Origin of the sequence: Methanobrevibacter ruminantium M1 (assembly GCF_000024185.1) — an archaeon.
In the GTDB taxonomy this organism is placed as follows: domain Archaea; phylum Methanobacteriota; class Methanobacteria; order Methanobacteriales; family Methanobacteriaceae; genus Methanobrevibacter; species Methanobrevibacter ruminantium.
The window spans coordinates 1,805,586-1,920,928 of sequence record NC_013790.1; the positions used below are offsets into that span (position 1 = coordinate 1,805,586).

Below are 115,343 nucleotides of genomic sequence, written 5' to 3' on the forward strand. Positions count from 1 at the left end.
TAATCATTTAAAAAGTTTTTGTATAAAATTAGAGTTTCCTAAAATAAAATAAGGATTTTTATAGAATTTATTAATTTTATGAAAAAAAGTCTTGAGTACAGAAAATTTTTTAAATAATTTTAAAATATACGAACAAATATATTTTCCATAAAAAAAAGTGGAGTAAAAACTCCACTAGCAGGATTCAATTTTAAAAATTTAAAATTGAAAATCTTAGTACTTATATAAATATAGTAAAAACTATTATTTAAACTTTCTTAAATTTTCAGATAGGCAAAATAAAAAATCAAATAATTTAAATTACATTTTATTAAATTTTATTTATAACAAAATCAAATAAAGAGTAACTTGAATAAATGCTAATAAAATAAAGAAAATACTTAATTCTAAAAGAAAATCCATCATAGATATCACCTCCCAACAATAGTCAGGAAAGTACCAAGATCCTGCTTAAGAAAATTCAGATATCTAGATAAATTACTTGATTAATAAATTGCCTAAAAATAGTTTAAAAATACTTATTTATAAAACTAACGATTTAGACATGTAGTTTTAACAAAATCAAATCAATTTAGCCTTTTGAAATCAATTTTACGAAATGACATCAATTTAACAAGTTCAAATCAATATTGACATGAACTAAAATTTGTAAAATAATGATTTAATAAATCAAAAAAATTAGAAAAAATAATTAAAAAAAATTTGCTTAAAATTAAAAAAGAAATTAATAGAAAAATAAAAAAAGAACTAAAAAAAATTTATAAAAATAATTAAGATTTTTATTGCTAAAATAAAAATTACTTATCTTTTTTAAATGAAGAGAATAAATCATCGATAAATTTCCCAAACTTAGTAAGCAAATCAGCAATTTGGTCCATTAAAGATTTATTAGACTCAATTAAAGATTTATTGAACTCTTGAATCTGATCTGAAGTTGAAGACAAATTAGCACCACAATTATCACAGAATACCGCATCATCATCCAAATTCACACCACAATTAGGACATGTTCTAATGATTTTTAATTCCTCTATCTTATTTCCACAGCTTGGACAAATAAACTCATTAATTCCAATGAGTGACCCGCAGCTAGGGCATTTTTTAGAAGCTTCTTCAGTTTCTTGAACAGATTGGGTAGAATCTAGTTTATTGCCACAATTAGGACATATTTCAGTGTCATCATCAAATTTTAAACCACAATTATCACATTTAATCATAATAAACCCCAAAAATAAAAGAAAAATAAAAAAGAAATAAATTTATCTAGATAAACATATAATTAATCAAAACATCCATATATGAAATTAACTAGATAAAACCTCTTTTTTAAGCTCATCATACTCTTCTTCAGTTATGGCGCCAGAATCCAATAGTTCCTTATATTCCTTTAAAAGATCTGCTTTGCTTGGTTTTGAATCAGTCTCGATGACAACAGTTTGAGGACTGTTTCTAGATATTTCAAACAATGCCACCAAATTCTCTCCAAATTCAAAGCTAGGAAGTCTGATTTCAAATGAAGTGTTATCTACAAGCTTGATTAATAACCTATCAAACATATCAGCACTATCGTTGTTTACAATAAGATCTTTAAATCTTGTGGCTTTAAGAGATTGGATATCATTTTGAATGGCTCTTTTAATGGCATGAGCGGAATTTAGACTTGTTCTTTTAGTAATGTCCTCATATCTTGAAATGTCACCAAGTCTTTTTGTAATTCTCATAGAAACAATCTTGTCAAAGTAGAAATTGTTTATTCCCGCATTGACTTTTTTCCAGTCTCTATTATCGATTTCCATAAAGACAAACTTATCATCTTCTATTAAGAAGAAACCATCAATTGTAGTTTTATTTCCGCCATAAGAGCCAACAGAACCCCAAACTTTATGTTTAGTAGTTTTCTCTTCCAACATATTAACCCTTACCACACTGGTTAGGAAATAATCCTTATCCTTAATTCCAAACTCATCTGCAAGCTGATCATATCTTTCAATGATTTGCTGACGTCTAAGTTCCCATTCCTTTTGTTTGCGCGCTACAGATTCTGGAACTAATGCATTATCAAATTTCTGACCACATCCAACACAAAATACGGTTCCTTTTGAATTTTCAGTACCGCATTTAGGGCATATGTTAGAATCTACATTTCCACCATCTACCTTCTCACCACAGGAAAAGCAAAAACTTGCATCTCCCACTTCTGCACCACAATTACTGCATTTAACCATTTTATCACCCCTTTTAAGACGATATTAAAAAACCCTTTCATTTGTTATTATTATTGAGAGAAAGTTTTCTTAAGTCTGTTTTCTATCTTGCTATCTTCAACTTTGCTTCCAAGATTGTTTAAATTACCTGAAATCTCACCGATTGCACTGTTTAAGGAATTGATCTTGTTATCCATGATATCAAGCTCCAACTTCATGAATCCCTTTTCAATGTCGGCATAAATCTTAGATTCTTCAGTGATTGTTTCAACTGTTTCTCCTTCAATCAATAAATCCATCAATTGTAAGAACACATGCTCGTGGTGCTGCTTTTCATATTCCTTAATCTCTGCACCTTCGTAGATTTTATCCAATAACATTTTTATTACATTAATGAAGTCTTCTTTATCAGAATCAATATTATCTGGAGCCAAATCAGTTTTTAGTAGGAATATAGAATCGTTTTCGTTGTTCTTTTTTAATACTAGTGAATAACCTTTGTTTTCAATATAAACAAGAACGATAGATTTACCTTCATAAATATCTAATTCAACTTTTGAAAATTCCTTTGGAATTGACAAGAAATCTAAATTACGAACTAACATTTTTTCACCATTTTTAAATTTTAAAAATTATACTAAACGGAGTTAAAAACCCCCTAAACTAGGTAAAAGAAGTTAAAAACCCCCTAAACAATATCTAAAAGAAGTTAAAAACTATTTTACTCTTCGATTTAAATTGTCCTAGAAATAAAAAATTTCATTTCTTAGTTCTATTTAATAATAAATTGATGAAGATAATATATAAATATTGCTAATATCATGCTAATAGTGTGCACATAGTATGAACATAGTAATAAATATGCTAAAACTATACTTTAAATTATGAAAGACCCTAATATGGACAGGATTCTTGAAGATAATAGGAAATTAATGGAAGAAAATAGGAAATTGAAAGAGGATTTAAAAGAATTGAAGAATGAATTCTATCAATTTAAAAAAAATTCAAGACCCGGAAAGCCATTCAACTTAGAAAATAATGATGATTATAAACCTTCTGGAAACTATTATTTCCATAATAATTTTAAAGAAGAATTTGATGATGCAAACATCAAATACAATTCCAAGGATAATCCAGAAGGAAGCTTCCACAATGACTCTGCAAATATAGTGGATATGAGCCTAATCTCATTTTTAGCAAGGTCCAATAAAAGGGTTGAAATACTAAAATCATTGAATCAAGGGGACAAAATACCATCCACCATAAGCAAAGAGATTGACGACAGCAGCCACCACGTCTCCAAATACCTCTCAAGCCTAAAAGAAAAAGAATTAGTCGTTTGCATGAATGAAGAGGATAAAAGATTCAGATTCTATAGAATAACTGCAAAGGGCAAATACTATTTGGAAATTATTCAGAACAACCAATACTGAATTAAACAATAGCCTATAAAAAATATAAATAATTTTATTTATTTATCAAAAGCAAAAAGATATTTTAAAAACTATAAGAATTAAAATAAGAGATAAAAATATTTAAATAAAAATAGAATTATAAAATAATAGTTAAATTAAAAAAATAAAAAAAAATAAAAGTTTATATTGATTTATAAAAAATCAATAGTTTAACTTTAAAATCTAGATATAACTAGTGTCTTGTTTTCTGAAGTGTGCTTGTGGGTGATCACATAACGGACAGACTTCAGGAGCGTCTTTTCCATAGTGGATATAACCGCAGTTATTACATTTCCAAGCAATCTCTTCATCTTTCTTAAAGACCTTATCTGCTTTTATCTTATCAGTTAAAGCATTGTATCTGTCTTCGTGAGCCTTTTCTGTTGCTCCAGCTGCATCGAATAATGCTGCAATGTCATCAAAGCCTTCTTCTCTAGCGGTCTCAGCAAATTCCTTATACATTGAAGTCCATTCTTCATGTTCTCCAGCTGCTGCATCTGCAAGGTTAGTTAAGGTGTCAGGTACTTTTCCACCGTTTAAGAGCTTGAACCAGATTTTTGCATGTTCCTTCTCATTGTCAGAGGACTCTTGGAAAATGTCCTTGATTTCAACATAGCCATCCTTTTTAGCTTGGGAGGCATAGAATTCATATTTTACACGTGCTTGAGATTCGCCAGCAAGAGCGGCCTTTAAGTTTTCTTCAGTTTTGGTTCCTTTTAAATCTGCCATGATAATCTCTCCTATATTTTTTTTAATAACAAATCCTAATTCAATTCATTGTTTAAAAACATGATATAAAAAAGGACAAATCCTAATCCAAATCACCGTTAAAAACAAATGATCCAAATAAAATATAAAAAGGACAAAATCCTAATTCAATTCACCATTTAAAAACAAATGATCCAAATAAAATATAAAAAGGACAAAATAAATTATTTTGAATCTTTTTATTTAGGATAAGTTATTAAATATAATTTAGTTTCATAGTATAAAAACTTTTTGAAAATCTTTTGGAATATTAAAAATTAAAAATTAAAATAATTTAAAAAATTAATTAAAATTAATTATGAAATTAATTAATAAAGTTAATCTGTGCCTCATTAATCAAAGGATAAATTATCAATCCATCCCCATCAAGATCTTCCCTATTTAAATCTACAGCAGTTATCTGATGATTGTCATAGGTTTTATAATATAAAATACCCTTGTTTGTATTATAGCAAGATGAATAAATGGTATATTCATATAAATCAGGGTCATTGATAAATGTCAATCCTTTTTGCTGCTCAACAGAACCTAGAATGTGGAAAAATTGAGAGACACTTTCGCTTTCGCTTGTGCCGGAAAATGAATTTTCCTTTGTGAATGCCACCTTAACAAATCTGGATGCTGATGACAAGTCACCTGGAAGTCCGATTGCTCCCATTCCCCTGCTATAGTCATCCAAATTGAGATTCTTAGAGAAAGTGTTTTCAGGTGTCTTTACTGACAAGTTCCTATAATCGTTTAAATTAAACAGCTGCATATCAAATTTAGGATTGTTGGTTAAAACTCCTACAGGATTGTCATATACCTTCAAGCCGTCTTCCAAAGGCTCTACAATTATAGATGAATCCTTATCGGAAATCATCCAATGAAGAGGAGACAATGGAAGGTTTTCGGAATAATTGATATTCACTAAATTAAGATTCTGAAGCAATTCTTTTACATCTTCAACACTATCTGCTTGAGATAAGAGGTAAGGGATGAATTCAAATGGAGTAACATTAACCATATCCTCTTCCATTTCCCTATATATAGCATTTCCTGCAAAGTTAAGACCTGCAATAGCAACCCCTTTCTCATTGCAAGCATCATAGTATAAAGGATACTCGTCAATACCTGCAGCAATTCCAATAATTGCATAATGGGATTTCATATCATCTATTTTTCTATATTTAAATTCATAATTTCTTGGAGTTATGCAAACTCTTTCCTTGTATGAGATTTCATAATCAAAGTTTCTGCCAAAATAATGGTTTTCTGTTAAATATTCACTTGCTGTACACATAAATAAGCCTCCTAAGATAAATTAAGTTAATTAAGTTCTAAAATTTAAAAACTTTCCCCAGCATAGTTTTAAAAGTAAAAAAAATAGTCCGTCTTTCAAAAAATAAATAAAAATTTTGGTCAAGGTTTTTCACCCGAAGGCCAAAAAAGCTTGCTAGAACTTTTTACCCAACTCATAAGCTTCTCTCAAGATCTCTGGCTTATCCTTTACATCACCTGGGAACTTTAAATCTCCAGCATCTATTGCTCCAATAAATTCCATTTCTGTATTGTTTTGGAAAGGCTGGGCAATGGTCAATTGAAGATAAGCATCATAATCCCCAGGATAAGCATGAGTCAATACAATAGCTGCCTTTGCATCTTTTGAGAAGCTTTTATTTGGATTGTTGAAAATGCTATAGAACCTATCCACTATTGTCTTTGCTTGAGCAGACATCTGACCGAAATAGATAGGACTTGCCAATATAACGCTTGCTCCATCTGCCAATTGGTCTATGATTTCAGTGCCGTCATCTGTATAGCGACAGTCCTTGCCTTTACGGCATAGCTCACAACCACTGCATGGAGCAATATCCAAATCTTGAATAATGTATTTAATCACTTCATGGCCGTTTTCTTCTGCTCCTTTTGCTATTTCGTCAACGATTGCTTCACAGTTACTGTGTTTTCTAGGACTTCCTATTAATGCTAAGATTTTCATGAAAAACACCTATATTTATGTTTTGTGATAATAAAAAAATATTTAATTCTATTTATGTTTTAAAAATTATTTAAATATTAATATAAATAATTAAGTTATTTTAACTAAAGCAATTGTATAAAAATAAATTTATTAGAATTAAAAAACATTCATGGAAATGACATTTTTTAAAAATTAAAATGAAAAAAGAGATAGAAAATGAAATTCAATGTAAATTAAAGAAATATATAATGTTTAAAGAAAATTTGAATAGAAAAAAAGAAAAATAATCAGTTAAGAGCATTTATACCTATAAAAACTTAAATCAAACTTTTAAAAAAGCCTCAATTACTCCCAACTGAGATAAAAATTTTTTATCAAGGTTTTTTGGCCGTAAGGCCAAAAAAGCTTGTCTATTCTTCAAAGAAAGGTTGTGGCAATGCACATGCATCATTGCCTTTAGCTAAGTATCCATATAATATTGCTGCAAGGACTGCACCTACTATAGGACCAATCAAGTAAATCGGGAAGAATCCCCAGAAATTGGTTCCGCCAAGCAAGGTGTCCATCAAGTAAGGACCAAAGGTACGTGCAGGGTTGATTGAAGCACCGGTGAATGCACCTAAAACGATGATTACAGCTGCTACAGTCATACCGATTGAAATACCTGCAAATCCAGGTTCTGCCTTTTCATCAACAGCAACGCCCATTACAACAAGCATAAGGAAGAAAGTACCTATACATTCGGCAATCAAAGCAGGAAGATATCCCACTCCCATACCTGGAGCGGTAGCACCTAATCCTCCAATTGTTACAGCTTGAGCTCCTAAACATACATATAGCAATAAGCTTCCTAAACATGCTCCAATTACTTGGGCTACAATGTAGTAGATACTGTCAATTGCAGAGATGTTTTTGCTTGCAAGGAGTCCTATTGTTACTGCAGGGTTCAAGTGTGCACCTGAGATCTTTCCAAACAAGTAGATACATGCCATTACAGTTAAACCGAATGCTAATGCAATAGCTATCCAATCTCCAAGACCGCCGAGCAATCCGATGCCAGCTTTTCCTGGAGTTACGCTATCAGAAATAAGTAAAGTTACAACAGCAGCTCCGGTACCGAAGAACACTAGGAAAAAGGTACCTATAAGCTCTGCTATGAATTTTTTTCCTATATTACAAGAAGCCATATTTTCCCTCCATAATTATTTTTTTAAATAAATCACTTCAAATAATCGTAAAGATCATAATTGTTTTTAGGCCTAAAACAATTAAAACATCTTAATTTAGATGAAAATTAACTAAATTAAATGTTTAAATAAATAAAAAAAATAATTAAGCTAAAAAGCTTAATTATAATTAATTTAATTTTAAATTGATTCTAAATCAATTAAATCTATACAGATTCTTTCCATTGACAGTATTCGTGTTTTGCATCAATTATGCAAGAAGCACAGTTTTTACATCCTCTTACAGGAGAACCAGGAACTTCCTTATTGAGTGCAATGATGTTAGTCATCATGGTTGCAGTTACAGGTTCAGGAGTAAGGAGACATGGATAGTCTGCAAGTCTCATGAGTGAGGAGAATCTTACTGTAATTCCACAAGCAGGATAAGTGTATCTTTGTGGGTTCATGAGAACTTCATTATGGGTGATTGCTCCTAAGTCAACAGCAAATCCATTGACTTTAGGTACAAGGTCGATTTTTGCACTGCTTCTTGCTTTTCTTGCAGCGCTTATGTAAGTGGAACCTCTGTGAATCATGTCCATAAAGTCACAGTTGTGCAATTCTGCAGCTGCTCCTCTGGTAGGATATTGTTGTACAAAGTTGTGGAATCTTTTGGTTAATAAGTCTACAACCATAGTGGAATTAAATCCATCTAATTCAAGAATGTACTCAGTAGCACATGCAGTTGAACCGGTAGCTAAGTTCAAGACTTGTGATGGATGCATAAATTTGCCAATGTTGTCTTTCAAGGAAGCTTCCATTACTTTAGCAGTTGCTTGAATAATAGCTAAAGTCACGTCATCCTTACACATGTTGTAGCTTGCTTGACCGATGTGGTGACCAATGTCCCCTACACAGTATGCAGGTACGGTTACGATATTACCATAATGCACGCCATCATCCATAGCAGCTTTGACAACAGGTCTCATTTCTTTTTTGTATCCTTCCATAAATGCTCTTACATCAAATGAAGAGTGTCCTGCATCGTCCATTAATTTACCTTGAGCCTCTACAGGTTCCTTATAGATCATTTGCATTGATTCAACTTCTTTTGCAGCTGCTTCTGCTGCAGTTGCACCGTTTTCAATTGCATGAGCAAATGAATCACCAATACCATAGGATGTGTTCATACCCCAAGATTTGGCAGAGAGGATTGCTTGTTTGTGCATTACAGGAATGTGAATGGTCTTCAAGATTTGGTTTACTACATTGGAAGTGCTTCCTGGCATCAAAGCAAAGTCCACTACACAGGTAGGACCATAGAATCCACCGTAACGGCGGACGGATTCTCTTGTAATCAATGTTTCACTGTCAGCAATAGCTTGAATAAATGTAGCCATACTGTCTGCAAATTCACCGTCTTCCTCACATAGGATTTCAAGTATAGGAGGAGTTTGGTAATGTTCAATAAATGGATCGTCTTCAGGTCTGATGGTTTCAGCAACGGAAGTCAATACCTTGTAATGGCTTTCCACAGATTTCTTGTGCAAGTCAATTACAGATTTTGCTTGTCCGTCTATACAGGTCATTCCAGCTACAGCATCTGCATAAGGTTTTGCATCAACAATCTTAAAGTCGTTGTATCTATTTGCACTAATTACATCAATATCTGCTTGCAATGCAGCTACTGATTCATTAATCATTTTTTCATATAATTCTTTCATATTTACACCACATTATATAAAAAATTCGACAACCAAAGTTTATTTTATTTAAAAGGTTAAATTAAATTAGCTTATTTTAAAAGGTTAAATAAATTAGTTTATTTTAAGAAATAAATTAAATTAATAAAGATCAAGCTCAAATAAGCCAATTAAATTAATTTACTTAAGAGGTTAAATTAAAGTAATTTATTCAAAAGGTTAAATTAAAATAAACAATCCAAGATTAAGATTATATTAAAAAAAGATTAAGAATATTTAATACTTAATAAAGATAATAATTCATCTTTATTTTTTTAAAATATTGAATAAAAATCTGAATAATATAATCTTCTCTTATATAATAATTATTTTAGATGATATATAAATTTATTGAAATGATTCTCAATTGTATTTGAAAAGATAATTTTGAAAAGATATAAAAAGAATAGGGAGAGTTTAAAATTAAAATAAAAGTAATAAAAGAAGGAAATTAGAATAAAAATTGATAAATGAAGATTAAACTAAAAAGAAGAATTAAATAGTACATTAGATAATAAATAAAAGAAGAGATTAAACAAAAAAAGAAATAAAAATTTTGGTCAAGGTTTTTTGGCCGTAGGCCAAAAAAGCTTGCTTGATTATTTAGTACCATAAATCCTATCTCCAGCGTCACCAAGACCTGGAACGATATATGCATTAGGATTTAAGTGCTCATCAACTGTTGCACAGTATATCTGAACATCAGGATGATTTGCTTCAAGAGCCCTGATTCCTTCAGGGGCTGCAACTATGCATAGGAACTTGATTTGCTTTACCCCATCGGCCTTTAGCTTGTCAATGGTTGCAGATACGCTTCCTCCTGTTGCAAGCATAGGGTCAATAATCATAGCTATCCTATCTCCGATTCCATCAGGCATCTTATAGTAATATTCAACAGGTTCAAAGGTCTCTTCATTCCTATAAAGACCTATATGACCTACTTTAGCATTTGGAATCACATTGATGATTCCTTCAACCATACCCATACCTGCCCTTAGGATAGGGACAACTGCATAATTGTCTTCATTCAGCTTGCCTGTCTTCATCTTAGCAAGAGGAGTTTCAATTTCTGCCTCTTCAAGCTTTGCGTCTTTGGTTGCTTCATAGCATAAAAGAGTGGATATTTCTGTAACAAGCTCTCTGAATTCTTTTGTACCTGTGTTTACATCTCTTAAAATAGCCAATTTATGAGTTATTAATGGATGATTTAAAACTATTTCATTCATATTATATCTCCATATTTAAGTTGAAACTTTATTGATTATATTTATGTATTAAATAAGTTAAATAACTTATTATTTTAATCTGCAATATTAGAAATCAATGATTGAATGAACTGTATATTAAGAAATTCATAAACAAAATATCTAAGAAAGTAAAATGAAATTAGAATAAAAAGTAGGAAAAAGAATCAGAAAAAGAATACCTAAAAGAATTAAAACTCTAAAAAAAAGAATCAGAAAAAAGAAAAAGAATACCTAAAAGAATTAAAACTCTAAAAAAAAAGAATCAGAAAAAAGAAAAAAATACCTAAAAGAATTAAAACTCTAAAAAAAAGAATCAGAAAAAAAAGAAAAAAATACCTAAAAGAATTAAAACTCTAAAAAAAAAGAATCAGAAAAAAAAGAAAAAAATACCTAAAAGAATTAAAACTCTAAAAAAAAAAGAATCAGAAAAAAAAGAAAAAAATACCTAAAAGAATTAAAACTCTAAAAAAAAAGAATCAGAAAAAAAAGAAAAAAATACCTAAAAGAATTAAAACTAGAAAAAAAGAAAAAAAGGATTAAAAATTAATAAAAAGAAAAGAATAAGAATTATTTAACTTCAGGAACAAATTTGTTATCTTCTTTTCTTTCTGGAATTATCAAGTTAAGGATTACACCAGCAATAGCAGCAAGAGCCATACCAGAAATTGACACAGATAAGTCACCTTGAGCAACGGACAAGGTAGCTCCACCTAAACCTAAAACCAACATGGTAGCTGCTACAACAATGTTTTTGTTATTGTTGAAATCAACTTCCTCTTGAATCAAGAGCTTTACACCATTTACTGCAATGAATCCGTAAAGAAGAATAGCCACACCTCCGATAACAGGGTTAGGCATAGCGGCAAGAAGTGCAGTCAAGTGTCCGGAGAATGCAAAGATAACTGCAAACACTGCAGTAAGACCGATAACATAGATTGATGCAACTCTTGTAAGACCTACAACAGAAGTGTTTTCACCGTAAGTGGTGTTAGCTGGCCCACCGAGGAGCGCTGCAAAGAAGGTAGCAAGACCGTCACCAAGAAGGGTCTTGTTCAATCCAGGGTCCTGAATCAAGTCACGTCCAATGATTTCCCCTAATACCTTGTGGTCCCCAACATGCTCTACCATTGTTACAAGAGCAATCGGAACTATTGTAAGAAGAGCTGTAGGATTGAAGCTGTAGTTTATAAACGGCATATAGAACTCTGGAACTTCAAAGAGGCTTGCTGAAAAGAATCCTGAAAAGTCAACCATACCTAATAACGCTGCAACGACATATGCTACAATAATACCAATGAGGAAAGGAATAACCTTCAATACTCCTTTTCCACGGATTGCTATTACAGCAGTGGTCAGGAATGCTGCAAGAGCCACAATAATGTTATTGATTGGAACTACAGCCTGATCAAGTCCTATTTCCTGAATAGCGGTAGGGGCCAAACAAAGCCCAATAACCATAATCATAGGACCTACAATTACAGGAGGCAATAGCTTATTGATCCATTCCTTACCGGTGGCCCTGATGATAATTGCAATTGCAACATAGACCAAACCTACAACCATCAATGCTGAGAAGATACTTGATTTTCCGCCGATGGCATATCCGGCAACCATAGGTGCAATGAATGCAAATGAGCTTCCCAGATACACCGGACTTCTATTCCGTGTACAGATTACATAAATGAGTGTACCTATCCCAGAAGTGATTAAAGCAACTGGAACAGATAGCACAGGTTCGCCAACAGTTGAATTCACTACAATCGGTACTAAAATTGTTGCACCGAAAATAGCGCATAAAACGTTGAAGAGATAATAGAATCCACTCTACAAGAGGTGGCTTATCCCATAAATCATAAATCATATCGCTTTCTTCACTCATTATATCACACAAAAAACCTGTGAAAATAAATTAAAAATTTTATTAATATTAGAAAATGAAAAAAAATAAAAATTAATAAAACGATAAAAGTTAATTTATTATCATATTTATTTTTAGCAATACACTTATTAAAACTTTATTGAAATTAAAAAATGATATAATATTTTTTAAAAATCAATTGGATTTTTTAAAAGAAATAGTAAAAAATTAATAAAAAAATGGATGATTTAATAAAATTTAAATTATATTATTGAAAAAAATGAATAAATATTCAAATGCATAATGAAAAAAATGAAATAATGAAAAAAAGAACCTAATGATTAAAACAAAAACAATGAAAAAAATTGAAGAAATGAAAAAAATAATAGGTGAAAAATAAATTTAATCCTCATTAATGAAATCCTCTAGTTCTTGGCCTGTAAAGTGAAATACATTCCAATCCTTCTGTTTTGCACCAATGGATTTATAAAAGTCCTTGCTTGGCTGATTCCAGTCAAGGCATGTCCATTCGAATCTGCCATATCCTCTCTCCTTTACTATTTTAGCAAGCTCACGAAGAAGAGCCTTGCCATAACCATTTCCACGATATTCAGGGTCTATGAAAAGATCCTCAAGGTGCATGTTGACATTAGCGATATATGTTGAAAAGCTAAGGAAGAAAAATGCAAATCCTATTTCCTTTCCATCTTCAAGGGCAAATATGACTTCCGCTTGTTGCTTATCAAAAATCCAGTATTTTAATGCTTCCTCTGTAGCGATAACCTCATCCAATCTATGTTCATAATCTGCTAATTTCTTAATGAATTCTAAAATTAAAGGCACATCCTCTTCGCTAGCGTTCCTAAATGTTAATTTAGCCATTGTTAATCTCCAATTATAAGAATAATGATTATTATAATATATTTTATTTTAAAAAATATTTAAACATTATTTAAGAAATAACTCAACCTAAATTAAAAGAATAACTAAACCTTAATAAAAAAAAAAGCCTTACAATGATTGACTTAAAAATAGAATTTCTATCTATTCAAAAGCAATAAAATAAATCAAACTTAACCCATAATAGTTACTTTTATATTAAATAAATAAAATAGTAATATTGTGTATATCAAAAGCTTTTTTAATGATTTGAACTTGACCAAGAAGGATGGCATATATCTGCTGGCATTGACTGTTTTTTCAATTCTCTATACAGTCCACCTAATCGATGTAAACTATACCCTTAACTTTAAATCAGACCCATTTGTCTATTTAATTAACGGTTTAGTCTATGCTGGAATGCAGGGCCATATAGAGAACTATTCCTATGGAATGTTCCTAACACCTGTCGTATCATTCCTGACATCACTTCTCTTTAGAATGGGAATAGTGGACAAGATAGCAATAATGATCGTTAGCGGAGTCATAAGCATCCTTGGTGAAATTGGATTGTACCTACTATTTAAAACCAAGTTCAATGAGGTCTACTCCTTTTTCGGCTGCATCCTATTTGCAAGCTTCCACATAGTCCTCACAATCTGGGGCGGGGGAGGCATAGACATTCCAGTATGCGCCTTCAGCATCATTACATTCCTATTCATGGTATTGGCAGTTGACAAAAACCCTAAATACTACATTCCAACTTCAATATTCCTGATTATATCAATATTCACAAAATATGATGCATTATTCATAATACCTATATTGTTCTTATACTACCTAACTAAACATGACTTCTTCAATCTTGTGGATTTGGCATTAAGCGATAGGGATGAGCTTAAGATAGTTATTAAGAACTATATAAAAAGCGAAGAGTTTAAATACATTGTAATATCTCTGATTATAGCTGTTGTCTTATTTATACTGTTTTGTGAAGTGATATGGTCATATGGAGCTAATCTGACATTCCTGACACAATCTCAAGAGTCTCTAAACGGATTCAACAGTGCAAAAGCAGCGAGAAGTCATTTTTACTATAACGATAAGAAGTTCTATATAAGAAATCTCTACACTTTCTTCTATCCTCAAATCAGCCAAGAGTTTTCATTGATCATTCCTGCAATCATAGCAATCGGAACAGTGTTCAACTTTGCAAACATAATCAGAAGAAGAAAGGAATACCCTATGGTGAGAGATTACAAGACACCTCACTTTAAATACCTGTTGGTAGGGCTTATAATAATCCTAATTCCAATAGCTATCATCGGATTTAAGTATATCTCACATATGGTGACTAATGTTGCACTTCTAACCATCTGCGTATGCCTTCTATCGCTGGCAGATAAGTTCGATATAGATAAGAGGACCTTCAATCTGGACATATTTTTCCTAGCTTGGATTTTTGTCTTTGCAGTCTTCTTCAGCTTTATCACAATAAAAGGACAAAGATATCTGATTATAGCATTGCCTGCTGTAGTCTATTTTGTCTTAAGGACAATAGAAGAGATATTTAATAAGTTCAAGGATTCAAATATCCTTAAGATAACTTTAATAATCATTGCAGCGATAATTATTGTCTATTCCCTTTCATTCACATTCACTGACGGAAACTTTGACACTGAAAGAAACAATACCGCAATCCAAGAGGTATACGACTATTTGGTTGAATATGACCCTGACTATCTTAATAAGAATTTAAGTTCAGACTATTCATATGGATCCCGTTTTGGAACCTGGACCCTTAAAAAGGACGTTCGTTATGTCAAGCTAGGGGTGATAGACCAGTCAGAGAGTGATTATCTGATTGTAAAGCATGACAATGTAAGTCTTGCAAATTATACTGAGATTTATAGGGCTGGAAAGATCAAATTATATCAAAATAATATGTATGATAATTCCTCAATATGAGAGAATTGAATAAAAAGGGTTGAAATTATAAAAAAAGAATCAAAATCTCAAGATTATGAAAAAATAAATCATAAAACAAGATAAAAACAATAAAGAATTGAGATATTGAAAATATAAAAAAAGAAATTAAAAACCATAAAAAGAATTGGATATTGAAATTATAAAAAAAAGAAATAAAAAACCATAAAAAGAATTGGATATTAAAATTATAAAAAAAAGAAATTAAAAACATAAAAAGAATTGAAATCTTAAGATTATAAAAAAAAAGAAATATCTAATCTTAAGATTTTAAAAAACTATTTTTTTCTAGTATTTAAACCTAAAACTGTCAATAAAGACAAGATAAGTAAAAATATCGGATTTCCTACACGAGGTAATTGTTTTGAATGTATAACTTTTTCAAAATGATTGTCATCATCATCTTCCACATCAATTTCTTCTTCCTCGTAACATTCATCCGGATCGATAATATCTGTATCGCTTGTTAAATTAGCCTTATTAACCTTTTCACCTGTAGTAACTGCCTTTGTAACGATTTTTAAATACTCTTTCTCACCGACTTTCAAGTCCCCGATTTTCCAAATGCCAGTTTCAGGATTAAATTCTCCCTTTGTGACAGTATGGCTGACATACTCTAAGCCTTCAGGCAATTCGTCATAGACTTGAGTGTTTTCAGCATCATAAGGACCATAATTTTTAGCTTCGAGAGTCCAAGTAACCAACTCGCCAATCTTGACATTTTCCTTATCAGCATCGTTATCCAATTCTAAATTAGTAGCTACACCTTCATTTGGATTAGAAGAGACATCAGATTCATTATTTTCATCACCTGATGAAAGAGTTTCAGTTTCATTGCCGGAATCGCCATCTGATTCCCCATCACTTAAAACTTTTTCATCAATATTAGACTTTTCTAAATCATCTGATTCTACAGAATCAACTTGAATGTCTTCAATTTCAATAGAATTTAGATTATCTGCTTCAATGGAATCGTCAATTGAATTCAAATCGTTTGCACTAACAATAGACAAACAGGATAAAGAGATTAATAAGATTAAAAGAATAACTGCTCTTTTAATAAAATCTCCTCCGAATTTTTAAATCTAATAATTATGAAAGTAAATTAAAAATCACATTTCAATCATTTGAAAGTAATATTTAATCAAAATTTATCAAAACTCTAGATTTATTAAACAAATTGATAAAGAATTAATCTTTAATGAATATTATATAAAAACATATATTTAAACTTATTCTAAACTAAACAAAGCACGATTTAAAGATTTTTATGAAAATCATACAATTTAACTTATAATATTTCAAATTAAAAATTATGAAAATCATAGAATATATCGAATTTGAATTTATGAAATTAAACCTTAAAATCAAATATAAAAATTATTCCTAGAACTTATAATGAATATTATGCAATTTATACAAACAAACAGAACTGCTTGAAGGGAATGCATAAATCATATTATCAAGCTCTTCAAGAGTAATCTTTTGATTGATTATAAAAGTAAACATATTTGCCACGTTTTCAGCATCTGCAGCATATATTTCAGCACCAACTATATTTAAATCCTTATCTACAATGACCTTTGCCTCTGATCTTGTGTCATTTTTAAGCTCAAGGGAATATGACTTTCCATATCTTATCCTATGGACATCATATTCATCGCTTTGTTCTGCAATATAGGCTGGAACACCTACTGTTGCTATTCTAGGGATTGTGTATGCAACTGCCGGAACAACAGGATAGACTATTTCCTCAGCATCCCCTAACAATGCCTTTCCAAGATATTTGGACTGATGGATTGCAACAGTCACAAGCTTTGCAATTCCAGTATCTGCAATATCTCCGCATGCATAGATATTAGGTACAGCAGTCTGCAAATAGTTATTTACCTTTATTCCGGCTTTTGTATAATCCAAGCCAACATTCTCAAGGCCTATTGTATCCACATTGGCTGTTCTTCCCATAGCTGCAATAACATAGTCGCCGGTTAAGCTAAGTCCGCTATCACAGTTGACAGTGAATGCATTTTCATAAGCCTTATTGTCCACCTTTGCATCTGGGTCCCTTAAATCATCATCAGTATTCTGAGCGTTTTCGAAGATATTAACTCTCTCCTCTGGATTTTCAATGACCACAGAATCATCCTTAATGACTTCATTTACAGTCTCATTGAAGTGGAATCGAATGTTCTTTTCCTTTAGGATCTCGATTACATTTTGAACATAAGGCTGATGGAAGAATTTCAAGGCCATGTTTCCTCTGATGATCACATCCGCTTCAAGCCCTGCCTCAGCAAGGATTGATGCAAACTCCATTCCAACAAAGCCTCCTCCAATAATGATTGCATGTTTAGGAAGCTCTTCAATGTCTAAAAAGTCAGTGCTGTCATGAAGATACTCCTTTCCCTTAATGTCAGGAATGATTGGCTTTAAGCCAGTACAGATTACTATCTTATCTGTTGTGAATGTCTTATCACCAACTCTCACTGTATGCTCATCCACAATGTATCCTTCCCCATGGGCAACATCCAAATCATATTCCTTATATTTGCCGTCCAAGAAAGGAGCCATGTTTGCTATTCTTTTTCTTTTGAGCTTCATAAGGGCAGGCCAATCCACTTCAAAATTGCCAGACTTGCCATAGCCTTCAAAGTTATCTGCAAATGCCTTGATTTCATATGGAGCATCAAGCAAGGCCTTAGAGTTACAGCCCCTATTAGCACATGTACCACCATATAAGCTTTTTTCTATAATTAGAATCTTCAGACCCTCTTTTCTCAAGAACCTAGCACCTTGCCAAGATGCATTTCCGCTTCCAATGTATATTACATCATAATCCATAATATTCCTCTTAACTATTTTTATTTATAAACTCTTATTAGCAATTGGTTTGATTAAATAAGTATGAATTTAAATTATTCTGAATAAAAAGAGAATAAATTTATTTAATAAGCTCCTCAAGAGCATTCTCAAACTTATCGGTAATGGCTTCCCAATCGTTTGACTTTACATATTCCCTTCCTTTTTTAGAAATCTCCTCATATCTTCCCTCATCAAGTATCCTTTGAGCTGTCTCGAGAACCTCCTCTGCCTTTTGAACATACTCTATTCCATTTCCATATCCAAACTCCTTGGAAATGCCCGGAAGCTCACTTGCTATAACAACCTTTTCCATAGCTAAATACTCATAAAGCTTGATTGGAACGATATCCTGCATGATTTCCTCATCAATATAAGCCGGAAGAAGACAGAAATCTGCAGAGGCTAAAAATTCAGGTATCCTCTCATAAGGCTGCTTTCCAGTGAGAATCAATTGGTCACCAAGATCATACTCCTCCTTTATCTCCACCATCCTATCATAGGCATCGCCGTCCCCTACAATTAGAATCTTCATATGAGGATATTTTTCCTTATTCTTTCCAAGCTCCATTGCAAGCTCCTTCATTCCTGCAAATTCATAGATCCAACCCATAAAGAATAGGACTGTGTCATCTTCACTTATATTATACATATTTCTTATGTTGGAATCATCAAGCTGAGGGTCAAAGTCATTTAAATCAATTCCAGCATCAATCAAAATGGTAGTTTCTGGTTTTGAACCTAGTTCCATTGCCAGTTCTTTAAGCTTTTGATTGATAGTGATTACAAGGTCTGAGTTCTCTATCGCTTTCATGTTTACCTTCTTGCCGAATGACTGAAATGCCTTCTCTGGAATAAGTGCATATAGCACATCAATAAGGTAGTATACGAATGGAATGCCATGCTGCTTAGCAAGCTTTGAACCTGTGTATGCATTTAGAAGCCCTAGGCTCATGATGATATCTGGCTTGAACTCATCTATCTGCTTTTTGATTTCCTTTTTATGTGTGAAGTATAGGGAGGCATAGTTAAGCCCTGGCTCCTTTATGAAGGAAGGACGTATAACCTCTATGTCTGCCTCTGGCTTTACCTTAGAGACATTTTCGTGGACTTCCCTATGAAAGATAAGTCCTTTTGAGTCTTCTTTAGGCCAATCGATTGGATAATCGATAACTTTTACTTCATGTCCACGTAGCACCATGCGATCCATTAGATGGTGCTGCTGATGAGGGTTTCTCTTAAGCCAGTCTGATTCCTGCACTACCAATATTTTCATAAATTCACCTGTTATTCCAATTATTAAATTAATATTTGTTAGTTTTTATTTAAATATATAAAGAATTTAGGGTGTGAAAAAGGTAATAAAACTATTTATAATAAAAGATATAAAATAAGTTTTTAGGAGAATAATAAAGGAGCAATATTATGAGAATTTGCGTTTATGGTGCTGGAAGCACTCAAATAAAATCAAAATATACAGATGAAGCATATAAGTTAGGGGAGGAAATAGCTAAAAGAGGCCATGATCTTGTATTCGGAGGAGGCTCTACAGGAATTATGGGAGCTGTATCAAAAGGAGCCATAGACAATCATGGAAAAGTCTTGGGAATAGCCCCTGAATGGATGGAAGAGTTTGAAGGAATCTGCAAGGATTGTGATGAGTTCATCTATACAGAATCAATGGATGAGAGAAAGAAGCTCTTTTTGGAAAATTCAGATGCATTCATTATAGCCCCTGGAGGAATAGGAACCCTTGATGAGTTTTATGAAGTAATCGTGCTAAAGAAGCTAAATAGGCATGATAAGAAGATTGTGATATTTAATATGTTTAATTATTATGATCATATGCTTGAGATGATTGATTTTATGATAGAAGAAGGAGTCATTAGGGCTGGAAGAGATAAGAAGACTTTTAAAATAGCTGATTCAATTGAAAAGGTCTTTAAAATCTTGGAAAGAGAATGAAAATTGTTAAAAAATAAATAATTATAATAAAAAAAATAGAACTATAAAAAGAATAAATAAAAAAAACAAGCCTAAAAACAAGAAAATAAAAAAAATAGAACTATAAAAGAATAAATTAAAAAATAAGAAATTTAAGAAAAATAATTTTAAATTAAGGGAAAAAGAATCATTTAAAAAATAAAGTTTTGCTTTTTCTTATGCTGATAAGAGATTTCAAAGGAATCAAGAGCTATTCTCTTTAAAGCTTCCAAATCATTATCATCAATGTGGACAACTTTTTCCCAATCCTTCTCAAGCCTATCGATATCATCTAAAACTTCTTTTCCTTTTTCAGTTAAAGCGCAGTCATAAGGAAGACCGTTTTCAGGATCTTCATCGATTTCAATCAATCCTTTCTTAGCAAGCTTCTTATAATTATTCAAATACAAATCCAAATGCAAATTGAATAAGTCTGATTTTTCCGCTTGCTCATAACGTTTAACTCTAATGCGTTTATGATGAGGCTTTTCATGTTTTCTAACCTGCTTTAACAGTTTTATCTGACTAGCATGCAAATGAATATCCAGATTTTCACGTACATAAGTAATTTTAGACTCTTCCATAATGCCAATTAAAGAAGAGGCGTTCATATTGTTTATTGACTCAACATGTGGATGTGACATATTATCACCTTTTTGATTATAAAATAACTTTAAACTTTAAAAAAGCCTTTATCATTCAAATCATACCAACCATACCAACCATACAAATCAATAAAGACTTAAAACATTAATAGTAATACTTAAGTTATTTTAGTTATTACTATATTAATCTTAATTAATATAAATAATTTAAGATTAAAAAAATAATGAAAATTAAAATAAATAATTTTTCTTCTAAATATTAATGATTAGTCATATAACTTATTGACCACTTCTAAAGCCTTATTAAAGGGCATCATCCCAGATGTCAGAAGAACTACCTTTAAAACATCCATAACTTCATCACGACTGATATCAAGCTCTTTTTTAGCCTTGGATAATTGCTTTAGGAATGAAGAACTTTCAGGATTTGTAGCTGAAATTGCTATTGCAATCAACTTTTGAGTCCTATAATCCAATGAATTGGCATTCCAAATATTCTTATCCAAGTTTTCAATAGAATCATATAATTGAGGGTCTTCTTCCTTGATTCTGCGAATCCCTTTTCCATAAAAAACCTTTTCGCCCATAGTCTTACATCCATTAAAAGATAAAAAAAATAATAGTAAATAAAATTAATAAATAAAAAATTAATACAAACTAAGGAACGCCCCAATTATTCAAATACCTTATTTGCAATCTGCAAGGCTTTGTTGAATGGCTGCATGCCAGAAGTCAATAAAACAACCTTCAATACATCTACAACTTCATCACGAGTGACTCCCAATTCCTTTTTAGCGCTCATAATCTGCCTTTCAGTTGCACGGCTATCTGCATTGGATGCGGCTATTCCAATTGCAATCAATTTTTGAGTCTTATAATCCAAGACTTTTCCATTCCATACAGCTTCGTTTAATCCTACAATAGCTTGATATAAACCTTCATCTTCTTTTTTTACTCTTTCCATGCCTTTTCCGTAGAATACTTCTTCTTTCATAATACTCACTCTCATTAAATGGATAAGCTTAATCTTGCTTAGAATCCTTTAAGTATATCTTTAAATAAGATATTATTTAATAATTTTGCTAGTTAAAATGTAAAAATTAAGACTGAGGATAATTCAAAAATCCATAGAAAAATAAGTTAAAAAAAATGAGCAAATAAGTGAAAAATAAGTTAAAAACTAAAAAAAGTAAATGAATAAAAAATGAGTTAAAAACTAAAAAAAATAGTAAAATAAGTTAAAAAGAATGTATATAGCTAATCAAGGTTGACATGCCTTACAAGGAGCATAACCCTGACTTATCGCATCAGACCTGCTATTGAAAGTCACCCTATTCTTATCAGAGATCTTCTTTCCCCATTTGCAAGTGGAATAATGGAACTTATGACTGTTTGCACTTCCAACATAAGGAGCAGAGACTGTAGAACCGCTTGTAAAACTGCTTGATGAATAGGACCCTCCGCTATTTGAAGAGCTGCTGCCTGACGTATAGGATGAGCTTGTAGTGGAGTCTGAAGACCAGTCATATGGATAGAACTCACTTGGAGGAATGTACATGATCTCAGCAAGGCCTTCCTTTAAAAGCATTTCATTCAGGTTCTTGCCATCTACAATGACCACCGCCAATGTTCTTCCATATCTATCGTTTCTCTTAGAGTCATCTACATCCAGGCTGACTTCCTTATTCAGACAGAACTTTTGAACAAAACGCTTGGAGCAGATATATGCTGTGACGCCACGTTCTGGAGTATTGACACCTACAAAACGAACTCTCCCAACACCTTCAACATCGATGGTGTCCCCATCTGCCACATAAGTACATATTCCTTTGATTTCGCTATGGCAATCTGTATTATTGTATTTATTTAGGATATCACTGTTTGACTGGCTTGAGTATTTGGAAAATGGAATGTCATGAGAAAATCCAGTTCCAGTATAAGCAAATGAAGCAGAGATTATGCTAAATGATAATATTAAAATAAGAAATAAAACAAGATATTTTCCCTTGGAATTCATAATTTTCCCCCTTTAAATATTGTCTAATATTATTTTAAAATTAGTCATATTAAAAGGTTTTTTAATTTTTAATAAAATGGAATTTTAAAATAAAGGGATGCTTTTTAAAAAACAATTCATAATGATATTGAAGAGAATCTAAAAAAATAGCATTTCAAGAAAAGATTCAATCAACAATTTTATAAAAATTAAAAGACATAAATAATATTTGAAATGGAGATTCGATTATGAAGATGCCTGAAAAGATAGACAATATGATGTTTGCACCTTGCGGAATGAATTGCAAGCTTTGCATAAAGCACATATCCAAGTCAAACCCATGCCCTGGATGCCTGATTGACAGTCCAAACAAGACAAAGAATGCCTTAAAATGCAAGATAAAAAAATGTCTGGAGACGAAGAGGGTAAAATACTGTGGCAGATGCAGTGAATTTCCATGCAAGCTTATGAAAAAGCAGGACAAGAACTATAAAAAACGCTACAATTACTCAACATTGGATAATGCAAAAAGAATCACTTACACTGGAATAAATAGGATAATGCTTGAAGACAAGTTAAATTGGGAATGTCCGTCATGCGGAGGCATAATAAGCATTCAAGAGAGAGTTTGCAGCGATTGTGGATTGAATAAGGAAGATTAATATTGCTTTAAAAAATAGGTCCGAACAATTTACTATATAAAACCATATTAAAATTATAAAAATTTATAAAAAACTTTAAATCATATAAAAATTAAATTAATAACGTAACTAAATATTTGAAAGTATTACAACAAATAAGTCAAAAAAATATATCTAAAAAAATTGTAAAAACAAAATAATATTAAGCAAGTAGTGATAAAGATGGCAGCTATAATATGTCCAAGATGTGGAAAAATGAATGATGGAAGCTTAGATTTCTGCATCTATTGTGGAACTTACTTTGATGATTATAATGAAGAAGACAACAATGACAATCTCTTTTTTATAAGATCAATGACCAATGATGGGAGACCTGGCAAGAAACAAGTGGTCAGATTAAATGAAATGCCAGATAATCTCCAAAAACCTAAACATAGGCTTGCCATACTTTTAGGATACCTGTTTGCAATATTAGGCGGACTTATAGGATTTGTCTTTGCAATTTATCTAATTACAAGAAAAGATAAGAATGCCAGAAGGCATGGACTAATCCAATTGGTTATTCTATTAATAGAATATGCTTTAATAGGTGTTTTAATCTTAAATGGACAATTGGATATAAATATGGTTTTAGATCCTTTCAATATGACTCGCATGAATAATATAACTCAATTATATAATTCCAGCCAAATGAATGTTAGCGGGTCTAATATCTCAAGTTTATTTGGCTTTTAAATCATTTAACTCTTTTTCTATTTTTATTTTTATTAAATAATTAATAATCTTACTCTTTTTCCATTCTTATTTTATTAAATAATTAACCTTACTCTTTTTCTATTTTTATTTTTATTAAATAATTAAAATCTTATCCTTTTTTCTATTTTATAAATTATCAAATCATATCCTAACTTTTAACTTGTTTCAATGTGAAACTATTTATTATATTCTTAATGAAATGATAATTTTATTTAAAAAAGTAAATAAACTAATTTAACTAAAATAAAAAGAAAAATAAGCAAATCCAGTGAAATAAAAAGAATAAAATAAATCTAACTAAAAGCAGATAATACAAATAATTTAAAAAAGAACCCTAATAAGTTTAAAAACCTTATAAAGAATTAAAAAAAGATAAAAACAGTGATTAAAAAAATTAAATATTGTCTTTTTAAAAAAGCCATAATAATTGAATTTTAATAAAAATGGAATTTAAAAAGACAATTAAAAATCTTCAAATATCTATGCCACTTTTATAGAAGTGGTCTTTGATACCAGATATCTTTTATCCTCTGATGTTATTTGAATCTTATGACTTCCTTTTGAAAGGATTTTGGTATTTATCTTAACCATTCCATTCTTATCTGTCTTTAAAGTGTAGGTCTTGTATTTTTTGCCTGTGTAAACCTTTACCTTAAGTTTTAAGCCTGAAATGGCTGTTTTTTTAATCTGGTTTTTGATGGATATTTTAAGATTGTCTGATTTCTTATATTTGAAGCTTGTTTTTGAAAGCTTAATGTCTGTCTTTGCTTTGGAAATCTGGACAGTGAACTCTTTCTTGCTTAAGTCATAACTCTTATCAACAGAAATGGTCACCTTATGTTTTCCAGCGTCATATATTACGCTTGGGAGTGTGAACTTATCAAAGGTGGCTATTCCTTTATTATTGGTTTTGACTGTATAAGTCTTGACTTTCTCGCCGTTATAGACATTCAAGTTTACTTTCATGCCACTTATAGGCTTTTTGGTCTTGGCATTGATAAGCTTAAGAGTGTATTTGGCGCCGGAGTAATATTGGGCCTTGAAATCCGGTGCTGAAACGCTTACAGTAGCTTTATTAATCTTTACAGTGGTATTTGAACTGATATTGTTTTTGCCATCATTGAATCCCACTATAAGATTGTAGCTTCCAACGCTTAAGTTTTTAGGCAAGTTAAACTCAAAATTTCCATTTTCATCAGAGAAAACATTAAATGTATAGTTATATTTCTTTGAAAGGATGCTGAGTTCAAGACTTTCATTGACGAAGGACGCATTGCCATGATTCAAGTTAAATGAAATCTTTTTGCCTTCACCATAATATGAAGTGACATTTTTAACATCCAAATTAGGCAAAACATTTAAGGCCACATCAAGAAAATACACATTTCCTTCAATATTGCCATAATAAACCCCATGAGGAGAAGTATCTAAAACCTTTCCTTCAGACTTTTGCTGATAGCCAACAATTCCCCAAGGAACAAAAAAATGATGATACTCATTAGACACCATAAATGTATTAATTATTCTTCCGCCAGTTCCAAGCCAGGATACGGCTTTACCTTCCCCAATATCATTAGCATAATCAATCTTATTATTTAAAATTGCAGAGTCAATCAATGTCCCATTGTTTCCAAGCCATTTAATAGCAGGACCCCAACCATATTCAATATCATCAGTTGAATTAAGAGGAGGGACACTATAATCAAAGAACTCCTGAGTTAAAGCAGGGGCATTATCAAAGTTTTTACTATCATATGGCCTTAACTTATAAGAATCATAAGCTCTTTGATAGCCATGAATAAGTTCTAAATTTTTTAATACTACATTATCAGACAAAATGCAGAAAATTCTAGATGAATAGTTAGCGTCTAAAGTATGGCCATTTCCTTCAATGACTACACTCTTATTAACAATAATCGGTTTTCCTTCACCCAACATATTACAAATTAGATATATTGTATAATTATCTGAAGCATAATCAATTGCATCTTGCAAATCTTGAAAATTACCTCCTAATACTGTAATAGAAGATTCGTTAGGACGTATGATAAGAAAACTCTCTGATTTACTATTATTGGAACTTATAACCTTTTCCTCATCGGATCCATTATTTGAATTAGAGTTTTCATCAGACATTAATGGCTTTTGATAGCTTATCTCTTTTTCATCAGATAATGTGTCTGCCATGGCATTATCATCTATTAGATTGTTATCTCCTGTTGTATTTAAATCTTCTGTTGCAAATGAAGATCCTATGCTTAATACAAAAAGGAAGATTAATGATAAAATTAAAATATTTTTTAAGCTTAAATTTTTCTTCATTTAAATACCTCCTATCTTTATTTGATTTAAATCATGAATATTTAGCTTATTTTCACAAATGTATAAATCTTCATTTTCGGTTAATGAATCTTTCATATAATAATGTTCGAGATTATAAAGATTATCGTTATAATAATCTGTTTTATCAAAATCAATATATTCTAAAAGATTTAAATCAAAGCATATATCGTTTTGATCATTATTCAATAGTTCTAAAAGATTTAAATCAGAGTATATATAGTTTTGATCATTATCCAATAGTTCAAAATTGATATCATTTGAATGATTATTATAATAACCTTTATCTTCATTAATTATATTATAATATTGAGTGTCATTATACATATACATTATGTCATTATTCACTACATCCGAACTTTCAAAAGTTTCATTATTAATTATAATGTTCTCATCAATGTTCTTTCCATCATAATCATCTATGCCCATTTCATAAGATTGTCCTGATTTGGCACTGAGAACTGTTAGATTGAAAGTTTTGTTGCATGCATAGTAACCTGCTGTTCCGAAGAATTTTAGAGTGAATGTGTATTTTCTTGGATTTAATCTTATTAAAAGCTTTGCTTTTCCAGCGCTATCTGTAGTTCTGTTGTAAGTGACACTGAGGAGACAGAATGCAACTTTTTGTCCGGATAATGCTTTTCCATTGCTATCTTTTAATATTAAACCTAAATATTCTCCTTGATGAACCGTACTGACATTTTGATTAATGTTTGTATGCATCTTATTTACTTTTACATTGACAAGACGATTGGATTTATGGTAAATGCTATCCCCTAGGAAACTTATTAAAAATTTATATGATCCCGGATTTAAATGTATTGGCAAGCTTACTTTACCATTACTATCTGTAGTTCTGTTATATGTCACATTTAATAGTTTAAAGTATATTAGTTTATTTGCTATAGGATTTCCTGATCCGTCAACAAGGGTTGCATTTAAACTGCTGGTATTAAAATAAGTAACCAGATTGTTACTACGAACATGAGTTTCAAGCAATCCTTCAATACATTCAGTATAAACATGCAAACAGATATTGGCATTATCCACTTCAGTCTTTAAATCCACCCATTGATCTACACCATTTTTTCTTAACCATAAAAATGATTGATTGTATCCGGAAACAACATTGGAATAATTTTCAATTCTTTCCTCAAGAGGAATATAAGTATGTGAAGACCCGATATGTTGTAAAGTAATTTCAACCCTAAATGTTTGACCTACATTAACATATGCTGCTTGATTAAATAGAATAGTATGAAAACCTGCACTAGATAAATAACTTGTAGTGTTTCCAATAGAAATTCCATTAACAATCAAATTAGCTGTACAAATAGATGGACTTACAACATATAGACCAAAAGATTTTAATGTTCCGCTTTTTAATGCAGCCCATTGGTTAGCAAATTTCGCACTAGTGCTGTTAACAGGAAAAACATTTGTAAAGCCTAAAGGATTGTAGTTATAATTATAATCATAATTTGTCACATTTTCAACATTTGTAAAAGCAAAGCCGGCATATGTATTATCAAAACCTAACATTTGATCATAATAGGAAACATAATAATAACCATTATTCCCCGCATTTGTGCCCCAACTATTTTTAATTATAAATGCTCCATTACCCATACCTTCAGATTGTATTAAAAAATTATTTTTAGGATAATTATCATCCCAACCAACAATAGTTACAGCATGCATATAATTTGAATTAAAATTATAACCACTTCCATTATAAAAATAATATGCATCATTCTTTTCAAAAAAAGAATCCCAATACATACTAATATAAACTGCCCCATTTTCTAGGACTGATTCTTTTATATAATCATTATCCAAATAATTTTGACGATTAGGAATGAATTTTACTCCTTGAACATGCTTTAATGGATAAACATCCTCACTAATGTTAGTATAGTTAGAATTATATGGATCATCTGATTCATTTATAGGGCCACTCCAACGAATAAGATATGCTAAAGACATTAACATATTCCCCCCACTATTTACTAACTTATCTGTACCGTTTCGTCCAAGGGAACTCATCACATTCTTCAAATTATTTTCAGAGAAATCCCATTGAGGGGAAAGGGTATATGATGTATTTTCAGTTTTTAAGAGATGTGACTCTAAAGCAGCCATTGTGGCAAAAGCCCAACAATTAGCAGTATTTCCCTGATCTTTCACTGGAGTTACAAATCCATAATCCCTTAAATCATAAGAACTTGGTAGATTGCCACTTTTAGGAGATCCTCCCTTTTCAGGATTGACTACTGAGGAGATATCAACTTTATCTTCTATTGAACCTGACACGAAAACTTTTTTATAGTTAGCGTTCCACATCAGCCATCCTAAGAATTCTTCATCCAGATAATAGTTATATTCATGGTAATATATTATATCATCGTAAAAACTCTCATTTACAAAATAGCCTGATTTTTCAGCGGTTGAAGCAAAATAATAATCATCTTTTAAAATAGTGTAATTTACACCATCCCATAACCGAAGAGTATAGTTCTTAGTTGCATAAAGAAAATAACCGTCTTCACTTAAGGAATTTTCTCTAAATTCAAATGATTTATTGTTAATCAAGAAATTAATGAATTCCCCATACTTTTGGGAATTAGAATTCATTATATCCTCATAATACTCATTATAATTTGATTCCTTAAATTCATTTTCAGGTAAATTACTTTTAAGAACATCATTATTATCTGACAATCCATTCTCCTTGATTTCATTTTCAAGCATATCGGATTCAATATCATCATAATCTATATCCGAAATGCCCATTTCAGAATCAGAAAGTTCTAAATATTCATCAGAAACTATTTCATCATCAATATAAGAGACATCAGCATCATTTGCTGCACTAACAACACTCATACTGATTAAAAATAGTGTAACTAATAAAATAATAAAATAAATATTCCTTTTCATAATTTCACCAAAAAGTAAAAATATTTAATAAAATTTTATTCCTATAAAAAATAGGACACATTATAATATATGATAATGCATATATAAATTTTTCTAAATATTTATAGTTTAATTATGTCTCTTAAAAAAAAATTTTAAGATAGGAAAAAATATGTTGGTGGATAAAAATCGTTAGTATAGTTTATTATTTTTTACCAAACATTCTTTTATCTTTAAGAGAAATATTCATTTATTTTTTTCTTTTAAAACTATAATGCATCCATAAAAACATAGTTTACAAAAATGTTTCACCATTAAATAATTAATAAGAAGTCTTAACTTTTAATCATAAAATTAAAAAAAAATTAAAATAAATGATTTATATAAAAAAATAATCCAAATACTAAATTATAAAAAAGCTTAAAAAAGAAAAAAATAAAAATAAAGACACATATGAAAAAATAGAATCTTAAAACAAAAAAAGAAAAAATAAGTATTTTCAAAAAGAAAGGAAAAATAAATTTAAAATAAAAAATAAAAGAGACTACTTAAAATTCAGCATCTCTTTCAATGTCTTCCCAGTTGTCTGTAAACCAACCGTAAACTCTTTCTAAACCATCATCAAAGGATACGGTAGGCTTATAACCAAGAATGTCCTTTGCCTTATCAATTGAAGATAAAAGCTTGGTCTTAGCATCCCAGTTACGTCTTGCAACATAGGCGATGCCCTCTTCATTTCCAGTGAGTTGGTTGACCTTGTTTGCCATGTCAATTACTCTGTGATCCTTACCTGAACCTAGGTTTATCGCTTCACCTATCGCTTCCTCTTCAACTCCCATTGACAAAAGGCCGTTGACGATATCTCCAACAAAGGTCCAGTCCCTTGTTTCGGTTCCGTCTCCTGTAATAGGCAATGCCTGTTTGGTCATGGACCAATAGAAGAAATTAGGAATTACATTTCTGTATTTTCCTGGAACTTCCCCTGGGCCGAATACATTAAAGAACCTTGCATTTACAATAGGCATGTCATATAGGTTATGGAAATAATTGGTATATAATTCACCAAGAAGCTTAGTAACCTGATATGGGGTGTGCAAGGAAATGGATATGTCATGCTCTTCAAAAGGCATCTTAGAGTCAAGCCCATATACTCCACAGCCAGAGGATGAGTATACAAATCTTTCAACACCAGTGAGCTGTGCATATTGAAGCACCTTTAGAATGCCTATGCCGTTAACCATCAAGTCGGTTTCCGGATTGTCCACACTGTTTTGATTAGCGAAGTGAGCTGCCAAATGGAATACATAGTCCGGCTTCATCTTAAATACGCGCTTTAACTCCTCATCATCAAGGATGTCCCCTTGAATAAGCTCAACGTTTTCGTTGGTTGGCACATTCCATTCATATGCAGAGGACATATTATCTAAAATGATCACTTTCTCTGCACCAAGCTCTGCTAATTTTCTAGTTAAGTTGCTGCCTACACAGCCTGCTCCACCAGTTACTAAAATAGTTTTATCTTGATATTCGTTATATTTGGACATAAAAATCACTTAAAATTCCAGTTAATTGATAAATAATTATAATAGTTTATATGTTATTAAATATGTTTTTATGATTAATAAAAGTATTTAAAAACCATTGAAAAAAAAATTTAAAAAATCAACACCGCAAAATAATAAAACAAATCATAAAACAAATCATAAAACAAATCATAAAACAAATCATAAACATCATATTAAAAAATTATATAACAATGCAAATAAATATTATAATATAATTAAAGTATAATTAAAGTTTAAATAAAACTAAAAAATAATCTTAAAAAAATAGCTTAAAAAAATAAAAAATAAACTTAAGATAAGCTTAAATATACTCATAAGATAAACTTAAGATTTTACTTGGCAAATGGTGTTATAATGGAGATAGAACATACACACGAACTTATCAAAGATGTTTTTGGAATGAATATGAAAGAGGCAAGGCTTTTAGACGATCTCTTAAAGACTAACGACCTATCCGAGATATTGGAATTAGGCTTTGCACATGGAGTGTCCTCCTGTTACTTTGCATCCACACTTAAGGATATGGGAAAAGGTCACTTGACAACCATAGACAATACTACAGCTAAAACCCGTAATCCTAACATAGAGGAATTATTAAAAAAGACAGGGCTTGAAGAATATGTGACCTATTATTTTGAAGCGGTTTCATACAATTGGAGATTGATGAAGCTGATTGAGGAAAATAACGGACCTATATTTGACTTTTGCTATATTGACGGCGCCCACGATTGGAACAATGACGGATTTGCATTCCTTTTAGTGGATAAGCTATTAAAGCCTGGAGGAATTATAATATTTGATGATTATAACTGGAGCTTTTCACGAAGCCCCTCTATGAGCCAGTCTCCAAGAGTTCTTGCCATGTCAAAGGAAGAACAGGAAACCCCTCAAATTAAAAAGGTATATGATATGCTAGTTAAGACCCATCCTAATTATCATAATTTCAAGATCTTAAATGACAATAGCTGGGCATTGGCTCAAAAGAAGGAAGAAGAGGACCTTTTTGAAAACCAAGTAAATAAGCTCGAATCTGAAAACAGGAAATTGAGAAAAAAGCAAAAGGAGATTATGTCTTCAAACAGTTGGAAGATGACAAAGCCATTAAGACAGCTTAGAAATAAAAAATAACTTTTCTAAACTGGTTAAAAAAAATATAATAAACACTTTATAAAAATAGGCATCTTCTTCTTTTTATAAAAAAAATTGAAAATAAAAAAAAGTATCTAAAACACAGTGCATTATAAAAAAAGTATAAAAATAAATTATATAATAAAAAAAACATTAATAAAAGACTAAAAAAGAAAAAATAAGGAGAAATTAAAAGATCTAAAGAGATTTTAAATCTAGCGTCTTGCACGGCCTACTTTACGTGCAATTACAATTTCTCCAACTGAAATAAGACCTGCAAAGAACTTTTCAAGTCCACCAGTTGCCCAAATCGCTTCACCGAAAGTGGCATTCTGAATATTCTTCTCATATTCTTCAGCAGTGATCTTTACCCCTGTGGTTCTTGTACTGATTTTAGCAGAAGCCTCCATCAATTCATCCCAAGTAACCCCTTTAAGCTCTTTTTCCATAGCTTCATAAATCTTGCTAACCTTAATGTCATAAAGGGAAGACATTGAATCAACCACATCTACAGATCTGCATACTCCAATGACCTTATTTTCATCATCAATGATAGGAACGCTGATTAGCTTATGCTTTGAGATTTCAATAACCGCATTCTTTGCAGCCTCATCTTCCTTAATGGCCAATATGTTCTCAACAGGATCCATTACCTCTGAAATCAGTTTCTTGCCTTCGCGCAAGCCTTTTGTAATGTTGAATGAAGTAATCCATCCTTCCAATTTCATGTCCTTATCTAAAACAGGGGCAGTGAATCTTTTAGATTCTTCCATTTTTATAGAAACAGCTTCTATTGTATCGTCTTTTGATACATAAACAAATTTCTTATCCATCATCTCTTTAGCTTTCATTTAAAACACTTCTCCATTATAAGATTTAAAAATCTGTAAATATTATTTTTTTAAAAATCTGTAAATATTATTTTTTTAAAAATCTGTAAATATTATTTTTTTAAAAATCTGTAAATATTATTTTTTTAAATATAAGGTTTTAGACTTTAGTAAATTTACAAATTGAATAAATTACAATTGAATAAAATCAATAATTAAACAAATTACAAGCCTAATTATCTGAAACCAAATTCAAAGCACCTACAGGACACCTTGAACTGCATTCCTTACATCTTATGCATTTGTCATTATTAAGAACTATCTCACCATCAACCACCTTTATGGCGCCGACGGGACAGTTATCCTCACATAGCTCACAGGCCACACAGATGTCCTGATTTACATCAAGGTGGCTGTAAATAACCACAGGACCTAAATCTCTCTTAAGAGTGATTGCTCCCTGAATGCATAAGTTTGCACAAGATCCGCAACCGCAGCAGCGGTCCTTATCAATATATGAATACATATGACCATGTTCAGAGTCAATGGCTCCAACTTCAGGGCATTCCTCTCCATGGGCTTCAATAAACTCCTTGCTTCTAAGGGATATTGCATTAGTAGGACAATACTTCAGGCAAGAGCCACAGCCAATGCAGACTTCACGATTTATGGAAATGTCTTCCATTTTAAGATTTCTATGGGGAACCTTAAGCTCTTTTAAGGTGTATTCTACAGAATCATCCTCTTTAATTACAGTTTCCCCATCCCATACATAAATGCATGAAACAGGACAAGTCTGAGCGCAGATTTCACATTGCACACAGCCTTCGCCAATCTTAGCCCTTTTAAGCCAAGTGGAAGAACTGATTACATTAATGGGACATTCCTCTACACAAAGATTGCATCTGACACAGCGAGGTGAAATGGTAATGAGCTTGTCATTATCTTCATAGCTATGAATATCCACATTAAAATCTTCAATATCTTCATCTAAATCTACAGATTTAAGAGTTATTTCCCTCTCTAAGGTTTCAATCTGCTTTTTTAGTTTAATTTCCATTTTAATTCCCCATTATAGAGTAAATTTTAATCTAATAATCACGGTCAAATAAATCTTATTAATACTTCATTAATTAGATTTAAACTATCAAAATTTTAATAACTTTTAATCTAGCATAAAAACATTATAATTATATATTTTTATAAATTAATTTAAATAATTTATTATAATTTTTCTCTATTATACAATCAGTCAATTATTTTATAAACTATTGTACAAAAACTTAAATTTCATATAGAAAACATTATAAATTTTTACTATTTTTTCACAAAAGAATTATTTTCACAAAAGAATTAATCTCACTAATCATAAGGAAGATATGAACTCTTCCAGCTCTTCCAGATTAGGCAATCCAGATATTCCAATTGCCTGAACAGACCTAGAAGCCACCCAATTAGCAATCAGACATGATTTAGCCAAATCATAGCCCTTAAGATATGAATACAGGAAGCCTGCATTAAAGGAATCTCCAGCAGCAGTTGTATCAACTGCCTCACACTTGAATGCAGGTGCCTTAACCTCATCATCATCTTTATTTATTGCATAGACTCCATTTTCTCCCCTTTTTACAACAACTGTATCAATGCCATCATCACGGATGAAAACTGCCAAGTCCCTAAAGGTCAAATCCTTAGAGACAGATAATTTTTCCTTATAATGATCTTCAAAGAGGATTTTCAGTTCATTTTCATTAATGAGAAGAATATTAGTTCTTTCAAGAATTTCCTTAAGTTCTAAGACTCCCTTTTTAACATATAGCATTCCAGGATCAAAGCTTAATACAATATCATCACCTAAGACATTGAGCAATTCCTTTTGAGCATTAAAGGAATCCCCTACAAAGGAGGTGTAATGAAGTATCTTGCAGGCATTTACATTCAATGGATTAATCTCATCAATAGTTATGTCATCGTTTACTCCAGGGTCGACATATAATGCCCTATCTCCCTCATCTGAGACAAATCCAAGTACTTTGCCTGAATTGCCACTATCGGCATAGATAAGATTTGTCAGATAGACATTATTGACCATAAGGTTATATTCCAATAGGTCTCCTTCCTCATCATCTGCTATCTTTCCGATATAAGATGTGGAGCATCCAAGCTTAGATAGGCCGATTATTGTATTGGCTGCAGAACCACCTGGAGATTGCTCTTCTCCTTTGATGAAGCTTTCTTCATCAATCTCTGCAATATGGCCAACACGGTAAAGCTTATCCACATTCAATGCGCCAAAGCCGATGACATCTACATTGATTGCATCATAGACTATCTCATCAACGCCTAAATCCTCAGCAGTCACATTATTTGAAGATTTTAAATCCTTTTCATCCATTTAAGTCACTTCTTAACTTGTTTTCGAAGATAATTAATTTTTATTCATTCTGAGAAAGTTTAATCCATTTTAAGGGAAATACATAACCCAATTCATTCCTTTAAGATATCAAGCAAATTGGTCTTATGCTCTCCTAACTGGCCCTCAAAGTTTCCAGCGGAAATCCTTTCAACACCACCTATGTCAATAATGGCATCAACAGCCTTCTTAATAGCCAAGTTCATAGCTTCCTGACTTACTGCATTAATAACAATCTCTGGAATATAGTTTACTCCTTCTGGAACCTTTGACTCCTTGCCAAGTCTTTCCCTTAAAGAAGGACAATAAGGATGATTAGTGCTTGGACCAATCTCTGGGAAGTTTGTTTCAGGCTTGCTGGCTGCAGAGCATATTCCAAATGGAGTGCAGACCCCATCAACTTCCATAATGGTGTCTATTATTATTCTTCCTGCCTTCAATACAGCTTCCTTAGTGGAACACATATACCAGAAGTTTCCTCCCATGATTCCTTCTGCATAAGCAAGCTCTGACTCGATTTGAAAATCGGGAACTGCAATAGGAACATTGATCATCTTTCTTCCATACTCCTCGATTTCCCATTCATAGCCGTCACCGCAATGGCCTACGCTTTCCATCATAGGAATTGAACCTACCGGATTTTCAGTTATGCTGAATACCCTTGTAAATGGCTTTACAAGAATGTCCTGGCGAATCCTATAGGACAGTTCCTTTTCAAACTTAGCCAAGTCATCGGTAAGCCAGAACTGAACAATGGCTCCAGGCCTTCCGTCTGGAGTCTTATCTCCACTTACAAAGGACTCTACACCTGCTTCAACCCTGCCAATAACTGCACTTGGAGTAGCTGTAGCATCATATGCTGCTTCCTTTACAGTCAATTCGTCTTCTGCTGTAATCAATGCTCTTATATACATTCCATCAAATGATTCAAAGAAGGTATCTTCAACCTTATCATAATTTACCATAAAATTCATCTCTTTTTGTCTTTATCACAAATGTCTTACCGCGAATATAATTTTTCATCTTTATTTATCCTAATCCGCCAATATCCTTACCCCGAATGCCATTTCTCATCTTCTTGCTTAATCCAAGCAGATAATCCCTATTCTCATCTGTAATTATATCAATTATAGGGGCCTGCCTATTATAAAATATCTTTTCAAACTCTTCAACAAGTGAATAATCAACTTCAAAATCCTTGAATGCATCATCTGGACCTTTTTCAGCATATGCTTTCACAAAATCAATTACATAATCCTTATCAAATCTGGAATGAAGATCAATAAGAATTGAGCTTACAATTGTATTGTCTGAAATAACAGCTATCTCTGCCACATTCAAAGGATACTCGTTACCGTTAAAACTAACAGATAAACCACCATTGTCCCTTGCATACTGCAAAGGCTCTACATCGGTTATGCTGTCACCCATATAGATTATGGAACCTTCCTCAAGAGATAATCTCTCCACTATATCCTCAACTGCAATCTGCTTGCCCTTTCCTCCAACAGTCTTAACACTTTGGATATACTTGTTTATTTCAAGCTTTGGAAACTCATTAAAGAAAATGTCATACAATACATTGAAGTCATCCTCATTTTCATCACCATGCTCAAGAATTATCTTTCTAAATTCCTCCACTTTCTTAAGCTCTTCAATAAACAATGGAGACTTGACTCCAATTGTTGATGATTTTTTATCAGATTGGTTAAAATTAGTAGCCCCATCTATATCTAGTTGTGTGTGATATGTGTTTTCAAATGGAAAGTTCATATAATTGCATAGAGCTTCAATATATTGGCCATAACTTGTACTAACTATATAAGAATCCATAAGCTCATTTGCTAATTTAAGGGTGTCCTTAGAGCCATCAACAATATAGATATTATTTCTTGAAAATTCAATCATCTTTTCGTTTGTAAGCCCTGCTAACTTATAGAATGGAACGATAAGCTTGAGAGTGTCCCCTGCATGATAGTTTTCAAGATGAACCTCATCAACTAGGTAGTCGTCAAAGCGACTGATGATCTTGAATAGCTTATCTCCATCTTCAATAAATTCAGCAGCTAGTTCATAGGCGTTGTCATTTAAAGTCAATGGACCTTCACAATCTGTGATAAAAACCTTTTTTACCATAATCTATCTTCCTGTCTTTGGATAATACTCTTTTGAATAAATAAACATCATATTTTGATTAATCTCTTTAATTAACAGATAAAATTCATTTTTCATATAATATTTTTTATGAATCATTTTTGAATAATAATTTTTTAAGAATAATTAATAAGCCATCATAGGTTTATTAAGCTGTTAAACTAATAAAATCTTTTTAATAAATCAAATAAGAATAATAAATAATAAATAAATAAAAATAAATAAAAAATAAGTTAAATCTATAAGAACTGCCATATTGTAGAGACTCTAGCTGCATTTACCGGACAGATTCCCTCACAGTTTCTGCAGGAAATACATTCATCATGATTTACAGTTATCATATCATCTTCAACTGACATTGCATCAACCGGACAGTTCTTAATGCAGACCTCACATAATTGGCAAGCGGAATGATTTATCTCTACAGTTCCGTTTCTTCTTCCCCTAAGGTCTCTTTTAATAAAGAATATCTCATGGTTTCTGTTTGTAAAGAACTCTTCGGCAAGCTTGATTGCCTCAAAATTACAGGCCTCGGCACATAATCCGCAGTATACGCATGAATTGTCTGTATCTATCTTAATTGGATTAGGTCCGTCAAGGCTTATTGACTTGGTTGGACATACATCCATACATAATCCGCAGCTTATGCAGTTTTCCTCCACCACTTCAATTCCTAATGAAGGCGGGAAGAATTCCACAAGGTCCAATACCTTTACAACATCCAAATCCTTATTCAACTGGGCATTCAAACGCTCGTTCAGGTATTCTGTAACATTAACTACAATGGATCTGCAGTTTGTGCATGTGAATATCTCAACATCTGAAAACTCCATTCCCCTTGGAACGTCTCGAATGTCCATTGAGTTTTCATAGTCAAAGTCATCGAAATGATAATCCTTAGAGATGTCATCAAGGAGCTTCACCAAAACATTGTCAATATTGGTTATGCCTTTGGATATCTTATTTATATCCCTATCCAATATCTCAGATGCTATCTCCAATGTCTTGATTTTATTGAATGACTCAAATGCCTCCTCCCTTTCAACATAGTCTATTGCATATGTAGGGCAGGCATGCATACATTCTTCACATCTTGCACAGTAGGCAGGGTCAATGAACGGCAGCTTATTGGTCTTTCCGACATTTATAGCTCCCTTGGAAGGGCATATCCTTGTACAGGTCATGCAGCCTATGCATTGGTCATGGTCAATGCAGAGAGTCTTACCTTCCTTAACTGTCTTTGGAAGAATCTCTCCATACTTGATTGCATCAGTTGGGCAAGCCCTGAAACAATATCCGCAGCGGATACACTTATTCTCATCTATTTCACTGTGCATCTCCTCTCCTCCAGTGGACTTGAGATGGATAGCTCCAGACTTGCATGCGTTAACGCATGCTCCACAGGCTCTGCAAAGCTTTTTATTAATGTTTGGAACATTTTCACGGATAGGTTCAGATAAGGTCTTCTTTATGTGAATTGCATCATAAGGGCATGCATTGCTACATAATACACAGCCAAAGCAGTGCTCATCTAACTTGATTAATTTGGTGTTTTCATCCTGATAGACTGCATCAATCGGGCAAACGCCTAAGCAAGGTTTATCACTGCAATTTATGCACTTTTCATTATCAATCTCATATTCTATATGAACATCACGCAATGGTCTTGGTATAGGGTTGACAGTTACCATCTTAAGCCCTCCTTTCCGCTAATTGAGAAGCTTTTACAGAGATGTGAATAACCTCTTCATCATTATCGTTTTTATCTAGATTAAACTTAGCTAAGAAATACTTGATTACTCCAAACGGACAGGTCTGATAGCAGATGCTGCACCTTAAGCACTTTTCCTTATCCCTCACTATGGTGTCCTTGTCATAATCAAAGGAGATTGCTCCGGTAGGACAGTCTGGAATGCACATTTGACACTTTTTACAGTTCTCACTGTCCCAGGTTATGATTCTGATTTTCAATCTGTTGATTGCATCCTCTAAAACCTCGTGAACCACTTCCTTATCATTTAGGATATTCAGTGACTTATCAAAAATAGGTTTAAAAGGTAATTCATCTAAAAATAGCTTGTCAGTGCCTAATTGAATCAAATCATCCTGCTTTGATTCTATATAATCCTCTAAAGTAGTTACAGCAAGGTTGATGATTTTCTTTTGCTCTTCCAGGTTATTTACAAATACTCCTCTCATAGCACCTTTAACAGGACATGCCTCTAGGCATTTGCCGCAGGAAATGCATTTGGACTGATTTACAGAAACCCTATCATCAAACTCTTCGATTGCTCCCACTTCACAGGCGTCCATGCACTTATGACATCTTATGCATAGGTAATCGTCTACAATGTATTTTCTCTTAGATGGAATGATATTGAACTCTTCACGGATAAAGTGATTCTCTCCGCATTCCAAGGTCTTTGGAGTGGATGGGCATACTTCAGCGCAGAACCCGCATCTTATGCAGGATGCCTTATTGATTACAGGATAGATTAGGCCAAAGGCGTCTTCTGTATCTGAATCCCTGATTAATTTGATTGCATTTGGAGATGGACAGGATGCTGTGCATGATCCGCAGCCAATGCAGTTTTCCTTGATTACATTAGGAAAATCTCTGAATCTGTCTGGCTTATGGGCTATGTCCTCTTTGGATTTTGCATCAAAGAAGCCATCTATCCAAGTCTTTCTTGCAAATTCATAAATATACCAAATAATTGAGGACATCTATTTCACCTCCTCAAGAGGCAAATTGAAATAAAAAGAATAATGATTTTCTAAAAAAGACTTATCCATCTATTTCACCTCAAAAAAGTCTTTAGTGGTATATTTGCCAGAATCAATATCAGTTATAGCCACCCTTTCAGTACAGGCAATGCAAGGATCAGATGATGCATAGGTTGAAACAGCATCAGCAACTGTAGCAACGTCCTTAAGCATATATCTTGCACATGAATCAATATTCATAATACTTGGGGTTCTAATTGAAATCCTCTTGATTAAATCGCCATTGGTTTCAGCCATATATCTTACCTCTCCACGAGGGGCCTCATTTCTCCATTCCCCATATCCTGAAGGGATGTCTACAGGAGTTCTTATATCTCCTTTTGGCATGTTTTCAATGGCCTGCCTTACCAAGTCAATGGATTGCTCCACTTCATAAAGCCTATTTAAAGTACGGGCATAATTGTCTCCCTCCTTTCTCCAAATAGGCTTGAAGTCAAAATGATCTTTATAAGTATAATGTTCCTCTCTTAAGTCATGCTTGATGCCTGAAGCCCTTCCGATAGGACCTACTGCATGGCCTTTTATGGCCTCTTCCTTAGTCATGACTCCGACTCCTTTTGCCCTTAAGGCAACTATAGGAGCCTCTTCAAACAATGCAACGTGTCTGTCGAATCCATCTTCGATTTTCTTCATGTTTTCAAGGATAGCGTTAAAATGACGCTCATCGGCATCCATTCTAACCCCTCCAACAACATTCCAGCCTAGATTGACCCTGTTTCCAGTTAATAGTTCAAGAGAGTCCATTGCATATTCCCTTAAGGCAAGTACATGCATGAACAATGTCTCATGGTCAAGGGTCTTGAAGAATGTTGAATTTGCAAGCAGGTGAGACTGGATTCTGTCTATCTCGTTTGTGATTACACGTAAATATTGTGCCCTAAGAGGAGCTTGTACACCAGAGATTCCTTCTAAAGTCTCTGCAAATGTTTGTGTGTGTTCATATGAGCAGATACCACAGATTCTTTCAGATAAGTAAATACATTTCTGCCAAGTCTTTCCTTCCATAATCTTTTCAATACCCCTATGAACATAACCATAATCAATCTCAGCTTTTATAACCTTTTCACCTTGAGTTTGAAGCTTAAGCCTTAAAGGTTCCTTTAAGCCTGGATGAATTGGTCCAATTGGTAATATCATAATATCTGACTCCTTATTTACTTATCTAATACTTTTTCAACAGCTTTGTTAAACAATTATTAAAATGACTTTATCTGATCTTTCAACAACTTCTTTTAGTAACAATAAATATGATTAATTAAAATGCTTTATCTAATCTTTTCTTGCATCTTGAGCTCTTCCTTTAGCTGCAATAGCTCCAGGAGCAACTGTCAAGACTGCCTCTAGAATTTCACTTGGTCTTGGAGGACATCCAGGAATGGCTGCATCCACTGGAATGAAGTCTGAAACCGGAGCAAGAACTCTTCCCCCTTCCTGTGCGAAGACATCTCCGGACTGAGGACAGTTTCCAACTGCAACCACAATCTTAGGTTCAGGAGCCTTTGCATAGATCCTTCTTAAATTGTCTCTCCATTGTTCTGTAACTGCACCAGTCACTAAAAGAACATCAGCTTCACGAGGATTATTGTGAACATAGATTCCATACTGTTCAAGGTCGTATCTTGGGGACAAAAGTGCAACTAACTCTACATCACAGCCATTGCATCCTCCGCAGTTTACTATACAGACATGAATTGAACTTTTTCTCACAATATCTTTAAGTTTCTTAAGCATTTTAATTACCTTAATTCTGTTCTTTTAATAATGATTTAGTAAATATAATTACTTAAATAATGATTAAAACTTTATTTAAGTTTTTAATAATGATTTTAATAAATATAAATTTTCTTTATTTATCCTATGAACTATTTTATTCTCTTAATAATTCAACTATTTGAGCTCTGCCTTCATCTAAGGCATCTTCGTATTTTTTGCCATGCTGAATAACATCCTTTGTCAATTGATGGCAAATTCTATCTGCATCCTCTTCAGATATTAATTTAGCAACATCGCTTAGCCAATAGAGTCTTAAATCAAGATGCATCTGTCTTTTTATCTTTTCTCTATTTGCTATTTCAAATGTAGCATGCATATTTTCCAAATCACTCATGTCAAAACGATTCATAAGAATTTCTTCAAATTCCTCTTTGGAAATTCCAAATTCTTCAGATAATGGAATGGTAAGATCCTTTTCCCATTTAAAACTATGAAGAACTCTTAATTTCATCATTTCGTATTTTTCTTCACTATTCATTTAAATCACTTGAGCAATTTAGTTAGATAAACAATAAATATAAATTAGATTTAAATATTTAAAGTTAAATCTTTTAATTTAAAAACTTTCTAAAATTTAAATATGACTCCAGATGTTAAAATCCAGACAATTACTGCAACCAAAATTCCGATTGCAGTTTCCTTTCTACCATATCCTGGCCTTCTTCCTATTGCAAGACCAATGCAGAAGAATGCTATGGTGAGAAGAATTACAGAACTAACAAATCCAATCAAGCCATGGTTTAATAATAAAAACCATCCGACTATAGCTAAAACTAAGGTTAAAACATCAATTTCAGATATTATAAAAGGTTCCATATGCTTCTTATAGCTTAATAATAGGCCAAGAATTGATCCTACTATAAAAACTATAATATAAATCATATAATATAATTCTTCCATGATTTCACCTTGATTTTAATTTTCTTGAGTTTTCTTAAATTGGATAGTAATTCTAATAATTATAAATGTTTATTTTAGTTAAAATGGTTTGTATAAACAAACAAAAGCTATGCAAATAATTATAAATGTTACAAAGAAAGCTATTTTTTCTAGATTTTCAGCTAAATGGGCTGATTTTTCGCTATTTTGCATCAATATAAATGGAACGAATATTAAACCTATTATAGCCATAGGAAATGCTAGAATGCTTTGGAAGTATGCTGCTAAACCTGCAACAATAAAGACTCCTAAAGCAACTAATGAAAGTTAATACTCTCATTCCTTTTTCATCATTCATTTTAAAGCCTTCTTTTTTGAGTTTTTTTAAATAAATAAATATTATAATAATTCTTTTAAAATTTTAAGTTAAATAATAATCATGATAATTGAACCAACAACGCAAATAACTGCAATGGATATTTGAGCCATTACAGAATGGTTTGGATTTAACATAGGAGTTGTAGCATTGATAAATCCTGTAATCACACATATCAAAATCATTCCTATAAGGTATCCCACCACTCCTATCGGTGCAAAGAATATTGTCAAGAAGAGCCATAGCAAGATATACCAAGCGATTGACTCTGAAAACATTATATATCCTCTAAGCATACCGAAATGCTCGGTTTCAAATCCTGTAATGATTTCCTTTCCTTTTGTTATTGCAAAAGGAGAATAAGGGGATTTTGTAACTATCAATGTAAAGAACATGATTGCTGCAAGAGGGATTTTAAATGCCAAAGGACCGTTTGCTGCTTGATATTGTATTATTCCACCAATATCCATGGTTCCAGTTAGAAGGAAGACAACAGCAATTACTGCAAAGAGAGGCAATTCTCCTGCCGCTGAGAATACAGCCCTTACACAGCTTAGCTTACCGTAAGGGGAACCTGATGAGGATCCTGCATTATGCTCTACAATCTTATGGATTGCATAGATACCGAATATTATCATTAAGGAACCCTTGCAAACCGGACCAACAATTACTCCGGTAACCCAAATACCTGCTAGGATTACTGTAATTCCCACATAAAATGGCATTGAAGCAGTTTTAGGGAAGCTTGTTTCCTTAAAGAAAAATTTCAATGAATGCAATAGATATTGAATAATAGGAGGTCCTGGCCTTAATTGGACTCTCGCCATGACTTTTCTATGGAAACCTAATAAAAGACTACCTGCAAGGAAAGCTATTACTACATTGATTAAAATCTGAGCCATTAGATTCATAATATCTGCAAAGAGACATATTTAACCATTTAAATCAAATTAATAACCTGTAAATGGTTCTTCTCTTCTTTCCTCCTCTTCTTCTTTTATTGGTTTAGACATGGTTAATAGACCAAATGAAAGAACTAAAAATGGTATGCATACAATAGCTATAGCATAGACTATCCAATCAGCTGGATTAAATATTAATGCATAAAGTATAGCTAATACAGATGCAATTAAGATAATATAACTAGCCATTTCCATTTTTTTCATTTTATCGACCTTCTATTTTAATAATAAATTAATAAACATGATTTTATTTGAATTAAACTAATAATCCGATTCTATTTGAATTAAATTAATAAATATGAACTAAATTTTTAATATAAAACTTTTAAAGCATTTAATAGATAATTACAATATAGTCAATAGGATTTCAATAAATCTAACTATAAGGAACAATGAACTTAAGTGAATAATCAAAATGAATGGAGATCCTGGAGTTCTAAACATCTCTGCCTTGCTTGCAAAGAATGGAGCTATACCGCTTTCACCGCAGACTCCAATTAGCATAACAAGTGCTCCAAATATCATCATAGGATTTGCTGGAATGCTTGCAAGCTCAAACAAGCTTAAGGTACCTGTAGCTGCCAATATTATAGCTGCTCCACCAAACAATGGCAATCCACACATCATGGCAATCAATCCATACTGATAAGCTGAATTTAAGACTTCCACTTGCTTTACAGCTGAAACGATACCAATATTGACAATACCAATCAAGGCCATAAATAGGGTGAAGTTAAAAAGGTCCCCTGTAATCATAGCTCCCGCTGTTGCTATACCACATATTATCGCTAAGAATCTTCTATGCTTAAACTCCTTCAGTCCCACTGCAACCTTATTCTCATCAAGTGAGCCAAACATAGCTTCAACTTGTGTTTCAGTACGACTGATTGCTATTAGAGCTGTAAATAGAAGTATAGTAACAAACAGGAATATATGGAGCGGGTTTAAGTATAGAACAATATCTCCAAGAGGGATTGTTCCTAAAAAGTCTCCACCTAAGTTCTCTATAAGCATTATTTATCTCCAATAATTATTTTCTTCCATATTCTCTCATAAGAGACAATATTATATTCTCCCATAAGAGACTATTATTATTTCTCTCCCATAAGAGACCATTATTTTCTTCCATATTCCTCTCTCATAAGTATTCCAATCAATCCGATCTTTGAAGCAACCTTTAATAAAAGTCCTAAAGCTGCAAGGAATAGGCTTAAAAGCCAGTATTGCGGAAGGATGAAGAAGAATATGAAACCGATTATCCATAAACACCAGGAAATACCTGATATTGCTCCTACGCCATCAAGAACAAATATCGGCAATCCTCTAACCTTTCTACTAAGTACATAAATGACGATACCTCCGCCAGCTACTGCACCGCCGGTAAAACCAGACAGGAATATGCCGTATCCGATTAGAAGCAATGCAATGAAGTTAGGAGCAGTTGTCATAATCTCCATATCAATATCTAAAGGCATTGGGCTAAATGAGGTATCTTTATCAGCCTTTCTCATCTCACGAGATATCAATATCTCTGAAATTGCCATGATCTCTGCCAATTCAACTACCAGACCTGGAAGGATCAATGCTTCAGACAAGTCAGTTCCAACTGCAGCTACGACGATAAGCATAGCCAATCCAACTATATCTGTTAGAATAAGAATCTGAATGTCTCTCTTTTCCATTGCCACTCCAATCAAGCCAATAAAAGCTACAATCAAACCACCATATAAGGCTGTGGTATACATTGAGCTATAGAAAGCCGGAACAACTTGAGGGATTACGCTTGCTACCATTTAAATCCTCCCTTAAAAAGTGATTTAATTCTTAAAATCATTTAAATCACCTAAACTCCTTTTTGGCTTGTTTTTCACGAGCCTTTCTATTGCTTTCTTCAACCTCATTGGCTAGTCTGTCAGAACTGGCAATGGCTCTTTTTACATCTTCAGCAATATCCCTTTCATCCTTTGTCCTATCCATTGTAAAGTTGATTGCAAGCCATGAAGCGATTATGAATGCCATCATGAGAATGGAGGATTCAAGGATTGTATCGAAACCTCTTGTATAATAAAGGATTTCATCAATAAGACCACCTGGAGATGAACAGATACTTGTTCCAAAGTATGGGGATATTCCCTTGAGCATCTCTGCTATTGGAGTCATATATGAGTTTATCCAGCCAAGATTCTCTGCATTTTCAGGATATTGGGCTTCTGTTATGCCTGGAGACTCTAAAACCTCTCCTCCCCTATCGTATGGCGCAAGAGGAAGTCCTGCATCCATCTGACTTTGAGGTGCCGGACGAGTGTAGATTTGATCTGTATTCAATCCCATAGGGATTAGGAATCCGGCAATGAGAAGCAGACCTAAAATTACAGCAAACAGCCTAGGAATGTTCTTTGGATCTGCTAGCTTATTCCATAATTTTGCAATTTTAGGCATTTAGATTCCTCCAGTTTCTTTAGGGCTCAAAACAAGAGCCAATAATTTAATGAACATTATACATCAGCCCCTATCTCTTCTAAGCGAGAAATAGCTCTAAACAAGATTAAGGTAACAATGATTGTAGTTGCAATCAATGTCAAAAGAGCCAATGTAGAATTATAACAAAGTAAAATTAATGAAACTCCTACGGATGCAACTTCTGTGTTTATTGTTCTAATAACTGGATCCTTTACTCCAGGACCCCATACAGTTGCGAGGCTTCCAAAAATAGCTAATGCCAAACCTAAATAAACCCAAATAGCCAGATTAAACATTATTTGCCTCCTTCAGAGTTTTTATCTAATGATTTTTCTTCTAGATTTTCAGTGCTTATATTAAGCTTGTCTAAAGTGGAATAGTCCTCTAATTTAGACTTGCGCACTTTATTGATTTTAATTAAAGCAAGTAAGAATACAATGATGGATAATGGATCGAGAACTGCAGTTAGGAAGGCCACATCAAGGTATTTAAAGCTAACGATAGCTAAAAACAGACCTGCTTCCAGAACTGAAACCATAATAATTTTATCCAATGGTTTTTTAAGAAGAACAACTCCAATGGCACCTATAATCATTAAGGCCATTGATATTGTTTCTATATTTATAAATTCCAACATTCAAATCACATTCTTGCTTTTTACTTCTTTAACTATGAACTGATAAATATAATTAATTCTCTTCATCCCTTTCTTCCATATCCTTATCATAGCTTATCTCATCTTCCAAATCCTTTAAGCTATAAGCAATTGCATTTGAACCGATTGTAGAGGAAATGAAGAAAGCTGCAGCTAATACAAAGCCAAATGTAGTTTTAATATATAATGCAATGATAGCAGATACACAGAAACCTATTACATTTATGTAAAGTAACTTTTCTGCTCTGTTTTTAGTTATTACTGCTCTTAAAGCCATTAAAATTGTAATAACTCCTATGATTTCTATATACATATTTTAACCTTGTATTAACTTTTTATATAACTTTTAAACTGATTTAAACTACTTTAATTTTATTTATTTAATTATTTATTCATATTTAGTATACCTGCCAAAGGACTTAGCAATCTTTCCAAGCAATCTGGAACTTGTAGGATGATGAATTCCTTGAATTGTAAATATTGCAATCACCATTCCGCAAATGAACATCTCAACTTCGATTCCAACAAATGAGAAAATGAATATCAATAGTGTCATGGTCAATGCTCCGCAGGTTCCGGCATATCCTGGATCTGCACATAGCCTGTTTCCAATATAGACAAGCAATGCTGCAATAAGCCCTCCTTGAATTCCTAAAGCATAGACTCCTATTGCTGCTATCAAGGTTCCTGCTGAAGCATCTGGAGAACATAAAATGTTTCCTTGGAAGAAACCTCCAGCCAAATCTCCTTTCCTTTCCTTGATTGAATAGCCAACAGTCTCTGCACCCTTAACTCCTGGAGCCTCAGGCAAGCCTAGGAATGTGTCAACAACTACAAAATTAATCCAAGAGATAACTGCAGCTAATATTATTCCAATGATCATATCCATTAGACATTCCCCCCGTCTTCGATTTGAGGAGGCTTTGGGAATATGTAGTCAAATCCATACTTTACAAAGAGAGCGGAAGCTAATCCGACAATCACGCTTAAGATGAGACCGTCATAAATCCAATAAACATTTAATGAATAAAATATTGCCAATATTCCTATAGCAAAAATAGGGGTTGGAAACAGTGCGCTAGTAGTCCAAGAGAACCTGATTGGCCTTTCGGGAAGAAGTGGCAATCTTAAGGCAAAAGCGATAATGACTGCAACTACTATAGCCACTATATAATTTATCAACAATTGAAATCCATTAGCACCTATACTAATCATAATAATAAATATGTTATATTATAGTTATAAATGTTATTACTTATTGACAAGCCGAAAATCTGACAAAATTTAATAAAGAAAATTAAATTTAAAAAATTTTTAATCGAATAATACTAAAAAAACGAAATATTATTACTAAAATGAAAATTTAAAGAAAGGGGAATGATTTTTTTAGGCACTCCTAAAAATCATTTAGAAAAGAAACCATCACTAAATTATTCAAAATATTAAAATAGTATTAAATTAAAAAATTATAATAATATGAAATAGATTTAATTATGAAAATTAGTTCATAATTATTTTTAAGACGATTCAAATTAATTTATAATTATGTTTTAAAAATGGTTTAAATTAATTTATAATTATGTTTTAAAGATGGTTTAAATTAATTTATAATTTTTTATAAAATTTCATAATTATCTTAAGATTTAGAAGAAATCAAAACAACTCTTTATATTCAATTAACTAAAAAAGGACCGATATAATGAAGGATAAAAACGTTGTAGTAACAGGAGGGCTTGGATTTATAGGATCCCACATTGTAGATGCTCTTATAGATGACAATAAAGTCACAATAATCGACAATCTATCAAGCGGTAAGATGGAAAACCTAAACAATCCGAATCACGAGAACTTGACAATCATCAAAGAGGACTTGATGGACGCAGACTTAGAAAAGATATTAAAGGATAAGGACTATGTCTTCCACCTTGCAGCACTTGCAAGCGTTCCAGGAAGCGTAGCAGAGCCTTTAAGATACAATCAAAACAATATTGACGCTAGCTTAAAGCTATTTATAGCCTGCAAAAACAACAATATCAAAAAAGTGATCTTCTCATCTTCCTCTGCAGTCTATGGGGAAAATCCAAACATGCCTCTTAAAGAGAGCGAAAACTTCCTTCCTTGCTCCCCTTATGCAGCCCAAAAGGCAAGCTGCGAACTATATTTAAAGTCATTCCATGAATCCTACGGATTGGATTATGTAGCATTAAGGTATTTCAATGTCTTCGGTCCTAGACAAGATGAAAACTCACCTTATGCTGCTGTAATTCCTAAATTCATATCTGCAATCCTTAACGGAGAAAGTCCAGTTATTTATGGTGACGGCGAGCAAAGCAGAGACTTTATTTATGTTAAGGAAATAGCTAAAGCAAATATCCTCTCAGCAGAATCAGACTACAATGGAGTCATCAATGTTGCCCTCGGCAAGTCAATGACAATCAACAGGCTATTTGAAATAATCAGCGACGTTCTAGAATCAGACATTGATGTAAAATACCTTGATGAACGTCCAGGAGACATTAAGCATTCCCTTGCAGACATTAGCAATTTGGATAAGATTAGTTTCAAGCCAGATGAGGACAAGTTTGAAGAACAATTGAGGGAAACTGTAAAATGGTTTATAAGCCAGATGGAATAAATAAAAGCTAAAAATACCTACAAAAAGAATAGAATGGAATACTAAATGAATAATACTTTTTAAAAAAAATTTTGCTATTTTCAAGCAAATCATGGTGGAATAATGAAAATAGAAGTACTGGATACAACACTTAGAGACGGAGAGCAAACCCCTGGAATATCTCTAAACACTATTAAAAAGTTAAGAATAGCCACAAAACTAGATGAGATAGGAGTCAATTCAATAGAAGCAGGATCTGCAATAACCTCCGAAGGGGAAAGGGAAGCAATAAAGGCAATCACCTCCCAAGGACTGAATGCTGAAATCGTAAGTTTTTCAAGAACCCTAATAAAGGATGTAGATTATTGCTTAGAATGTGATGTGGATGCAGTCAACATTGTTGTTCCAACTTCTGACTTGCACCTTCAATACAAACTAAAAAAGACCCAAGATGAAATGCTTGAAGATGCAGTGAAGGTAACAGAATACGCTAAAGACCATGGAGTCAAAGTGGAGCTTGCAGCTGAAGACTCAACAAGAACAGACATCCAATACCTAAGAAAAATATTTAAGGCAACAATCGATGCCGGAGCAGACAGAATCTGCCCATGCGACACTTTAGGAATCCTAACACCACTTAAGTCCTTTAACTTCTATAAGCAATTTACAGACTTGGGAGTTCCAGTAAGCGCACATTGCCATAATGACTTTGGCCTTGCAGTTGCAAACACCTTATCCGCTATCGATGGGGGAGCCAGCAGATTCCATGCAACCATAAACGGACTTGGGGAGAGGGCTGGAAACGCCGCCCTTGAAGAGGTTGTAGTCTCACTATACACATTATATAAAGACGAAAGCAATGAAAGAAAATACGAAACAGACATTAAGATAGATCAGATTTACAGCACTTCCAAATTGGTTTCAAGATTAAGCAATGCATATCTTGCTCCAAATAAACCGATTGTAGGTGAAAATGCGTTTGCACATGAATCTGGAATCCATGCAGACGGAGTCATTAAAAACAGCGCAACATATGAACCTATCATGCCAGAGCTTGTAGGACACAGAAGAAAATTTGTAATTGGAAAGCATGTGGGAACAAAAGGCTTAAACAACCGACTGGAAGAGCTTGGCCTTGAAGTAAACAAGAAGCAATTAAATGATATTTTCTATAAGGTAAAGGACCTTGGAGACAAGGGAAAGACCGTAACAGACACAGATTTGGAAGCGATAGCAGAGCATGTCCTAAACATAGAGCAGGAAAAGAAAATCAATCTTGATGAGCTGACCATCGTATCAGGTAACAAGATCAGACCAACAGCCTCAATAAAGTTGAACATTGAAAATGAAGAGGTAATAGAGGCTGATGTAGGTATAGGTCCTGTAGATGCTGCAATAAATGCTGTGAATAAGGGAATTAAAAGCTTTGCAGACATTCAGCTTGAAGAGTACCATGTAGATGCAGTTACAGGAGGTACAGATGCACTCATTGAAGTAATCATCAAGCTCAGCAGCGGAGATAAGATCATATCAGCAAGAGCAACAGAGCCAGATATTATTAATGCAAGTGTAGAGGCTTATATAGATGGTGTTAATAGGTTATTGGAGAATAAATAATTAAATAACCCCAATAGCTTAAAAACATGATTAAATAAAAAAAAGCCGCAGAAATAATTATTATCATACTCTATTTTTATAATTTTCAAACATTTAAGAGAGATTCTATGAAATACAATAAAGAATTAGCTAATTTAGACAATGTAGAAATATTAGGCTTTAAAGGAACTATAGAAAGCATTCCAAAAACATTGGAAGAGATAGACAATATCAGAAATAGCTGTTGTGATGTTGGAACCATCCAACTTATGAATGCAGATGCAATAGCTGGGCCTAAACACCTTGAACATGGAACAATCCATGCAATGAATGCATTTGAAAGGGGAGACAATCTAGCTAATGATTTAGGAATAGAGATCTTACTTAGAACATCTGCCCAAAGGCAAATATCCAAGGCCTTTAAGATACTTGGACTGAAGGAAGGGGAAATGAACATAGCCGTTGTAATGATAGATTGTCCAGATTACTTTATCGATGAATTATCTAATATATTTATAAGAGATGATAGCGTTTTAGAAGCCGACGAATCAAAATTAATGAAGATATATGATATTCCTGAAAAAGAATTAAAGACCATACATCTTAGCGACATATTAATTGATAAAACAAGCAAATTAATCATTGCCCAATAAAAGAACCATCACACTGATTTACACCATTATTAATAGTAATTTGCACCACAGATAGTCAAAAATAGGATTTTAGTTAAATTTTATAAGAACTATTAAAAAAAAAGAAATATTATAAAAAATTATTAAAAAAAGAAATATTATAAAAAAAACTACTCAAAAAAGAAAAAGAGAAAAATATGGCAATTGACCATATTTTTTTTAATTAAAAATAATTTAAACTTATTTTATATTAATATAGCTAGTAGCGCTAGCTGCATTATAATTTGCACTTGCCTTAATATTCACAATAACCTTATGGTTTGCCTTAGTCAGGGATTTGGTATTAAAGCTAGCAACTCCTTTGCTGTTTGTCTTTACATTGTATGTCTTAAACTTCTTGCCAGTATAAACCTTTAAGCTAACTTGAACTCCGCTAAGAATTTTTTTAGATGCCTTATTCTTTACGGTTACCTTGAAAGTTGAGCTGCTCTTATATTTGGCTGTGACTTTCGGAGCAGAAATCGCCCTGCTTGCTTTAGAAATCTTAATGGAACTTGTTTTTGAACTTGCAGAGACATATTTTGTATCCTTTACGGTTACAATTACCTTATGAGTTCCTACAGATAAGGTGGAAGCGGAAAATTTGGCAATTCCATTTGATCCGGTTGTTACTGTAACTGTCTTATACTTTTTACCAGTATATACCTTCAAGTTAAGCTTAACTCCACCAATGGCTTTTTTTGTCTTGGAATTTGTCAATTTGATTTGGAAATACTTTCCAGAAGCATAAGTGGTTGACAATGCAGTAGGGCTTAATGTGCCTGGAGCCTTAATGATCTTGATGTTTTTCAAGCTGGACTTATTGGCTTCAACAATGCCATCGGAAACCAAAGCTGCTGTAACTGAATAGTTTCCAGGTGCAAATTTAAGGGCATAGTTTGCAATTCCTTTGGAATTAGTCTTCACTGTGGCTTTCTTACCATTTGAAAATGTGAGATTGATTTTTTGATTTGATAAGACTTCCTTAACAGAACTGACCAAAGAAACCTTTAATACTGTATCATTATAATAAGTGCCTGTTTTTGTAATCTTTATTGAAGCTGGAACAGTTGGAATTGAGACATTTAATTTTGTAAAGTTACATACCATGTCATCCAATTCATTAACAACCATCATATCCTCATAAAATCCTATGACAATAGAGAAATCTCCAACTTTAACAGGGATAGGATATACTACAACACCATCCTCATCTGTGAAGAATGAATAGACATCATAATCATAGGAATCCTGAAGGCCTAAATTAACATCAGGTATTGGAAGGCCTGTATTCAAATCGATTAATCTAAATGAAATGTTGTCATCACCATAATGGCTAGGGACATTCAAGACTTCTATTTTAGTTAATATAGCATCTTCACTAATTAATTCAGGGTCGTAATCCTCATAGTTTGACCAGTCATCACCTGGAGAATCGTCATAGTAGGAATCATAGCTAGTATCATCATCCCCATCATCAATTTCAAATTCAACACTAATGTCCTCTTCATCCATCAGTTTATGAGAACTGTCCTTTTGTGCAATATCGTCAATAGCAAGAATATCAGAGTCAGAGTCATCAGCAAGGGAACTTGAAAAATCATCGCTTGCGCTGACTGCAGATAGGCTTACTATAGCGAACAAAAATATTAATAATAAAATTGAATATTTTTTCCTTAAAATATTAAAACCTCCAAAATATTGAATATTTTGAATAGAACGATATCCTTAAGAATAATTTTTAAAAAAGCTAAACAAAATAATATATTATTCTAATTTTCCTATATATAATAATATTTTATTATAATATACTTAAATAAATTTCTATAATCTTATTATATTTTTAAATATAAATTAACAAAAAGGAGTTAAATTGTAAAAAATCTTAACAATTAAATAAAATAAGGCATAAAAATTAGTAAAAAAAACTGAACAAATAAAAAGAAAAAAGTGAAAATAAATAAAAAATAAAAAAATAAAAGTTAAGTGCAAAGCACTTAATATGAAAAAAAACTTTTTTAAAATTATTTAAATAATAATCCAATTAAAACAATTTAGAAAAATAATTAATCAAATCTAATTACCTCCTTCTAGCAAGATAAAAATAGATTCTGAATTATTACCCCTTCTAGCAAGATAAAAATAGATTCTGAATTATTACCCCTTCTAGCAAGATAAAAATAGATTTTGAATTATTTCCTCTTTCTAGCAAGACCCACTAAAAATACAAGCAATATAAATGCTAGAACTGCAAAATATCTAATGTCAGTTGATTTGGACGCACTAGGATTGTCTTCAAATAGCTCCACCATCTTTTGATAATCCTTTGGAGAGACAAATGTTGAATTGTCTTTTTTCTCTAAACCTCCACCAGCTGTTGAATTGGAAGAAGAGGAGTTATTATGATTTAACAAGGCAAATCCATTTGAATTATTCAATATACTACCTTGCTCTTCTTTAGAATCGTCATTTGTCTTGTTCTCAGTATCAAATTTTAAACCGCTGCTATTAGTTTTTGTATCTGAATTTGCTTTAGAGTCGGATGAACTAGATTTTCCATAATAATCATCTAAAACATCAGTATATCTATCTAATAAACCCCAGTTTAACTTGTCATAAAGAACTGTAATTCTTTTAGTTCGCTCAGGGATTATCCTATCTGAAACATTATTAGGGTCAACCACATCAGGGCCTGTAGGGTCCTCGTCTCCCCAATCGTTATTGTTGAAATTAGGGAATAATAATTGGGTAGCGTTCCATTTTACAAAGATTTCCTTTCCTAAAGGAGATGAATTATTTGTAATAATGTTGTTATTTACATTTATGACCGTCTTTGCATCAAACATAGGCTGCTGAATATAGAAGGAACCTCCTGTTTCGCCTCCGGTGTTATTTACGATTAAGGAATTGGTAAGATTAAGGCTTCCGGAAACCATTACAGCACCGCCATTTGTTCCTGCAGTGTTGTTTAGAAATATGCATCTGTCAATGCTTGAATTTCCAGCCCAGCTATAATAGGCACCTGCCCATTCATCTGCATGATTTCCAATGAATATGCAGTCCTGGACATTCCCATAGCCATAAACGCTTACACGGATTGCTCCGCCATCCCTTACAGCTGAATTATTAATGAATACAGAATTATAGATATCGGAAATTGCATAGCATGTTGTAACGGCACCTCCATCATGATCTGCATGGTTTCCAATAAATAATGAGTTGTTTATAAATAAATAACTCCTATTGGTTTCATTTCCATAATTGGAGATAGCTCCACCATTGGTTATATTCAAAGCAGTGTTATTTATGAAGATACAATTATCAACATATGTATTTCCGGTTTCAATACAAATTCCACCGCCAAAATTATCTGATAACCCATTTATTATAGTTAAATTGTAAAATTGAGCTGTGACATTTATATCATTTATGAAAAAGACACTTCCTAATTGCTCACCGTCTATAATCACTTCTCTTGGGTCGCCAGTTCCTTGCAGAGTTATGTTTTTTGTAAGATGGACCTTGTGTATCTTATAGGTTCCAGGCTCGATTAATATTATTTCATTTTCCTTTGCATTTATGATTCTATTGTATAAGTCTTGAGACAACTCATCAGAGGCATGCTCGTAATCGCTATCCTTTAAGGCTTTAGAATTGATTGAATTATCCTTAAAATCAATTGGATTCTCTTCCAAATTGATAGAACTATCATTTAACTCATTTTGATTAATCTTTAAATCATTTGAATTATCCTTTGAATTAAATGAATTTTCCTTTAAATCGATAGACTTATCATTAATTTTAAAGTCAGAAACATCTATATTATCATCGATATAAATAGAATTATCTATAATATTATCTGAAGCAACTGCACTTACAGAAGGAATTATAATTAAAATAACTAATAAAAAAGCAAAAAATGATAATTTTTTTAGTTTTTCCTTGATATTGCACCTCCTATAAATTTTTTAAACATATATATTTAATTAAGTTTTAAATAATAACTTATAGTTTAAATTTATATTTTAACAATATATAATACTTTTCATATCATTCTTGTAAAAATAAGTTTAAAATAAAAAATAATGAAAAAATAAGAAATTTAAATAAATAAAAAGAAAAAATAAAAATCTAAATTAAATAAAAACTAAAATAACACAAGTAAATCAAATAAAATATAAAATAAAAGAAGAATAATGAAAATAAAATTAATCTGAATAAAAAATTGAACCCTAAGAAAAAATTAAGCAAAATCTTCGTATTTTTTAATAGTGTTGAATATTTGATTAGAATTATGCTCATTTAAGCAGGAAATATCAAGATTTTTTATCTCAATAGCTACAGCCTTTTCCTTCAATCTATTGTAATTAGGACATTTAGTAATCATTCCATGGCTGTCTAGAGCAAACTCCTGTCTTAGCTTATATGATAATGATTTAGGGTCGTTTGTCTTTAGAATAAGATTGATTCCTCTTTTATTTGAGTGAAATACTTCAAAATCAGTGCTATCATTTAATTTTTCCTTAAGATTTAAGGTGAAATCAATTGTTTTATTCAAATTGTCCTTTGCATATTCTATTTCATGAGATATTCCACAGGCTGTGATATTTGAGCATTTTGAAGTTTTTAAAATAAGTCTTGACTTTTCTAGGAGAGAATTATCATTTGTTGTAATAAATCCACCATCTTCGACATTGATTATTTTTGGAGAGCCTGTTGATCCAATGATAATGTCTGAGTATTTTCCATTGGCCAAATCTCCTTTCATATCACAAATGGCTCCTGAGGCATCTTCTGCAAGGAGAATATTGTATTTGTGAAGGAACTTTGCAATTTCCTTTATGTCCTGCTCTGCAGTATAAGCTGCAAAGCTTGTTAAAAATAGGGCAGACTTATTGTTTTCATCATCCAAATCAATATTGTCGTCATTTTGATTAATGGATTCTTGCAGATAATCCAAATCAATAATGCATTGATTTGTAGTGACTGTTATCAAATCCTTATTTAAAAAATTAGCAATCTGCTTAAAGCCATTCCAGGCTCCTTGATCGGGTATTAAAATTGCTCCATCAATAGAATTCATGGCTGTTAAAATAGCTGCATTTCCACTATTTACCAATTTAGCATATTGATGATTAGTGGCATTGGATAGCTTTTCCTCGGCCATATTGTGATAATCAATATTATCTTCACCAATAGCCACTTTAGACATGGCCATTTGACTTTCTCTTGATGGTTTTTTAAATTTAAGATTCATGTTCTAACCCATTATAAAATATCTTTATTTTCATTAGGATGGTAATTAATTAAATAAAATAAAATAAAACTAAATAAAATAAAATTAAATAAAATAAAATTAAATAAAATAAAATTAAATAAAAATTAACTATTGCAAATCTGGAGATTTCTTAAAGAATGCATCCAATGTAGTCTGCTGTGAATGCAAAAGCTCATTTAAGAGATTGCTCTGCTTTACATACTTGCTTATAGGTATCTTAAGCTTTGTTGAGCAATAAGCTAAAGAGTCCTTCAAGGATTCAAACTCCTTATAATCGCCATTCATTGCATATTTAATGTTTTCCCTCACATTGAACACTCCAAGAGGGACATAACCTGAATATGCTTCCCTAAGAATGATAACACCTGACTGAAGCTTAAGCTTGGCCAGCTTATCCAGCACAGCCATCTTAGCTGTGTAATAGCATCCTCCAACACAGCTATACTCTCTCTTATCAGTGTTTGTCTCATAATCTGAAAAGATCATCTCTTCCTTTCCAAGAATCTTAATGAATGCCTCAAACCATTCATACTGCCACTCAGTTGGGGTTAAGATGATTGCATAATAATTCTTAAGGCTTGAAAACTCATAGACCCTATATGAGTCCATTATATTATAATGCCTCACTTCCTTTAAAAGGCTATCTGCAATGGTGCTGTCACAGGCTGTGATTGACCATCGGGTAGGTACAAGTCTCCTGTTTTTCTTTATACCAAATGCCCCTACAGAGAATGCCTTTTGCATGGCAGAGAATGGAACATCCTTATTGTGGAGATTCATCACCGCATCCCTTGCCTTAAGGTCAGTGTCATAAAAGCTTTTTTCCAGTTGCCTGTCCCATTTAACTGCATCTATATCAAACTTCTCGATAACAGCGCTAGGGCCATGAGGCATGCTTTCCTCATTGAACATTGCACCGCTTGGCCGGGACCCAAAGGTTGCTTCGCTGTCAATTGACTTTGCAGCAAGGGAAATGTCCTGAAGCTTTTCAACAAAAGGATTTTCCAAATCCTTAATGCTGATTAGCTGTTTTCCTCTAACTAAATTCATCCTATAGCCAATAATATCCTCTTGGGTTTTATTCTGACCAATCCAACTCTCTGGAGAGTCCATAATAGCTGTATCTCCAGTTTGGGCTACCATCATAGGTCCGGCATATACCTTAGGATAGCTCCAGCGCCCTATGAACACTGAGGGAGGAGTGCTTCCGTCAAGGTCGCGACCTACATTAACTGACTGCATCTGTATCTTTTCAGTTAATTTAGCCAGATATGCATTTTTAGTAGCTTTTGATGTTCTCATAATAAAACCTGATGTTTATTGATTAAAAAAAGGACAATAATTGTTATGGTGAATTAATTGAAGTTTGATTAAGTTCAAATAAGTTTTTTAAAGAAAAAAATATTTGATTTATGGTTATGTATAAAAAAATAATAATAAATATAAAAAAAAAAGTTAAATTTTAACTTATTAGGATAAATAAATAAAGAAAATTATTTATTAAAATCAATAAGCAAAATTAACTTAAATTAACAGAATTCAATAGTGCTTGGTGGTTTATCACTAATGGATAAGGCAACATGAGTGACTTCAGAAACTTCAGAAGTGATTCTTTTTGAGATGGTTCTAATAACTTCCCAAGGCATTTCAGGAACGGTTGCAGTCATTGCATCAATGGAACTGATCAACCTAATGATAACAAGATAGCCAAAGTCTCTTTCGTCTCCTTTTACACCGGTAACCTTAGTGTCGGTAAGCACAGCAAAGTATTGCCATAATTCCTTATCCAAGCCTGCCTTTTCAACCTCTTCCCTGACGATTGCATCAGCTGCTCTGCAGACAGCCAGGTTTTCTCTGGTAAGGTCTCCTACAACCCTTACACCAAGACCAGGACCTGGGAATGGTTGTCTTTGTACAATGCTGTCTGGAAGACCTAATTCAGTACCTACAAGCCTTACTTCATCTTTATATAAGTCTCTGACAGGTTCAACTACCTTTAAGACCATTCCGCTTGGCAATGCCATGTTGTGGTGGGTCTTGATTTCCCCTTCAGTTTCAATCCAGTCAGGAGCAATGGTACCTTGAACTAAGTATTTAGCGTCAACAGCTTGTGCTTCTCTTTCGAATACTTCAATAAAGACTCTGCCGATGATTTTCCTTTTCTCTTCAGGATCTTCTACACCTGCAAGTTCGCTTAAGAACTCATCGGAAGCATCTATATATTTGAAGTTTAACCTTTCTTCGAAAACACTGCAAACCTGTTCTGCTTCACCTTCTCTAAGCAATCCATGATTTACAAAGACAGCAGTTAAGTTATCGCCAATAGCCTCTTGTGTAAGCACAGAACAAACTGAACTGTCTACACCGCCAGATAAAGCGATAATGGTTTTTTCATCACCAATTTCCTCTTTGATCTTTGCAATCGCATCAGAAATAAATTCTTTTGGTTCTAACATATGAATACCTTTAATATGAATAAATTCGCTATAAACTATTAAATAGTTAAATAATTCGCCAATATTGCCAAATAGTAAAATAACTAACTATAAACTATAAAATAGTCAAATAACAATATTTAACTACCAAATAGCCAAATATTTAGTATTCTTCTACAAACTTCATGATAACTGCTTCTAAACCTTCTTCCTTGCCAGATTCAACAGCATCTACCATGTCATCATATTTTACGTATTTTTCAATTTTGATAGCTTTTTCACCAATTCCAGAGATTCTGAAACTTTGTTCGTCTTCTCCTATAGGAATGTTGATGTATTCTCTTTTTAATTCGTCTTTGTTGTCGAGTGCTTTCTTTTTGAAGTCATCTGCATTATCAAACATAATATCAACCCAAAATATTTACTAAATAATAAAACATAAATTTATCAGTTTAAATTTTAAAAAACCTGCTAAAAAAAAAATCATTTGAAAAAAATAAGGCAGGATTTTAAAAAACTCTTAAAACAATAAATTTACTCATTATAATTTTGACAAATTTCATAAAAGTTTTTAAAGATATACTCACCTTTTGGAGTGTGATGAACCTCAGGATGGAACTGAATTCCATAAATCTCTTTTTCTTTATGCTTCATTGCTTCAATATCGCAAAGAGAAGACTCTGCAATGATATCAAAGTCCTCCGGAAGAGAATGAACTTCATCCTTATGTGAACTCCATACATCCATAGGTGATGTGAGACCTTTAAAAAGTGGATTTTCTTCATTAATATTAATTTTTACTTGAGCATAGCTTTCAGTGTCTGAAGTGGCAACTTCTCCACCAAAAGTTTTAGCTATTAACTGATGGCCTAAACATATTCCTAAAATAGGAATGTCAAAATGTTTTATATACTCTGCTGCATTACCTACACCATCGATTGAAGGTCCTCCCCCTAGAATCAATCCTATAGGCTCCTTTTCTTCAATCTCTGAAATGGATAATTTATTTTTTACAAGCTCAGATGGAATCTTTAAGTTCTGTAAAGTTCTCTGAATCCTGTGATTGTACTGCCCTTTATTATTAATAACTAAAATTTTCATATAATCGCTCAAAACTTCTTATTAAATAAAAATCATTACCTTTTAATTAAAAAATTAAATTCATTAAAATTATAAATACAATATATAATAATTTAAAAAATTTAAATTTTTATATATAATATACTATAGTATATTCGATTATATATATTAACTTTATTATTTTTTTAAATAGTTTTATTAATACAAAACAAATTTTTTATTATTTTTTAAATAGTTTTGTTATTATAGAACAAATTTTAAATCTAATGATCATGATTTTTTGACATTTTTAAAAATGAACAAAATATAATTCAAAAATGTTTTAAAAAGCAAAAAAGATAAAATAATGAGCAAATTTTAAAATCCGAAGAAGATAACAAAAAAATTATATATATGAATCATAGAAAAATAAATGCATGGAAATCGATGAATTAATTACTTACTTAATCATTATTGCAGTTGTTGCGATTTTAATAAAAATATTTTCATGGCTCTTGCCTATCTTTGTAATATTGGCTGTAGCCTATGTAATTTATTTATATATTACTGAAAACAATGCATAATGAGATAAATAAGGAAATAAAATAAATAAATAAATAAATTAAATAGTTAAATAAATAGATAAATAAAATATATAAATAAAAACCAATAAAGAAAAGTCTTTGACTAGGTTTTTATATTATTTTATTTAATAATATCGACTAACTAAAATAAATTTAGGGCTGTTTCTTATGAAAAGAAGATATAAAGTTTTATTTCTATTGGCCATCTTAACTATAATAAGCATTAATGCCATTTCAGCTAGCGAAATTGGCTTAGATGACAATAATGCAATAGATGAGAATGATGGATTTAAAATTAAGCAAGACATAATGTCTGAAAAGATAATCTCTGATAATGAGGATGCAGATTCAAATAATGCAAATGATGTGAATACAGACTCATCCGATGAAGTAAATGAGGATAATGTAATAGAACAAAATACAGACACTGATACAGTTGATGAGGATGAAGAAGATCCAATCATTCCAGTAGACACTAGATTATTCAATCCAGATTCTGTTATAAAAGGAAACGATTTAAACATTGTTCTAAAAGACATCGACAACAATCCTCTTGCCAATCAGACAATCAAATTTAACATAAATGACAAACAGTACCAAAGAACTACGGATAAAACTGGAACTGCCAAATTAAAGATTAACTTAAGCCCAAAGACTCACACTTTCTTTATAGAGTATGACGGATGCGATGAATACTATCCGACCAATTTGGTATTTGACTTAAAAGTGATAAAGCCAGTTCAAACAAAATTAAGCGTAAAGTCAACAATTGTGTATAAAAACAATAAATTAATGGTTTATTTAAAAACCAGCGACAATAAGGCACTTGCAAACCAGAAAATAAAAATTGGATTGCCGAAAAAAACATACACAAGAACAACTGACAAGAACGGGCTTGCAAGCTTGAATATAAATTTAAATCCAAAAACATACAGCATAAACCTTAGCTATGACGGCAAAGGCAAATACCTCCCAACAAGCAAGAAAATAAAGATTCATGTCTTTGAAAACGAATTGCTTGGATCCACATACTATGGAAAGGTGGAATTGCTTAAGGGAATTGGAAACTCATCATCAAAGGTTAAAATAGCTTATGTGGTTGGACTTCATGTTTTGGAACATCAGATACACGATGAAGTTTACAATATCATGAAGCAGAAGACTTCAATGCATTATTCATATAATGTCTATAAGATTACCTTGACAAAGAAATCCGGAAACTACAATACAGACAGGATGAGAGGGCAAATACTTGCCAAAAACTATATTGTGCCTCATGTTAACAAGCAAAAGTATAATTTGGTCGTTGACGTTCATTCCACAACTGGAGTCTATTATAAAAAATCCTACTTCATACATGTTCCTCAAAACAGGCATAAGCCCTCCTTAAACTTGGCGAATAAAGCAATTAAAATAATAAACACTCTTGATAAGCAATCAAAGATTGTATATTGGTCTCCAGACTCACAGACAAGTCCGCCATATCTTACTTTGCCTATCATGAAAGCTGGAACTCCTACATTTGTCTTTGAGACCTTGACCTCAGAGCCAGTCTCCAGATCAAAGTATAGAGCAAATATTTTAATTAATGCTGTGGATAAGTTATTTGGTTAAAAATTAGTTGATTAGTCTGTATTTTTCTTAAAAAAAGTAAATTAGTCAAATTGGCTAAAACTAATCAGATGTCAATTTAAAAAAATAGTAAAAATTAATAAATATTTGGTTAAAATAACCAAATATTCTTTTTTTCTTTTAAAAAAAATATTATTTAAGTGTTTATTTTTTCTTATTTTACAAATTCAAATCATTATAAGCAGATATAGCAGCTACAGCACCTTCTCCACAAGCTACAACCCACTGTTTCACTCCACCAGTTATATCGCCTGCGGAATAAACATGCTCCACACTTGTTGCCTGCCTCTTATCGGTTATGATATAGCCATCCTCATCAAGGTCGATTCCTAATTCCTTAGCAATCTCATTGGAAGGATCATCACCGATTGCAATAAAGACGCCATCTGTCTTATAATCTTCCTCTTGGCCATTTCTATTAAGTCTTACTGATTCTACGACCATATCTCCTTTGATTTCCTCTACAGTTGCATTCCAGATAACCTCTATTTCCTTTTCTTCAAGAGCTTTTTGAAGATGATGCTCACATCTCAACTGATCACGTCTGTGAACGAGCTTTACATTGCATCCAAGGTTTTTTAGATAAAGTGCCTCTTGAGCTGCACTGTTTCCTCCGCCAACCATCAATACAGTCCTATCTATAAAAAACATTCCATCACAGGTAGCGCAATAGGCCACTCCACGACCTAAAAATTCAGCTTCCCCTGGAACATTCAAGTGTCTGTGAGAGGCACCAGTTGCTAAAATGATTGCCTTTGCTTTAAACTCCCTTATTTCATCACTTTCTTCAGACATCAATAATGGAGAAGTTCTGGTTTTAAGCAGGAAACCATCTTCAGTTTTTTCTATAGATTGAATGGTTTCATTTTCCTTTATTTCACAATAATTCTCAGTTTGTGCCTTCATCTTTTGAATGAGCTCCATTCCAGAAATCAAATCAAAACCTGGATAATTCTGCATCAAAGGCACTTCAAGACCTAAGCCTCCAGCAAATCCCCTATCGATTATTAGGGTTTTTGAATTCTGCCTACCGGCATACATGCCAGCAGTTAGGCCTGCAGGCCCTGCCCCAACAATTATAATATCATAATTTTCCATAAAAATCATTCCAAAACGGTTGAAATACTTTACAATAGTTAAAAATACATAATATAATAGTAAAAATACCTAATAATAGTAAAAATACCTAATAATAGTAAAAATACCTAATAATAGTAAAATAGTTAAAAAGAGTTATTATATATAATAACTATTCTTTTAACCATTTAAAATATTCTGAATCTCTTCTCTAACTATCTTATTAACCAAACTACCATCTGCTTTTCCTTTTAGCTGTTTCATGCTCATGCCCATTAAAGGACCCATAGCACCCATATTACGCTCTTTAATCATGGATTCATTATTTTGAGCTATCTCATGAATTATCGCTCTAACCTCTTCCTCACTTAAAAGGGTAAGGTTAGCATCTTCAGCTATCTTTTCAACATTTTCATCTGGATTTTTACAGACTTCCACAAGCAGGTCCTTTAAAGCATCTTTAGAAATTTTATTTGCCTCTAAAAGGGAGAACACTTCTACAAGTTTGTCTTCAGTCAATACATCAACATTATATCTTTCCCTCTTTAAATCCCTAAGGTCTGATACAAGGACTGAAGCAACAGTGGTTGGATCCACTTTAACCCTAGCCAATAATGACTCAAAAGTGTCTCCTAAAAGTCTTCTGACTATTTGGCTAGCTAAATCTTCACTGAGCTTATACTCTGCTTTTATTCTTTCTTTTTTAGCATCTGGAAGCTCTGGAAGGTTGTTTTTAATTGGCTCAACCATATCATCAGTAATCTGGAACAATGGAATGTCTGTTTCAAGATACATCCTGTTTGCAGTTGGAAGCGGCCTCATATATTCTGTGTTTCCATCATCCAATGCCTTTCTTGTCTCCTCTACAACGCCGTCAAATGCCATCTCTGCCCTTCTGATTACCTCATTTAAGGCATTTATAGCGATATCCTCATCGTGGGCTACAATGATGATTGCATCTTGAGGGCCGATTTTAAGGAACTCTTTCATAGCATCCACTTCATCTGCCTTGATTCCATAAGCAGGCAATTCATCTGTATGGAAAAGACCTGAAACACCCATCTTTTTAGCATAGCTAGAGAGCTCTGTTCCGAATCTCCTTCCAGGCTGGACCTCTTTTCCAATGAGGCCGTCAAAGCCTCTAAGAATTATACCTTTTATGCAGTTGGCCTTTGACAATATCTTAGATGAGGTGTCCTTAAAGACCTCATCAAGGTCGTAGATTGTATCATCAACGCTAGCATTCCTTGCAATAAGCTCATCCTTAATGTCTGCAAGTGCCAATTGCCTTTGAACCTCTCTTTCAACAATCTCAGGCATAAGGTCCAAGTCCTGAACACCCTTGATTTCAACCCTTGCACCTCTTGTGATACTGATGTTAACATCCTGTCTGATAGTTCCAAGGCCTCTTTTAACATTTGTGCTTCTTAAGACCTGTCCGATCATATATGCAACTTCCTTAATCTGTTCCGGATGGTGCATGGAAGGGTCTGTAGTGATTTCTGCAAGTGGAATTCCCAATCTGTCAAGCCTAAATTGGGTAAACTCATCATCTGAGTCGATTCTTCTTGCTGCATCCTCTTCAAGGCCTAATGACTCTATAGCCACTCTGCCGTATGGAGTGTCAAGGTATCCGTCAGTTGCTGCAAGACCTGTTCTTTGGAATCCTCCAGTGTTACTGCCGTCAATAACCTGCTTTCTCATCGTATGGAACTCATCCACCATTTTCATATTTAAAAGTGAAGCGATTGTGATACATATGTCAAGAGCTTCCCTGTTTAATGCATGTGGAGGCTCATCATCCATCTCAACAAGACAGGTGTGATTGTTAAATGATTCGTACTTAAATGTCATGTGTCTTAGAGACTCTTGAAGAGCAGCTCTGTCGATTTGGCCTAATTCACTTTGGGTAGGCCTTAGGTTTCTGATGATACCGTCATCAAATTCATCATCGGTAAGTTCGGTAGAACATGGACAGAAAAGCTTGTGTTTTGTATTCAATTGCTGGTGAATCTCTAAACCCATCATAAGTCCAAGCTCTTCCCAATTTCTTTCTATTTTAGGAGCTTTAGATTTTTTAGATGACTTATTATCTCCTTTACTTTTATTTCCTTTTTTTAGATTTATTTTTAGCCATACTTATTCCCCCTAGTTCAAGAAATACTTAAGTGAAGAACTTTCATTCAATTCTCCAGCAATATTGGTTTGAATAATCTTTTTAACTTCATCTAAACTATCGCTTTGACCAAGAGCCCAAGCCAATTTAACATAAGCGCATTCTGGAGTCATATCCACACCGGAAATAACACCAGCATCCTGCAATAGTCTTCCTGTACTGTAAACGTTCATATTGATTGTACCATATAGACATTGTGAGGTCATTACAACAGGAATGCCTTCGTCATTTGCCCTTTGCAATGAATCAACCATATAATCTGGAACATGTCCAAGTCCTGTTCCTTCAATGAGCAATCCTTTGTATCCCTTATCGATATGATAGTCAATTATATCAGAGCTTATCCCAGGGAAAGACTTGATAAGTGCAACCTTGCTTTCAATGTCTGTATTCAATTCCAATTCATTTTCCCCACGTTTGACATATGGGAGATTGACTGATTTTACCTTTCCATCCCTTAAAAGAGCTATTGGTTCACTATCAATGCTTCTGAAGGTGTCTCTTCTGCTTGTGTGCATCTTCCTTACCTTTGTACCCTTATGAAGTGCGCAGTCTCCGTCATCCAATGAGTTATGCATAAGCACTGTAACCTCTGCAATGTCTGATAATGCAGCGCCACATGAGTTGTAGATGTTGAGGAATGCATCTGTTGAAGGTCTGTCTGAACTTCTTTGAGCACCTGTAACAACTATAGGAACAGGAGTCTTGATCATAAAGCTCAATGCAGCTGAAGTGTAATGCATAGTGTCTGTTCCATGTGCAATTACAATTCCGTCAGCCCCACTGCTTATATCGTCAGCAATTGATTCTGCTGCCTTAACCCAGTATTCAGGCTTCATGTTTTCAGATAATATGTTGTATAATGCCTTCACATCATAGTTTGCAAGGTCTAAAAGCTCAGGGTTTGCTCTAAGAAGGTCCTCTGCTGTGAATTTAGGGTGTACCGCACCTGTCTTATAGTCAATGATTGAAGAGACTGTACCTCCAGTGGAGATGATTGATATGTTCTGTTTGTTTGGGTCTTTTTCAATTGTATCTCCTTCAAATCCTATTTTAGGTTGGTCTCCCTTTTCAATAAGTTCAATAGTTGCAGATTCAATGTTTACTCCAACATTGTAACCGCTATCAAGTTTAATTACAATATAAGCGTCCTTTGCGTCTTCGGATCTGTCAAGCAATATTCCTTCATAGGAAATATCTTCCTTTGTCACCTTGATAACATCACCAATGGTAACATTTGCCTTATCCAAAAACTCTTTAGAAATTTCTTTATAAGTCATTTAATTCCTCATCTTTTTGTTTTATAAGTTTATTAAAATTATAATTCTTATTCGTTGATTGTAAAAATCAATATGAATTGTTATAATAAAAATAGATTTGTAATCATTTAAAAATCCATATTATATTTAATTATATTGATTAAAGTATATAATAGTTAGTTTGAAAAAACGAATTAAAAATAAAATTACTAAAAATAATTAATTCAAAAAAAGATTCAAAAAAGAATTAAAGAAATAGCAATAAAAAAAAAAAAATTCCTAAAAATAATTAATTCAAAAAAAGATTCAAAAAAGAATTAAAGAAATAGCAATAAAAAAAAAAAAAAAAAAATTACACGAAAAAGACTAAAAAAGTAAAAAATTCACAAAAAATCTAGTTAAATAAAAATTCATAAAAAAAAGTCTAATAAAAAAAGAATGGCATAATTGAGCAATTATGTGAATTAATCACAAAATTGCTTTTATTTAAATTTTTTAAGTGGACTGACCGGGATTTGAACCCGGGGCCTCCGCCATGCCAAGGCGACGATCTCCCATCTGAGCTACCAGCCCAAAAAATTTAAATCAACATATATAATATTTAACTTTATACTATAAAACTATTTGCTTTCTAAAAATTATGATTTAATACTTATAGATAAAAACTATTTAAATATCACTAATGAAGACTTTGAATCTTAAGTGACTTAAGAAAATATATAAAAAGTTACAAATAACATATCTATTAATAATAAGCCAATATTAAGTGAAACCATGGAATTAACTAGCTACTTAAGTCAAATAATCATTTCAGTGATAATATTTATCATCCTATGCCTCCTAGCAAATCAAGTGAAAAAAATAATAGAAAAGCATTACGGAATACATTTAAATCCTAATGATTTTCTTCCTATTGAAGAGATTAAATCATTAATGCAGCTTTATTTTTTGCTCATAATACTGCTTATTTACATATGCATCATGAACTTCTTTTTTAACAATTTTGGAATAAGCGGGGAATTGATCTTTATCAATTCATTAATAGACATTATCTTATCAGTATTTCTAGTGACAATATATTATGACGGCTCTACAAGAGGCAAGATAATTAGCATATTCCTTTTGCCTATTGTATCCATATCCTATATCCTCTTTGGAGGATCATTAATTAGATATTGGGATTTCATCCGCATCCCTATACTGCTCTATCTGGTTGTGATTTTCTATAACAAGTTTATAGATTATACAGAAAGAAATAACCTTGGAAAAACAATTCTAATCCTATTAAGCATTATCTATACAGGAATTCTCTTAACAATAGTCTTAGAAAAACAAAATCCTATAGATGCAGTGGCAATGGTTACAAATGCAATTACAAGCAATGGATATGCCGCTTTAGGAGACAGCGAAGGAGGAGTCTTGACTAGCGTATTCCTAGCTTGGGGAGGATATATTATTTCAGGAGTCGCTACAGCCACATTAGCTGCAGATATCATTCATAGAAACTCTAGAAAGAAATTTAGGAATATGGAAACTAAGATAGACAATCTTGAGAATAAGATTGATAATCTGGAACGGATAATTGTTGAATCTCAAAAGGAGAATGAAGAATAAAAACAAGTCCGAAAAAGCGAAGTTAAAATAAAATCTTTAAAAATAGTTAAAATAATAAAAAAAGCAAAATTACAAAAAGAATTAAAGAATTAAGTTTTTAAAAAACTTAATTAAAAAAACAAATTAAAACAACAGTTACATCTATTGTCTAATGAAAATGTACAATTGTACATGAAAGTATCATTATATATAGCTTATATATAATCGAGGATTATGTCTCCCTCGTTTAGGACAATTAACATTCCTAAAAATACTAAAAAACTAAAAAATACAGTCATAAACATTTAGCGACTCCATTTTTAAAGTTCTATAATATGATAGAACCAATTATTAACATGACTTTTTTTATAAAAAAATCATATCTTATCTAATATTATAAATGAACTAGTATATAAATACATACTATTTAAATCCCCTAATCGTTCGTATTTTCTCGATTAAACTACGAACAATCTTTTATTTTTATAAAAAAATCATGACAAATCATTATAAACAATTATAAATTATTACAAATCATTATGAATCATTACAAATAGTTATAAATCATTATAAATTATTACAAACTAGGGCAAATTAGACAAATAGTAATATCCATAGTCCTCCAAGAAAAATAAAAAGAAAAATTAATAAAAATAATAATAAAAATAAAAAATAAAAATAAAAAAAGTACTTAAATAAATGGATCAGTCCTCATCCTCAGAGATTATCTGATTGTAGAGCTCAAAAAGAGTCTTTTCACGCTTATCCTTTTTCAGATTGCATTCCCAAACTGTAATCACATTCCACCCCATATCTTCAAGCTCCTTCTTATTGCGCTTATCACGATCCCTGTTTCCATAAAGCTTCTTTTCCCAGTACTCAACATTTGACTTTGGAATCTTAGCATGCTTGCATCCCTCATGGAGATGCCAGAAGCAGCCATGAACAAAGACAACAGTATTGTATTTAGGCAGAACAACATCTGGACTGCCAGGATATCGCTTGTCATTCTTTCTAAAGCGAAGCCCTTTAGAGAACAGGTAGCTTCTAACAAGGATCTCAGGCTTGGTGTCCTTGCCTCTAATCCTTGACATGATATAACTCCTCTTCTCTTTGCTAAACTTGTCTGCCATAAAAATCACTTTAATGGGAATACATAATGACTTATTTTCAATTAATCAAAAACAGTTTTTATCTTGAATCACTTATATTCAAAGCTTGGCATAAGCTCCAACTTGAACTTATTCAAATCATGGAGGTAATCGATTCTTTCTTTTGTAGTTTTGTCCTCAATTTCGCCAGTTCGTATATACTTATCCAACACATCATAAGTAAATCCAAGCTTCTCTTCATCAGATTGGTCAGAGAGTCCATCAATCGGTACCTTATCCACTATCTCACTCGGTAAATTAAGGCTTCTTCCAATTTCCTTAACTTCACTTACTGTCAGGTTTGAAAGTGGGCTGAAGTCACCGGCACCATCCCCATATCTTGTGGCATATCCCACCCAATCTTCTGAAAGATTGCAGTTGTTTGCCACCCTTCCGTTGTTAGACTGGCTTATGGCATATAAGGTGGACATTCTAATCCTTGGAGGAAGGTTGATTCTTGTCTGTTCGGATATTTCAATGCCAGATTTGGTCATTTGACTTAATACACCATCTACAGCATCCCTTATATTTATTATGTAATGCTTTATGTCTAAATGACTTACAAGAAGCTTTGCATAGTCAATGTCTGATTGCACTCCATTAGGCATAAGGACTCCGATAACCCTGTCCTTTCCAAGTGCCTCTGTGCATAAGGCTGCCACCACTGCACTGTCCTTTCCTCCGGATATTCCTATAATTGCATTGCAGCCCTTGCCGTTTTCTTCAAAAAAAGCTTGAATCCATTTAATGCATTGGTTTTTAGCATCCTCTGCATCAAAATTGTTATTTTCAGTGATATTATCTCCTCTTATACATTATTAAAATGTGAATTTTGATTAATGCCTCTAGATAATATTTTCAATTTTTTATATAATAAAGGTTTTTAAAAAATATCCGTTAAAAAAAAGTGGTTAAAAAAAGTGGTTAAAAAAAGTGGTTAAAAAAAGTGGTTAAAAAAAGTGGTTAAAAAAAGTGGTTAAAAAAAGTGGTTAAAAAAATAAAAAAAATAAAATTATAAAAAGAGAATAAAGAATTCTTTAAAATTAAAATAATAAAAAGAAAATTGAATAAATCTTTAAAAATAGTGAAAAGTGAGAGAAATTAATTAATGTTTTCTCTCAACCATTTAGCCCCTGCATCCAATACCTTTAGATTTATATCAATAAGCTTTGGCTTAGCTGCAAAGGTTTCCTTAATACCTTCGGCAAAGGCATCTTGAGATAGTATAGGGCTGTCCTTTCCAAGCTCCATAAGAGCACCTAAAATGGCAGTGTTCATAGCCTTGGCATTGCCTATTTCAGTTGCTATCTCTCTTGCTGGAATGGAAATAATCTTTACGTTATCCTTAACATCAAGATTGTCATTTGTGTAGTTTCCTGCTCTTGAATCATAAAGAATGGTTCCGCCCTCTTTTACATCGATTGAATACTTTTCAAGGGATGGCTTGTTCATTGCAATTAGAACGTCACATTCCTCTACAACAGGAGATCCGATAGTCTTTGCTGAGATTGTTACAGAACAGTTGGAAGTTCCTCCCCTTTGCTCCGGACCGTAGCTTGGATACCAAGACACTTCTTTTCCCTCACTGCATGCAGCTTGAGCAAGGGTAAGACCTGTGCTTAAGACTCCTTGGCCTCCGAAACCGACTATCTTTACCTTGCAGTCTTCAAAGTCATCTTCAACTTCAGCGATTTCTTTTGTTCTGTCTACGCCAAATGCCTTATCCAATGATTCAATAGAGAAGTCACTCACATTCCTTTCAACAGGAGCCCTTTCCTTAGATAGGTCTCTGAATCTCTTTACTGGAAACTCTTTACCCATCTCATTGATTAGGAAGTCTTCAACTCCTTTTACATCCCTTCTTATATTGGTTGGGCATGGAGACAATACTTCAACAAATGAGTATCCTTTTCCTTCCTTTTGAATCATAAGGGCTTTTTTAATAGCTATCTTTGCCTTTCTAATAAGCTTAGGGTTTGCAAGAGACACCCTTTCAATAAATACAGGTGCCTTAAGATTGTCTACAAGCTCACACATATGTAATGGATATCCTGCATAATGAGGGTCCCTTCCGTTTTGGCAAGTCACTGTTCTCTCTCCCACAAGTGTGGTAGGTGCCATTTGGCCCCCTGTCATTCCGTAAACTGTATTGTTTACAAAGAAAACAGCAATCTTTTCTCCACGGTTAGCTGCCTGCAATGTTTCATTAAGACCGATGGATGCTAAGTCTCCATCTCCCTGATAGCTCATTACAATTGCATTGTCTTCAGCTCTAGATATGCCTGTAGCAACTGCTGGAGCTCTACCGTGAGCAGTCTGCACATTTCCGCAGTTGAAATAGTAGTATCCGAATACTGAACATCCTACAGGAGAAATCATGACGCATCTATCTTGTATATTGAGCTCATCCATGACTTCTGCAATTAGCTTGTGTAAAATACCGTGACCGCATCCTGCGCAGTAGTGGGTATTGTAAATGTCATTTCCCTTTCTTGGGAAGGAATCATATAAGGATTCTGGCTTTTTAATAACTCTTTCTTCTACTTGGCTAGATTTTGCCTTTTCTACGTTTTTATCTACCTTAATATCAGTCATCTTAAAGCCTCCCTAATCTACCATCCTGTGATTGTGATAGTTGTCATTATCCAATTCTTCCTTATAGTCCTTATCTGAGAGGTAGGATTTGTCAAATTCCTTGTCTTCACTGTCAACCTTATGGCGTTCATCGCTTCCTACCATTTGGTATATTTCATTTAGAATGTCCTTAAGCTCTATAACGTTTCCGCCCATTCTGTTTACCAAATGGACCTCGTCGTAATTTGCAGCTGCCTTAATATCTTCTCTTAATTGACCGTTACTCATTTCAACAGAGATGAATTGGACACCTTCATCTGCTAATTCCTTGATTCTTTTTTCTGGGAATGGGAATAATGTGATTGGTCTAAGTAATCCCAACTTAATTCCCTTTTCTCTTGCAATGTCAACAGCAGTTCTGGATAATCTGCTGCTTGTACCATAGGAAACGATTACATATTCTGCATCATCAAGCATATACTCTTCATAGACAACTTCATTCTCTCTGATTTTTTCATACTTTTCCTGAATTTGGAAATTAAAGTCCTCTAGTTGATTGAAGTCTAAAAAGATTGAAGTTACAAGGTTATTCATGGTTTCCTTGCTTCCCCTTACAGACCAGGAATTGTCAATTACAGGTTCAACAGCTTCCTCTGGGAATTTCAATGGCTCTGCCATCTGTCCAAGAACAGCGTCAGCAAGGACAACTACAGGGTTTCTGTATTTGTTTGAAAGCTCAAATGCCTTCATTGTCAAGTCACACATTTCCTGTACGCTGTTTGGTGCAAGGACAATGTTTTTGTAGTTTCCATGGCCTCCACCTTTGACTATCTGGTTGTAGTCCCCTTGTTCAGGGCCGATGTTTCCAAGACCAGGACCTGCTCTCATAACGTCAACGATAACTGCAGGAAGCTCAGCACCAGCTAAATAGGTGAATCCTTCTTGCATAAGGCTTATTCCAGGACCTGATGAAGCGCTCATTACCCTGTGACCTGTGGAAGCTCCGCCATATATCATATTGACAGATGCCTCTTCACTTTCAGCCTGGACGAATTTTCTTCCAAGCATTGGAAAGTATTTGGAAGCCTCGTGGAGGATTTCGCTTGCAGGGGTGATCGGATAACCGAAGAAGCAATCACAGCCAGCATACAATGCACCGATGATTACAGCAGTGTTTCCTTTAACTATTTGATTAGACATTAGGCATCACCTGCTGATTTTCTTAATCTTTTAGGAATATGAACTTCAATGGCTAATGGTTCCGGGCAGGTGTAATAACAGTCCCCGCAACCGATACAGCCTTCTCCTGTATATTCTGCATATTGATATCCGCTATCATTAATCTCTTCACTTAACTTAAGGCAGCCTTCCTTACATGCAGTTATGCATCTTAAGCATGCCTTACAGTTGTTTTTGCTAATGATAGGGTATGGTTTGATTTGATTTACTTTCATTTACACACTATCCATAAAATTGATTTCCTTATTTTTATAATTCATTTAAGGTTTTAATGATTAATTAGCCTTAATAAAATTGATTTCCTAATTTTTATAATTCATTTAAGGTTTTAATGATTAATTAGCCTTAATAAATTGATTTCCTAGTTCTGATTATTTTTCTTTGAATTTTACCGCTTATGGTTTTAGGAAGCTCTTCGACAAATTCTACCATTCTTGGATATTTATAAGGAGCGGTCTCATGCTTTACATGATCTTGGATTTCTTTTTTAAGCTCTTCACTTGGCTTGTATCCTTTTGCAAGAACGATTGTTGCCTTAACAATCTGGCCTCTTAATTCATCATCAACACCGGTTATGGCGCATTCCAAGACTGAAGGGCGGGAAATTACTGCATTTTCCACTTCATATGGTCCGATACGATAACCTGAAGACTTGATAATGTCATCATTTCTACCAACAAAGGTGTAATATCCGTCTTCATCCACATATGCAGTGTCTCCACAGTGGTAATATCCATTGTACCAAGCTTCATCGGTCTTTTCTTGGTTTCTATAATACTCCTTAAACAGACCTACAGGTCTTCCTCCAGATACATCAAATGATATTTCTCCTTCAGAACCAATATCCACAGGATTTCCTTCCTCATCTAAAAGGCCTATCTTGAATGCCGGTGAAGGCTTGCCTACACAACCTGTTTTGGATTCCATCCAAATGAAGGTTGCAAGGGAGAGAGTGGTCTCTGTCTGACCGAATCCTTCCTTGATTTCAAGGCCAGTGAACTCTTTAAATCTTTTAAATACCTCTGGAGGCAATGGCTCTCCAGCGGTAGTTGCATATTGAATGTCTGAAAAGTCAAATTGGGACAAGTCCTCCTTAATGAGGAACCTATAGATTGTCGGAGGTGCACAGAAGGTATTTACCTTGTTTTCAATGATCTTTTCCATTAAATCCAAACCATTGAACCTTACATAGTCATAGATAAATATTGCAGCGCCTGCAATCCATTGTCCATAAAGGTTACCCCAAACAGCCTTTCCCCAACCTGTATCGGCAGAGGTATGGTGGACACCGTCTTCAACGACATTATGCCAGTATTTTGCAGTTATGAGGTGTCCGATTGCATAGGTATGAGCATGTGCAACCATTTTAGGGTTTCCAGTGGTTCCGCTTGAGAAATAGATAAGGAATGTCTCATCCTCATGGGTTGCCTCATCTCCAGTTGGCCTTTCAAACTCCTCGCTCATTTTAGCGATTTCATTATCAAAATTAAACCAGCCATCCCTAAAGCTATTCACTAAGACTTTCTTAAGCTCTATGTCCAATTCTTTTTCGCACTGCTCAAAATCAGGAAGCAATTGGTCCTCTTCAACTGTAACCACCATCTTTATGCTTGCGCTTTCAACACGGTAGACTATATCATGAAGCTTTACCATATGAGTAGTTGGGATAGCTATAGCACCTATCTTATGAAGTGCAACCATACAGATCCAGAATTCATATCTGTTTTTAAGTGTAAGAAGCACTGCATCTCCCTTATTGATTCCTTGAGACTTAAAGAAGTTTGCAGTCTGATTGGATAATTTCTTCATATCTAAAAAGGTAAAAACCCTTTTTTCATAATCGTCACACCAGATTAATGCTTTTTTATCCGGATCTATTCTTGCATACTCATCCACTACATCAAAACCAAAGTTGAAGTCCTTTGGTACATTAAATTCAAAATTATCGTAAAAATCCTTATAGGATTTAAAATCAACTCTGTTTACAAAGTTTCCTATTAAAGATGTCATTTTATCACTCTTTTAAAAATTAAACGCCATACTCCCCTTGAGCATAGCTTAAAACAATTCATAATCTATTAAAATAAATTTGAGTTTATTAATCTTTTTAATTATAACTAAAATTTGCATCAATATCCGATTAATAAATAAACCAATTACATAATAACAGCTAAAAATTTAGCGGTTTCATCATTTAAAGCAACCATAGCATGTTCACAAGTTGCATCGAAGAAAATAGAATCTCCTTCGTTTAAAATAATTTCATTGTCCTTAATGAAAATCTTCACAGTTCCTTCAAGGATATAGTTGAATTCCTGTCCGGCATGTGAATTTAAGGAAGGCATAGCATCTTCTTTAGGATCAACAGTTACAATAAACATTTCAGCTTTTTTATGAACGAATTTCTTGCATAAGTTTTCATACTTATATTCTTTCCTTCTGTCAACAGCAAAACCCTTATCTGCTCTTGTTACATCAAAATAAGTCATGCGAGTTTCTTCACCAGTAAGAATCAAAGCTAAATCAACTTTAAAAATATGTGCAATTTGGTATAAGAAACTAGCTGGAATGTCAATAATACCGTCCTCATAGGAAATATAAGTTTCTTCATCTACATCAAGTTCATTAGCCATATCTTCTGTTGTAATATCGGATAATTCTCTTAATTCTCTAATTCTCATACCGATATCTTTGTTTACGTCACTCATTTCAATCACATTTTGATATATTTTAATTATTTTCGTTTTTCAAATTTTTTTATTTTTTCAAACCGTTATATATTAGGAATATTAAGAATATTAAAAAAAAAATTAAAAATATTAAGAAATATTGATATTTTATTAATATTAAATATTGTAATACTATAACATTAATTAAATATGTAATTAAACTAATATAAAGATTATGGTAAAAAGCATTGCCAATCAAAGAAAAAAATAAAAATAATGTCCAAAATTGTCCAATGAAGAATATAAATAACAAAAGTTTTAATTTGAATAAAAATAAAAAGTTAAATTAGTTAATAAAAAATTAAACATAAGATTTGACTTAAAAATGAAAAAAATAAAAACTTATAAAAAAGTTTATATTATATGAAACAATAATATTATTTAAAAATGAAATTCATGGAATATTTTTAATCAGAGAAACATTAAATAAACTACTGATTTTAGCTGATAAATTCAAAATAATTGAAATTTTTATTATCTATGAAATTTTATTAGCTAATGAAATTATGATTAAACTAAAGATTATTACTAGAAAAAACCATTTGGAGGGAAATAGATGGTAAATAGAGAAGACTGTGTTATCTTTAAACAGGAATACGGTAATGAATTATTAGTAAACCAACAATATGTTAAAATCAGAGCTAAGGAAGAAGGATTCATGTCTTTTAACCTTAGAGTCCCTAAAGAAGATATGGAAGGTATTGAAAACTTCTTTAAAGGGTTTAAAATCCCAGAACCAATTCTTATAGACATTGCATGTACAGGCAATATTCATTGTTACTTTAAAGGAATTTCACCAATCATAAATAAGCCGGAGTATTCCTTTATTTCCGTTAGCGTTCAGGAATTGAAAAAGGAAATTGTTGAAGAGGAACAAGAGATTGGCATCCCTGCACATGAATGTGTTGGCTGTGGGCTTCACTAATTCAAGCTTTTTGAGACCTTCGCCCAAGCTTTTTTGAGCCTTCGGCTCAAAAAACCTTGACCAAAAATTTTATTTTTTTTTAATGTTTTAACTCCCTAATAAAATCTTATTTTGCTCAATAATTTATGAAAACTATTCTTAAATTATTTAAATCTTTTTTTTAAATGTTTTTATGAAAAACTAATTTTTTGACTCTCTTTCTTAAAATCCAACTGATATCCACTTTTTAAACTTATTTTTCTCAAAATCCAACAGATGAAAACAAATACTTTTTTAATTTATTTTTCTTAAAGATCCCTTAATTTTATCCAAGTTTTTAAAGAGATGCAAAATCAAATAAAAAATTATTATTATACTAAAGTCAAATATTTATATAACTTTATTAACTTAATCAATTAACAAGTTTATATAAATAATTATTGATTAAACTATTGATTAAACTATTTTTTAAGGGATAACATGTCATTTTTAACATTAATATTAAAAAATCCTTTTAGGAGCAAAAGCCGAGCCATACTTGCAATCATAGGGATTGGAATCGGTATAGCCACAATCATCGCATTGGGAGCAATTACCGACGGAATGATTGCAAGTGCAGATGACACACTGCATGCCGGAGGATGTGATTTTACAGTAAGCGGAAAGATAGAGAGCACATCATCACAAATGGCTACATTCGGTACAAGCACCATTGATGAGGATTATATAGATAAGATAGCCAATGTAACGGGTGTAAAAGATGCTATAGGAATGTATATGACCGTCCTTATGACAACAAATTCCCCATATTTTGCTGTTGTAGGATTGGATCCAGAAGACTATCAGGTTTCCGACTTGACAATTACAGAAGGACGGATGTATAAAAACGACACTAACGAGATAGTGATTGGAAAGATTGCATCTGAAAATGAAGAGAAGGGAGTTGGAGACACAATCACACTTGATGACAAGAAATTCAAGATTGTGGGAATCTATGAGTCAGGTAACACCCTTCAGGACCAAGGAGGATTTACAGCCATTAAAAACTCCCAAAAACTCTCAAAGGATGAAGGCAAGATCAGTTCCATCTATATCAAGGTAAATGATGGAGAGGATGTTGATAAGGTCAGAGATAGAATCACCGACAAATATGGAGACAATCTGACAACAATAAGCTCATTATCCGACTTGGAAATGACTAAGAACATGATAGACATGTTGAACGGAGCAAGCTTAGCCATATCCCTCTTGGCAATCATAATTGGAGCTGTCGGAATCATAAACACTATGCTTACAAGTGTATTTGAAAGGACAAGGGAGCTTGGTGTCTTAAAGGCAGTTGGATGGTCTGACGAAAAGATTCTATTAATGATTGTAGGTGAATCAATAGTCATTACAATTGTTGCCGGCATAATCGGGTCCATTGTAGGAGTCATTGGAGTGGAACTCCTTGCAGCGTCTAAGATAATGCAGCTTCTAAACCCTGTATATTCAGTTGACATATTTGTAAAGGCATTTGCAATTGCACTCTTTGTTGGAATAATAGGAGGAATCTATCCTGCATTAAAAAGCCACTAAATTGCCTCCTACAGAGGCTTTAAGGTATGAATAGGGGGAATTGATATGGCAAATATAATAGAGATTAAAAACCTTGTGAAATCTTATGAAAATGGTAACATCAAGGCTTTAAATGGCATAGACTTGACAATAGAGGAAGGAGAGTTTGTATCAATAATCGGACCTTCAGGGTCTGGAAAATCCACATTATTAAATATGCTAGGGGCTTTAGACATAGCAGATAGCGGAAGCATAAATGTGGCAGGCTATGACTTGACAGTCAACAAGAATCTAAACAAGTTCAGGGGAGAGAAGATAGGATTTATCTTCCAGCTTCACAATCTCATTCCAAACATCAGTGTTGTTGAAAATATTGAGATTCCTATGTACTCTCAAGGAAAATCATCTAAAGAAATGAGAAAAAAGGCTCTTGAGCTATTGGATATGGTTGACTTAAAGGACAAGGCCAATATGAAACCAAATAAGTTATCTGGTGGAGAACGTCAAAGGGTGGCTATTGCAAGGTCTTTGGCAAATGACCCTTCAATCATTTTAGCAGATGAACCTACAGGGTCTCTTGATTCTAAAACAAGCACAAAGATACTCGAACAAATTCATAAGTTGCATAAGGAGAAGAATATTACTTTAATCATTGTTACTCATGACATGACTGTGGCTAAGTTAGCAGATAGGGTAATTGAAGTGCTTGACGGTAAAATACTTAATGCTGAAGAAAGTACTCTCTTGGATAATAAGATAGAGATAAAAGTTAATTTGTTTTAAAAAATAAGTTCAAATAAATTAAATAATTAATATAAATGAATATTAGATTATTTCTAATATTCTTACTCTTTTTTTAATAAATAAAAAAATATCAAGGAAATAGTTCATCTACTCTTTTTTTTAATAAATAAAAAAATATCAAGGAAATAGTTCATCTACTCTTTTTTTTAATAAATAAAAAAGTAAAAACAAGTTATAAATTAAACGGGCTGATTAAGACTCTCGCATTCTTTTTTAAACTTACCTTGATAGATTTTTATACATGTAAAACCAATAAAGCAACCTATAGCCATTCCTACTATCGCACCTAAATAGACACCAAATATGCCCATTTTTAATACAATGCCAAATAGATAAGCAAGGAATACACTTAAGATCAATTCCCTTAAAATTGTTATGGCCAATGACTTAAAGCCAGAGCCAATAGCTTGATAGACATAAACTGCAGTTCCTCCAAATGGAATTACAATATTATAGAAAACCATTATCCTAAGGACCTCAGCAGTTCTACTAATCATTTCAGCATCCCCAGATATGAAATTAAAGGTTTCAGAAATCGGATAGGCAAATACAAAGAATATTATGCATATTATCAATGTAATTGTAAAGCTTAGGAAAGTCGAATAATTGATTGTTGTCTTAAAATTCTCATAGTTTCTAGCCCCGTAAGCTATGCCTGCAACTGTTATTGTAGAGATTCCAATGGAAATGCATGGAAGAAAAGCGATTGACACAAATCGCCACACCACAGTGAAAACAGCAACTTCCATGGTTCCTGCAGTAATCATGATTAGATAATTAAAGCAGATAGCTACAATAGAATAGATAAGCTCTTCCAAGCTTGCAGGGATGCTTACAAAAAGAATCTCCTTATAAATTTCCATTTTGCTATGAAAGTACTCCAAACTCAATTTTATGAATGTATCCCTCTTTACCAGATACCAATATAGCATCATAAGCAGATTGACAAGTGTGGACAATACTGTAGCGATAGCAGCCCCTTTGACTCCCCAATTAAAAATATAAATGAAAATAGGATCAAAGATAATGTTTAGGATTGCATTAACCACTAAAGGCACTGTGGCCCTTCTAATGTCCCCTTCTGCCCTGAAAAGACTTGAAACAATGGCTGGAAATAGTATTATGATGCTTGATAGAAAGATTATCATACCATAGTCCATTGCATAATCCAAAACAGACCCCGCTCCAAAAAGAACAAGCAAGTCATCTAAGAAGAACATTCCAATAATGGAAATGATGATTGAAACGATAAGAGCTATTATAATACTATGGATTGCAGCATTGTTAGACTCATCATAACGCTTAGCACCAATCAAACGGGATATAAGTGAATTTGCGCCTGCTCCAACTCCACTTCCAAAGCCAATAATCACCAGATACAATGGAGACATGAATCCTAGAGCTGCAAGAGGTTCAGCTCCCAGTCCGCTAACCCACATGCTGTCTATTAAGTTATTTGCAAACATTAAAAGCATGGAAAGGATTGTGGGATAGGTCAATCTATTTATGGCCTTTTTAGGGTCTCCTATGATTGATTCGATGTTTTTATTGGTTTGCATAAAAATCAGTGCTTAAAAAATAAGTAAAAAGAAATTAACAGAGTCAAAAAAATAATTTTAAAAAAGCAATAATTTTAAAGAAAATTTACTAATAAAAATTAGCAAACTCCCTTTAATAGCATTAATCATTTATTCTGAAAATTTTAGATTTTTGTTTACTATATATTATAGTTCTTTGTTTACTATATATTTCAAATAGTTTAGTTTTTTGTTTACTATATATTACAAATAATTTAATTTTTTGTTTACTATTAATTATAAATAGTAAACCCAACTAAAATTCAATATAATTTAATCAATTTTAGCTATCACAGAAATGATACGAGTCAGGCTTCTATGCATTTTAATCGCATACCTTTCCAATAAAACAAAGCCTACATCCTTAAATAGGGAATCTATGTCTAATGAATCAGGACTAGCCATCACTAAAAGTGCATCCTCTTTCATGCTGTGTTCAATGGATTCTAAAAATTCTTTAAATATTCCAGAAGCACCTTCTCCACAAGTGGTTGTAGAAATTCCATATGGTGGGTCGGTTACAACTGCATCAGCCTCTTCATACATTTCCATTTCACGAATATCCACCACATGAGTTTTATAATCGGTTATTCCAGCATATTCAAGGTTAGTTGCAGTTCCATTTTTCATTCTCCAGTCAATGTCACAGCCAACAACCTTTGCTCCTATGAGACCTGCTTCTATAAGGATTCCCCCAGTTCCACAGAATGGATCTAAGACCAAATCTCCTTCCTTGACTCTTGAGAGATTTACCATGCATCTAGCTAATTTAGGACTCATACATCCTGGATGGAAAAATGGCCTCTTATGAGGTTTCATCTCTTCAAAATACTTTTTATTCAATTGATATTTGCCATAACATAAATAGATAGTGTTCTTATAAGCTACAACCCTAATAAAAGATTTTGGATTTGATAGGTTTACAGAGATATTGTCAGTACTTGTTAAGATATATCCTCCTATTTTTCTCTCAGTGTCTACAGTGTCTATTTCACTATTGAACCTTTTTACCCTAACAGCAAAGTTCTCATCAATAAACTCAGACCAATCGATTGATTTAACTTCAGATTCCAAATCAGAGCAGTCTACTGTCTTAATCAATTGATGGACTTCATGAGTATATCCTAATCTTCTAACAAGCAATCTATAATAATCATCAAAAACATCTTCCTCAAGCTCTTTTAATAAAACCAAGCCAGGGCATACCATTTCAAGTTCAGTTTCTATTTCTTCTGTTTCCAAGACAGCTCTTAATTCAGCCAATGGCAGTTTATCATGTTCTTGTGATAAGATTAATAATAAATCCATTTTTTAAACCTCAAAAGTATTTTTAAGTCAATTCAAATCTTTTAATTTAAATAAGAATAATTTACATTTTATTATTTATTAGTCATTCATCATTTTTTTATAAATATAGCAAAAGCCAAAACTCTTAATCTTTATTTAACAACCAAATCTTAGCCAATTCCTTTTTATGAATCTTAGGAGCCAATGAAAAAATCAAGCCTCTTTTTAAGAATTCCTTAACTAACTTGGATTGATTGTCCATATCTCCATATTCAGATATTAATTTATCAGCATCTTTTTCTTTTAATTTAGTTAATACATAATCCAAATCATCATTAGATAAGGTAGATAATGATTTTTGGACTTTAAATTGAATTTCAAACTCTTTTGAAAATCTATTTTCAAAATCATTCTGATAGTTTTCTAAAATCTTAGACAATTCATCTAAGAAATTATTTAATTCTTCTTTATAATTAGCATCATTTAAATCAGAATCATCCTCATTTGAATCAGAACCACCAACTAAATCAAAATCAATTTTATCAAAGTCTAAAGTATTTAAAGCATTTAAAATAGCATCTTTTGCAAATTGAACAGACTCTAATCCAATTAGAATTCCGCCTCCTGTGGTTGGTTTGACTTGAGAAGCAGCATCCCCTATTAAAATAAGCCTATTCTTAAATAATTTATTACTTTTATCATAAATAGGTATTTTACCCTTATATTTCTCTAAAACTTCATATTCATCATATCTAAATTCATTTTCCAGATAGTCATCCAGCATCTTGGATTGGCTTTTATAGTCATCTTCGCTAAACAATCCAATCCTATAAATATTACTATAAACTGGAATTGCCCAGATAAATCCCGGAAAGAGATCTCCCCAAGCATATAAATCTACAAAGGACATTTCATCAATCTTATCAACCTTAACAAGATATTGGCTTGCATTAAAATAATTTAACTTAGAATTGACCTTTTTAGCTGAAAGTGATAATGGACCGTCTGCACCTACAATAATCTTGGAGCGGATTGTTTTAATCTCACAATCGAATTTGAATTGGACAATCCCAAGCTCTGTATCAATATCCACTACCTTTGAAGATAGATAAGTGTCCAGATGCTCCCTTGCTCGATTAAATAAGTACTGATCAAATGCAACCCTATCTAAAACATAGGCTTGAGATTCCTTTTTAGAAACAGTTAATGAATGATTTTTAGAATGTATGAAAGCACCTTTAGCTTCATTTAATATTAATTCTTTTGGAATATCACATAATGAAGAAATTCTTTTATTTACAATTCCTGCACATTGCAAAGGCAAACCTATACGTTTCTTTTTATCTATTAAGCAAACTTTTAAACCGTTTTGAGCAAGTTCATAAGCTAAACTAGAGCCTATAGGTCCTGCACCAACAATTGCTACATCATAATCAAAACTCATGCTTTACCTTCATATAAAAATTAAATAAAAAAATTGCTTTTAAACTAAAAAATTGTTTATAAGACTAAAGAATAATTGCCTTAAAAACTAAATAAAAAATTGTTTTTAAGATTAAATAAAAAATTGCCTTAAAAACTAAATAAAAAAATTATAGGACTAAATAGAAAATTTAAAAGAAATTGAATAAAAATTAATAAAATTAAGACCTTCTAAATTTCCTTGAATGCTTTTCAAGCAAGTCATTGGAATCTTTATTCTTTTTCTTTTTCTTGCCCTTTTTATCTGACTCTTCATAATTATTAGAATTATCTTCCATATCATTATAGGAGTTATAATTTTCCTGATTGTTATAGCTTCTATTTCTATAATTAGATGACCTGTTTCTATTATTGGATTTATGATAATTATCACTTGAAGACTGTTTATTTAATCTTGGAGGATTGTTTGATTGTCTATAATCATCATAGCCATAATTGGATTGATCATAAGAGTTATTATAGTTTGGATTAGATCCAGAATGACCATAACCATCATCATAGGACCGATTAGGTCTTGATTGTCTATAATCACCTTCATAAGGCTGATTAGATCTAGATTGTCTATAATCACCTTCATAAGACTGATTAGACCTAAATTGCCTATCATCAGGATAATTAGAATTATAATGCCTATTCTGATTAGAATTAGCATAATCAGTATTATGTCTAGAGCCAGAAGCAAAATCATCATAAGAATCATTCATTCTAGAATCAAAGTCTTCATGAGAGTTAACTACTCTGGAATCAAAATCTTCATGAGAATTGACTACTCTAGAGTGATTGTTGGGCTTAAATTTAATATTGTCTCCAATATTTTCCATAGCCTTATTTATAGTGCTATCAAATTCCTCATCGGAGATAAAATCGTCATCCATACCATAATAATCATTAGAATCAAGAGGGTTCATTTCATTAAAACTTTCTCCACCCCTATTTTGAGCTTCTAGATTATCTTGATGGAATTTCTCATAATTTTGTGCAAAATACTTATTTGGATTTCTTTGATAGGATTCTCTAATTGTTTCTCTATGTTGATGATTTGCTCTTGAATCGTCTCTGTATTGATTTGCATTCCTTTTTGAATAGCCCCTATTGCCTTGAGGGGCTCTTTTGGATCTTTGATTATAGCCAGATTCATAATCATCATAGCCAAAATCATCATAGTTGTTGCGATTATTATAATTAGGATTCTGCTTATAATTAGAGTTCCTGTTATAGTTAGGGTCATAATTGGAATTTCTATTATAATTGTTACTCGGACCATCAATCGGCTGATTATTATAATTATTTCCTCTGGAATTCTTAGCTTTTCGCCTTATTTCTCTAAGATTTCGTTTTCTCTCCTTTACATCAACCAATTCAAGGTCATCAAGATCTTCCATACGATTATAATGAACCTTTTCATCAGAGTTAGGCCTTATTGGCTTAAAGTCCCTATTTTGATAGGAATCACCATAATTGTCATATCCCCAATGGTTGTTATGGTTATTATAACTGTTATTATATGGATTGCCATAGGAATCGTCATATAAGTTATGTGACCTTAGATGAGTTGTCCTCATATTCTCAAAAATTAAATCTTCAATCTTTTTAGGGTTTGAGACATCCTTTAATGACATGTCCTTGCCGTCATAGGCACTGTATAAGGTAATTGTGCCTACTGAGAATGCTTTTCCTAAAATGCTTTGAGAACGACTTACATCCTGAATAGTGTTAAAAGGCATGTAATTCTTCTTATTAAATATAATGCCCTTTTCAACGATAACTCTGCTTTCAGTAATTGTATACTTTATTGAAGTCCAAGAAAGGAATTTTATTATGATATATAGGATTACAACCATTATTATAACAAAGACTGCAATTGCAAAATAGCGAGTCAATGGCAATTTGGTTGATTCTATCATATAGACTTGCATGTTTCCAATATATTGAATTCCAGTTGAATAGAGGAAAAATAGAAATCCAAGTAAAATCACTGCAATGAATATGCTCTTTGAATAAACTATCAAATTTGGTTGCCCTTCATACAACACTTTTTCATTAGAGTTCTCTTTTTTATCTTTACCAAACATTAGTTTATATTTATATTTTTTATTTATAATATAGTTTATGCAGATATGTTCGCAATATATTAAATAAGTTTAATTAAGAGTCTATTTAATTCAAAAAATAGCACATTAATTCATAAATAGCAGATTTATTCAGAAAAATAGCACATTAATTCAAAAAATGCACATAATTCATAAAATGCAGATTTATTCAGAAAAATAGCAGATTTATTCAAAAAAGAGACAGGATAATTAAAAATAGAATAAAAAATAAAAAAAGAAAAATAAATTAAAAAAAAGTTTAGCTTAAAGATCAGTTGCTTCCGCTTCGTAAACAGCAATGTCAAGTTCAGCTGCAACTAAATCTGCTATATTTTTTCCAAAGGTGAGGAAATGTTCAGTTTGTAAATGAGCTCCTAATATTTCTTTGGATTCCCATTGTTCAACAAACAACAAGGTTCCATCACAAGTGTTGGAATATAAGTTATAGTCGATGTTTCCATCTTCTTTTCTTGAATTTTCAATCAAGTCTTGTGCAAATTCTACAATTTTTTCACAAGCTTCTTCATCTTTAGGTATTGCTTTTGCTAAAACAAATATCATAAAATCACCGCTTAATTTAGTTAAGAGACTATCCGTAGCATTGGATAAATAGATATTTATTTTTTTATAGATAAATAAATATCGGAATAAAGGAGAAAATAAAAGAGGATATACTAGAGAATATCCTATTTAAGTTAAATATTAGAAAATTATAAATAAGAGGTGAAAATAATTTTCTAAATATTTAACTTAGGTCGAGAACAAAATATCTAATCTTTAAAAAATCTCATTAAATTTTAAAAGAAAAAATATCTAATCTTTCAAAAAACTTTAGATGAACAGACAGCAAATACTGTTTAATCTTCAAATTGAGGAATTCCAGTAATTCTGAGACCACCATAATGGGATCTATACTTAATGTTTAATCCGATTAATAATGGAGTGATCTTTTCAATAATTCTTGATTTTTCTAAAATTCCAGTGTCGATTGCTTTAACTCCAGGAAGTTTATTAATAAGTTCGGTAGCGATTTCTTTTGCTTCTTTATCATCTCCTGCAATTAAACAGTCACAATCGATTTCATTTGGAATATTGGATAAATGAGAATTACTAATGTTACAGAATGCACAGATTACCTTTGCACCTGTTCCATCCAATATTTTTGCAGTTCTTTCTGCTGCTGAACCTTCCATTAAGTCAATGAAACGGAATGGTTTGCCACCAATAGCTGTTTCAAGAGGGACGGTTGCATCCAATACAATTTTATCAGTACAAAATTCCTTAATTCCTTCAAGAGTAGGTTTTTGTGCTGCTAATGGTACAGTTAAAATTAAAATATCTCCTTCTTTTGCTGCATCTTCATTAGCCATACCTACAATATTTAAATCATAATCTTTAAGTTCTTCAATTGTTTCTTCCACTATTGTTAAAGCTTTTTCTTCCTTACGAGAGCCTACAATAACTTCAACACCTTCAATAGCGAATCTTTTTGCAATTCCTAAACCTTGTGGACCAGTTCCACCAATAACCGCTACTTTCATTTTTTTCCACCTGAAAATTTAATTTCATTTTTATAAACACATATGCAAAAACTTTGCTAAATTACAAACATGCTAAAAATCTAAAACTTAGCAATTAATATTATAAACATCTGAAAAGTTTTAAAAAAAAAGTAATGGATAGAATCCATTACTTTAATTAAAGTTCAACTTAATCAACAGACTTAGTCGATGTCTAACATTACAACAGGTTTAATTAAGTCTTTAGGTTTGTCTTTCATCAAGAGCAATGCATCTTCGATTTTTTCAAGACCTTTGAATTTGTGGGTAACTAATAATTCAGGGTCTTGTCTGCCGCATAATGCAAGATCAGCAAGTCTTTCCATTCTTACTGCTCCACCAGGACATAATCCGTTTGTAATGTTGATGTTTGACATACCGCAACCCCATTCTACACGTGGGATTAATACATTGTCAGCACCACTTAAGTAGTTTACATTGGATACAGTTCCTCCTGCTTTTGCAGATTTAATTGCTTCAGCCCATGTGTTTTCTAAGTTACCACCTGCAATAACTACAGAGTCTACACCTGCACCATCGGTAAGTTCTCTTACTTGTTCATCGATAGGTCCGTTTTTGTAGTTGATTATGTCGGTTGCACCGTATTTTTTAGCAACTTCGACAGAAATAGGACGGGTACCTGCAGCGAATAATCTACCTGCACCTAAACATTTAGCACCAGCAATAGCAGAAAGACCTACTGCACCAATACCAATAACAAGTACAGTTCCACCTAATGGAATGTTAGCGTTTTCGGATCCCATCATACCAGTGGACCACATGTCGGTTAACATACATGCACCTTCGTCGGATAATCCGTCAGGGATGAAGGTTAAGTTTGCGTCAGCCATGTTTACGTGGAATCTTTCACCGAATACCCCGTCTTTGAAGTTGGAGAACTTCCAACCACCGAGAGGTTCGGTTGTTTGTGAAGGGAATCCTCTTTGAGCTGCTTCATCGTCCCAGTCAGGGGTGATAGCTGGAACAATTACACGGTCGCCAGGTTTGAATTTTTTGACCATGCTACCTACTTCAACTACTTCACCAACAGCTTCGTGACCTAAGATCATGTCTCTTCTGTCACCGATTGCACCTTCCCATACTGTGTGAATATCGGAAGTACATGGAGATACACAAGTTGGTTTAATAATAGCGTCCATAGGTCCACATTCAGGTACTTCTTTTTCTACCCAACCGATTTCATTGAGTCTTTTCATTGCAAATCCTTTAAAAGTTGCCATTTTAACACCTCAAAAATATAAAAATATTTAAAAAAAATCTATTCATTGTTTTCTAAAAACAAGAAAATAAAGATGTTTTAAATTATAAAAAACAGTGAAATCTTTAAAAAATAAAGATTTAAAACCTATTTAAAACAGTGATTTCCTAAAAATACAATATTAAATTGATTTATTTTAGAAAAAAATAGATTTTATATAAATACTTTCTAAATAAAGATTTAGAATAAACTATATATAAAATTTACTATTTATTTGTAGATTAAATTCAAATTAATGCTAAAATAGTGACTTATTAAGAAAAATAAGAGTTTATGATAATTTTTGATTTTCATGATGTCAATTTCAATCCAATCCGAAAAAACAATATTTAATTAAAAAAATTTAATAAAACAAAAAAATTCAAAACCAAAAATAAAAATCAAAACTTAACCCAAAAAAATAAAAAAGATACAAAAAAATCAAACAAAACAAAAAAATTCAAAACCAAAAATAAAAATCAAAACTTAACCCAAAAAAATGAAAATGATAGGGAAAAATTATACTAAACAAGAAAAATAATGAAAATGAAAATCAAAAACAAAGTCTTGATAAAAAAACAAGTTAGTGATAAAAATTCAAGTTGGTGATAAAATTATTTAAAAATTGAGGATTGAAAATTATTAAAATTGTTTAAAAAATAAAAATAAAGATATATATTTAAATAAATAAAAAATAAAGAACTAAATGATAAAAATGAGAAAAAATAAGATAGTAAACTAAAAAACAAAAAGTTCGAAAATAAAAAAAAGAAAAAATAACTGAGAAATAAAAAATTTAGATAAATAGATAAAAAAATAAAAAAGTGAATGAAATAAAAAAAAATTAAGATAAAAAAATAGCTAAAAAAAAGTGAATGAAATAAAAAAATTAAGATAAAAAAGTGAATGAAAAAAATTATTTTAAAATTTCATTCTTAAAGAACCTATAGAATCTATAGGCATCATTTAAATTTAAATCGTCTTCCAATAAAAGCATTTCAGAATTGTCAAATACAACATCATCAAAGAAAAGGTATAATGAAGCAAACTGATCTGAAACTGTAAAGAAGATATTTGGAAGGTCATCCACAATATAAAACTTGATCTTCTTATCTCTCACCAAGGACTTAATCTTATTGTCAGAGTCTGATTTAATTGACAAATCATAAATGTTCTTTGTAGTCACCAAATCCAAATAGCCATCATGTTCGATTATAGCGTCATTAACGGCATCATTGAAGATTTTAGAAAATACAGGCAATATCATGCAGATATATGTAGACTTTTTAATGTTTTCCAAGTATAGATTAATAGGCTTGGCAAAATCTGTAATGGTTGATTTAACTAATGTAGAGTTATTAAAGATGGATAATTCCTTTAGAAATTTGTTAGGAATTGATTTGATGGAATGATTTTCCCAAAATTCTCCATTAGACTCAATAGATCCCATATTATCCATTAGATTTTCCAGATTCTTTGCAACCAAAAATCCAGTAGATGATATGGCAAACAATTTATTTGGAAGCTTTGTAATTAATTTACAGGATTTTAATTCATTTAAACCTCTGGAAATATTGCCGGATTTTCTATTAATCTCAGACTCCAGCTCCTTAATTGATTTGCTGGATTCATATAGGCTAAACAATATTTTCAATCGTAGCTCAGAGCTGATAACAAATTTCAATAGGTTAAAATCGTCCAAATCGCAAATTCCTTCAAAAAGTTCTTCACTAATAATCATCCTCCCTTCCATTAGGATAAATAAGATTCTCTAGTGAAACATAATCTCCGCATAATTCTTCATATTCCTCAAAAAGCTTTAATCCAAAGGTGATAGCTTCAGGATTAGTTGAAACCAGCACTGCATTTTGATTAAACTGGCCAGATTTAGTATATAAAGCCAAAACAAAACACTTATCAGACACTGTAAAAGCCAATTGAATGTTATGGTCGTTAGGTTTTAATTTGACAAATCTATTCTTAATTCCAGGGCTTTTTGGAACATAATCAATAATGAAATTCTTTACAGCCTCTGAAACCTCATCAGGAAGTATTAATTCAACAGTGCAATCATTGTCTATCCAATAGCTAATAATATCATCATGTCGTGGATGGAAATAAGGGAAGATACCTTTTAAAAATTTAAATCCCATTAAAGAACGTTGAAAGATTTCAGTAGATTTAAATAAATCAATATTATTAGATTCAATTAGTCTAGAGCCTTCAAGAGCAGATAAATCCTTTATAGCTTCAGAGTTAATATCTATAAGAGACTGATTTAAGAAATCAGAATTCTCTCTTAAAAATGTGGCTGATTTGTTAAAATAGAGAATGCTGTTTAATTTCAGCCTTGTTTTATTATATAAATAAAATTTATCCTCTATGCTATAAATAAACTTTTTTTGCTCCAGCTTATTGATATTGTCAAGAATTGAACTGTAACTATAATTTGTAATTGCTTCTATCTGTTTTATTGAAGCAGAGGAATTATACAAGCAGCCTAAAATTTTTAAACGAATTTCAGAGTTAATAAGAAACTTTATATCCTCTTGAAGTTCAAGAAAATTTTCTTCTTCAAATCGATTTGTCAAAATATAACCTCCTCAAACTATACTTATATTTATATAATAAAAAATATTTAAACTTTATAATTGTTTAATAAATTAAGAATAAAATGAATAAATCTATAAAACTTAACTGAATTAATATATAAAATATAACGAAACTAAAAATTAGAGAAATATTTAATATTAAAAAAGAATATCTAAAAGCTAAAAAGAATTAGAGAAATATATAATATTAAAAAAGAATATCTAAAAGCTAAAAATTCTATAAAATTAAAATCAAGCAAAACAAAAAAATAATATAATTCTTAGACAAAAATAGTAAAATAAGAATAAAATGGCCTCAGATCGCCCATCATTCATCACATATCAGAGCTCATAGGGTTCATCACAGGCCATTTAATGAATTAAAGATAGTGAATCTAAAAGTTAAAATTAAATAAAAAAAAAATAAAAATTTAAAAAGTTAAAATATAAGAAGTTAAAAAGTTTAAACTTTAAGTTAAGAAATTAAGAACTAAAAAAATTTAAAAGAAGGTAAAAATAATCTTTTTTTAAAAAAAAAATAAAGAAAATGAAATTTTAGAGCAAGTTGGAGAACTATCCAAACATTACTCCGCCATTATCATCTAAGGTACCTGTCTTGTTTTTACCCATAATCTTATTGATAGCATCCTCAAAGTCTGCCTTAATGATATGGTCTCTTTCCTCACGGATAGCAAACATACCTGCCTCTGTACAGATAGCCTTTAAATCTGCACCAGATAATCCTTCGGTAAGCTCAACCAACTCACTCATTCTAACTTCAGGATCTATATTCATCTTTTTAGTATGGATCTTAAGGATTTCACGTCTTCCATCTTCATTTGGAGCTGGAACTTCAATGAATCTGTCAAATCTTCCAGGTCTAAGCAAAGCAGGGTCTAAGATATCCGGCCTGTTGGTTGCACCAATGATTCCAATATCTCCACGTGATTCAAAACCGTCCAATTCAGCCAAAAGCTGCATAAGAGTTCTTTGAACTTCCCTATCACCACTTGTGGAACTTTTAAGCCTTTGTGCTGCAACTGCATCAAGCTCGTCAATGAAGATGATACTTGGAGCCTTTTCCTTTGCAAGCTCAAACACTTCCCTAACCATTCTTGCCCCTTCACCAATGTACTTCTTAACGAATTCAGAAGCGACAACCTTAATGAAAGTTGCGTTTGTCTCATTAGCTACTGCCTTAGCAAGCAAGGTCTTACCGGTTCCAGGTGGTCCGTATAATAAGATACCTTTCGGTGGGTCGATACCAACCTTTTCGAATAATTCTGGATGTTTTAAAGGTAATTCAACAGTTTCCTTAACTTCTATAATCTGTTCATCCAAACCACCGATCATATCATAGGTAACATCAGGTTTGGCTTCAATTTCCATACCAGATACATTTGCATCCTTTTCGGAAGGCAAAACTTCCACAACGCCAAAGGTCTGTTGATTAAGTGCAACCCTTGAACCTGGCTTCAATAGGTCTTCATCAAGGAATTTAGAATAATTGATTAGGAAACTAGGTCCGGTACTGCTTTTTACAGTCATTCTGGAATCGTCAATGATTTCAGTGATAGTTGCGATAACAAGAGGCGGTGATCTGAATCTTTCAACTTCACCTCTTAATGATTTTAACTCTCTTTCCAAACGTATTTTTTCATTTTCAGTTAGAATCTTGTCTTTTTCAAGTTTCCTAACCTTCCACATAAGATTGCGTTTGGTTTTTTGGTTTTCAGCTTTAAGTAAATCAAGTTCCTTTTGAAGCTCGTCAACTGTTTTAGGCTCTTCTATATTATCTATTTTAGTTGGGCGATTTAATTCAGGAACTTCATTTGGAGAATCATCCATATAACTCCTCCTTTTAATTAATTACATTATAAATTTGATTGTTAAGATTTTATCTTTTATATTTTACAACTAAATGAATAATTCATAAGAATTATTTATTTTTTATTTTACAACTTTAAAAAGAAATAGAAATTCTATTTCTTTATTTTGCAACTTTAAAAAGAAATAAGCTATTAAAAACTAATATTTCTTTATTTTACATATTTTAGAAAAAATTCTATAAATACATACTACAATTTAATTAAACTTTGTCTTTTAAATAGTTTACTAAATTTTAGTCCAAAATTAAAATTTAAATTAGACAATTTATTAAATAACACAGTTAATTAAAAATTTATAAAATTTTTAAAATAAATTCGTAGACAATAGAATAATTTATCAATTGTTATATATATAATTTTCTTAATTTTTGTAAGAAAAATAAATTAATTCTAATTTTTATCTAAATTAGTTTTAAAATTCTTTAAAAAAATAAATAAAAAATACAAACAATTATTTTATGCTTATATTATGAAAAAATTAAAGAAATTAAAAAATAAGAATAATAAAAGGATTTATTTCCTTTTAATTTTAACAATACTTCCTAAAGTATTAGGACCAGCAGAAGAACTCTTATAGGCTTCTAAATCCATATCATCATATTTTTCAATTAGCTTAATGTTTAAGGTCTTTTCAAGTTTACGTGCCAATTTTAAATCAGGTAAAATCTTCCCTGATTCGATTCTGTTGATTACAGAAGCCTTTTCATAGATTTTGGCAGCTAACTCTTCTCTTTTCCAACCTTTAGCTTCACGAGCTTGCCTAACAACAAGGTTAAAATCCTCTACAAGCTCATCCATAGGTTCTTCATTCCTAGTATAAGTCTTTTTAGGCCTAGTTTTAGCATTTGCTTCTTTTCTACCTTTCTTATCACGAGTTACAAATTTTCTCTCAAGGGGAGTGTCCCTTTGGACCCTACCGAATTTTGCACAATCGTTACAAACTAATAAAACTGAACCATCAATTTTAGTTCTTAAAGGTTTTCCTTCGATTTCTTTACCACAAATTTCACAGTTCATATATAAATATATTGCATTTGAATTATATATACTTTTTAATCAATATTGAATTTTTAATTTAAATCATAATTTTATATAATCCATTAATAAGTTAAATAGAGAAATATAATCAGAAAAAAGTTTTATTCTAAAAGCTGTGAATACACCTAAAATAAGTTAAAAAAAAGAAAAGAATGATAAAATAGTTAAAATAAGTAAAAAAAGAATTAAAGATTAATAAAAAAGAATTTAATCAAGTAAAAAAAGAAAATTAATGAAAGAAATTACATATAAATATTTAAACCCTCATTAGTCGAGGTCTTAGTTAATTTATAATCTTTCATTCGGGTTCCAGAACTTGATTTATTGGAATAATATCCTTTAAAGACCTTGCCTTCATTTATGATTTTGCTTAATTCCCTATAGCCATCATAGGTATTGCTTACCACAACAATATGTGCAGGTGGATGTATCTTTTTAACTTGAAGAATAGCTATAGTAGTGTCTTCCTTTACACGAAAAGCGGTTGCAACCTTAGATTTAGTTCTTAAAGGTGATTTTAAAACATTTTCAACTAGTTTGTCTGCAAATTTAGGATCCACTTTTTTCGGTTTTGTTTCTAAAGTCAGATTTGCATGCCTTTCTACATCGGCAATTGCATTTAATATCTTTGCGTTGTTTTCTCCTCTAATTAATATCAAAGCCATAGTATCACGTGTGTTTGTGTTTAAAAATAGAATACTATAATTTAATAATTTATACTTTAATTTCAAAAAAGAGCAATAAATTACAATTAAATGATTAATTAAAATACTTAAAATTTTATTTAAATAAATAATTTAATTAAAAAAACTTTTTTGAATTATTATTTTATATATTCATCATTTTTACCAGTATAATAGTTTATTTCTTTTTATTTAAAAAGATTACTATCAATTAAGTGATTTAACTTTTTAAAAAATTATCTTTAAAGATGAAATAAAACTGAAAGCTTAAAAAAAAACTATAAAATTAATAGATAAAAAATAACTAAAATATGAAAATAACTAAAATAGATGGAAAAATAAGTAAAATAAAGCAAACAAAACAAAAATAAGAAAAAGATAAAAAAAAGTAAAATTAATTATTAAAAAAATAAAAAAATAACATAAATGCTTTGAAAGCATTTATGAAACACGATCTTTAAAGGATTTTAACAGCCGTGTCCTAAAGATTACCAACATAATCAGAACAAAACCAATAGCCGTTTGAATGGTACCTAAAATAGTTAGAACCATTGAATTGATAGGCAAGTTCCAAGCAGGTGAACTTCTGCCATTAGGCAATGGATTATAATAAACACCTACAGCACGAACATCCGGCTTAACGTTTAAGTCGCTTGGCTCTACATAGTCAACACCAACGATTAAACCATTGTTAATACCTTTGTTAAGTGAACCTGCAATGGTTGAAGCATTATAACCATATTTCTTAACTGACGCCTTGACGACCTCTCTTGTAATGTCTGAGAGTCCTAATCTATCACTTCCATAAACGGAAACAGAAACAGAATCTTTAGAAACTGTGATTGAGTCAATTAGAACATCTGTAGCAGAGTTCACTGTCAGTTCACTGCCACAGTATGGGCAAACGTTATATCGCTCAGCATCTGGAAAACCTGTAGCCCATCCACATTTTTCACAGGATTTGGAATAGTTCTCATCCATCGGATAACCGGTGGTGTTTACCTGATCCGGCACAAACATGTCTCCCGTACTGATACTGGAAACAAGGTTTACTGCACCCCCACCGTATTTTTCACCTGAATCCTCGGCAACCTCTTTCATGGCCTTACCGACAATATAAGTGGCAGGATAACCATCCCTAATCATTTTTCCTATATTAACTGCAGTCTCTCTTCGGACTCTTTCTGCAGTACCATACATAGGGTTACCTGCACTGTTTCTCAAGTGAATGATAGCTCCTTTGGAACCTTGAGGCAATTGAACAACTCCTCCTGTGTGGTGGGTGACCTTAATGGTTCCGGCATCGTCGACAACAACAAGATAAGCGTTATAGTCTCCACCGATAGCTGCACCCATTGAAGGGCCTCCAATAACAAGACGGATACCCTTAAATCCACTTGCCAAAGCGGCAGCAGATGCTGGAGTGGCTCCATGCTGCATAGCTGCAAGCGCTGCAATAATCGCATAGTTCCTTTCTGTACCATTACCTTCACCCCCTGAAAGCATGGCGTATCCATCATCTTTAGACATGATGAATGAAGACTGGAACATGTTATTTGCAAAGGACATACTTCCTGCTGCAGCACCGTTAGGATCTTCTCCACTAGGATCAGTAATAACGATTACGTTACAAGTAGCAGATACAGTAGCAATTACTGAAAAGAGCATTAAAACCAAAAATATTAAACCAATTATCTTATTAAATTTAATCTTCAAAATTCTAACCTCCTAACCTGCTAAGCTATAATTATAAACACTTTTTGATGGTTCGTTTTCTGTGAAATCAGTAGATGTGGTACTGTTTCCTGTAATATTAATAGTTGAGAAATCTTCAATAACAGTAACGGTTACGATACCAGTTTGCTTGTTTACATTAACGTCAGCTCCTGCAATTGGAGCGATAGTGGTACCTGGAATTGTTGACCTTTTTACAAACTTCTCTGCATTTGCCTCGGCTTCAGTCACAGGCAGCTCCCGTATAGAGGTCTTAAGGATGTCTCCATCAATATAACTGCCTTCTCTTAAACCTGAATTTTCAACATTATATCTTATATTGTCAATAGGAACTATGTCGTTTCCCTTAACGATAATACCTGCAATAGGTACGCCTTCTTCGACTTGAGCAGAGGATGCATAAGCTACATAGATAATTAATCTACCGCATAGAATTAAAATAAAAGCCAATAATAATATTATTAAAGTGTCTCTTCTAATTTTAATAAACATAACATTCCTCAAATAACTAATTAAATAAATTGCATAATAAGTTTTTAAATTAATTTAAATTAAGAATTGAATTTAAATTAAAGTTTATTAAATATTTCAATAAATTATTATAAATATAAATTTAATTGACATATTATTAATAGTTAACTATTAAATAAGAAAACAGATTTTGAAAATGATAAAAAGAGATAAAAAAATTAATAAAATAAAATAGCTTAAAAATAAAATAAATAAATTAAATTAACTCAAAATAATAGAAATAAATAAAAATTAGTTAAAAAATAAAAAAAAATAACTTAAATAACTCAATAAATAAAAATAAATAAAAATTAGTTAAAAAATAAAAAAAAAATAACTTAAATAACTCAATAAATAAAAATAAATAAAAATTAGTTAAAAAATAAAAAAAAAATAACTTAAATAACTCAATAAATAAAAATAAATAAAAATTAGTTTATAAAAATAAAATAAAGAATAAAGTCTTTTAAATGAATCCAATTACATTTTAGTCATCAAATCCATTATTGAAAAAGGATCTCCTTCTTTTCTAACCCTTGGGGCACCACCAAATGCCGCCATTGCATTTTTCTTAAAGTCTTCATTTGCTCTTCTTGAGACTTCACCAAAGATCATCTTATAAGCTTCACATTGAGGGTCCACCGCCCTTGGAGATTGTGTAGCCACTATTCCATTATACGGACATCCTCCTCTGCAGAATTTAATGAATTTACAGTCTGCACAGTCCTCATCTACGAAATTCTTAAATTCCATAAGCTTTTCCCAAGCTTCAGATTGCTCTAAAGTCTCCATAGATGGCTTGTCATAAACATTGCCCATTATATACTCATCCATTCCGACAAAACGATAGCAAGGATAGATTGAACCATCATGGCCAACAGCCAATGTAGTTCCCATGCAATCATTAAATGTACATAGGGTTCCAACCCTTCTTAAGCTGCTTTTAGCGATATGGTCCAAATCCATAATTACAAACTTATCCAAGTCATAGAGATATTTATCCAGCCAATCAATAAGCAATTTTCCATGCTCATCCTGAGGAAGAGCCCATGGATCTGCATTATTTCCACGAAGGGATGGAAGTGCAGCATGGATTTTTAAATTCAATCCATTTGCCTTAAAGAAATCATATATCTCATCTGAAAAATCTTTAGAGTAGGATGTGAAGGTACATACAAAATTAATTTGAATGTTATGGTCTGTAGCTAACTTAACTGATTTCATTGTCTTGTCATAGTAGCCTTCGCCCCTTTGATAGTCATTGATCTCCTTAGGGCCGTCAATGCTTGTGCTTATTGCTATATTATATTTAGAGAATAATTCAACCATTTCCTCATCTAAAAGCCATAAATTACTTTGCAATGAAAAACCTTCAGTTTCATGGGTCTCTGCATCATTTAAAAGAGGAAGAGCTTCCTTATAAAAATCATAGCCTGCAAGTAAAGGTTCTCCTCCATGGAAGGTGAAGTGAACCGGCTCATCCCTAAAATCAGCTAGCCATTCAACAATTTGCTTAATTACATCGATATCCATTAATTCTGCATTGTCCTCAGAGCCCCAACAATATGAACAGTTGGAAGGGCAACCTAAAGTAGGTATAATCATTACATGAAAAGTCATTTTAAACACCAATTTGCTTTTTAGATGATAATTTTAATTTGATTTAATAATAAAAACTTCTAAAACAATTAAAACTCTATTTAAGTAATTTTAATAAATTTAAATTCAAATAAACTAAAAATTCAAAAAAACTAAAAACTCAAAGAAACTAAAAATTTAAATAATTTTAAAATTCAAATAAACTAAAAACTCAAAGAAACTAAAAATTTAAATAAACTTTAAATTACATTGTTTTATTTAATTCTTTGATTAAGCCTTTTTTAATTGTTTCGTCTTCATTATCCTCATAATCTTTTCCAGTTTCATAAACAAAACCGCAGTTATCACATTTAAACTCTTTTAATTCAGCATGAGCATGATGATTGTCAATAAATCTTCTAACAGCAGTTTTATCTTGAGAACCGCATTTTGGACATTTTGCCATTAAATCTTCAAATTTCATTGTGTCACCTATTAAAAATTTTTGAAAAATTTTTGAATCAATTATTATTTATAATAATATTGTTTGTTATTATTAATATAATTTGATTTTTTAGATGAAAATTGATATTAAAATTATTTCTATAAACATGAGAAAAATTAAAAAAAAGATAAGAAAAAGATAAGAAAAAGATAATAAAAAGATTTAGAGGAAAATTAATCCTCCAAAATCTCAAAAAGATAATCAGAAAGATTATTGCACAATTCTCCAATATAATCAGATTTTGCTATCTTATCTAACCAATTAGATGGGATATTGTCATATCCATAATAAATTCCAGCCAATCCACCAGCAATAGCTGCAGTTGTATCAGTATCATGACCTAAATTAACAGCTGCCAAAGCTGTGTCCTTATAATCATCATTATTTAAAAGACACCATAATGCTGCCTTAAGAGCTTCTACAACATATCCGGAACCTTTTATATCATCCCTATCAAAATCTTGAATCTCAAGGGAGAATACGTCCTCATAAATACTTAATTCATGAGCAAACTCCTCTTTAGTTTCATAATATTCTTTTGCTGAATTTATACCATTATTAACTAATTCCAACAAGTTTGAATCATCTTCAGAGTCAAAATAATTCTTTAAGAGTTCAATAGCGATTTTTATATAGATTCCACAAGCCATCTGACATCTTAAAGTCCTATGAGTAATTGAAGACAGATTATGGATTGCTTCCATTTCACCTTCCTCATCAAAGTCATATTTCAATGATAAGAAGTAAATAAGGAATGAGACAGGCAATATTCTCATTAAAGATCCGTTTCCAGCATCCTTTTTACCTGCGCCACTTGCATGCAATGCATCGACCTTACCTGCATAAAAGGAATAGATTGCATGGCTTGTTGTGTTTCCAACATCAAATACATCTCCATGAGGAGTGTATTTCTTATTAATTAGCCAATCTGCGAATTTATGGGCAATTGAATCATAATCAATGATTTCGGCAAAATTCTTAATCCTCATGCCTTCAACATCATCTTCGCCAAATTCATAGTCAGTTAATCCATCTAATGTAGCTAAAGCGATAGAGCTGTCATCAGACCATGTTCCAGCTTCCTGATTATAGGTTCCATGACCAATCATATCAGTCATAGGATTCATATCACAGTAATGCTTGTCTTTAAATTCATAAGGAACTCCTAATGCATCTGCTACAACAAGGCCAAATATGCCACTTTTAATGGAATAATCCATTTTTTCTTTATTTATACTCAATTAAAAACCCCCAAATAGTAAATATTTAAGTAAAATTGTTCAATAGTTTAATTTAATTAATTTAAAGAAATTTAAAGAAATTAAAATCAAACTAATATTTTTAATAAACTTACTACAATAAGCACTTCGTCATATATAAAACTTATCAAAATATTTATCAATTTAAAACAAGATAAATTAAGATTTAAAAAAACTTATCAAAATTGTTGTCAATCATGATAACAATTTATATATAATTATCAACTTAATATAGTATATTATATCTACAAATTAGTTTATTTTACTTAAATTTTATAATACTTTTTATTAGGTAAGAACATGTCGTTAGAAATTCTAAAAAAAGGCACAAGTGAAAACTTTTTGCTAAAGCAGATCATTAGGAAAAATTTTACAAGCAAATATAAGGATTCTGTTTTAGGCATACTTTGGAGTTTTTTCAATCCTTTAATCACAATGGCCCTATTGACAGCGATTTTTTCATCAGTCTTTGCAAGAAACATTGAAAATTTCCCTGTTTACTTCTTAACAGGCCGTTGCGTTATTGATTTTTTCAATAGCGGAACTAAAATAGCTATGACCTCACTTAAAAAGAACAGCGGTATTTTAAATAAGATATTTGTTCCAAGATATGTATTTGCATTGGGAGGAATCTTTTCTGAATTCATTAACTTTTTAATGAGTATGATAGTGCTTATTGTGATTATGATTGTAACTAGGGCGCCTTTCCATTTATATGCTATTTTTTCAGTCATTCCAATAGCCATCCTATTCATACTGATTTTAGGAGTTGGACTGACACTTTCCATACTCTGTACCAAATTTACAGACATTGAATATTTATATAAGATATTTACCAGCTTATTAGTATATGCTTGTGCGATATTTTATCCAATAGACATTGTTCCACAACCTATCAGACAGTATATGGAATTAAATCCGATTTATGGTATTATAGCTCAATTCAGAGAGTTTGTCATGTATGGAAGATTCCCATCAACAAAGTTGATGCTGATAACCTTTTTAACTTCAATAGTAATCTTTATAATTGGAGTAATCATATTTAAGAAATACCAAAACAGAATTACATTAGAGTTATAAATTAAAAATAAAGAATTTTTAATATTTAGTTAAAGAAAAGAATCATAATTACTTAATTAGAAGAAAAATAATTATTAATACTTGATTAAAAAAAATCATAATTACTTAATTAGAAGAAAAATAATTATCATTAAACCAAAAAAGAAATAAAATTTATCAATAATAAAAAAGGAGGGATAATATGGATAATAAGAATGAAAATAGCAATAAGATCAAAACCCAATTAATACCATCTATTCATAATACTGTATCTCTCCAAGCACACCTCACTACAAAAGATGGAGAGCCTATTGTAGGAGAGGAAGTCGTATACAAATTATATTCCATAGACAAAAGTTTTCTTACCCAATATTCTCGTATAACAAATGAAGAAGGCTTAGTTCACCTTACATTAAACATAAAGCATAAGGTCTATATTGAAATCTGCTATGAGGGCAGTGAAAAATACGAATCAAACAATGTAATGACCTTTAGGACAAAGCCTTCAGATGATGAGAAAAACGTTAAAACAAAACATCCCCTTCAAGTTCAAAGAGAAGAAAAGTTGGAACAAAAGAAAATTGAAGAGAAAAAGAAAAATCTATTGGATTTCCAACAAAAACAAAAAGATTTGGAAAGTGTGGATGAGGACAACATAGCCATAGAGCTAAAGAATGTCAATTTAAGTTTTACAATCGGATCCGATAAGATAGACAACTTAAAGGAATATGTAATCCGTACCATCAAAAGAACAAAAGAAAAGAAAACAATATTCAAGGCTACAGATGATGTGTCCTTTAAGATATATAAAGGGGAAAAGGTCGGCTTAATCGGCTTTAATGGAGCTGGAAAAAGCACATTGCTTAAGATCATATCAGGTGTCTACACTCCAGATGACGGAGAGGTTATAGTCAATGGAAAAATAGCGCCTTTATTATCCTTAGGGGCAGGATTTGATAAGAATTATACAGGAAGAGAAAACATTTTCCTGAATGGAGCGATTTTAGGATACAATGAAGAGTTCTTAAACTCAAAATACGATGAAATCCTTGAATTTTCAGAGCTTGGACAATTCATCAACCTTCCAGTTAAAAACTACTCCTCTGGAATGCTTTCAAAATTAGGATTTTCAATAGCCACCATAGTGGAACCGGACATTCTAATTCTTGATGAGGTATTGGGAGTGGGAGACGTTAATTTCAAACGAAAAAGTAGAGAAAAACTTAATTCATTGATTGAATCCAATATTACCGTTTTGCTTGTTTCACATACAATCAGTGAGATAAGAAATATCTGTGAAAAGGCCATCTGGCTTGAAAACGGTAAAATCAGAGAAATTGGAGAAGTCAATGACATTTGTGATAAGTATTTGGAAGAAGCTAAAAAGGTAAGCGATGATAAGACTAAAAAATTAAAGCCTAAACGGTTTTAAAAAAAAAAGACATTGTTTATCTTGAATTGATTAAATAAAAAAGAAATAATGTTCTGAATAAAAAAAAGAAATAATCTTCTGAATAAAAAAAAAAGAAGAATTTATAAGATAAATAATTTTTAAAATTATTTATTAACTATTTTTTAAAATAAGAAATTAAGGAAGAATAAAAACTCCCTAAAAAACTCCTTTAAGGAGAATAACTATTTTTTAAAAGTCCTAACGGCTTTATCTTTCATTATTTTAAGCAATACACCAACACCATGGGTTACCGGATCTTTAGTAGAGCCATCAACATCATATCGAACAGTTATAGGGACTTCAACTATTTTTAAACCGGCTTCTGCTGCATCCACTAGCATTTCACTCTCTATACCAAAACCAGTGTCTTTAAACCTAAAGCAATTCCTAGCCTTTGGAGAGAATGCTCTAAAACCACTTTGAGAGTCTGTAACCTTGATTCCTGCAGAGATATTAGTGGCAATGTCTAAAACCCTTTGTCCAACTCTCCTATAGGCAGGAGTGTTCTCCTCATGACCATACAAATATCTGCTGCCATTTACAAGGTCAACTCCATCTTCAATGATAGGCTTAAGAATAATTGGAATCTCATCAGGATTATGCTGGCCGTCCCCATCGATTGTGACAATGATTGAATCATCAGTAATAGCCTCAAAACCTGATTTTAATGCCTCTCCTTTTCCTAAATTAGTCGGATGATTGATTAGCTCTGCACCGGCTTCAATAGCCACATCTGCAGTCCTATCAGCACTGCCATCATTAACAATAATAACTCTATCCACATACTTTGAAGTCTTTGCTATCACATCAGCCAAAGCTTCCTCTTCATTGTATGCAGGTATAATAGCCACTATGCTTGCCATTTTATCACTTAAAAATAGTTAAAATACAATAATTGAAATAATCTTAAAAAAAAAGAAAAATTAAAGATTAAATTAATTTTTAAATCTAATCTTCAATTCTGTAATACCATTTCATCCATTCGACTGTTCTTTTAATTCCTTCCTTAGGAGAGACTTTAGGATCGTGTTTTAAATCACGAATAGCCTTAGAAAAGTCAATGGTCTTAACTTTTGTAGTAAAGTCTTCAGCAGGAGTGTAGGTCACTAAGGAATCATCTATACCTACAGCTTCAAGCACAAGGTCAGAATACTCTTCAATGGTCATTTCCCATTCCTGTTTGCTTCCAACATTATAGACTTCACCTGGAATGAAATTATCTACAATATTTGCAAAGGTATTTGCAGTGTCTTCCACATAATCAATAATTCTTTTATGTCCCTTATGAACTGAATAAGGCAATCCATGAAGTGCCTTATAAATAAAGATTGGAATGAATCCTTTATAAGGAGAGTAAGCTTCATGAGGACCATAACAGTTAACAGGACGAACCCTTACAGTTTCAGTTCCAAACATGGTTGCAGAGTTCATGCACATAAGCTCTCCAGCCCATTTGGAGATTGCATAGTCATTCATTTGATAAGTGTCCTTTATTGGCCTGTTTTCCATTACATCTTCACTCATTATTCCTTCATAGTCACCATAAACTTCAGCAGAGGAGAATGAAATCATTCTAAATCCTAATTTCTCTTGAAGACGGATCATATTCTTCAAACCGATTACATTGGTTTCCCAAAGGTTTTCATAATATCCTTCACCGTTCCATCTGCCGTATTCTGCTGCCAAATTGTAAACATAGTCAAATTTGTCATTGTCATCGAAGATGCGTTCCATTTGACGATAGTTACGAATGTCTCCCCTTACATAATCACTGTAAGAGTCTGAATACAAATCAGCCTCATCCTCATGATGCAAAAGGTCAACAGACAATACTTCATGTCCTCTAGATCTAAGTTCATTTACAAGGTTTGTTCCTATAAATCCACTTCCGCCAGTTACCATAATCCTTTGAGTTTCCATAATTAATCTCCATAGTTAAATTCAGTTAAATATAAGTCTGATTTTTAAAAATAAATTATTATAATGAATTAAATAATAAATTAAAAAACATTTTAAATTTTATTCATTGAAAGTTATTTAAAATTATCAAATGTCAATATCATCATAACTTTCAGGTTTTTTGCCTCTAAGCCTATCCCAGAATCCAAGTTCCTCAAATTCATTTAAGGTGTATTTCAATTGAGCCAATTTGGTATATGCAATATCCAAACGATTTTCTAAAAAATAGGTTCTTTGATTTTTGCGAACCCTAAGCTTATGAAATTCAGTAGTCAATCGAGATATTTCATAATTTGCATCATCCAATTCCTTTGTTAGCTTATTAATCAATTCATTTAATTTCTCATTGTCCTCTCGCTCTGTTTGAAGATATCTTCGAAGAATATCGATTCTATGATTTAACTTGCGGGTGTTTTGAATCAGCTCCTCCAAATCATATTGTCGAAGCTCCAATTCCAATGATTCGAATTGGGTGATGGCTCTAGACAGCTCTTTTCGCTCTATAGCAAAATGTTCAATCCTATCTTCATAGGAGGCACATCTCTCTTTAAGAATACGGTTTTCCTTTCTATATTTAGAAAGCTGAGCCTTTAATTCTTCTATCTCTTCTTCAGGACTTTTATTAGTCATAATCACACGACAAACAACTTATAAATCAAATGAATGAATTAATTGATTAAATAAAGCAAAATAAAAATAATTTTAAATAATCAAATAAAATAAATGAATGAATGAATTAAAATTGATTAAATAATCTCTTCTTTAATGAATTCCAATATATCATCTCTTGCACTGTCATCTTCCAATGCAAACCTTAAGGAAGTCTTTAGCCAATCAATACGGTTTCCAATATCATATGACTCTCCCTTAAATACCTGGCCATAAATCTCATCAAGCTTGCTTAAGGCATCAGTCAATTGGATTTCTCCACCGTATCCAGGCTCCACATTTTCAATGCAATCAAAAATGTCAGGTGTAAGGACATATCTTCCCATAATAGCCAAATTACTTGGTGCTACTCTAAGAGGTGGCTTTTCCACTAACTTATCAATCTTATAGATTGAATCCTCTATCTCTTCACCGCCTATTATACCATATCTTTCAACCTTTTCATCCGGAACCTCTTCAAGGGCGATAACAGATTTTTCATACTTTTCATAGATGTCAATCAATTGCTTTGTGCACGGAACTGTATCCTTTGTAATGGTATCCCCTAACATGACAACAAAAGGATCATTGCCGACATGCTTTTTAGCACAATATATAGCATCTCCAAGACCTTTTTGCTTTTTCTGTCTTATAAAATGAATATCTGCCAAATCTGAAATATATTCAATTTCCTTTAGGAAATCTTCTTTTCCTTTGGTTTTCAAATGGTGTTCCAATTCGAAGGACCTGTCAAAATGGTCTTCAATTGATCTTTTACCCTTACCAGTTACGATTAGAATATCATCTACACCGGAATTTACAGACTCTTCTATTACATATTGAATGGTCGGCTTGTCATAAACCGGCAACATCTCTTTTGGTTGAGCTTTAGTAGCAGGAAGGAATCTTGTTCCAAGCCCTGCTGCAGGAATGACTGCTTTCATTTATACACCTCAATAGACTTAAATTGAATTTTAATTAGTTAATCCCTTGAAAGACAAGTTTCTTCAAGAAATTAAATCATATCTCTTAAATTAGCTTAAGAAATAAAATTTTAAATTAATTTTATTATAATAATAGATATATTAATAAAAATATATAAAGATAATGAAAAATTAAAAGATTTAAAAAAAGCCATAAAAAATAGATAAAATTAATAAGCAAGTAAAATAAGTAATTTAAAAATAGAAGTATAGTAAAAGTGCAGGGGACGGGAATCGAACCCGCGAAGGGACTAACCCACTAGGCCCTCAACCTAGCGCCTTTGACCGCTCGACCACCCCTGCATAAGATAAAAATAGATGGTCTAAATAATACAGTAATACATAATATGTTTATTATCTTATTTAAACTTTACTAAAAACAAAAAAATAAAAAATATTAGCTTAAAATGATTTCCACATCTAATGATTCACCATTAGCCAAATCCTCGATTAAATCTCTATTTAAATCAATAGCTGCCTTATCAGATTTAATCATTAAAGTTCTTGAGCATATAAAATCACTTTTTCTGCATACAATATCTGTCGGATGGTCTAAAGTCAAGTCATGATGGCCATATCCCACTATCTCATCATAAGCATTTGGGCTTTTTAATTTCACAGTCACTATAGTCTCATCATTTGCTAATTTTTCCTTAAATTCCTTAGGAAAGTCCAACATGCACTTATCAATGTCCAAACCAATAATGCAATCCCCAGATAAGGAGAGATCCTTGTCTTTGGTTATTTCAAAAGTGGATTTATGTAGGGATAAAACGTTCTTATGTCCCTTTGCCTTAATTTTAAAATTCATAATTAAGAGTATAGAAATTATTTTATAAAAAGATTTTTAAAAATATATCTGAATATTGAAATAAAATAAATAGATTAAAAAGAGAATATCTGCTCTAAATCTTAAAAAGAATAGTAAAAAGAGAATTCTACTCTAAATCCTAAAAAGAATACTAAAAGGAGAATTCTGCCATAAATCTTAAAAAAATAGTTAAAAGTGACAATATGATAATAAATACTGGTTTAAGAACAGACATCCCTGGATTTTTTAGCAAATGGTTCTATAATAGAATTGAAGAGGAATATGTCTACGTCAGAAACCCATACTACAAAAGCCAAGTATTTCATTACAAGCTTAATCCTGAACTGGTTGACTGTATAATATTCTGCACTAAAAATCCAAAGCCTATGCTATCAAATCTAGACAAGATATCTGAATTTAATCAATTCTGGTTTGTTACAATAACTCCCTACAAAAAGGAAATAGAACCTAATGTTCCATCAGTAAACAAAGTCATAAAAAGTTTTAAGGAACTTTCTAGTCAAACTGGAAAAGAAAGCGTATCCTTAAGATATGACCCTATTTTAATAAACGATAAATACACTTTAGATTATCATATTGAGGCATTTGAAAAAATTGCAAGCTCCCTATCAGACCATACAAGCGAAATAATAATCAGCTTCATTGACCTATATGAAAAGACCAAAAGAAACTTCCCACAAGCAAGAGAAGTTTCTAAAGAAGAAAGACTAATTATAGGCAAAGAGTTTTCAAATATAGCAAGAGAAAACAATCTTATCTTAAAGACATGCGTTGAAGGAAAGGAATTAGATAAATTTGGAATAGATTCTTCAGGATGCATGACTAAAGAAGTTATAGAAAGAGCGATACATAATAAGCTCGATGTAAGAGTTAAAAAATCAAGAAACAGACCATGTGACTGTCTTTTAAACAATGATATTGGAGAATACAACACTTGCAATCATGGTTGTCTCTATTGCTATGCAAATTCAAACAAGCAATTGGTTAAGCGAAACTTTAAAAGACACGACCCAGATTCTCCTATATTGATTGGAAATATAAGAGAAGAGGATGAAATTAAAGAAATCAATCAGGAAAGTTTTTTAATTCATGAAGATACAGTTCAGACAAAATTATTTTAAAATAAACGTTTAAATCAAATCATTTTAGAAAAAACGCCATAGAAGTTGTTAAATATGAAAGGAACATATTGTTTAATAATATCTATGAAAAAATCGGATAAAATCAAAATAGGCAATCTATATCCAGAAGCTTATAAATTCAAGAAAGGATATTATGTCTACATCGGCTCTGCAATGAATTCACTTATCTCACGCCTAAATAGACACTTATCTGATGATAAAAAGATGCATTGGCATATAGATTATCTCCTAACAAGCGAATATAGCGAAATTCGAGAGATACTTTTTACAGACTCTGAAAAAAGAATCGAATGTGATCTAGCAAACGAAATAGCTGAAGACGGATTGGAAATTGAAGGATTTGGCTGTTCTGATTGCAATTGCAATTCCCATTTAATATTCTTCAATAGAAAAAGAGATGCTTTAAGAAGGGTTAAGGACGCTTATGAATCATTAGGTATTGAATATTATGATTTAAAATATTTTAGAACCATAGATAATAAAAAGGATTAGAAAAATAAACTTCTCAAAAAAATCAAAAAGAAGAAAAAATAAAATTTAAATTTGAAAATGAAAATAAAAAAAGTTTATTATAAAAAAATAAAATATAATAAAAGAGTTTATAAAGTTTAATTAAGAATTAGAACCTATCTTAACTAATAACCACCTTAGCAGACTTAGTCACCGCTGCAAAAGTATTATCTCCTGCAAACTTGGCAGTGAATTTATAAGTTCCCTTCTTATTTAAACTAACTTTCACACTAGCAATACCATTAGAATTAGTCTTTCCACTATAAGTCTTGCCATCTACAGTGAATTTGATTGTCTTGCCAGAAATAGGACTTCCTTTCATTGATTTAAAACTAGCAGAAAGGGTTTTAGTAGATGATACCTTATATTTTGCATTATTGGCCATTAAAATAGGACTTTGAGGATTTACAGTTATCTTAGCAACTTCAAATGAACCGTTGCACTCATCATCACCCAAATAGGATATGGCAAATGTATAAACTCCTTTATAAGCAAGATTTATCTGTAATCTAAGTTCTCCGCTTTCATTAGTGGTTCTATTATAAACAGCACCATTAAAACCTATCTGAACAAACTTATTTTGCAATGGTTTGCCTTGGCTATCCTTTAAGCTTACATTAAAGTATTCTCCAGAGCGGGAATCTACATTGCTTGCAATGGCTTTAGTGACCATATCTTTACAAATGATCTGACTGGCTTTTTTGCTGGCTAAATTGCCCCCTACATCCACTCTAACATCAGAGCCATTTATGACAGACTTTACATTAAAATCAAATGGATTCATTCCAATTTCCAAGGAATTATTAGAAATAGAAATATTTCTTGTAGGTGCTAAGACAGCCCTTTGGCTATCAAGCTCAAGAATAGTAATTGATTCCCTCACTACACCTTCACGAGATGTAAATGAGTTGTCTGTTATCTTTATTGAAGCAACATCAATAGATAATGAGCCAGACCCATTTACAGCTTCAGCTAAGGCAACAATATCTCCATTATCTAAAATAAAATTAATGTTTGAAATGGCTATGCCATAATCAGAATAGTTTGCAGCAGAACAATTAGAGATTTTAAATATATAATCTGAACTATTTGAAAGCATGACAGTTGTATTTTCTTCTCCAGATATGTGAATATCCTTATTTATTAATATTGTATCAAGAACATAAGTCTTATTGGATAATGAGATTAAAGAACCAGAACTGGCACTATCAATTGCATCCTGAAGGTCTTTTGTATCATTTCCACTATCATTAATATAAGTTATTCCAGATAAAACCTTCTTTGATAAGATCAAGTTATTATAATCATCATAAACATCAATGGAATCCTTAGCAGACTCAATATAATCATAAGTGAAGTCTGCCTGATTGTCAACAATCACAAGTTCATTTGGATTAATCTTATTCTTTGCACTGTTTTTTAAGTTAATATGATAATTAGGAAGATTATTTGTTAATGAAATTTTTGAGGCATGATTATCTAAAGAAGCATCCTTTAAGACAAAGGACATATTATAATCATATACACCCTTCGCCTTTAAACTATCCAAGCCATCACAAACTAAGTTAAACCAAGTATCAGGAACTTGAGACTCATTATCTCGAATAATGAAGCAATCATTCTTAAACTCATCTGCAGAATCAAAGTTCTTAGACCAGAAATTGTCATTCATACTTCCATTCATATAAATTACTGCAGTTGATAGATTATTATTTTCTATGATTGAATTTGAAATATTTAAGTTATTTCCTAAAAAGTAGACTGCAGAGGTTCCTTTATTGTTTAAAAGACTTGAATTAGTGATCACTACATTTTCAGCGAACTTTGAAGCATATAAAACACTGCCTAAATCGGTGTATTTGACTAAAACTCCATCCAATCCGTCTGCAGTGTTGTTTATAAAATTACAAGAATCTATCATTAGCCCATCAATATTCTGACCTAAATAGATTACGCCTCCCTCTCCAACAGAAAATGAATTTAAAAAGGTTGAATTGATTATTGAACAATCATATGCAGACTTATAATACAATGCTCCCCCTTGTGCATGGGAAAGGCTACTATCAAAAAGGGAATTGATTATTTTTACATTTTTTCCAACTAAAAAGGCTGCTCCGCCATATCCATCTGCCAAATAGGTTATCTCCTCTCCATGGAATGTCCATCCAACTTCAGCGGTAGCTGAATTATTAAAGAAATATGAATTGTTAATTACAATATTATTTCCCTTTATCCAAATGGCTCCTCCTGATGAGGATGTTTCAAAATTATAACCCCAATTATTTATAAAACTGCAATTATCGATTTGGCAATCGTTTCCAATAAGATAAATTGCTGCCCCATCCGTATGATGACAGCTGGACTTATTTGCAACATTATTTGTAAAATTAGAGTTTAATACATTTACATTATTCCCATGGATTATTAAGGCACATCCTAACTCTCCATTGATACAGCCGTCAAAATTACAATTTTGAATGGTTACATAATTGTTATTTACACTAAGACCAGTGTAATTTGCATTTATAAAGTTGATGTTGTCCAATATAACATTTGGAGCATTTATAGCCATTAATTCATTTAGAAATTCTCCATCAAGTGTTGCACTTGAAGAAGACTTTAATGTTAATGATTTGTTTACTACAATTAGAGAATCACCTGTATAGGTTCCGCTAAGCTCAATTACATCATTTTCCTTAGCATTATCGATTAAATTTTGTATGTCTTTAAAATCAGAATTATCAGAACCTGTTTTAAGCTTTTGAGAGGGTTCATCTAAGATTTCTTCAGAATCTGAATCACCATAAGCAAAATCTGAATTAAGCTCATTAGAATTTGAATTTAGATCTGCTGTGATAATATTTTCACTATAATCTTCATATACACTACAATTCATATCATTAATTTGATTAATATTATTTGAAGCTGATACAAGTCCTAAAGTTAAAATTAAAATAAAAATTAAAGAAATTAAAACTAAACAACGTTTAAATATTATTTTCATAAAGTAATACCTTCCATAAATATTCTTAAGTATTAAATAATTTATTTTTCACGATATATAAAATTATTTTATCGAACGATATAGAAAAAGAAACAATGAAATTATCTAAAAGAGAAAAAATTGTTAAAATGAATCAAAGTTAATAAAAAAGAATAAAAAAGAACAAAAATGAGTAAAAAAAGATAAAAGGAATAAAAATAATTAAAAGAAAGATAAAAAGAATTAAAATAATTAAAAGAAAGATAAAAAGAATTAAAATAATTAAAAGAAAGATAAAAAGAATTAAAATAATTAAAAGAAAGATAAAAAGAATTAAAATAATTAAAAGAAAGATAAAAGGAATATAAATAATTAAAAAACCTTAGAGAGAAAGTTAATCAATAAATGATTTAAAGAAATTCTCGAAGTCTTCATCTTCCATCGGCTGTGGAGTTGAATAATTATCATTATCAAAAATGTCCTTTGCAAGCTTTCTATAAGCATCAGACTCTATTGATTCAGGAGCATACTCAACTACAGTCTTTGCATCCAACTCGCTCCTTTGAATGAGATTGCTTCTGCCAATCACTCCAATCACTTGAGTGCCAATCTCCTTTGCAAAAGAATTAACAATCTCTTCCTCATTGTCTATACCTTTGCAGTTACAGATAATGCCTCCAAGATTTCCTTTTAGTTTTTTAATTCCTCTTGATATATTATTTGCAGCATATAATGACATATACTCTCCAGAGGATACTATAAAGACCTCATCAGCATAATCCTCCCTTAGAGGAACTGAAAATCCTCCGCAGACCACATCTCCAAGAACATCATATAAGATTACATCAAATTCCTCTTCAAAGGCATTTAAGTTCTCCAAACGTTTCATAGCAACAATGACACCACGACCTGCACAGCCTACCCCCGGCTCTGGCCCTCCGCTTTCAACACATTTGATTTTATTAAATCCTTCGAAAACCAAATCGTCAAGCTCTGGCTTCTTATTGTCCTTTAAGGTATGAACTATGGTAGGTATTCTCTTACCGCATAATGTTCTTGTTGTATCTGACTTGGGATCGCAGCCAATAACCATGACTTTCTTATTGTCTTCACTGTAAGCTGCTGCAATATTAGCTACTGTAGTACTTTTACCTATACCACCTTTTCCATAGATAGCTATTTTTTTCTGTCTTTTCATTATTACACCAAAATGATTAATTAAAATAATAGTTTTTAGTTAAACTTATATAATTATGAGTCGTATTTTTAATTTAAATAAAGAAAATTTCATTGCTGAATTTACCATATTAAACTATATATAAAATGTCCAAATATATGAAACAAAATTATAAAAATATTTTACTCCTCGCGAGGAACTAACTTATAAACAAAATCGCTTTCCCTTAATTTTTCATCAATGGCAATGGCCACATTGGAACCTTTTTCTGCCTTTTCTATACTTTTTCCATCAATTTGCATAGACTCTATCACATGTGTGATTGAACCTGTAGTAGGTCCCTGAATCATTATCTCTTCACCAAGAGCCAGATCATCCCATATCTTAAGCTCTGCAACCCTAATCTTATTATAATAATTAACAACCTTTCCAATATCCCTTTTAATGAACTTGGATTGATTGTTTTCGCTGATCTCATAAGGAGTGTCAAAATAAAATCCTGTGTCATAGCCTCTATTGAAGACTTTCATAAGCTCTTCCATCCATTCAGGATTAAATTGCCAATTATCTGGGTCATCATAATACAAATCAATGGCCTGCCTATAAACGGAAACTGCAGCGGCAACATAATCAGGAGATCTTGCTCTCCCTTCTATCTTAAATGAATCGATTCCCGCTTCAATAAGCTCCGGAATATGTTCAATCAATGCCATATCCTTTGGAGAGAAGAAATTTGTCCTATAGGAATCGTCATATGATTGGGATATTATGAAGGATTCGTCATCACAGTCTGAGAAATTGATTACATCATCATCTTCATTTTCCTCAAAGCTTAATTTCCATTCCTTTCTGCAAGGCTGGAGACAATCTCCGCAATTGGCGCTTCTGCCATAAAGGCCATAGCTTAAAAAGCAGCGCCCTGAAATCGCCATGCACATTGCACCATGAATAAAAACCTCAGTTTCAATAGTGGAATCTGACTCCTTTAGTTTTCTAGTGATTTCCTTTATTTCATCTAAGGATAATTCTCGAGATAGGATGGCTCTTTTTGCACCTAATCTTTCAAGGGTCTTAAGGGCATAAAAATTAGTGGTATTTTCCTGAACGCTAACGTGGGCTTCAAGGCCATTTTGAGAAGCCAATTCAATCAGTGAAATATCTGACAATATGATACCGTCAGCTCCATATTCCTTAATATATGGCAATTGATCTTTTAGCATTTCAATGTCCTTATCTTTCATTATTGTATTTGTGCATACGTATAATTTAGCCCCATA

The 115,343-nt window shown here is 32.1% G+C and carries 103 protein-coding genes and 2 tRNA genes (1 of these 105 only partly in view); 19 read left to right on the forward strand and 86 right to left on the reverse strand.

Features of this window, described 5'->3' with window-relative positions; all coding sequences use genetic code 11:
* Positions 1-797: 797 nt before the first annotated feature.
* The 3 genes from MRU_RS06815 to MRU_RS06825 all read right to left on the reverse strand — a co-directional run bounded on the left by MRU_RS06815 (position 798) and on the right by MRU_RS06825 (position 2,809).
* Positions 798-1,217, reverse strand: coding sequence for a zinc ribbon domain-containing protein (locus MRU_RS06815; RefSeq protein WP_012956162.1), 420 nt, complete (start codon positions 1,215-1,217; stop codon positions 798-800).
* 87 nt (positions 1,218-1,304) lie between these two features.
* Entirely contained in the window at positions 1,305-2,225 is a 921-nt protein-coding gene (locus MRU_RS06820; protein WP_012956163.1) for a zinc-ribbon domain-containing protein, read from the reverse strand.
* 50 nt (positions 2,226-2,275) lie between these two features.
* Positions 2,276-2,809, reverse strand: a complete 534-nt coding sequence (locus MRU_RS06825) for a hypothetical protein (protein ID WP_012956164.1) — start codon at positions 2,807-2,809, stop codon at positions 2,276-2,278.
* Positions 2,810-3,088: 279 nt separating this feature from the next.
* Between MRU_RS06825 and MRU_RS11215 the strand changes: the two genes are divergently transcribed.
* Positions 3,089-3,637 carry a winged helix-turn-helix domain-containing protein gene (locus tag MRU_RS11215; protein WP_012956165.1) on the forward strand — a complete coding sequence of 183 codons (549 nt, stop codon included), beginning with the start codon at positions 3,089-3,091 and terminating at the stop codon, positions 3,635-3,637.
* 204 nt (positions 3,638-3,841) lie between these two features.
* Here the strand turns inward: MRU_RS11215 and rbr are convergent, their stop codons facing one another.
* From rbr to MRU_RS06870, 8 genes are all read right to left on the reverse strand, one after another.
* Complete coding sequence (gene rbr / locus MRU_RS06835) at positions 3,842-4,387, reverse strand: rubrerythrin (protein ID WP_012956166.1); 546 nt, start codon at positions 4,385-4,387, stop codon at positions 3,842-3,844.
* Between the two features lie 343 nt (positions 4,388-4,730).
* Entirely contained in the window at positions 4,731-5,708 is a 978-nt protein-coding gene (bsh, locus tag MRU_RS06840; protein ID WP_012956167.1) for a choloylglycine hydrolase, read from the reverse strand.
* Positions 5,709-5,861: 153 nt separating this feature from the next.
* Positions 5,862-6,407, reverse strand: coding sequence for a flavodoxin family protein (locus MRU_RS06845; RefSeq protein WP_012956168.1), 546 nt, complete (start codon positions 6,405-6,407; stop codon positions 5,862-5,864).
* A gap of 392 nt (positions 6,408-6,799) precedes the next feature.
* A complete protein-coding gene (locus MRU_RS06850; protein WP_012956169.1) occupies positions 6,800-7,576 on the reverse strand; it encodes an MIP/aquaporin family protein in 777 nt (258 codons plus the stop codon).
* Positions 7,577-7,782: 206 nt separating this feature from the next.
* Positions 7,783-9,279 (reverse strand): DUF2193 domain-containing protein, encoded by a 1,497-nt coding sequence (locus MRU_RS06855; protein ID WP_012956170.1) that lies wholly within the window; start codon positions 9,277-9,279, stop codon positions 7,783-7,785.
* Between the two features lie 617 nt (positions 9,280-9,896).
* Positions 9,897-10,523 (reverse strand): uracil phosphoribosyltransferase, encoded by a 627-nt coding sequence (gene upp / locus MRU_RS06860; protein WP_012956171.1) that lies wholly within the window; start codon positions 10,521-10,523, stop codon positions 9,897-9,899.
* Between the two features lie 588 nt (positions 10,524-11,111).
* The gene (locus MRU_RS06865) at positions 11,112-12,299 is read right to left on the reverse strand and encodes a uracil-xanthine permease family protein (RefSeq protein WP_012956172.1); all 1,188 of its coding nucleotides are present in this window, start codon (positions 12,297-12,299) and stop codon (positions 11,112-11,114) included.
* 505 nt (positions 12,300-12,804) lie between these two features.
* Complete coding sequence (locus MRU_RS06870; RefSeq protein WP_012956173.1) at positions 12,805-13,284, reverse strand: GNAT family N-acetyltransferase; 480 nt, start codon at positions 13,282-13,284, stop codon at positions 12,805-12,807.
* Between the two features lie 240 nt (positions 13,285-13,524).
* Between MRU_RS06870 and MRU_RS06875 the strand changes: the two genes are divergently transcribed.
* Positions 13,525-15,249 carry a glycosyltransferase family 39 protein gene (locus tag MRU_RS06875; protein WP_012956174.1) on the forward strand — a complete coding sequence of 575 codons (1,725 nt, stop codon included), beginning with the start codon at positions 13,525-13,527 and terminating at the stop codon, positions 15,247-15,249.
* A gap of 296 nt (positions 15,250-15,545) precedes the next feature.
* On the opposite strand, the gene MRU_RS06880 is transcribed toward MRU_RS06875, so the two are convergent.
* From MRU_RS06880 to MRU_RS06890, 3 genes are all read right to left on the reverse strand, one after another.
* A complete protein-coding gene (locus tag MRU_RS06880) occupies positions 15,546-16,280 on the reverse strand; it encodes a DUF11 domain-containing protein (protein ID WP_012956175.1) in 735 nt (244 codons plus the stop codon).
* 373 nt (positions 16,281-16,653) lie between these two features.
* On the reverse strand, positions 16,654-18,108 hold the full coding sequence (locus MRU_RS06885; protein WP_012956176.1) for a dihydrolipoyl dehydrogenase family protein: 1,455 nt from the start codon (positions 18,106-18,108) through the stop codon (positions 16,654-16,656).
* Between the two features lie 100 nt (positions 18,109-18,208).
* Positions 18,209-19,402, reverse strand: coding sequence for a glycosyltransferase (locus tag MRU_RS06890; protein ID WP_012956177.1), 1,194 nt, complete (start codon positions 19,400-19,402; stop codon positions 18,209-18,211).
* 149 nt (positions 19,403-19,551) lie between these two features.
* Between MRU_RS06890 and MRU_RS06895 the strand changes: the two genes are divergently transcribed.
* Positions 19,552-20,091 (forward strand): LOG family protein, encoded by a 540-nt coding sequence (locus tag MRU_RS06895; protein ID WP_012956178.1) that lies wholly within the window; start codon positions 19,552-19,554, stop codon positions 20,089-20,091.
* Positions 20,092-20,261: 170 nt separating this feature from the next.
* Here MRU_RS06895 and MRU_RS06900 read toward each other — a convergent pair whose 3' ends face one another.
* From MRU_RS06900 to MRU_RS11220, 4 genes are all read right to left on the reverse strand, one after another.
* Positions 20,262-20,753 (reverse strand): hypothetical protein, encoded by a 492-nt coding sequence (locus tag MRU_RS06900; protein ID WP_012956179.1) that lies wholly within the window; start codon positions 20,751-20,753, stop codon positions 20,262-20,264.
* 227 nt (positions 20,754-20,980) lie between these two features.
* Complete coding sequence (locus tag MRU_RS06905) at positions 20,981-21,301, reverse strand: carboxymuconolactone decarboxylase family protein (RefSeq protein WP_012956180.1); 321 nt, start codon at positions 21,299-21,301, stop codon at positions 20,981-20,983.
* Between the two features lie 86 nt (positions 21,302-21,387).
* Positions 21,388-21,708, reverse strand: a complete 321-nt coding sequence (locus MRU_RS06910) for a carboxymuconolactone decarboxylase family protein (protein ID WP_048812462.1) — start codon at positions 21,706-21,708, stop codon at positions 21,388-21,390.
* A 267-nt stretch (positions 21,709-21,975) separates the two neighbouring features.
* Positions 21,976-22,731, reverse strand: coding sequence for a thermonuclease family protein (locus MRU_RS11220; RefSeq protein WP_012956182.1), 756 nt, complete (start codon positions 22,729-22,731; stop codon positions 21,976-21,978).
* A 227-nt stretch (positions 22,732-22,958) separates the two neighbouring features.
* Between MRU_RS11220 and MRU_RS06920 the strand changes: the two genes are divergently transcribed.
* Both MRU_RS06920 and MRU_RS06925 read left to right on the forward strand, forming a co-directional pair.
* Positions 22,959-23,372, forward strand: a complete 414-nt coding sequence (locus tag MRU_RS06920; protein WP_012956183.1) for a DUF3795 domain-containing protein — start codon at positions 22,959-22,961, stop codon at positions 23,370-23,372.
* 201 nt (positions 23,373-23,573) lie between these two features.
* On the forward strand, positions 23,574-24,086 hold the full coding sequence (locus MRU_RS06925) for a DUF7575 domain-containing protein (protein WP_012956184.1): 513 nt from the start codon (positions 23,574-23,576) through the stop codon (positions 24,084-24,086).
* A gap of 501 nt (positions 24,087-24,587) precedes the next feature.
* On the opposite strand, the gene MRU_RS06930 is transcribed toward MRU_RS06925, so the two are convergent.
* From MRU_RS06930 to MRU_RS06940, 3 genes are all read right to left on the reverse strand, one after another.
* The gene (locus MRU_RS06930) at positions 24,588-26,429 is read right to left on the reverse strand and encodes an MSCRAMM family protein (RefSeq protein ID WP_012956185.1); all 1,842 of its coding nucleotides are present in this window, start codon (positions 26,427-26,429) and stop codon (positions 24,588-24,590) included.
* The gene (locus MRU_RS06935) at positions 26,430-29,333 is read right to left on the reverse strand and encodes a C1 family peptidase (protein WP_171776167.1); all 2,904 of its coding nucleotides are present in this window, start codon (positions 29,331-29,333) and stop codon (positions 26,430-26,432) included.
* A 581-nt stretch (positions 29,334-29,914) separates the two neighbouring features.
* A complete protein-coding gene (locus MRU_RS06940; protein WP_012956187.1) occupies positions 29,915-30,910 on the reverse strand; it encodes an NAD-dependent epimerase/dehydratase family protein in 996 nt (331 codons plus the stop codon).
* A 375-nt stretch (positions 30,911-31,285) separates the two neighbouring features.
* Between MRU_RS06940 and MRU_RS06945 the strand changes: the two genes are divergently transcribed.
* Positions 31,286-32,059: a class I SAM-dependent methyltransferase gene (locus MRU_RS06945; RefSeq protein ID WP_012956188.1), complete on the forward strand. Its 774-nt coding sequence runs from the start codon at positions 31,286-31,288 to the stop codon at positions 32,057-32,059.
* A gap of 215 nt (positions 32,060-32,274) precedes the next feature.
* Here the strand turns inward: MRU_RS06945 and MRU_RS06950 are convergent, their stop codons facing one another.
* From MRU_RS06950 to MRU_RS07055, 21 genes are all read right to left on the reverse strand, one after another.
* On the reverse strand, positions 32,275-32,910 hold the full coding sequence (locus MRU_RS06950) for a CBS domain-containing protein (RefSeq protein WP_012956189.1): 636 nt from the start codon (positions 32,908-32,910) through the stop codon (positions 32,275-32,277).
* A gap of 211 nt (positions 32,911-33,121) precedes the next feature.
* Positions 33,122-33,949, reverse strand: coding sequence for a 4Fe-4S binding protein (locus tag MRU_RS06955; protein WP_012956190.1), 828 nt, complete (start codon positions 33,947-33,949; stop codon positions 33,122-33,124).
* Between the two features lie 306 nt (positions 33,950-34,255).
* Positions 34,256-35,284 (reverse strand): carbohydrate kinase family protein, encoded by a 1,029-nt coding sequence (locus MRU_RS06960; RefSeq protein WP_012956191.1) that lies wholly within the window; start codon positions 35,282-35,284, stop codon positions 34,256-34,258.
* A gap of 92 nt (positions 35,285-35,376) precedes the next feature.
* On the reverse strand, positions 35,377-36,267 hold the full coding sequence (locus MRU_RS06965) for a formylmethanofuran--tetrahydromethanopterin N-formyltransferase (protein WP_012956192.1): 891 nt from the start codon (positions 36,265-36,267) through the stop codon (positions 35,377-35,379).
* 64 nt (positions 36,268-36,331) lie between these two features.
* Positions 36,332-37,438 carry a membrane protein gene (locus MRU_RS06970; RefSeq protein ID WP_012956193.1) on the reverse strand — a complete coding sequence of 369 codons (1,107 nt, stop codon included), beginning with the start codon at positions 37,436-37,438 and terminating at the stop codon, positions 36,332-36,334.
* 257 nt (positions 37,439-37,695) lie between these two features.
* Positions 37,696-39,147, reverse strand: coding sequence for a 4Fe-4S binding protein (locus MRU_RS06975; protein ID WP_012956195.1), 1,452 nt, complete (start codon positions 39,145-39,147; stop codon positions 37,696-37,698).
* Position 39,148: 1 nt separating this feature from the next.
* Complete coding sequence (locus tag MRU_RS06980; protein WP_012956196.1) at positions 39,149-40,183, reverse strand: 4Fe-4S binding protein; 1,035 nt, start codon at positions 40,181-40,183, stop codon at positions 39,149-39,151.
* Positions 40,184-40,252: 69 nt separating this feature from the next.
* Positions 40,253-41,380, reverse strand: coding sequence for a hydrogenase large subunit (locus MRU_RS06985; protein ID WP_012956197.1), 1,128 nt, complete (start codon positions 41,378-41,380; stop codon positions 40,253-40,255).
* Between the two features lie 132 nt (positions 41,381-41,512).
* The gene (locus MRU_RS06990; protein ID WP_012956198.1) at positions 41,513-41,974 is read right to left on the reverse strand and encodes an NADH-quinone oxidoreductase subunit B family protein; all 462 of its coding nucleotides are present in this window, start codon (positions 41,972-41,974) and stop codon (positions 41,513-41,515) included.
* Between the two features lie 136 nt (positions 41,975-42,110).
* Positions 42,111-42,494 carry a DUF1959 domain-containing protein gene (locus MRU_RS06995; RefSeq protein WP_012956199.1) on the reverse strand — a complete coding sequence of 128 codons (384 nt, stop codon included), beginning with the start codon at positions 42,492-42,494 and terminating at the stop codon, positions 42,111-42,113.
* Between the two features lie 89 nt (positions 42,495-42,583).
* Positions 42,584-42,916, reverse strand: coding sequence for a DUF2104 domain-containing protein (locus MRU_RS07000; protein WP_012956200.1), 333 nt, complete (start codon positions 42,914-42,916; stop codon positions 42,584-42,586).
* Positions 42,917-43,321: 405 nt separating this feature from the next.
* Entirely contained in the window at positions 43,322-44,182 is an 861-nt protein-coding gene (locus tag MRU_RS07010; protein WP_012956202.1) for a respiratory chain complex I subunit 1 family protein, read from the reverse strand.
* Between the two features lie 39 nt (positions 44,183-44,221).
* Complete coding sequence (locus tag MRU_RS07015; protein WP_012956203.1) at positions 44,222-44,437, reverse strand: hypothetical protein; 216 nt, start codon at positions 44,435-44,437, stop codon at positions 44,222-44,224.
* Positions 44,438-44,578: 141 nt separating this feature from the next.
* Positions 44,579-45,247, reverse strand: coding sequence for a membrane protein (locus MRU_RS07020; RefSeq protein WP_012956204.1), 669 nt, complete (start codon positions 45,245-45,247; stop codon positions 44,579-44,581).
* A gap of 101 nt (positions 45,248-45,348) precedes the next feature.
* A complete protein-coding gene (locus tag MRU_RS07025) occupies positions 45,349-46,026 on the reverse strand; it encodes an EhaG family protein (RefSeq protein ID WP_012956205.1) in 678 nt (225 codons plus the stop codon).
* A 46-nt stretch (positions 46,027-46,072) separates the two neighbouring features.
* Positions 46,073-46,672, reverse strand: coding sequence for an EhaF family protein (locus tag MRU_RS07030; protein ID WP_012956206.1), 600 nt, complete (start codon positions 46,670-46,672; stop codon positions 46,073-46,075).
* 56 nt (positions 46,673-46,728) lie between these two features.
* Positions 46,729-46,989: an EhaE family protein gene (locus MRU_RS07035; protein ID WP_012956207.1), complete on the reverse strand. Its 261-nt coding sequence runs from the start codon at positions 46,987-46,989 to the stop codon at positions 46,729-46,731.
* Entirely contained in the window at positions 46,989-47,330 is a 342-nt protein-coding gene (locus MRU_RS07040; protein WP_012956208.1) for an EhaD family protein, read from the reverse strand. Before MRU_RS07040 ends, MRU_RS07035 begins: the two co-directional genes overlap by 1 nt.
* A gap of 52 nt (positions 47,331-47,382) precedes the next feature.
* Positions 47,383-47,661 carry a DUF2109 domain-containing protein gene (locus tag MRU_RS07045; protein WP_012956209.1) on the reverse strand — a complete coding sequence of 93 codons (279 nt, stop codon included), beginning with the start codon at positions 47,659-47,661 and terminating at the stop codon, positions 47,383-47,385.
* A gap of 75 nt (positions 47,662-47,736) precedes the next feature.
* Positions 47,737-48,237 (reverse strand): hypothetical protein, encoded by a 501-nt coding sequence (locus MRU_RS07050; RefSeq protein ID WP_012956210.1) that lies wholly within the window; start codon positions 48,235-48,237, stop codon positions 47,737-47,739.
* Positions 48,237-48,563, reverse strand: a complete 327-nt coding sequence (locus MRU_RS07055) for an energy-converting hydrogenase A subunit A EhaA (protein ID WP_012956211.1) — start codon at positions 48,561-48,563, stop codon at positions 48,237-48,239. Before MRU_RS07055 ends, MRU_RS07050 begins: the two co-directional genes overlap by 1 nt.
* 484 nt (positions 48,564-49,047) lie before the next feature.
* Here MRU_RS07055 and MRU_RS07060 point away from each other — a divergent pair, with 484 nt between their 5' ends.
* The 3 genes from MRU_RS07060 to cgi121 all read left to right on the forward strand — a co-directional run bounded on the left by MRU_RS07060 (position 49,048) and on the right by cgi121 (position 52,211).
* Complete coding sequence (locus MRU_RS07060) at positions 49,048-49,983, forward strand: SDR family oxidoreductase (protein WP_012956212.1); 936 nt, start codon at positions 49,048-49,050, stop codon at positions 49,981-49,983.
* A gap of 102 nt (positions 49,984-50,085) precedes the next feature.
* Positions 50,086-51,579 carry a (R)-citramalate synthase gene (locus MRU_RS07065; protein ID WP_012956213.1) on the forward strand — a complete coding sequence of 498 codons (1,494 nt, stop codon included), beginning with the start codon at positions 50,086-50,088 and terminating at the stop codon, positions 51,577-51,579.
* Positions 51,580-51,686: 107 nt separating this feature from the next.
* Positions 51,687-52,211, forward strand: a complete 525-nt coding sequence (cgi121, locus tag MRU_RS07070; protein ID WP_012956214.1) for a KEOPS complex subunit Cgi121 — start codon at positions 51,687-51,689, stop codon at positions 52,209-52,211.
* A gap of 219 nt (positions 52,212-52,430) precedes the next feature.
* Here cgi121 and MRU_RS07075 read toward each other — a convergent pair whose 3' ends face one another.
* From MRU_RS07075 to MRU_RS07105, 7 genes are all read right to left on the reverse strand, one after another.
* Positions 52,431-53,873, reverse strand: coding sequence for a hypothetical protein (locus MRU_RS07075; RefSeq protein ID WP_012956215.1), 1,443 nt, complete (start codon positions 53,871-53,873; stop codon positions 52,431-52,433).
* A gap of 548 nt (positions 53,874-54,421) precedes the next feature.
* Complete coding sequence (locus MRU_RS11995; protein ID WP_012956216.1) at positions 54,422-55,924, reverse strand: hypothetical protein; 1,503 nt, start codon at positions 55,922-55,924, stop codon at positions 54,422-54,424.
* A gap of 548 nt (positions 55,925-56,472) precedes the next feature.
* A complete protein-coding gene (locus tag MRU_RS07085) occupies positions 56,473-57,486 on the reverse strand; it encodes a DegT/DnrJ/EryC1/StrS family aminotransferase (protein WP_012956217.1) in 1,014 nt (337 codons plus the stop codon).
* Between the two features lie 129 nt (positions 57,487-57,615).
* Positions 57,616-58,809 carry an Nre family DNA repair protein gene (locus MRU_RS07090; protein ID WP_012956218.1) on the reverse strand — a complete coding sequence of 398 codons (1,194 nt, stop codon included), beginning with the start codon at positions 58,807-58,809 and terminating at the stop codon, positions 57,616-57,618.
* A 227-nt stretch (positions 58,810-59,036) separates the two neighbouring features.
* Positions 59,037-59,963 carry a glutamine-hydrolyzing GMP synthase gene (gene guaA, locus MRU_RS07095; RefSeq protein WP_012956219.1) on the reverse strand — a complete coding sequence of 309 codons (927 nt, stop codon included), beginning with the start codon at positions 59,961-59,963 and terminating at the stop codon, positions 59,037-59,039.
* A 142-nt stretch (positions 59,964-60,105) separates the two neighbouring features.
* Positions 60,106-60,345, reverse strand: a complete 240-nt coding sequence (locus MRU_RS07100; RefSeq protein ID WP_012956220.1) for a hypothetical protein — start codon at positions 60,343-60,345, stop codon at positions 60,106-60,108.
* Between the two features lie 131 nt (positions 60,346-60,476).
* Entirely contained in the window at positions 60,477-61,043 is a 567-nt protein-coding gene (locus tag MRU_RS07105; RefSeq protein WP_012956221.1) for a GMP synthase subunit A, read from the reverse strand.
* 395 nt (positions 61,044-61,438) lie between these two features.
* Between MRU_RS07105 and MRU_RS11945 the strand changes: the two genes are divergently transcribed.
* Positions 61,439-61,585: a hypothetical protein gene (locus MRU_RS11945; RefSeq protein ID WP_012956222.1), complete on the forward strand. Its 147-nt coding sequence runs from the start codon at positions 61,439-61,441 to the stop codon at positions 61,583-61,585.
* Positions 61,586-61,753: 168 nt separating this feature from the next.
* Complete coding sequence (locus tag MRU_RS07110; protein WP_012956223.1) at positions 61,754-63,199, forward strand: adhesin-like protein; 1,446 nt, start codon at positions 61,754-61,756, stop codon at positions 63,197-63,199.
* Positions 63,200-63,376: 177 nt separating this feature from the next.
* On the opposite strand, the gene MRU_RS07115 is transcribed toward MRU_RS07110, so the two are convergent.
* From MRU_RS07115 to MRU_RS07130, 4 genes are all read right to left on the reverse strand, one after another.
* Complete coding sequence (locus MRU_RS07115) at positions 63,377-64,315, reverse strand: NAD(P)/FAD-dependent oxidoreductase (protein ID WP_048812464.1); 939 nt, start codon at positions 64,313-64,315, stop codon at positions 63,377-63,379.
* A gap of 159 nt (positions 64,316-64,474) precedes the next feature.
* Positions 64,475-66,352: a Glu-tRNA(Gln) amidotransferase subunit GatE gene (gene gatE / locus MRU_RS07120; RefSeq protein ID WP_227717063.1), complete on the reverse strand. Its 1,878-nt coding sequence runs from the start codon at positions 66,350-66,352 to the stop codon at positions 64,475-64,477.
* 90 nt (positions 66,353-66,442) lie between these two features.
* Complete coding sequence (gene gatD / locus MRU_RS07125) at positions 66,443-67,750, reverse strand: Glu-tRNA(Gln) amidotransferase subunit GatD (protein ID WP_012956226.1); 1,308 nt, start codon at positions 67,748-67,750, stop codon at positions 66,443-66,445.
* 479 nt (positions 67,751-68,229) lie between these two features.
* Positions 68,230-68,302 (reverse strand) — tRNA-Ala (locus MRU_RS07130).
* 201 nt (positions 68,303-68,503) lie between these two features.
* Between MRU_RS07130 and MRU_RS07135 the strand changes: the two genes are divergently transcribed.
* Complete coding sequence (locus MRU_RS07135) at positions 68,504-69,343, forward strand: hypothetical protein (RefSeq protein ID WP_012956227.1); 840 nt, start codon at positions 68,504-68,506, stop codon at positions 69,341-69,343.
* Positions 69,344-70,026: 683 nt separating this feature from the next.
* Here the strand turns inward: MRU_RS07135 and MRU_RS07140 are convergent.
* The 7 genes from MRU_RS07140 to MRU_RS07170 form a co-directional block, all read right to left on the reverse strand.
* Positions 70,027-70,455: a very short patch repair endonuclease gene (locus MRU_RS07140; protein ID WP_012956228.1), complete on the reverse strand. Its 429-nt coding sequence runs from the start codon at positions 70,453-70,455 to the stop codon at positions 70,027-70,029.
* Positions 70,456-70,523: 68 nt separating this feature from the next.
* Positions 70,524-71,285 (reverse strand): NAD(+) synthase, encoded by a 762-nt coding sequence (gene nadE, locus MRU_RS07145; RefSeq protein ID WP_338036739.1) that lies wholly within the window; start codon positions 71,283-71,285, stop codon positions 70,524-70,526.
* A gap of 289 nt (positions 71,286-71,574) precedes the next feature.
* Positions 71,575-73,068 (reverse strand): 2-oxoacid:acceptor oxidoreductase family protein, encoded by a 1,494-nt coding sequence (locus MRU_RS07150; protein WP_012956230.1) that lies wholly within the window; start codon positions 73,066-73,068, stop codon positions 71,575-71,577.
* A gap of 12 nt (positions 73,069-73,080) precedes the next feature.
* Positions 73,081-74,247 (reverse strand): 3-methyl-2-oxobutanoate dehydrogenase subunit VorB, encoded by a 1,167-nt coding sequence (locus tag MRU_RS07155; protein WP_012956231.1) that lies wholly within the window; start codon positions 74,245-74,247, stop codon positions 73,081-73,083.
* Positions 74,247-74,501, reverse strand: a complete 255-nt coding sequence (locus MRU_RS07160) for a 4Fe-4S dicluster domain-containing protein (RefSeq protein WP_012956232.1) — start codon at positions 74,499-74,501, stop codon at positions 74,247-74,249. The genes MRU_RS07155 and MRU_RS07160 overlap by 1 nt, the downstream gene beginning before the upstream one ends.
* 130 nt (positions 74,502-74,631) lie before the next feature.
* Entirely contained in the window at positions 74,632-76,296 is a 1,665-nt protein-coding gene (locus MRU_RS07165; RefSeq protein ID WP_012956233.1) for an AMP-binding protein, read from the reverse strand.
* A 146-nt stretch (positions 76,297-76,442) separates the two neighbouring features.
* A complete protein-coding gene (locus MRU_RS07170; protein WP_048812466.1) occupies positions 76,443-76,994 on the reverse strand; it encodes a helix-turn-helix domain-containing protein in 552 nt (183 codons plus the stop codon).
* Between the two features lie 577 nt (positions 76,995-77,571).
* Here MRU_RS07170 and MRU_RS07175 point away from each other — a divergent pair.
* The 3 genes from MRU_RS07175 (at position 77,572) to MRU_RS07185 (ending at position 80,259) form a co-directional block, all read left to right on the forward strand.
* Positions 77,572-77,940 (forward strand): hypothetical protein, encoded by a 369-nt coding sequence (locus MRU_RS07175; protein ID WP_012956235.1) that lies wholly within the window; start codon positions 77,572-77,574, stop codon positions 77,938-77,940.
* A 459-nt stretch (positions 77,941-78,399) separates the two neighbouring features.
* Complete coding sequence (locus MRU_RS07180; protein WP_012956236.1) at positions 78,400-79,497, forward strand: ABC transporter permease; 1,098 nt, start codon at positions 78,400-78,402, stop codon at positions 79,495-79,497.
* Between the two features lie 45 nt (positions 79,498-79,542).
* The gene (locus MRU_RS07185) at positions 79,543-80,259 is read left to right on the forward strand and encodes an ABC transporter ATP-binding protein (RefSeq protein WP_012956237.1); all 717 of its coding nucleotides are present in this window, start codon (positions 79,543-79,545) and stop codon (positions 80,257-80,259) included.
* A 200-nt stretch (positions 80,260-80,459) separates the two neighbouring features.
* On the opposite strand, the gene MRU_RS07190 is transcribed toward MRU_RS07185, so the two are convergent.
* The 17 genes from MRU_RS07190 to MRU_RS07270 all read right to left on the reverse strand — a co-directional run bounded on the left by MRU_RS07190 (position 80,460) and on the right by MRU_RS07270 (position 101,302).
* Positions 80,460-81,839, reverse strand: a complete 1,380-nt coding sequence (locus tag MRU_RS07190) for an MATE family efflux transporter (RefSeq protein WP_012956238.1) — start codon at positions 81,837-81,839, stop codon at positions 80,460-80,462.
* Between the two features lie 291 nt (positions 81,840-82,130).
* Positions 82,131-83,165: a TIGR01177 family methyltransferase gene (locus MRU_RS07195; protein WP_012956239.1), complete on the reverse strand. Its 1,035-nt coding sequence runs from the start codon at positions 83,163-83,165 to the stop codon at positions 82,131-82,133.
* Positions 83,166-83,289: 124 nt separating this feature from the next.
* Positions 83,290-84,588, reverse strand: a complete 1,299-nt coding sequence (locus MRU_RS07200; protein ID WP_012956240.1) for a geranylgeranyl reductase family protein — start codon at positions 84,586-84,588, stop codon at positions 83,290-83,292.
* 199 nt (positions 84,589-84,787) lie between these two features.
* Entirely contained in the window at positions 84,788-86,635 is a 1,848-nt protein-coding gene (locus tag MRU_RS07205; protein ID WP_171776168.1) for a PH domain-containing protein, read from the reverse strand.
* Between the two features lie 345 nt (positions 86,636-86,980).
* Positions 86,981-87,277: a putative quinol monooxygenase gene (locus MRU_RS07210; protein ID WP_012956242.1), complete on the reverse strand. Its 297-nt coding sequence runs from the start codon at positions 87,275-87,277 to the stop codon at positions 86,981-86,983.
* 296 nt (positions 87,278-87,573) lie between these two features.
* Positions 87,574-88,257, reverse strand: a complete 684-nt coding sequence (gene npdG / locus MRU_RS07215) for an NADPH-dependent F420 reductase (RefSeq protein WP_012956243.1) — start codon at positions 88,255-88,257, stop codon at positions 87,574-87,576.
* 182 nt (positions 88,258-88,439) lie between these two features.
* Positions 88,440-89,516, reverse strand: coding sequence for an NAD(P)-dependent alcohol dehydrogenase (locus MRU_RS07220; RefSeq protein ID WP_012956244.1), 1,077 nt, complete (start codon positions 89,514-89,516; stop codon positions 88,440-88,442).
* 933 nt (positions 89,517-90,449) lie between these two features.
* On the reverse strand, positions 90,450-91,274 hold the full coding sequence (locus MRU_RS07225) for a helix-turn-helix transcriptional regulator (protein WP_012956245.1): 825 nt from the start codon (positions 91,272-91,274) through the stop codon (positions 90,450-90,452).
* Positions 91,264-92,124, reverse strand: a complete 861-nt coding sequence (locus MRU_RS07230) for a helix-turn-helix transcriptional regulator (protein WP_012956246.1) — start codon at positions 92,122-92,124, stop codon at positions 91,264-91,266. The genes MRU_RS07225 and MRU_RS07230 overlap by 11 nt, the downstream gene beginning before the upstream one ends.
* Positions 92,125-92,697: 573 nt before the next feature.
* Entirely contained in the window at positions 92,698-93,972 is a 1,275-nt protein-coding gene (locus MRU_RS07235) for a proteasome-activating nucleotidase (protein ID WP_012956247.1), read from the reverse strand.
* Positions 93,973-94,526: 554 nt separating this feature from the next.
* The gene (locus tag MRU_RS07240; RefSeq protein WP_012956248.1) at positions 94,527-95,030 is read right to left on the reverse strand and encodes a multiprotein bridging factor aMBF1; all 504 of its coding nucleotides are present in this window, start codon (positions 95,028-95,030) and stop codon (positions 94,527-94,529) included.
* Between the two features lie 263 nt (positions 95,031-95,293).
* A complete protein-coding gene (locus MRU_RS07245) occupies positions 95,294-95,716 on the reverse strand; it encodes a DUF356 domain-containing protein (protein ID WP_012956249.1) in 423 nt (140 codons plus the stop codon).
* 459 nt (positions 95,717-96,175) lie between these two features.
* On the reverse strand, positions 96,176-97,402 hold the full coding sequence (locus tag MRU_RS07250; RefSeq protein WP_012956250.1) for a hypothetical protein: 1,227 nt from the start codon (positions 97,400-97,402) through the stop codon (positions 96,176-96,178).
* Positions 97,403-97,462: 60 nt separating this feature from the next.
* Entirely contained in the window at positions 97,463-97,960 is a 498-nt protein-coding gene (locus MRU_RS07255) for a hypothetical protein (RefSeq protein ID WP_012956251.1), read from the reverse strand.
* Between the two features lie 498 nt (positions 97,961-98,458).
* Positions 98,459-99,598, reverse strand: a complete 1,140-nt coding sequence (locus MRU_RS07260; protein WP_048812467.1) for a TIGR04083 family peptide-modifying radical SAM enzyme — start codon at positions 99,596-99,598, stop codon at positions 98,459-98,461.
* 223 nt (positions 99,599-99,821) lie between these two features.
* Positions 99,822-100,040 carry a TIGR04165 family Cys-rich peptide gene (locus MRU_RS07265; RefSeq protein WP_012956253.1) on the reverse strand — a complete coding sequence of 73 codons (219 nt, stop codon included), beginning with the start codon at positions 100,038-100,040 and terminating at the stop codon, positions 99,822-99,824.
* A 194-nt stretch (positions 100,041-100,234) separates the two neighbouring features.
* Positions 100,235-101,302: an ADP-ribosylglycohydrolase family protein gene (locus MRU_RS07270; RefSeq protein ID WP_048812468.1), complete on the reverse strand. Its 1,068-nt coding sequence runs from the start codon at positions 101,300-101,302 to the stop codon at positions 100,235-100,237.
* A 318-nt stretch (positions 101,303-101,620) separates the two neighbouring features.
* Between MRU_RS07270 and MRU_RS07275 the strand changes: the two genes are divergently transcribed.
* Positions 101,621-102,400 (forward strand): ABC transporter permease, encoded by a 780-nt coding sequence (locus tag MRU_RS07275; protein ID WP_012956255.1) that lies wholly within the window; start codon positions 101,621-101,623, stop codon positions 102,398-102,400.
* A gap of 181 nt (positions 102,401-102,581) precedes the next feature.
* Entirely contained in the window at positions 102,582-103,811 is a 1,230-nt protein-coding gene (locus tag MRU_RS07280; protein WP_012956256.1) for an ABC transporter ATP-binding protein, read from the forward strand.
* A 203-nt stretch (positions 103,812-104,014) separates the two neighbouring features.
* Here the strand turns inward: MRU_RS07280 and MRU_RS07285 are convergent, their stop codons facing one another.
* From MRU_RS07285 to MRU_RS07310, 6 genes are all read right to left on the reverse strand, one after another.
* Positions 104,015-104,695: a glycosyltransferase family 2 protein gene (locus MRU_RS07285; protein WP_012956257.1), complete on the reverse strand. Its 681-nt coding sequence runs from the start codon at positions 104,693-104,695 to the stop codon at positions 104,015-104,017.
* Between the two features lie 85 nt (positions 104,696-104,780).
* A complete protein-coding gene (locus tag MRU_RS07290) occupies positions 104,781-105,752 on the reverse strand; it encodes an NAD-dependent epimerase/dehydratase family protein (protein WP_012956258.1) in 972 nt (323 codons plus the stop codon).
* Between the two features lie 126 nt (positions 105,753-105,878).
* On the reverse strand, positions 105,879-106,421 hold the full coding sequence (locus MRU_RS07295) for a hypothetical protein (RefSeq protein WP_012956259.1): 543 nt from the start codon (positions 106,419-106,421) through the stop codon (positions 105,879-105,881).
* 116 nt (positions 106,422-106,537) lie between these two features.
* Positions 106,538-107,383, reverse strand: coding sequence for a UTP--glucose-1-phosphate uridylyltransferase GalU (galU, locus tag MRU_RS07300; protein WP_012956260.1), 846 nt, complete (start codon positions 107,381-107,383; stop codon positions 106,538-106,540).
* A gap of 258 nt (positions 107,384-107,641) precedes the next feature.
* A tRNA-Leu gene (locus MRU_RS07305) sits at positions 107,642-107,725 on the reverse strand.
* A 94-nt stretch (positions 107,726-107,819) separates the two neighbouring features.
* The gene (locus MRU_RS07310; RefSeq protein ID WP_012956261.1) at positions 107,820-108,233 is read right to left on the reverse strand and encodes a DUF371 domain-containing protein; all 414 of its coding nucleotides are present in this window, start codon (positions 108,231-108,233) and stop codon (positions 107,820-107,822) included.
* Between the two features lie 203 nt (positions 108,234-108,436).
* Here MRU_RS07310 and MRU_RS07315 point away from each other — a divergent pair, with 203 nt between their 5' ends.
* Together MRU_RS07315 and MRU_RS07320 are read left to right on the forward strand one after the other, a co-directional pair.
* Positions 108,437-109,375 (forward strand): DUF1848 domain-containing protein, encoded by a 939-nt coding sequence (locus MRU_RS07315; protein ID WP_012956262.1) that lies wholly within the window; start codon positions 108,437-108,439, stop codon positions 109,373-109,375.
* Positions 109,376-109,429: 54 nt separating this feature from the next.
* Positions 109,430-109,888 carry a GIY-YIG nuclease family protein gene (locus MRU_RS07320; protein ID WP_012956263.1) on the forward strand — a complete coding sequence of 153 codons (459 nt, stop codon included), beginning with the start codon at positions 109,430-109,432 and terminating at the stop codon, positions 109,886-109,888.
* A 139-nt stretch (positions 109,889-110,027) separates the two neighbouring features.
* Here MRU_RS07320 and MRU_RS07325 read toward each other — a convergent pair whose 3' ends face one another.
* From MRU_RS07325 to MRU_RS07335, 3 genes are all read right to left on the reverse strand, one after another.
* Positions 110,028-112,802, reverse strand: a complete 2,775-nt coding sequence (locus tag MRU_RS07325) for an Ig-like domain-containing protein (RefSeq protein ID WP_227717033.1) — start codon at positions 112,800-112,802, stop codon at positions 110,028-110,030.
* A gap of 481 nt (positions 112,803-113,283) precedes the next feature.
* Complete coding sequence (cfbC, locus tag MRU_RS07330; protein ID WP_012956265.1) at positions 113,284-114,087, reverse strand: Ni-sirohydrochlorin a,c-diamide reductive cyclase ATP-dependent reductase subunit; 804 nt, start codon at positions 114,085-114,087, stop codon at positions 113,284-113,286.
* Between the two features lie 161 nt (positions 114,088-114,248).
* Positions 114,249-115,343 carry the 3' portion of a U32 family peptidase gene (locus MRU_RS07335; protein ID WP_012956266.1) on the reverse strand. Its footprint extends 165 nt past the window's final position, so 1,095 of the gene's 1,260 nt are visible here — the last part of the coding sequence; the start codon falls outside the window, past its right edge — the gene reads right to left on this strand; its stop codon occupies positions 114,249-114,251.

Excerpts from the sequence above, each read along its gene's own strand:
- MRU_RS06815 (WP_012956162.1), bottom strand. The coding sequence starts at position 1,217 with ATGATTAAATGTGATAATTGTGGTTTAAAATTTGATGATGACACTGAA.
- MRU_RS06820 (WP_012956163.1), bottom strand. The coding sequence starts at position 2,225 with ATGGTTAAATGCAGTAATTGTGGTGCAGAAGTGGGAGATGCAAGTTTT.
- MRU_RS06825 (WP_012956164.1), bottom strand. The coding sequence starts at position 2,809 with ATGTTAGTTCGTAATTTAGATTTCTTGTCAATTCCAAAGGAATTTTCA.
- MRU_RS11215 (WP_012956165.1), top strand. The coding sequence starts at position 3,089 with ATGAAAGACCCTAATATGGACAGGATTCTTGAAGATAATAGGAAATTA.
- rbr (WP_012956166.1), bottom strand. The coding sequence starts at position 4,387 with ATGGCAGATTTAAAAGGAACCAAAACTGAAGAAAACTTAAAGGCCGCT.
- bsh (WP_012956167.1), bottom strand. The coding sequence starts at position 5,708 with ATGTGTACAGCAAGTGAATATTTAACAGAAAACCATTATTTTGGCAGA.
- MRU_RS06845 (WP_012956168.1), bottom strand. The coding sequence starts at position 6,407 with ATGAAAATCTTAGCATTAATAGGAAGTCCTAGAAAACACAGTAACTGT.
- MRU_RS06850 (WP_012956169.1), bottom strand. The coding sequence starts at position 7,576 with ATGGCTTCTTGTAATATAGGAAAAAAATTCATAGCAGAGCTTATAGGT.
- MRU_RS06855 (WP_012956170.1), bottom strand. The coding sequence starts at position 9,279 with ATGAAAGAATTATATGAAAAAATGATTAATGAATCAGTAGCTGCATTG.
- upp (WP_012956171.1), bottom strand. The coding sequence starts at position 10,523 with ATGAATGAAATAGTTTTAAATCATCCATTAATAACTCATAAATTGGCT.
- MRU_RS06870 (WP_012956173.1), bottom strand. The coding sequence starts at position 13,284 with ATGGCTAAATTAACATTTAGGAACGCTAGCGAAGAGGATGTGCCTTTA.
- MRU_RS06885 (WP_012956176.1), bottom strand. The coding sequence starts at position 18,108 with ATGGATTATGATGTAATATACATTGGAAGCGGAAATGCATCTTGGCAA.
- MRU_RS06890 (WP_012956177.1), bottom strand. The coding sequence starts at position 19,402 with ATGAAAATATTGGTAGTGCAGGAATCAGACTGGCTTAAGAGAAACCCT.
- MRU_RS06895 (WP_012956178.1), top strand. The coding sequence starts at position 19,552 with ATGAGAATTTGCGTTTATGGTGCTGGAAGCACTCAAATAAAATCAAAA.
- MRU_RS06900 (WP_012956179.1), bottom strand. The coding sequence starts at position 20,753 with ATGTCACATCCACATGTTGAGTCAATAAACAATATGAACGCCTCTTCT.
- MRU_RS06905 (WP_012956180.1), bottom strand. The coding sequence starts at position 21,301 with ATGGGCGAAAAGGTTTTTTATGGAAAAGGGATTCGCAGAATCAAGGAA.
- MRU_RS06910 (WP_048812462.1), bottom strand. The coding sequence starts at position 21,708 with ATGAAAGAAGAAGTATTCTACGGAAAAGGCATGGAAAGAGTAAAAAAA.
- MRU_RS11220 (WP_012956182.1), bottom strand. The coding sequence starts at position 22,731 with ATGAATTCCAAGGGAAAATATCTTGTTTTATTTCTTATTTTAATATTA.
- MRU_RS06920 (WP_012956183.1), top strand. The coding sequence starts at position 22,959 with ATGAAGATGCCTGAAAAGATAGACAATATGATGTTTGCACCTTGCGGA.
- MRU_RS06925 (WP_012956184.1), top strand. The coding sequence starts at position 23,574 with ATGGCAGCTATAATATGTCCAAGATGTGGAAAAATGAATGATGGAAGC.
- MRU_RS06930 (WP_012956185.1), bottom strand. The coding sequence starts at position 26,429 with ATGAAGAAAAATTTAAGCTTAAAAAATATTTTAATTTTATCATTAATC.
- MRU_RS06935 (WP_171776167.1), bottom strand. The coding sequence starts at position 29,333 with ATGAGTGTTGTTAGTGCAGCAAATGATGCTGATGTCTCTTATATTGAT.
- MRU_RS06940 (WP_012956187.1), bottom strand. The coding sequence starts at position 30,910 with ATGTCCAAATATAACGAATATCAAGATAAAACTATTTTAGTAACTGGT.
- MRU_RS06945 (WP_012956188.1), top strand. The coding sequence starts at position 31,286 with ATGGAGATAGAACATACACACGAACTTATCAAAGATGTTTTTGGAATG.
- MRU_RS06950 (WP_012956189.1), bottom strand. The coding sequence starts at position 32,910 with ATGAAAGCTAAAGAGATGATGGATAAGAAATTTGTTTATGTATCAAAA.
- MRU_RS06955 (WP_012956190.1), bottom strand. The coding sequence starts at position 33,949 with ATGGAAATTAAACTAAAAAAGCAGATTGAAACCTTAGAGAGGGAAATA.
- MRU_RS06960 (WP_012956191.1), bottom strand. The coding sequence starts at position 35,284 with ATGGATGAAAAGGATTTAAAATCTTCAAATAATGTGACTGCTGAGGAT.
- MRU_RS06965 (WP_012956192.1), bottom strand. The coding sequence starts at position 36,267 with ATGGTAAATTATGATAAGGTTGAAGATACCTTCTTTGAATCATTTGAT.
- MRU_RS06970 (WP_012956193.1), bottom strand. The coding sequence starts at position 37,438 with ATGGTAAAAAAGGTTTTTATCACAGATTGTGAAGGTCCATTGACTTTA.
- MRU_RS06975 (WP_012956195.1), bottom strand. The coding sequence starts at position 39,147 with ATGGTAACTGTCAACCCTATACCAAGACCATTGCGTGATGTTCATATA.
- MRU_RS06980 (WP_012956196.1), bottom strand. The coding sequence starts at position 40,183 with ATGTCCTCAATTATTTGGTATATTTATGAATTTGCAAGAAAGACTTGG.
- MRU_RS06985 (WP_012956197.1), bottom strand. The coding sequence starts at position 41,380 with ATGATATTACCAATTGGACCAATTCATCCAGGCTTAAAGGAACCTTTA.
- MRU_RS06990 (WP_012956198.1), bottom strand. The coding sequence starts at position 41,974 with ATGCTTAAGAAACTTAAAGATATTGTGAGAAAAAGTTCAATTCATGTC.
- MRU_RS06995 (WP_012956199.1), bottom strand. The coding sequence starts at position 42,494 with ATGAATAGTGAAGAAAAATACGAAATGATGAAATTAAGAGTTCTTCAT.
- MRU_RS07000 (WP_012956200.1), bottom strand. The coding sequence starts at position 42,916 with ATGGAAGAATTATATTATATGATTTATATTATAGTTTTTATAGTAGGA.
- MRU_RS07010 (WP_012956202.1), bottom strand. The coding sequence starts at position 44,182 with ATGAATCTAATGGCTCAGATTTTAATCAATGTAGTAATAGCTTTCCTT.
- MRU_RS07015 (WP_012956203.1), bottom strand. The coding sequence starts at position 44,437 with ATGAAAAAAATGGAAATGGCTAGTTATATTATCTTAATTGCATCTGTA.
- MRU_RS07020 (WP_012956204.1), bottom strand. The coding sequence starts at position 45,247 with ATGCTTATAGAGAACTTAGGTGGAGACTTTTTAGGAACAATCCCTCTT.
- MRU_RS07025 (WP_012956205.1), bottom strand. The coding sequence starts at position 46,026 with ATGGTAGCAAGCGTAATCCCTCAAGTTGTTCCGGCTTTCTATAGCTCA.
- MRU_RS07030 (WP_012956206.1), bottom strand. The coding sequence starts at position 46,672 with ATGCCTAAAATTGCAAAATTATGGAATAAGCTAGCAGATCCAAAGAAC.
- MRU_RS07035 (WP_012956207.1), bottom strand. The coding sequence starts at position 46,989 with ATGTTTAATCTGGCTATTTGGGTTTATTTAGGTTTGGCATTAGCTATT.
- MRU_RS07040 (WP_012956208.1), bottom strand. The coding sequence starts at position 47,330 with ATGTTGGAATTTATAAATATAGAAACAATATCAATGGCCTTAATGATT.
- MRU_RS07045 (WP_012956209.1), bottom strand. The coding sequence starts at position 47,661 with ATGTATATAGAAATCATAGGAGTTATTACAATTTTAATGGCTTTAAGA.
- MRU_RS07050 (WP_012956210.1), bottom strand. The coding sequence starts at position 48,237 with ATGGATATGATCATTGGAATAATATTAGCTGCAGTTATCTCTTGGATT.
- MRU_RS07055 (WP_012956211.1), bottom strand. The coding sequence starts at position 48,563 with ATGATTAGTATAGGTGCTAATGGATTTCAATTGTTGATAAATTATATA.
- MRU_RS07060 (WP_012956212.1), top strand. The coding sequence starts at position 49,048 with ATGAAGGATAAAAACGTTGTAGTAACAGGAGGGCTTGGATTTATAGGA.
- MRU_RS07065 (WP_012956213.1), top strand. The coding sequence starts at position 50,086 with ATGAAAATAGAAGTACTGGATACAACACTTAGAGACGGAGAGCAAACC.
- cgi121 (WP_012956214.1), top strand. The coding sequence starts at position 51,687 with ATGAAATACAATAAAGAATTAGCTAATTTAGACAATGTAGAAATATTA.
- MRU_RS07085 (WP_012956217.1), bottom strand. The coding sequence starts at position 57,486 with ATGAATCTTAAATTTAAAAAACCATCAAGAGAAAGTCAAATGGCCATG.
- MRU_RS07090 (WP_012956218.1), bottom strand. The coding sequence starts at position 58,809 with ATGAGAACATCAAAAGCTACTAAAAATGCATATCTGGCTAAATTAACT.
- guaA (WP_012956219.1), bottom strand. The coding sequence starts at position 59,963 with ATGTTAGAACCAAAAGAATTTATTTCTGATGCGATTGCAAAGATCAAA.
- MRU_RS07100 (WP_012956220.1), bottom strand. The coding sequence starts at position 60,345 with ATGTTTGATAATGCAGATGACTTCAAAAAGAAAGCACTCGACAACAAA.
- MRU_RS07105 (WP_012956221.1), bottom strand. The coding sequence starts at position 61,043 with ATGAAAATTTTAGTTATTAATAATAAAGGGCAGTACAATCACAGGATT.
- MRU_RS11945 (WP_012956222.1), top strand. The coding sequence starts at position 61,439 with ATGGAAATCGATGAATTAATTACTTACTTAATCATTATTGCAGTTGTT.
- MRU_RS07110 (WP_012956223.1), top strand. The coding sequence starts at position 61,754 with ATGAAAAGAAGATATAAAGTTTTATTTCTATTGGCCATCTTAACTATA.
- MRU_RS07115 (WP_048812464.1), bottom strand. The coding sequence starts at position 64,315 with ATGGAAAATTATGATATTATAATTGTTGGGGCAGGGCCTGCAGGCCTA.
- gatD (WP_012956226.1), bottom strand. The coding sequence starts at position 67,750 with ATGACTTATAAAGAAATTTCTAAAGAGTTTTTGGATAAGGCAAATGTT.
- MRU_RS07135 (WP_012956227.1), top strand. The coding sequence starts at position 68,504 with ATGGAATTAACTAGCTACTTAAGTCAAATAATCATTTCAGTGATAATA.
- MRU_RS07140 (WP_012956228.1), bottom strand. The coding sequence starts at position 70,455 with ATGGCAGACAAGTTTAGCAAAGAGAAGAGGAGTTATATCATGTCAAGG.
- MRU_RS07150 (WP_012956230.1), bottom strand. The coding sequence starts at position 73,068 with ATGACTGATATTAAGGTAGATAAAAACGTAGAAAAGGCAAAATCTAGC.
- MRU_RS07155 (WP_012956231.1), bottom strand. The coding sequence starts at position 74,247 with ATGTCTAATCAAATAGTTAAAGGAAACACTGCTGTAATCATCGGTGCA.
- MRU_RS07160 (WP_012956232.1), bottom strand. The coding sequence starts at position 74,501 with ATGAAAGTAAATCAAATCAAACCATACCCTATCATTAGCAAAAACAAC.
- MRU_RS07165 (WP_012956233.1), bottom strand. The coding sequence starts at position 76,296 with ATGACATCTTTAATAGGAAACTTTGTAAACAGAGTTGATTTTAAATCC.
- MRU_RS07170 (WP_048812466.1), bottom strand. The coding sequence starts at position 76,994 with ATGAGTGACGTAAACAAAGATATCGGTATGAGAATTAGAGAATTAAGA.
- MRU_RS07175 (WP_012956235.1), top strand. The coding sequence starts at position 77,572 with ATGGTAAATAGAGAAGACTGTGTTATCTTTAAACAGGAATACGGTAAT.
- MRU_RS07180 (WP_012956236.1), top strand. The coding sequence starts at position 78,400 with ATGTCATTTTTAACATTAATATTAAAAAATCCTTTTAGGAGCAAAAGC.
- MRU_RS07185 (WP_012956237.1), top strand. The coding sequence starts at position 79,543 with ATGGCAAATATAATAGAGATTAAAAACCTTGTGAAATCTTATGAAAAT.
- MRU_RS07190 (WP_012956238.1), bottom strand. The coding sequence starts at position 81,839 with ATGCAAACCAATAAAAACATCGAATCAATCATAGGAGACCCTAAAAAG.
- MRU_RS07195 (WP_012956239.1), bottom strand. The coding sequence starts at position 83,165 with ATGGATTTATTATTAATCTTATCACAAGAACATGATAAACTGCCATTG.
- MRU_RS07200 (WP_012956240.1), bottom strand. The coding sequence starts at position 84,588 with ATGAGTTTTGATTATGATGTAGCAATTGTTGGTGCAGGACCTATAGGC.
- MRU_RS07210 (WP_012956242.1), bottom strand. The coding sequence starts at position 87,277 with ATGATATTTGTTTTAGCAAAAGCAATACCTAAAGATGAAGAAGCTTGT.
- npdG (WP_012956243.1), bottom strand. The coding sequence starts at position 88,257 with ATGAAAGTAGCGGTTATTGGTGGAACTGGTCCACAAGGTTTAGGAATT.
- MRU_RS07220 (WP_012956244.1), bottom strand. The coding sequence starts at position 89,516 with ATGGCAACTTTTAAAGGATTTGCAATGAAAAGACTCAATGAAATCGGT.
- MRU_RS07225 (WP_012956245.1), bottom strand. The coding sequence starts at position 91,274 with ATGATTATTAGTGAAGAACTTTTTGAAGGAATTTGCGATTTGGACGAT.
- MRU_RS07235 (WP_012956247.1), bottom strand. The coding sequence starts at position 93,972 with ATGGATGATTCTCCAAATGAAGTTCCTGAATTAAATCGCCCAACTAAA.
- MRU_RS07240 (WP_012956248.1), bottom strand. The coding sequence starts at position 95,030 with ATGAACTGTGAAATTTGTGGTAAAGAAATCGAAGGAAAACCTTTAAGA.
- MRU_RS07245 (WP_012956249.1), bottom strand. The coding sequence starts at position 95,716 with ATGGCTTTGATATTAATTAGAGGAGAAAACAACGCAAAGATATTAAAT.
- MRU_RS07250 (WP_012956250.1), bottom strand. The coding sequence starts at position 97,402 with ATGCTCTTTTCAGTAATTGCTACTGTATCTGCTACTTGTAACGTAATC.
- MRU_RS07255 (WP_012956251.1), bottom strand. The coding sequence starts at position 97,960 with ATGTTTATTAAAATTAGAAGAGACACTTTAATAATATTATTATTGGCT.
- MRU_RS07260 (WP_048812467.1), bottom strand. The coding sequence starts at position 99,598 with ATGACTTTTCATGTAATGATTATACCTACTTTAGGTTGCCCTTCCAAC.
- MRU_RS07265 (WP_012956253.1), bottom strand. The coding sequence starts at position 100,040 with ATGAAATTTGAAGATTTAATGGCAAAATGTCCAAAATGCGGTTCTCAA.
- MRU_RS07275 (WP_012956255.1), top strand. The coding sequence starts at position 101,621 with ATGTCGTTAGAAATTCTAAAAAAAGGCACAAGTGAAAACTTTTTGCTA.
- MRU_RS07280 (WP_012956256.1), top strand. The coding sequence starts at position 102,582 with ATGGATAATAAGAATGAAAATAGCAATAAGATCAAAACCCAATTAATA.
- MRU_RS07285 (WP_012956257.1), bottom strand. The coding sequence starts at position 104,695 with ATGGCAAGCATAGTGGCTATTATACCTGCATACAATGAAGAGGAAGCT.
- MRU_RS07290 (WP_012956258.1), bottom strand. The coding sequence starts at position 105,752 with ATGGAAACTCAAAGGATTATGGTAACTGGCGGAAGTGGATTTATAGGA.
- MRU_RS07295 (WP_012956259.1), bottom strand. The coding sequence starts at position 106,421 with ATGACTAATAAAAGTCCTGAAGAAGAGATAGAAGAATTAAAGGCTCAG.
- galU (WP_012956260.1), bottom strand. The coding sequence starts at position 107,383 with ATGAAAGCAGTCATTCCTGCAGCAGGGCTTGGAACAAGATTCCTTCCT.
- MRU_RS07310 (WP_012956261.1), bottom strand. The coding sequence starts at position 108,233 with ATGAATTTTAAAATTAAGGCAAAGGGACATAAGAACGTTTTATCCCTA.
- MRU_RS07315 (WP_012956262.1), top strand. The coding sequence starts at position 108,437 with ATGATAATAAATACTGGTTTAAGAACAGACATCCCTGGATTTTTTAGC.
- MRU_RS07320 (WP_012956263.1), top strand. The coding sequence starts at position 109,430 with ATGAAAGGAACATATTGTTTAATAATATCTATGAAAAAATCGGATAAA.
- MRU_RS07325 (WP_227717033.1), bottom strand. The coding sequence starts at position 112,802 with ATGAATTGTAGTGTATATGAAGATTATAGTGAAAATATTATCACAGCA.
- cfbC (WP_012956265.1), bottom strand. The coding sequence starts at position 114,087 with ATGAAAAGACAGAAAAAAATAGCTATCTATGGAAAAGGTGGTATAGGT.